General features: G+C 45.8%; 74 protein-coding genes, 1 tRNA gene and 4 pseudogenes. 39 read left to right on the top strand and 40 right to left on the bottom strand.

Annotated elements, in window-relative coordinates:
- Positions 1-87 precede the first annotated feature (87 nt).
- Both QUB20_RS28560 and QUB20_RS28555 read left to right on the top strand, forming a co-directional pair.
- Positions 88-213, top strand: a pseudogene (locus QUB20_RS28560) (DUF433 domain-containing protein); the annotation flags it as partial.
- Positions 214-216: 3 nt separating this feature from the next.
- Positions 217-384, top strand: a complete 168-nt coding sequence (locus tag QUB20_RS28555) for a hypothetical protein (RefSeq protein WP_445299358.1) — start codon at positions 217-219, stop codon at positions 382-384.
- Positions 385-779: 395 nt separating this feature from the next.
- On the opposite strand, the gene QUB20_RS01120 is transcribed toward QUB20_RS28555, so the two are convergent.
- The 6 genes from QUB20_RS01120 to QUB20_RS01095 all read right to left on the bottom strand — a co-directional run bounded on the left by QUB20_RS01120 (position 780) and on the right by QUB20_RS01095 (position 8116).
- A complete protein-coding gene (locus tag QUB20_RS01120; protein WP_333242411.1) occupies positions 780-3143 on the bottom strand; it encodes a DUF3488 and DUF4129 domain-containing transglutaminase family protein in 2364 nt (787 codons plus the stop codon).
- Positions 3144-3575: 432 nt separating this feature from the next.
- Positions 3576-4646 (bottom strand): hypothetical protein, encoded by a 1071-nt coding sequence (locus QUB20_RS01115; protein ID WP_333236276.1) that lies wholly within the window; start codon positions 4644-4646, stop codon positions 3576-3578.
- Complete coding sequence (gene hetZ / locus QUB20_RS01110; protein ID WP_333236274.1) at positions 4639-5820, bottom strand: heterocyst differentiation protein HetZ; 1182 nt, start codon at positions 5818-5820, stop codon at positions 4639-4641. Before hetZ ends, QUB20_RS01115 begins: the two co-directional genes overlap by 8 nt.
- A gap of 67 nt (positions 5821-5887) precedes the next feature.
- Positions 5888-7069 (bottom strand): RNA-guided endonuclease TnpB family protein, encoded by a 1182-nt coding sequence (locus QUB20_RS01105; RefSeq protein ID WP_333242406.1) that lies wholly within the window; start codon positions 7067-7069, stop codon positions 5888-5890.
- Between the two features lie 342 nt (positions 7070-7411).
- Positions 7412-7708: a hypothetical protein gene (locus QUB20_RS01100; protein ID WP_333053251.1), complete on the bottom strand. Its 297-nt coding sequence runs from the start codon at positions 7706-7708 to the stop codon at positions 7412-7414.
- A gap of 165 nt (positions 7709-7873) precedes the next feature.
- Positions 7874-8116, bottom strand: a complete 243-nt coding sequence (locus QUB20_RS01095) for a hypothetical protein (protein ID WP_333053252.1) — start codon at positions 8114-8116, stop codon at positions 7874-7876.
- Between QUB20_RS01095 and QUB20_RS01090 the strand changes: the two genes are divergently transcribed.
- Entirely contained in the window at positions 8116-8655 is a 540-nt protein-coding gene (locus tag QUB20_RS01090; protein WP_333053253.1) for a Dps family protein, read from the top strand. The two genes, QUB20_RS01095 and QUB20_RS01090, sit on opposite strands and share 1 nt — an antisense overlap.
- Positions 8656-8828: 173 nt before the next feature.
- On the opposite strand, the gene QUB20_RS01085 is transcribed toward QUB20_RS01090, so the two are convergent.
- Together QUB20_RS01085 and QUB20_RS01080 are read right to left on the bottom strand one after the other, a co-directional pair.
- Entirely contained in the window at positions 8829-9197 is a 369-nt protein-coding gene (locus QUB20_RS01085) for a hypothetical protein (RefSeq protein WP_333291092.1), read from the bottom strand.
- A gap of 21 nt (positions 9198-9218) precedes the next feature.
- Positions 9219-9341, bottom strand: coding sequence for a hypothetical protein (locus QUB20_RS01080; RefSeq protein ID WP_333053255.1), 123 nt, complete (start codon positions 9339-9341; stop codon positions 9219-9221).
- A 798-nt stretch (positions 9342-10139) separates the two neighbouring features.
- On the opposite strand from QUB20_RS01080, the gene QUB20_RS01075 reads away from it, so the two are divergent.
- The 5 genes from QUB20_RS01075 to QUB20_RS01055 all read left to right on the top strand — a co-directional run bounded on the left by QUB20_RS01075 (position 10140) and on the right by QUB20_RS01055 (position 15047).
- Entirely contained in the window at positions 10140-11171 is a 1032-nt protein-coding gene (locus QUB20_RS01075) for a glycosyltransferase family 2 protein (RefSeq protein ID WP_333053256.1), read from the top strand.
- Between the two features lie 127 nt (positions 11172-11298).
- Positions 11299-12750: an NAD(P)/FAD-dependent oxidoreductase gene (locus tag QUB20_RS01070; RefSeq protein WP_333236268.1), complete on the top strand. Its 1452-nt coding sequence runs from the start codon at positions 11299-11301 to the stop codon at positions 12748-12750.
- 21 nt (positions 12751-12771) lie between these two features.
- Positions 12772-13443 (top strand): nicotinamide riboside transporter PnuC, encoded by a 672-nt coding sequence (gene pnuC, locus QUB20_RS01065; RefSeq protein WP_333242403.1) that lies wholly within the window; start codon positions 12772-12774, stop codon positions 13441-13443.
- Positions 13440-14429 (top strand): AAA family ATPase, encoded by a 990-nt coding sequence (locus QUB20_RS01060; RefSeq protein ID WP_333242401.1) that lies wholly within the window; start codon positions 13440-13442, stop codon positions 14427-14429. The genes pnuC and QUB20_RS01060 overlap by 4 nt, the downstream gene beginning before the upstream one ends.
- 129 nt (positions 14430-14558) lie before the next feature.
- Positions 14559-15047, top strand: coding sequence for a hypothetical protein (locus QUB20_RS01055; RefSeq protein WP_333242398.1), 489 nt, complete (start codon positions 14559-14561; stop codon positions 15045-15047).
- 80 nt (positions 15048-15127) lie between these two features.
- Here QUB20_RS01055 and QUB20_RS01050 read toward each other — a convergent pair whose 3' ends face one another.
- On the bottom strand, positions 15128-15493 hold the full coding sequence (locus QUB20_RS01050; RefSeq protein ID WP_333242395.1) for a nucleotidyltransferase family protein: 366 nt from the start codon (positions 15491-15493) through the stop codon (positions 15128-15130).
- A gap of 198 nt (positions 15494-15691) precedes the next feature.
- On the opposite strand from QUB20_RS01050, the gene QUB20_RS01045 reads away from it, so the two are divergent.
- From QUB20_RS01045 to QUB20_RS01025, 5 genes and pseudogenes are all read left to right on the top strand, one after another.
- Positions 15692-15946, top strand: a complete 255-nt coding sequence (locus tag QUB20_RS01045) for a hypothetical protein (RefSeq protein WP_333242392.1) — start codon at positions 15692-15694, stop codon at positions 15944-15946.
- Entirely contained in the window at positions 15939-16295 is a 357-nt protein-coding gene (locus QUB20_RS01040; protein ID WP_333242389.1) for a type II toxin-antitoxin system RelE/ParE family toxin, read from the top strand. Before QUB20_RS01045 ends, QUB20_RS01040 begins: the two co-directional genes overlap by 8 nt.
- 190 nt (positions 16296-16485) lie before the next feature.
- Positions 16486-17847, top strand: a complete 1362-nt coding sequence (locus tag QUB20_RS01035; protein ID WP_333236260.1) for a branched-chain amino acid ABC transporter substrate-binding protein — start codon at positions 16486-16488, stop codon at positions 17845-17847.
- Between the two features lie 210 nt (positions 17848-18057).
- Complete coding sequence (locus QUB20_RS01030; protein WP_333242377.1) at positions 18058-19134, top strand: branched-chain amino acid ABC transporter permease; 1077 nt, start codon at positions 18058-18060, stop codon at positions 19132-19134.
- Positions 19135-19246: 112 nt separating this feature from the next.
- Positions 19247-19466, top strand: a pseudogene (locus QUB20_RS01025) (IS701 family transposase); the annotation flags it as partial.
- A gap of 466 nt (positions 19467-19932) precedes the next feature.
- Here the strand turns inward: QUB20_RS01025 and QUB20_RS01020 are convergent.
- A complete protein-coding gene (locus tag QUB20_RS01020) occupies positions 19933-21555 on the bottom strand; it encodes a glycosyltransferase family 39 protein (protein WP_333242376.1) in 1623 nt (540 codons plus the stop codon).
- A gap of 282 nt (positions 21556-21837) precedes the next feature.
- The gene (locus QUB20_RS01015) at positions 21838-22410 is read right to left on the bottom strand and encodes a Uma2 family endonuclease (RefSeq protein WP_333242426.1); all 573 of its coding nucleotides are present in this window, start codon (positions 22408-22410) and stop codon (positions 21838-21840) included.
- A gap of 222 nt (positions 22411-22632) precedes the next feature.
- Between QUB20_RS01015 and QUB20_RS01010 the strand changes: the two genes are divergently transcribed.
- From QUB20_RS01010 to QUB20_RS01000, 3 genes are all read left to right on the top strand, one after another.
- Positions 22633-24252 carry an ABC transporter permease subunit gene (locus tag QUB20_RS01010; protein ID WP_333242375.1) on the top strand — a complete coding sequence of 540 codons (1620 nt, stop codon included), beginning with the start codon at positions 22633-22635 and terminating at the stop codon, positions 24250-24252.
- Between the two features lie 273 nt (positions 24253-24525).
- On the top strand, positions 24526-25341 hold the full coding sequence (locus QUB20_RS01005) for an SAM-dependent methyltransferase (protein ID WP_333242374.1): 816 nt from the start codon (positions 24526-24528) through the stop codon (positions 25339-25341).
- An 89-nt stretch (positions 25342-25430) separates the two neighbouring features.
- Positions 25431-26210 (top strand): ABC transporter ATP-binding protein, encoded by a 780-nt coding sequence (locus QUB20_RS01000; protein WP_333242373.1) that lies wholly within the window; start codon positions 25431-25433, stop codon positions 26208-26210.
- Positions 26211-26299: 89 nt separating this feature from the next.
- Here the strand turns inward: QUB20_RS01000 and QUB20_RS00995 are convergent, their stop codons facing one another.
- Positions 26300-27160 carry a PEP-CTERM sorting domain-containing protein gene (locus tag QUB20_RS00995; protein ID WP_333242371.1) on the bottom strand — a complete coding sequence of 287 codons (861 nt, stop codon included), beginning with the start codon at positions 27158-27160 and terminating at the stop codon, positions 26300-26302.
- 317 nt (positions 27161-27477) lie between these two features.
- Between QUB20_RS00995 and QUB20_RS00990 the strand changes: the two genes are divergently transcribed.
- Positions 27478-28185, top strand: coding sequence for an ABC transporter ATP-binding protein (locus QUB20_RS00990; RefSeq protein ID WP_333242369.1), 708 nt, complete (start codon positions 27478-27480; stop codon positions 28183-28185).
- Positions 28186-28249: 64 nt separating this feature from the next.
- Here QUB20_RS00990 and QUB20_RS00985 read toward each other — a convergent pair whose 3' ends face one another.
- Positions 28250-33739 (bottom strand): response regulator, encoded by a 5490-nt coding sequence (locus QUB20_RS00985; RefSeq protein ID WP_333242368.1) that lies wholly within the window; start codon positions 33737-33739, stop codon positions 28250-28252.
- A gap of 548 nt (positions 33740-34287) precedes the next feature.
- On the bottom strand, positions 34288-35730 hold the full coding sequence (locus QUB20_RS00980) for a hypothetical protein (RefSeq protein WP_333242367.1): 1443 nt from the start codon (positions 35728-35730) through the stop codon (positions 34288-34290).
- Between the two features lie 737 nt (positions 35731-36467).
- Between QUB20_RS00980 and QUB20_RS00975 the strand changes: the two genes are divergently transcribed.
- On the top strand, positions 36468-36917 hold the full coding sequence (locus QUB20_RS00975) for a pyridoxamine 5'-phosphate oxidase family protein (RefSeq protein ID WP_333291090.1): 450 nt from the start codon (positions 36468-36470) through the stop codon (positions 36915-36917).
- Positions 36918-37070: 153 nt separating this feature from the next.
- On the opposite strand, the pseudogene QUB20_RS00970 reads toward QUB20_RS00975, so the two are convergent.
- A pseudogene (locus QUB20_RS00970) lies at positions 37071-38069 on the bottom strand (alpha/beta fold hydrolase).
- 388 nt (positions 38070-38457) lie between these two features.
- Here QUB20_RS00970 and QUB20_RS00965 point away from each other — a divergent pair.
- Positions 38458-38952, top strand: coding sequence for a GAF domain-containing protein (locus tag QUB20_RS00965; protein ID WP_333242357.1), 495 nt, complete (start codon positions 38458-38460; stop codon positions 38950-38952).
- Positions 38953-39141: 189 nt separating this feature from the next.
- Here QUB20_RS00965 and QUB20_RS00960 read toward each other — a convergent pair whose 3' ends face one another.
- The 11 genes from QUB20_RS00960 to QUB20_RS00910 form a co-directional block, all read right to left on the bottom strand.
- On the bottom strand, positions 39142-39462 hold the full coding sequence (locus tag QUB20_RS00960; RefSeq protein WP_333242353.1) for a XisI protein: 321 nt from the start codon (positions 39460-39462) through the stop codon (positions 39142-39144).
- Positions 39450-39866 carry a XisH family protein gene (locus tag QUB20_RS00955; RefSeq protein ID WP_333242348.1) on the bottom strand — a complete coding sequence of 139 codons (417 nt, stop codon included), beginning with the start codon at positions 39864-39866 and terminating at the stop codon, positions 39450-39452. The genes QUB20_RS00960 and QUB20_RS00955 overlap by 13 nt, the downstream gene beginning before the upstream one ends.
- A 43-nt stretch (positions 39867-39909) precedes the next feature.
- Positions 39910-41100, bottom strand: a complete 1191-nt coding sequence (locus QUB20_RS00950; RefSeq protein WP_333242347.1) for a GIY-YIG nuclease family protein — start codon at positions 41098-41100, stop codon at positions 39910-39912.
- Positions 41093-43078 (bottom strand): DEAD/DEAH box helicase, encoded by a 1986-nt coding sequence (locus tag QUB20_RS00945; protein ID WP_333242423.1) that lies wholly within the window; start codon positions 43076-43078, stop codon positions 41093-41095. Before QUB20_RS00945 ends, QUB20_RS00950 begins: the two co-directional genes overlap by 8 nt.
- A 160-nt stretch (positions 43079-43238) precedes the next feature.
- Positions 43239-44900 carry an AIPR family protein gene (locus QUB20_RS00940; protein WP_333107679.1) on the bottom strand — a complete coding sequence of 554 codons (1662 nt, stop codon included), beginning with the start codon at positions 44898-44900 and terminating at the stop codon, positions 43239-43241.
- Positions 44901-45105: 205 nt separating this feature from the next.
- Positions 45106-45336, bottom strand: a complete 231-nt coding sequence (locus QUB20_RS00935; protein WP_333053276.1) for an addiction module protein — start codon at positions 45334-45336, stop codon at positions 45106-45108.
- A 107-nt stretch (positions 45337-45443) separates the two neighbouring features.
- Positions 45444-48245, bottom strand: a complete 2802-nt coding sequence (locus QUB20_RS00930) for a DNA methyltransferase (RefSeq protein WP_333242345.1) — start codon at positions 48243-48245, stop codon at positions 45444-45446.
- A 196-nt stretch (positions 48246-48441) separates the two neighbouring features.
- Complete coding sequence (gene uvrA / locus QUB20_RS00925; protein ID WP_333242343.1) at positions 48442-51402, bottom strand: excinuclease ABC subunit UvrA; 2961 nt, start codon at positions 51400-51402, stop codon at positions 48442-48444.
- 73 nt (positions 51403-51475) lie between these two features.
- A complete protein-coding gene (locus QUB20_RS00920) occupies positions 51476-51919 on the bottom strand; it encodes a retroviral-like aspartic protease family protein (protein WP_333178579.1) in 444 nt (147 codons plus the stop codon).
- A gap of 122 nt (positions 51920-52041) precedes the next feature.
- Complete coding sequence (locus tag QUB20_RS00915) at positions 52042-52668, bottom strand: 7-carboxy-7-deazaguanine synthase QueE (protein ID WP_333242341.1); 627 nt, start codon at positions 52666-52668, stop codon at positions 52042-52044.
- 222 nt (positions 52669-52890) lie between these two features.
- Positions 52891-53589 (bottom strand): class I SAM-dependent methyltransferase, encoded by a 699-nt coding sequence (locus QUB20_RS00910; RefSeq protein ID WP_333242338.1) that lies wholly within the window; start codon positions 53587-53589, stop codon positions 52891-52893.
- Positions 53590-55006: 1417 nt separating this feature from the next.
- Here QUB20_RS00910 and QUB20_RS00905 point away from each other — a divergent pair.
- Positions 55007-55777, top strand: a complete 771-nt coding sequence (locus QUB20_RS00905; protein WP_333242335.1) for a hypothetical protein — start codon at positions 55007-55009, stop codon at positions 55775-55777.
- Positions 55778-56102: 325 nt separating this feature from the next.
- Positions 56103-56549 carry a hypothetical protein gene (locus QUB20_RS00900; protein ID WP_333242332.1) on the top strand — a complete coding sequence of 149 codons (447 nt, stop codon included), beginning with the start codon at positions 56103-56105 and terminating at the stop codon, positions 56547-56549.
- 125 nt (positions 56550-56674) lie between these two features.
- Here QUB20_RS00900 and QUB20_RS00895 read toward each other — a convergent pair whose 3' ends face one another.
- The 3 genes from QUB20_RS00895 to QUB20_RS00885 form a co-directional block, all read right to left on the bottom strand.
- Positions 56675-56797: a hypothetical protein gene (locus tag QUB20_RS00895; protein ID WP_333291088.1), complete on the bottom strand. Its 123-nt coding sequence runs from the start codon at positions 56795-56797 to the stop codon at positions 56675-56677.
- A gap of 109 nt (positions 56798-56906) precedes the next feature.
- Positions 56907-57461: a cyclic nucleotide-binding domain-containing protein gene (locus QUB20_RS00890; RefSeq protein WP_333053285.1), complete on the bottom strand. Its 555-nt coding sequence runs from the start codon at positions 57459-57461 to the stop codon at positions 56907-56909.
- A 329-nt stretch (positions 57462-57790) separates the two neighbouring features.
- On the bottom strand, positions 57791-58774 hold the full coding sequence (locus tag QUB20_RS00885) for a DUF1517 domain-containing protein (protein ID WP_333242329.1): 984 nt from the start codon (positions 58772-58774) through the stop codon (positions 57791-57793).
- A 300-nt stretch (positions 58775-59074) separates the two neighbouring features.
- Between QUB20_RS00885 and hemB the strand changes: the two genes are divergently transcribed.
- Together hemB and QUB20_RS00875 are read left to right on the top strand one after the other, a co-directional pair.
- Positions 59075-60058 (top strand): porphobilinogen synthase, encoded by a 984-nt coding sequence (gene hemB / locus QUB20_RS00880; RefSeq protein ID WP_333053287.1) that lies wholly within the window; start codon positions 59075-59077, stop codon positions 60056-60058.
- A 634-nt stretch (positions 60059-60692) separates the two neighbouring features.
- Positions 60693-61181, top strand: a complete 489-nt coding sequence (locus QUB20_RS00875) for a GNAT family N-acetyltransferase (RefSeq protein ID WP_333053288.1) — start codon at positions 60693-60695, stop codon at positions 61179-61181.
- 451 nt (positions 61182-61632) lie between these two features.
- Here the strand turns inward: QUB20_RS00875 and QUB20_RS00870 are convergent, their stop codons facing one another.
- The gene (locus QUB20_RS00870) at positions 61633-62568 is read right to left on the bottom strand and encodes a HAMP domain-containing sensor histidine kinase (RefSeq protein WP_333242326.1); all 936 of its coding nucleotides are present in this window, start codon (positions 62566-62568) and stop codon (positions 61633-61635) included.
- A gap of 25 nt (positions 62569-62593) precedes the next feature.
- A complete protein-coding gene (locus QUB20_RS00865; protein WP_333242324.1) occupies positions 62594-63187 on the bottom strand; it encodes an L-threonylcarbamoyladenylate synthase in 594 nt (197 codons plus the stop codon).
- A 558-nt stretch (positions 63188-63745) separates the two neighbouring features.
- On the opposite strand from QUB20_RS00865, the gene QUB20_RS00860 reads away from it, so the two are divergent.
- Both QUB20_RS00860 and QUB20_RS00855 read left to right on the top strand, forming a co-directional pair.
- Complete coding sequence (locus QUB20_RS00860) at positions 63746-64117, top strand: hypothetical protein (protein WP_333242321.1); 372 nt, start codon at positions 63746-63748, stop codon at positions 64115-64117.
- A gap of 29 nt (positions 64118-64146) precedes the next feature.
- A complete protein-coding gene (locus tag QUB20_RS00855) occupies positions 64147-67806 on the top strand; it encodes a WD40 repeat domain-containing protein (protein ID WP_333242318.1) in 3660 nt (1219 codons plus the stop codon).
- A 108-nt stretch (positions 67807-67914) separates the two neighbouring features.
- Here the strand turns inward: QUB20_RS00855 and QUB20_RS00850 are convergent, their stop codons facing one another.
- The 4 genes from QUB20_RS00850 to QUB20_RS00835 form a co-directional block, all read right to left on the bottom strand.
- Positions 67915-68895: a HemK/PrmC family methyltransferase gene (locus QUB20_RS00850; protein ID WP_333242315.1), complete on the bottom strand. Its 981-nt coding sequence runs from the start codon at positions 68893-68895 to the stop codon at positions 67915-67917.
- A 262-nt stretch (positions 68896-69157) separates the two neighbouring features.
- Entirely contained in the window at positions 69158-69964 is an 807-nt protein-coding gene (locus QUB20_RS00845) for a Tic22 family protein (RefSeq protein ID WP_333242312.1), read from the bottom strand.
- A 152-nt stretch (positions 69965-70116) separates the two neighbouring features.
- Positions 70117-70190 (bottom strand) — tRNA-Pro (locus QUB20_RS00840).
- 326 nt (positions 70191-70516) lie between these two features.
- Entirely contained in the window at positions 70517-71068 is a 552-nt protein-coding gene (locus tag QUB20_RS00835; protein ID WP_242725747.1) for a GNAT family N-acetyltransferase, read from the bottom strand.
- A gap of 649 nt (positions 71069-71717) precedes the next feature.
- Between QUB20_RS00835 and QUB20_RS00830 the strand changes: the two genes are divergently transcribed.
- The 8 genes from QUB20_RS00830 to lptC all read left to right on the top strand — a co-directional run bounded on the left by QUB20_RS00830 (position 71718) and on the right by lptC (position 80015).
- A complete protein-coding gene (locus QUB20_RS00830; protein WP_006631881.1) occupies positions 71718-72443 on the top strand; it encodes a hypothetical protein in 726 nt (241 codons plus the stop codon).
- A 682-nt stretch (positions 72444-73125) separates the two neighbouring features.
- Positions 73126-73341, top strand: coding sequence for a hypothetical protein (locus QUB20_RS00825; RefSeq protein ID WP_333053293.1), 216 nt, complete (start codon positions 73126-73128; stop codon positions 73339-73341).
- Between the two features lie 102 nt (positions 73342-73443).
- On the top strand, positions 73444-74313 hold the full coding sequence (locus QUB20_RS00820) for an alpha/beta hydrolase (protein WP_333242309.1): 870 nt from the start codon (positions 73444-73446) through the stop codon (positions 74311-74313).
- A gap of 219 nt (positions 74314-74532) precedes the next feature.
- Positions 74533-75675 (top strand): heat-inducible transcriptional repressor HrcA, encoded by a 1143-nt coding sequence (gene hrcA, locus QUB20_RS00815; protein ID WP_445299362.1) that lies wholly within the window; start codon positions 74533-74535, stop codon positions 75673-75675.
- Positions 75676-75850: 175 nt separating this feature from the next.
- Positions 75851-76027 (top strand): hypothetical protein, encoded by a 177-nt coding sequence (locus tag QUB20_RS00810; protein ID WP_333242306.1) that lies wholly within the window; start codon positions 75851-75853, stop codon positions 76025-76027.
- 291 nt (positions 76028-76318) lie between these two features.
- Positions 76319-77911 (top strand): methionine--tRNA ligase, encoded by a 1593-nt coding sequence (gene metG / locus QUB20_RS00805; RefSeq protein ID WP_333242303.1) that lies wholly within the window; start codon positions 76319-76321, stop codon positions 77909-77911.
- A gap of 105 nt (positions 77912-78016) precedes the next feature.
- Entirely contained in the window at positions 78017-78622 is a 606-nt protein-coding gene (locus QUB20_RS00800; protein ID WP_006631885.1) for a LabA-like NYN domain-containing protein, read from the top strand.
- Between the two features lie 196 nt (positions 78623-78818).
- Positions 78819-80015 carry an LPS export ABC transporter periplasmic protein LptC gene (lptC, locus tag QUB20_RS00795; protein ID WP_333242300.1) on the top strand — a complete coding sequence of 399 codons (1197 nt, stop codon included), beginning with the start codon at positions 78819-78821 and terminating at the stop codon, positions 80013-80015.
- 58 nt (positions 80016-80073) lie between these two features.
- Here lptC and QUB20_RS00790 read toward each other — a convergent pair.
- Together QUB20_RS00790 and ffh are read right to left on the bottom strand one after the other, a co-directional pair.
- Positions 80074-80702: pseudogene (locus tag QUB20_RS00790) on the bottom strand (Uma2 family endonuclease).
- 398 nt (positions 80703-81100) lie between these two features.
- Entirely contained in the window at positions 81101-82552 is a 1452-nt protein-coding gene (gene ffh / locus QUB20_RS00785) for a signal recognition particle protein (RefSeq protein ID WP_333053300.1), read from the bottom strand.
- Between the two features lie 297 nt (positions 82553-82849).
- Between ffh and QUB20_RS28550 the strand changes: the two genes are divergently transcribed.
- Complete coding sequence (locus tag QUB20_RS28550) at positions 82850-83020, top strand: hypothetical protein (RefSeq protein WP_445299357.1); 171 nt, start codon at positions 82850-82852, stop codon at positions 83018-83020.
- Positions 83021-83081: 61 nt separating this feature from the next.
- Entirely contained in the window at positions 83082-83309 is a 228-nt protein-coding gene (locus tag QUB20_RS00770) for a type II toxin-antitoxin system HicB family antitoxin (protein WP_190739090.1), read from the top strand.
- A 93-nt stretch (positions 83310-83402) separates the two neighbouring features.
- Here the strand turns inward: QUB20_RS00770 and QUB20_RS00765 are convergent, their stop codons facing one another.
- Entirely contained in the window at positions 83403-84803 is a 1401-nt protein-coding gene (locus QUB20_RS00765) for an NB-ARC domain-containing protein (RefSeq protein ID WP_333242297.1), read from the bottom strand.
- Positions 84804-85018: 215 nt separating this feature from the next.
- On the opposite strand from QUB20_RS00765, the gene QUB20_RS00760 reads away from it, so the two are divergent.
- The 4 genes from QUB20_RS00760 to QUB20_RS00745 all read left to right on the top strand — a co-directional run bounded on the left by QUB20_RS00760 (position 85019) and on the right by QUB20_RS00745 (position 89309).
- On the top strand, positions 85019-86218 hold the full coding sequence (locus QUB20_RS00760) for a hypothetical protein (RefSeq protein WP_333242294.1): 1200 nt from the start codon (positions 85019-85021) through the stop codon (positions 86216-86218).
- Between the two features lie 26 nt (positions 86219-86244).
- Positions 86245-87207 carry a hypothetical protein gene (locus QUB20_RS00755; RefSeq protein WP_333242291.1) on the top strand — a complete coding sequence of 321 codons (963 nt, stop codon included), beginning with the start codon at positions 86245-86247 and terminating at the stop codon, positions 87205-87207.
- Between the two features lie 11 nt (positions 87208-87218).
- The gene (locus QUB20_RS00750) at positions 87219-87605 is read left to right on the top strand and encodes a hypothetical protein (protein WP_333242288.1); all 387 of its coding nucleotides are present in this window, start codon (positions 87219-87221) and stop codon (positions 87603-87605) included.
- A 69-nt stretch (positions 87606-87674) separates the two neighbouring features.
- Entirely contained in the window at positions 87675-89309 is a 1635-nt protein-coding gene (locus QUB20_RS00745) for a hypothetical protein (protein ID WP_333242285.1), read from the top strand.
- A gap of 146 nt (positions 89310-89455) precedes the next feature.
- Here the strand turns inward: QUB20_RS00745 and QUB20_RS00740 are convergent, their stop codons facing one another.
- Both QUB20_RS00740 and QUB20_RS00735 read right to left on the bottom strand, forming a co-directional pair.
- Positions 89456-90061, bottom strand: coding sequence for a Uma2 family endonuclease (locus QUB20_RS00740; RefSeq protein ID WP_333242282.1), 606 nt, complete (start codon positions 90059-90061; stop codon positions 89456-89458).
- A gap of 145 nt (positions 90062-90206) precedes the next feature.
- A complete protein-coding gene (locus QUB20_RS00735; protein WP_333242281.1) occupies positions 90207-90989 on the bottom strand; it encodes a calcium-binding protein in 783 nt (260 codons plus the stop codon).
- Positions 90990-91329: the final 340 nt, after the last annotated feature.

Here is a 91329-nt window from a genome sequence, read left to right as displayed (position 1 = left end):
AATTGCTGAAATCAGCATTTTATAGGATTCGTATGTCTATTTTCAGAATCCTATCAATAAGCGTTCAACACTTCTGCACCGGATGATATTCGTATTAAAGGACATCGCATCGGGATTGAGACGGTACTGTATGAGTATATTTATCGGGAACGCACCCCAGAAGAAATTCAGCAACTCTATCCCTCTCTCAGTTTAGCCGAAGTTTATACGACTATTTTGTATTATTTACAAAATCAAGAATCAGTAAGTAGATATTTGCAAGATTGGTTGGAGTGGTCGCATCAGCAGCGAAAAATGCAAGCAGCAAATCCCCATCCAGCAGCAGAAAGATTGCGAAAATTGAAAGCTGAACGGGAAAGGCAAACCGCGATCCAGGGTGCTTGAGGAATGGCACTTAAATATTTGATGGATGAGAATGTTACGCCCATTTATGCTACACAGCTTCGCCGGAAACGCAACTAATACCAAGACCGAATCATTCATCTCCCCTTAACATAAATCCACACTCGGATCGGGATCTAGAGAATGCTTGGCGTTATTACGATCGCCATCACCAAGAAATCGATCGCCTCATTGTTGCTCATCAAACCAATGATTGAAAGCGTGAGACTGTATTAAGAGTGAAAATTTTGCGATCGCAATCAGATGATGCGCGGGTGGCCAGAAACCTGGTTTTTGCCCAGAAGACGCCATGCAGCCGTAGAAACCGGAAAAACCCGGTTTCTTGGGTTTTTCTCCGTAACTCCTATTTGTGTAGAAGCAATTTCCATCGCCGATTTTTATCTTAACTTTTTGAGTTTCTTTAAGTGCGATCGCCTCAAATTTTCCACCAACTGCCGCAACTGGTTCAAATTACCCGATTCCCCGCCATACTTCCAGCGCACGTAAGCTTGCGAAACTTCATCAATCACCTCAGCTTCATCAGTTGCATGATTCCCGCGCATTGCCTCAGCATACTCCAAAGGCGTTTGAGCTTTCTGCTTGGCAAAACCCCTACTCGCCAAATCCTTCAGCATTTCCTGATAAACCCCCTCCACCGGCGGCAACTTCGCCAGCCAGCGGCGGTGGCGCCACTTGCGCCACAGTTGCCAAATTAACCAGCCAATAAAGCCAAAGGCGATCGCAGCAATCAAACCAGTAAATAACCCCACCCAACCCCTAGCAAACTGTCCCAGAAACCAGCCTACAATCAAAGTTATCCAGCCAATTAGAAAACCTATAACTGAATCCAGCCCGCTTCTGAGAGGAGTCGGTAGCCAACCCGCGATCCACTTCCAAAACGATTCGATCGCACTAAAAGTCTGGTTGTCTTCCACCGAAGCCGGAATCAGCGGATAACCGGGAATCGGATTAAAACCAAACCAGCCGTGATTGGGAAAATATACCTCCGTCATCAAAAAAGCGTCGGTATTTTTCACAACATAGTAACCAGTAAACGGGTTGAATTCCCCCGTATCGAAACCGCCAGCCATTCGGGCCGGAATCCCGATCGATCTGAGCATAATTGTCAGTACCGTCGAAAAGTGGTCTGGATATCCCCCTGTAACTTTTTTGCCGTCCTGGGTGTTTTTGTAGCCAAACAGAAAACCCTCGACTAAATCTTCACCTTCTTCTAAGTAAGGCAAAGCTTTTTCTATTTTGTAATTCGGATTTTGCTTTAAATATTGAGCCAAATACAAAGCTTTTTCGTAAGGAGAATCTATCGGTCTTTCCGACTGAGATACTCTAGTTCTTGCCGCCAAGATTTCTTCAGTTTTTTCTCGCACCTTTTGGGCAATTTCCGGGGGCACATCCAAATAAAACTTGCGAATATTTTTCGGGTAATCAGTACCAGTTTTCCCCAACAAAGAGCGATCGCGAAAAGGCACATTAGAAATCACCGTATAAGTCACACCCTCTCCCAATGCTGCAGGCGCTCGCAAACCCCCCTCCGCATCAATCGCCACCTCTGGACTCGGAAAATAAAGCTCCTTCGGCTTGTTTAAAGCTGGAATCAAATTCGGCAACTGAGCGACAATAGTATAACTTTGAATCACCTCTTGAGTCCGAGGCGCATTGGGAAAAGGATTCAGATAAAATTGATAAGACCACCTAGGCCGAGTAAGCTTTTGAGCTTGTTCGTTGCGAGAAATTTCCCAACCCTGACCGGTGTATTTGTCAAAGCCTAATACTCGCCAAAAACCCGCAGCCTGCGATCGCACCCGCATCACCACTTCTGGTTTCATTTCCCCCCGCAAATTTTGATTAATACGCTGGTTGAAACCGTAATAAAAAGTAGAGTCTACCTCTCCTGGCCCAGAGTCTGGGTTTCTCCCCGTTCCTCCGCCAGTTCCTTTTTCATTTCCCCCTCTAACATACCCTGGATTCAGAATGCTGCGCTCGTCAAACTCCCCCTGATATTCAATAGGAGCACTCACCGGAAAAGTCCGCAACTGATAGCCAGGGAGGCGTGGCAAAAACGCAAAAATAGTCAGCCCCAATCCGACAGTTATCAGCAGCAGCCAAGCAAAATACTTTGGGGATAAAGTAGCCGCAAATAGCGACAGGCTATCATTTTTCCCTTTACCTTGTGCTTTTTCGCCAATGGCTTCTGGCTTCAAAAATCCCAAGCGCGATCGATAATCCAAAACCAAAGTTGGAAGCGCTAAAGCCAAAAACACCAACAATAGCGGCGCAAAAGTCAAGGTTTGGCTGAGAGTCGCTGCTACCCCTAACAAAATTAGCCCGATTACCATCGAATACCCTAAATCCTTGCGGCGGGGCAAATCGAAACTGTGCAGCACTTGAAGTTGGATTAACAGTTGCGCCAAAACTAACCGCGTATCATTCAATTCTCCCACCAAGCGGCTAAAAAAAGCGAACAGCGCCACCAGCATTCCAATAGCTATGCAGAACTTAGCAGCTACATTGCGATCGCGGCGGCGGTACCAACTCCAAGTTGCTCCCACAATACTAACAGGCACAGCCCACAGGTTCAGGGCTTCTTCAGCAGCAACGTCAGTAGCTACAATTCCCACAATCACCAACAACTGAACTAGGATTCGCAGCAGTAAAGAATCCTCAATCACCGGCGGAGGCATGGCCTCAATCTGCTCCCACAGCTTACCCAACACAGGTATATTTCGCAGGTTATCAGTTGTCATGTGCACCCATCCAACTATTTTAGATTTTAGATTTTAGATTTTAGATTGAATCCACAGATTAATCTGGATTTTACCTAATATCTAAATCTTATTTCCCTGTCAAACGATTTTAGATTTTAGATTTTAGATTTTAGATTGAACCCACAGATTAATCTGGGTTTTAACTAATATCTAAATCTTATTTCTCGGTCAAACCATTTTAGATTTTGGATTTTAGATTGAATCCACAGATTAATCTGGGTTTTAACTAATCTCCAAATCTTATTCCTCTGTCATTAGATTTTAGATTTACTCCACAGATGAATCTGAGGGCTTGAACTAATATCTAATTTTTTTTTGCTTTCCACGACCGAAGTCGAGGGATTGCATCTGTTTTGTGTGAGGTCAAACCACAGAGTAAAAAGCTAAATTCTTTACTCTAATTATACCTTTCTAGTTGCTATCTTGTCCTGTCCAAATTGGACGAATAGCAAACATCAAAGGTCTGGTATCGAAGTTTTGGAATCGAACTTCTAGAGCATAAGTCTTGTTAGGTTGCGGGTCAAACAACTCCACACTTAAATGCCCGGAATTCGGACGATGTGCAGTTGCTTCGGCATCTCCTCCCTTGAGTTCCAAACTTCCTGCCCCCGGAAATTGGCACTCAACTCTTAAACACGGCATTGGCTGTTCTCTGTTGCGGTTCGACAGATATTGAGCCTCCAGAGTCAGCGCACCCAAACCAGTCAGCCACTCCCGCGAAACCGGTGGCTGATTTACAGGACAATCGAGAGTTAGAGACTCAATGATTTCCTTGGCTGCCAACAGCGACAGCACCATTTGTTGATCGGTACTCGCTGCTTCGTAATTCGGGAAATCTTCTAAATCTAGAAGTCCCCGCAAAGAACCTCGGAGCACTAAACCAGCTAACTCGTTGAGTTCCTGAGACTGGCCCGGAAATAAGCCATCTACAGCGCGAACTAACTTCGAGCCTTGCCGCAGCGACGACATTACCAATTCCTGACAAGGTTCTAGCAGTTGAGCAAAAACCCCTTGGGCGATCGGAATTGGCAGGCGGCCCCACCTGATATTTTGTAGTTGGGGAGTCCAGAGGTGTAGGGGGGGAACCCATTGCGGGGCTACATCGTCTGGGTAATCGTGGTCGTAGCTTTTGAATTCTGTTTCCCAGGGGAACAGCGGCGGGTTAGATTCAATTTCGGCTCTAAGCCTTTCTTTTAACAAGGTCTGAAAACGGTCTTGCACGGTCGGTATTTCTCCAATTGTCAGCGGTTGTGCGGGTGCATTGTTGTGCGCCCCCACTTGATAGTCCAGCGGGTCTGGTTCGTCCCATTCCCAGTATTCCACCCCGGAATTGTCTTCTGTGTCGCCCCACTCTTGTGAGCGAGGGGATGGATTGAGGTTTTCCTCATCTTCGCTAGAGGCATTCGCGATCGGCGCCTGCAATATCCAGTCTAAAAAATGGCGATCGAAAGCCTCTGCATCCCTGTTCGTTTCGTTATTCATCACTAGATGCCCCTTCTCCGGAATCTGAACGATTTCGCAATTCCCACGCAAGTTCCAGCAATTTAAACCACCGCTTCTGTACCTGGGCTACCGTGCTGCCCAGGGTTTGGGCGATCGCTGACTCTGACAGACCCTGTTGTTTCAACTTTAGCAAACGCTGTCCCTCTGGGCCAATTTGCTCGCCAAACGCCTGCCACTGAGAAGGCAGCAAACCCAAATTGCGATCTAAGTCTGCTTCCAGCCACTGGTGAACGAGTTCCCAGCGGTGCGACATGGCGAACCTGAGCAAATGGTACTTGAAGCGCTGCTGCAAATAGTCTCTTTGGCGGGGAGTTATGCCCAGAAGCGACTCTATTTCATTAGTCGGCAAGTCTTGCAAGCGCAGCACGAAGTAATCGGCGCAGTCTTGTTGATTGCGATCTTTCAAGTAAGCGACTAATTCGTCAATCACGTTTTGCCGCAGAGATTCTGACTCGTCGCCTTGGGGGCGAATTGCAGCGGAACCCTGTCCGGCCATCGCTTCCCGCACGGAGTGCACCGAGGTATCGTTCCAAGTTTGGTCGGAATCAGAAGCCCCTCCGTCGGCGGCTTGTTCCATATCTACGGAGGTTTCTTTGGGCTGCTGCTGGGAAAAGGTTTGGGCCCGTAAAATAATGAGTTGCTGGCTGCGGTTCCGAGGTAAAGGAATGCGCCGCTTGCCGAAGCGCTCTACAAAGGCCATGTACTCTGCTAGTTCTAAGCGAGTGCGGGGACTGTAGGTAGGTGGTAGTTGGGTTTCGCGCCGGAATGCCTTTAAAGCTTCCAGATAAAATCCTTGCAAAAAATCTTTGATCAGTTCTACTCGCGCCTGATAGCTAGACTGCACCTGCGGAGGGGTGATGTAGCGATAGACGATCGCGCTGAGGGTACTGTGCAATTCTACTCGACCGGGCCCGGAGCCTAAATTGTAATAGTGGAGGCATTGTTGCAAGCGGTGCTGAGCGAGGGTCTGGGCTGAACCTTCTATATCTCCAGAGGCTTGAATCCGCTGGCTTTCTGTGCATATCCTGTTGACTTCTGCTGCGAGTCGCCCTGCTACATCTTGGCAGTTCTGCTCAGACGCGCGAGTGGACTTTTTGAGTTCGTCTAACAGCCGTTCAAATATGGTTTCCACGCTCTGGCAGATTTCCCGCATGATGGTTTACAGCTAACATTGACATCCACCCCGGCGTAAACGCACGGGGATTCCTAAGACTCACGACTTAGGTTTCTGCTTCCGTCCCTGACGGGGATTTCGCACCAGCCTTAACAGATTTACTCTGTTCTGGTCTTACGGTCGCTCCACAGACTGACACGGCAAGCCCTGCCGCCAAAATATTTTTTGCCGCATTAATATCTCGGTCATGGTGAGTGTCGCAATTAGGACAATCCCATTCCCGGATATTTAACGGCATCTTGTCAACGATGTGTCCGCAATTGCCACACCGTTTAGAACTCGGAAACCAGCGATCGATCTTAATTAAAGTACGGCTGTACCACTTACACTTGTATTCAAGTTGTCCGACTAATTCCCCCCAACTTGCATCACTTATAGCTAGGGCCAGTTTGGGATTTTTAACCATATTCTTCACAGCTAAGTCTTCTACGGCGATGGTTTGGTTTTCACACACCAACCGCGTTGTTAACTTGTGAAGACTATCTTTCCTTGCATCAGTGATTTCTTGATGCACTTTCGCTACTTTAAGCCGTGCTTTGTGACGGTTGTTTGACCCTTTTTGCTTGCGACTTAAAGATTTTTGCGCTTTTCTAAGTTTGCGATATTTTGCCTTGAATCCTTTGGGATTGGCAATCTTTTCGCCAGTGCTTAGAGTGAGCAAGCTTGTAACTCCCAGGTCGATACCAACTTGACTGCCTGACTGAGGTAATGCTTCAATTTCAACATTCACCAACAGAGAAACTGACCACCTACCTGATGGTGCAAGCTTCACGCTTAAGGTTGATGGTGTTGCACCATCAGGTAGTGTCCGGCTCCAGCGAATTGGTAACGCTTGTGTGCTTTTTGCTAGGTAGACTTGTCCATCTCTGAACTTAAATGCTGACTTGGTAAATTCTGCACTACCACCATTGCGTTTCTTTTTGAAGTTAGGATATTTGGCCCGCCCATCAAAAAAGTTGGTATAAGCCGTTTGTAAATGTCTCAAACATTGCTGCAATGGCACACAGCTAACTTCATTGAGAAAATTCAACTCTTCTGTTTTCTTCCATTCGGTTAACATTGAAGAAGTCTCAGCATAGCCTACCCGTTTCTGTTCTTCGTACCAAGCTTCAGTTCTTGTGGCTAAAGCACGGTTGTAGACCAAACGAACACAACCCAAAGTACGTCGCAACAAACTTTCTTGTTCCGGCGTTGGGTAGAATCGATAGCTGAAGGCTTTTAGTGTCATACTTATTTTAAGTACACCATTTCACATACTAGCACGTCTTGGGTGAAATGGTAGGTATTAACAAAAATTCATGTAAAGCCGTCCTAGAAGGACGGGGTTTCAAACCCAAATTTCTGATGAAAGTAGCACAGTTAGTAAAAGTATGGATCAATCTTTCCTACGGCTACTTTAGCCCGTATTCCCCACATAGGAAAAACTGTAATGCCCTCGATCTCCTCCTCGCTGCAAACGCTGAGGACTGCTTTTTTTTAATCTGTCCTGACACGCCATCCGCCAAAAACCAGGTTTCAACAATTGTCACTGCAACGATGGTTCATCAGAGGGTCTGGTTTGACAAAGCCTTCATGCACCTGCGGGCCCAAAACGCGGCACTGCGGTTGATACCTTCGGCTTAGTGGTGTGGTGGTCACAGCAGCAAGTGTTCCTGAAGGTGAAGCTAGCACACAACTTCTCCCGGCGTCTACTAGATGGGACAAAGGGTTTCACGGCTGTATTTGATCTGGGTCTTCCGCCACTTTTGCCATAAAGTTTCGACGGCGATCGCCCGTCTGTTTCTTGGCAGCATCCTTGAACGTGGATTGAAGGGTTTGAGTCAATATCATTTGTAGCATCCCAATCACACAGATCAGAACCGCTCATGTCCGAAAATCTGTTTCCTAGCCTTCTAGGATATAATGGGGTGATATTTAATTGCAAGTCCGTTATGCCGTCATTTAAACCCGCCCGCACAATTAAGTGTGTGTGATGTTCGTTACCTTCGGCATAAATTCCTTAATTTTTATTAACAATCAGAGTGCAGCCTTTTTATATAGCGGGATTGAGCGGGGACTCACCTGCCGCCCAATCGGTGTGATCGCCAAACAAAGGCGCTTCGGAACAATAAGTTTGAGTGCATCTATCTAAAGGTATCAATATTGCAATTACTTTAACCTGAAAAGCAGATATTTTACTAAAGTGCGATCGTCTTCGATCGTCCTCTGGGTTGATGTAAGTGACGGGCGAAATTTGTTCTAATAGTAAAGTTAGATTTGAAGGAACAATTTTCAATGCGTAAGTTAAACATAGGTCTATCTGACGAGCAACGTGCAGGCGTTATCGAACTATTGAATCACGACTTGGCAGATGCTTATCTGCTGTTAATCAAAACCAAAAAGTATCACTGGGATGTAGTGGGCCCGCAGTTTCGATCGCTCCACCAGTTGTGGGAAGAACACTATCAGGCGTTAACACTAAATATCGATGCTATGGCTGAACGGGTGAGAACTTTAGGTGGCTATCCAATTGGTACTGCTGAGGGTTTTCTGAAGTATGGCTCGATTAAAGAACATATCGGCGATTTGCCTTTGGCTACGGAAATGGTAGCGCGTTTAGTTGATGACCACGAACTGATTATTCGCAATCTCCGCAAACACGTAGAACAGTGCGGTGAAGAGTTTAAGGATGACGGAACCGCAGACTTTTTGACGGGTTTGATGGAACAGCACGAGCAAATGGCTTGGATGTTGCGCTCGTTTATTGAAGGGGAATCCCTTGCGCCAGATGGTAAGCAGCCGCAAGCTCAAACTGCTACAGCTTCTCACGCTTAGAGAGATTAAGTAGAAGGAAGAAGGAAGAAGTAAGAAGGAAGAATGGAAAATTTAGATTTTTTTATTTAACCCTCTTTCCTCATTCTTGATCGACCAACCAGGCAGAATTAAACGCCCTCTAGCTTCCTCAAAAACCCGGTTTCTTCAAAAAACCGGGTTTTTCAATTTTGGGTTTATGTAGATTTTCGATTTCCTAAACTATTGAATCGCATTCTTTCGTATACCTGCGATGGCAACATTCTGTGAGCTTTCGTTCGCGCCTCAATCCTAGCAACTGTCCTCCCTTCACTCGATTCTGATGCTTTTTTTAACTCTAACCCAGCTTCAGTTGGCGCTGTAACTATTATTGTTAATATACTTTCTATTGACAGCAGATACAAATTATGGCGCAAAAGTGCCATTGATAAATCTTCTTTGAACGCTCGATACAGCCAAGATAATGTACTCCGGTGATTGCCACTGCGGTTGCTTTTGACAGCTAAGGAATGAGAATTAAATAACTTCCACTCTTGAAAGTGGGACGGGCGGGACGCCCATCCCACAATAATAATTAAAATTGTAAGTTATTTAATTCGCGATCCTAAGTAAATGTAAAAGTTGCTGCTATAGCAGCGATAAATGCTGCTGGGAATTTCGGGATGTTGCTGCCGGATATCTGCCATAATTAAAGAGTGAGATTTTGCCATTGCTGCATAGGATCGCGAATTAAATAATTTACACAATGAAAGTGGGTTGGGCGTCCCGCCCCCCTTTCTGGACGGGCGGGACGCCCATCCCACAAGAACCATCACGCATTCTAAGTTATTTAATTCTCATTCCTAAGCTGGTATGATGACTGAAACTAAGGGCTGATTTAAAGTGTTTTGGAAGGTTTTCATGTAATATAAAAACTTGTTTATGTAAAAGTTTTGGTTCAAAGGGAACTAGCTAAGAGTATATTAGCAAATTACCAAAGCTCGATCGTACAGTGTCGGAAATTTTAAGACGTATATTTAAATTATATTGCCAAAAGTCATAAAGTGTGCATTGAGTCCGCAGTCGCGATCGAGACTTGGGGCAGCAGTCACTCGCGGATGAGGTCTGTAAAAGAAATTGTACCGCGCAAGTCCTGACAGTTCGTGGGTATCCGTATAAACGATGTTGGATTTTATACGGTGTGCCTACTTATAAAATCAAAGTCTTGTGTATGGCAACACAGCCACACCAAAATGCTGCAGGGGCTTTTTCCGAAGTTTACACAAACAATGATATATTTAAAGATTTTGTAAAGGTGTTGTCTACATCAGGTCACTCTCAGCAAGAGATGGCGTAAAATAGAAGTAAGAATGGGGAAAATTAAATCGAGAATACCAGCAAAAAATATAGTTGAAGATCAACAAAAATCGAGTTATAAATAAAAAAGTAGAGCTGATTTTACCCTTTGTAAAGTAGCACCCATAAAATTCCAGCAAATTTTAGCCCCTGCAATTTAAACAATTTAGGTAATGATTTCTACCGCCGACCCCACTGTATCCGTTATTATCCCAGTCCACAACGGGGGCTCTTACTTCCGCACCTGTTTGTCAAAACTGGCTCAAACTGTGCCCAGGCCGATCGAGATTATTGTAGTAGCAGATGGTGAAAGCGACGGTTCTTGGCGTCTAGCCCAGGAATTCGGCGCCAAAGTGATCAGGATTCCCGAATGCGGAGGGCCAGCGCGCGCCAGAAATTTGGGTGCCCAGGCTGCAAAGGGAGATATTCTGTTTTTTGTGGATGCTGATGTCGCTGTTTGTCCAGAAGCTGTGGGCTATGCGATATCGGTGTTCAAAAATAATCCCTACTTAGCTGCTTTCATCGGCTCTTACGACGATGCTCCCGGAGATCCTGATTTTCTATCGCAGTACAGGAACTTGCTGCACCACTACGTGCACCAAACAGGTAACGAAGAAGCTTCGACTTTTTGGGGCGCTTGCGGAGTGATTCGTCGGGAAATTTTTTTGCAGATGGGCGGCTTTAATGAGAGTTACCGCCAAGCTTCGATCGAAGATATTGAGTTCGGCTACCGTTTGAAACAAGCAGGTTATAACATTCGGCTGTGCAAAACATTGCAGGTGAAGCATTTAAAGCGGTGGAAGCCTATGGGTATGGTGAAAGCTGACTTTTTCTACCGAGCGCTGCCTTGGACAGAACTGATTTGGCGCGATCGCAAATTGAATAACGACCTCAACTTGCAAGTTTCAAACCGCATCAGCGTGATTTTAACTTATGCAGTCCTGCTGGCAACTTTGGGAACCTGCTGGTCGGTGAGCTTTCTGCTACTGGCTGGTTTGCTGGCAATACCGCTGGTAGCAATTAATGCACCGCTTTACCGATTTTTTCACCGTAAACACGGTATCCTATTTGCCCTGAAAACTATTCCGTGGCACTGGCTTTTCTACTTTTACAGCGGACTGGCATTCGCGATCGGCACGGGTCGCTACTTATACCAAAAAAAGCCTGTGACTGGCAAAGTTAGCTTGCCAGTATCCGCTCAATAAATCAAGGCAAATTGTCCTTCAAAATCAGGTAGCTCAATAGGTTCTCAGGGTATTCACGGGTGCATCTGTAACTTGGACAAGTTATAAATAATTGTATGGTTCGATAAAAAAGCTGGAGGTAGGCTGAGTGAAACATTATCCGGTTGCGATCGTCGGTGCAGGCCCTGCGGGCTTGACTGCTGCCTACGAGCTAGTCAAGGAAGGCATCATCCCTGTTGTACTAGAAAAAGGTGATAAAGTTGGGGGAATAGCTCGCACAGAAACCTACAAAGGCTATCGTTTCGACATTGGCGGCCACCGCTTTTATACTAAAGTTGAAGCCGTGCAGCAGTTGTGGCAAGAGGTACTGGGAAATGAGTTTATTAAAGTGCCACGATTGTCGCGAATTTTTTATCGAGGTAAATTTTTCAACTATCCGATTAGTGCCTTCAATACTCTCTTTAATTTGGGCATAATTGAGAGTACGCTGATTATTTTGAGTTATCTGAAAGTGAGAATTTGGCCACTTACGGAAGAAAAAACTTTTGAACAATGGGTTATCAATCGTTTTGGCGAACGCTTGTATAAAACATTTTTTAAGACTTACACTGAAAAAGTTTGGGGCATTCCTTGTTCGGAAATTCAAGCAGATTGGGCGGCGCAGCGGATTAAAGGATTGTCGCTGACGACAGCAATTATTAATGCTTTGTTTGGCAGCAACGACACTAAAACATTAATCAAAGAGTTTGATTATCCGGCTTTGGGGCCGGGGATGATGTGGGAAAAGTTCGCGGAAGCTGTGGAGAATAAAGACGGCAAAGTTTATCTCGATACTAAAGTGATTAGCTTTGAGCGTGAAGGTAATAAGATTAAAAGTATTACTGCGGAGCAAAACGGAGAATTAGTTCAATATTCGGCGGATAATTTCATTACGAGTATGCCGATATCGGCGCTGGTAGCAAGAATGAAACCGCAGCCCCCCGAAGAGGTGTTGCACGCCGCGCGATCGCTCAAATATCGAGATTTTTTGATTGTAGCGCTGATTGTCGATCGCAAGGATTTGTTTCCTGACAACTGGATTTACATTCACTCCCCCGAAGCCAAAGTTGGACGAATTCAAAACTTTAAAAATTGGAGCGCCGCTTTAGTTCCCGATGCCAGCAAAAGTTGTTTAGGAATGGAATATTTCTGTAGCGTAGGCGACGAGATTTGGGAAATGTCGGACGCGGAACTTATCGAATTAGCAACTCGCGAGTTGGTGGGTTTGGGGTTAGCAACAACTGCTGAGGTGGAAGATGGAGTTGTCATACGGCAACTTAAAGCTTATCCAGTTTATGATGGGGAATATCGAGGACACTTGCAGGTACTTGAAGGTTTTTTGAAGGGATTTGAGAATTTGCAGACGATCGGGCGAAACGGTATGCACCGATACAACAACCAAGACCATTCCATGCTGACGGGGATGCTGGCTGTGAGAAATATTCTCGGCGAAAAGCACGATTTGTGGGATGTGAATACTGAGCGATCGTACTATGAAGATTTTAGTGTCGATCGCTCAAAGGACAAAAAGGATTCGGATTTGATTTCGCAGTCAACATAGCCAGCCGAAATAGGGATTGCCATGAAAAAAGCGAACCTGCCAAACTTAATCGGCTTCGCAGCAAGCATCTTCGTGCTCCTGCTTTCAGTGCAGTGGTTTGTCCCTATCCAACTCGACTTAATCGAAGCGATCGCGGCGATCGCTTCTGCTTGGAGCGTTTGGCTGCTTGCTAAAAACAATCCCCTAGGCTGGTGGATCGGCTTAATCGGAGTTATCGCCTACGCTGCGGTGTTTTATCAAGTTAAACTTTACGGCGAAGTTGCGATTCAATTCTTCTATTTAATCACCAGCTTGCAAGCAATTTATATTTGGCTGCGGGGTGGCGAAAACAGCACAGAAAAACCTGTATCTCGCATGGACCAACGCTGGCTCATCCTCACCGCAGTCTTCGTTACAGTTGGTGTATTTGGCTTGCGAACAGTATTAGTATATTTGGGCGGTGCGGCACCATTTTGGGACGCCCTGACCACCATCTTAAGCGCGATCGCCCAGTTGTACCTGATGGAACGCTATCTCGAAAGCTGGTATTTGTGGATTGTTGCAGACACGATTTACGTTCCCTTGTATGCCTCGCGCGGGCTATATCTGACGAGTATTTTGTACGCGATATTTTGCTTAATGGCAATTTTCGGACTGCAAAATTTTCAGCGGATTTACTCGGAACAAAAGTTAAAACAGCAGCAATCTTTATGATACTCGGTGTTACTGTAGGCAAATTTTACCCCTTCCACAAAGGACACGACTACTTAATTCGAGAAGCTAAAAAAAAGGTTGACCGTTTAATCGTTCTCGCCTGTTACAAGACAAATCAAGCAGTTGCAGGAAGCGTTAGAGCCGACTGGATTCGGTTTTTGCATCCCGACGCAGAAGTTATCGAAGTGCTCGACGATTTGCCGGAAGCCCCCGAACCTTGGGCTCAGAGGACTCTTGAGGTGCTTTCCGGGCGAAAACCCGATATCGGTTTTACTTCAGAAGATTACGGGGAACCTTGGGCAAAACTGATGGGAGCTCAACACTGTGCAGTCGATCGCGAACGGCTCAAATTCCCGATTTCTGGAACGCAATTGCGATCGCACTTAGCCGAACACTGGCAAATGCTGACTCCCCCAGCCAAAGCCTACTTTGCCAAACGAGTCTGCGTGCTGGGTGTAGAATCGAGCGGCACGACTACCCTGGCACGATCGCTCGCACAGCACTACCAAACTGCTTGGGTTCCCGAATACGGCAGGTGTTACTGGGAAGGCAGGCAATATTCGCCCGAACCTGAAATTTGGGACAGCTATGAATTTGTAGAAATTGCCAAGAAACAAGCTGCTATAGAAGACGATATTGCTACTCGCGCTAACAAAGTCATTATCTGCGATACAGATTCTTTAGCTACTTGTATTTGGCACAAACGTTACGTTGGTTCCGAACACCCGATGGTCGAGCAAATTGCAGACAGCCGCCGCTGCGATTTGTATATTTTGACTCAGCCGGATTTCGGCTTTGTTCAGGATGGAACGCGAGAAAGCGAACATTTACGAATGACTATGCACCAGCAGTTTGTTGAGGTTCTTCAGAAGAAAGGAAAGCGGTATATTACTGTGGGAGGAACGCACGAGTTGCGAATGTCGGAGGCAATTGGGGCGATCGATTCAGTGTTGGTGTTTGAACCGTTAAAGGAGCTAGAGAATTAGGAATAAGTGGAGTGCGATCGCCCAGGTTTTATTTGCGGGCGATCGCTCTTTTGAAATATCTCTTGCTTCTATAGATATCTATTAGAATAGTCGAACTAGGTGGTTAAAAGGATTGCAGGGAAACGATTCATGAAACTCACGGATTTGCCCCAAGATGTTCTCGATGATTTATGTCAGGATCAACAGTGGCGATTAGATATCGATCCAGGATTTGATAGCAAACACGAATTTTGGATGGCGTGGCACCATTTTCTCAAGTTACCGGAGCAATCCTACTTTGAGAGATCCGAAGATAGTCTGGCAGATTTTCTCACAGTTGAAGAGTATAACCTGCTGCTGCCAGTGCCGCGATCGCACCATGCCAGCATCCATCCCATTCGATTGATTCCGAGTGCTGACCAACAGACACTCACCCTGTTTCTTCAGGATTCTTACCATCGCGATTGGTTCGCAGAGCCCAGCGATGCCCGTTATGGATTTCTGGCGATCTGCGATCGCTATCAGAAGTTTGGTTGCGATTTCTATCTTGCCAGCTATTATCATTTCGCTTACCTCCTCGGAAAGGATTACGAAGTGGCTGAAGGGATTCTTACTCAAAAATTAGGTCAGCTACCGTAGTTGATGTCCGATTGAATGATATCGATTAAGATGAGTTTGTAGTGAGAACTTTAGTCCTTCGATCCTGCCGACTAAAGTCCTCACTCCAAACCGGATCGATCGCCCTCAAGCGCTAAGCGGAGGAATTTGACCGGGCATGATATCCCGCTGGCATAAATCACTCGATAGGTTTTCCAAATGTTCGATCGCCGGTAGGGATTTTTTAACAGCTTTTTTTCCACCAAATCTACAGGACGATGAAATAAATTCTCTATCTCTTCCTGCATACCCAATAAATGAGACAGCGTGAGGCGGTGGGATGGCTCGTAAGTAACTAATACATCTACATCGCTATCGGGGCGAAAATCATCCCGCAGCACCGAGCCAAACAGGGCAAACTCGACTATGTTCCAGCGCTGGCAAAATTGCGCGATCGCATCTAAAGAGACTTTTAATCGATCGCTCACTACATATTATAAATCCGCTTGTAACTCAATCATGGGCGAGTCAACCTCAGACTACAAAATTCAGAGAATCCAAGCATTGCTATAGCAGCCGCTAATTTACCACACTTGAGCATCCCAGACACATTTAAGTTTTCGATGCAAACAAAATTTACTAGACTTACTGATAAGATGAGAGGAGCTAGATTGAGAGGTCATCTTATGTCGCCGATAAAACAACGCCTTCTAGAAGCGATCGAACGGACTCCTGAATCGCTTTTAGAGCAAACCCTGACATTCCTGGAATTTTTGACCAGTCGGACACAGACCGCGATCGCCCCAGACTTCGACTCGGATTTTGACTCAGACACCGACTCCAACGACAAAATCCTCGCTGACCTGAAAGCCTCCCTCCACCAAGCCAAAGCGGGACAAACCTTCCCCATCGAGGAGCTCTGGGACGGCATCAATGTCTGAGATGCCAGTCCAACTCAAATTCACGGCACTTTTCAAACGTCGCCTCAAAGGACTCGCTAAAAAGTATCGCCAAATTCAAACCGATGTTCAGCCCGTCCTCGATGAGATTATCCAAGGAAACTTCATCGGAAACCAGATTACAGGCACCCCATACACCGTTTACAAAGTCCGGGCTAAAAACAGTGATGCCCAAGTTGGTAAGAGCGGTGGTTATCGTTTGATTTATCAAGTCGAATCACCGACTCAGGTTGTTTTACACCTGATTTACTCGAAATCAGAACAAGCAAACGTCTCGGCCGAGGAAATCCAAACTGCGATCGCACAATACCACGCAGAACCAGGCGAATAAGACATTTTTCAAGTCTAAACTTTAGATATCGCCGACATTGATATCATATATGGCCCAAGTCCCGACCTTCTGGCGGCAGCAGTGTATCTTTGAGAGTTGACACAAATTTTTTAAACTTGTGCTAACTCTTGACTACATACTGACTAGAGTGAAAAATATGCAAAAACGCCAGCAACAAACAAACCAACCTATGAACTTTTCCAAGAAGTCAGGGGGCAAAAGTGCCACATCCCCAACAATCAACTCAACACACAATCTCGGCGTCGGAGGATTGCGGAAATTACTTTTTGCCGCCGGCATAGCCTCTCTGTGCGCTAGCTGTCAAAATCCTGAAGCACCCACCGCCACAACTCCCGGAGGCAGCCCCGGAACCAGTCCCGCAGCCACTCCCGTCGCAGTCAGCAGCCCCGGAGACCCAAATACTGTCAAAATTGTCTCCATGCTGCCCATGACAGGCAGCGCCTTGGGTCAAGCTCAAACAATGGTCAACGGCATCCAACAAGCCCTCGCCGAAACCAACTCCAAAGCTTGCGACGGCAAAATCCAAATCCAATACGAAGTTTTCGATGACGCCACCGCCGCCGCCGGCAAATGGGACCCGGCCCAAGTAACCTCAAATTCCAACAAAGCCGTCGCTGACGCTTCGGTAGTTGCCGTCATCGGTCACTATAACTCCGGTGCCGCCAAACTTTCCATTCCCGTGCTCAACCAAGCTAACATCGTCATGATCAGTCCGGCCAACACTTATCCGGGACTGACTAAACCAGGAAAAGGTGAAGCCAAAGAACCTAACGTTTATTATCCCACAGGCACTCGTAATTTCACCCGCGTTGTCCCCGCTGACGACCTTCAAGGGGCTGTAGCTGGCAACTGGGCGAAATCTTTGGGCGTACAAAAAGTCTACATTCTCGACGACCAAGAACTCTACGGCAAAGGCATCGCTGATGTTTTTGAAGCAACTGCTAAAAAGTTGGGAATTCAAGTCCTCGGAAGAGAGGGAATTGATATTAAAGCTAGCGACTACAAGGCGTTAATGAATAAGATCAAAGCTTTAAATCCCGACCTGATTTACTTCGGTGGCACTACTCAAAGCAATGCCGGACAAATAATTAAAGACATGAGAAATGTCGGAATGACGCCTGATGCAGTTAAGTTCATGGGGCCCGACGGCATTAAAGAGCAAGCTTTAATTGACGCGGCGGGCAAAGATGCCGAAGGAATTTACGCTACTTTTGGCGGCTTGCCTCCTCAAGAATTGACTGGTGCGGGCGCGAAGTGGTACGAAAGTTACAAGGCAAAATATAATGCTGAACCGGAAGCTTATGCAGCTTACGCCTATGAAGCTGCTAAAGTTGCGATCGGCGCAATTAATAAAGTTTGCAAAAATGACCGTGCTGCTATCCGCGAAGCTGTCTTGGCAACTAAAGATTTTAACGGGGTACTAGGCACTTGGAGTTTTGACACCAACGGCGACACGAGCTTGACTACAATGTCAGGAAATGTTGTTAAAGGTGGCAAGTGGGAGTTCGTGAATGCGCTCAAGACCGAATAATTAATTAGAGGGCAGAGGGAAGTTAGGCAACGGATTTTATAACGGCTGTAACGGATATCGGAAAGAAGGAAGAAGGAAGAAGGGATAATAAAAAATTATGCCTTTTTCCTTCTCCCTCCAATGTCCCATGCCCGATTCTCGATTCCCAATTCCCAATTCCCAATTCCCAATTCCCAATTCCCAATTCCCAATTCCCAATTACTCAAAAACATGAAGAACTGGAAAAGTATTCTCTTATATCTAGGTGTAGTTTATATAGTTTTGCTATTAGGCCCGATCGCAGGATTTGATTTGCCAAAAATCCTTGGAGAAATAGTCAGCAATCCTGAAGTTTTGATTCAACAATTATTAGTTGGTCTTGTCAACGGCGCGCTGATTGCAATTATTGCTTTGGGTTACACTATGGTTTATGGCATTATTGAGTTAATCAATTTTGCTCATGGCGATTTGTATATGTTGGGTGCTTTTGCTTCCCTAACCGTGTTCGGGGCTTTTGGGATTCAAGATGGCGCACCTTTAGGTATTGCTATACCGGTGATGTTAGTTGCTTTAATTGTATGTTCGGTTTTTTGTGCTGGACTCAATATTGTTGTGGAAAAGTACGCTTATCGGCCTTTGCGAAATGCTCCCCGTTTGGCTCCTTTAATTTCGGCTATCGGAGTTTCTTTTATTTTCCAAAATATGGGGTTATTTTGGGGAGGATTAAAAGCTTTTATTCCGGTGATGGGTTCTAATTCGGCTGCGCCGAAAAGCTTTCCCGATTTGTTGCCGCGAGTTGATATTTTTAAAGCTTTGGGAATTCAAACGAGTATTGTATTTACTACCAAGGATTTAATTGTGTTGGTAGTGGCGGTGGTATTGATGGTTTTGCTTCATGTGTTTGTGCAATACACTCGTCTGGGAAAGGCGATGCGGGCAACTGCTCAAAGTCGCGATGCTGCTAAAATTATGGGGATTAATGTCGATCAGATTATTGCTCTGACTTTTTTGATTGGGGGAGCTTTGGCGGGTTCTGCGGGTATTTTGGTGGGTTTGTACAACAATACTATTGTTTTTACGATGGGGTTTACGGCTGGTTTGAGGGCTTTTACGGCGGCGGTTTTGGGGGGGATTGGCAATATTGTCGGGGCGATGTTAGGAGGCGTTTTGATTGGGTTGCTTTCGTCTTTGAGCGATCAGTATTTGTCGAGCCGCTGGACTAATGCTTGGGTGTTTGGGGTTTTGGTGGTGATTTTGGCTTTTCGGCCAGGCGGTTTGTTGGGAGAGAATGTTCAGGAAAAGGTTTGAAGGTGCTGGTTGAAAAAATGGCAAGAGATACTTATCGGGACTTCAACAAAAAATACGAGCTAAATGAGTTCTAATGCTTGAAGAGCAAGCATATAACGTTAAAGAATGAGCAATGAAAGAGACGACCCCCGCCGCGATGCCCCCCTGCTTGGATAAATGGTGTCAAAGATTTGACGATATCTTTGGTCATCAAGCCCAAAAACGGGAGTTTAGGAACTATTTAGGCGGATTATTATTGGGCTATCGGGAGCGAAAAAACCTCTCGCAGATGGCGACAAACGCCTTGGCGAGTAATTTACCACAAATTACACCATTTTTTAACTGCTGCGCCCTGACGGGGTTGTTAACCCGTCAGCAATTTGATATTATTGATAGCCATTGCTTAAAGTTGTGCTGTGATTCAAGGTCAAAAAATCAAGACAATGGGAATTCAAAAATAGGTGGGTAGGTTAACTGAATACGGGCGCTCGATACGTGGCCATAGTAGTTTTTAGATTTGATTATACGGTCAATGTTGGGCCGAGCGTTGCGGAGGGAGTTGGCATGGAATGCAAGTCAAGACATTATTACGCTCATTAATCGGAATTAGGCGCACTAAACTACGATTTTTTTAGAGGGGTATGAGGGCTATGTCCTTGATTATATCAATGTTTTGACTCTTGTTGTCACCCCCTCATGGGTAATGCTTGTATCACAGTTTAAATGCACAACAGCTTATATGGATTGTCCAGTGACCCGCTCACTCATGCTATCTCAACAATCTACTGCCGACAAAGAAGACCCCAAAGTCTCATGGTTCTAGCGCTGGGTTGTTTTAAGTTTGGGAGGAATTCGATAAATAACCCAGTTGGGTGTTTCTTGATAGAGTTCCAATGTTTTTTGAATGTACGCAACCAATTTAGGGTTATCTTTTGCTATTTGATTATTGTCATATTTAACAATTCCCATCCAATCTGCTCCCTGGATAATCAGGTCTTTCAAGAGTACAATTAAAGTATCATCTTTTATTTTATCTTCCCAACCCACCCTATTTTTTCCAATGCTGCCTTGATACCTCTGAGGAGGAAAAACCCAGCCACGTCGTTGACTATAATAGATAGCGACGGGATCGCCACCTCCACGATTAGCTATGGTAACAACAAGGTCACTTGGTTGAGTTATTTGCTGCAAAGCTATCCCTAGTTCGTAGCCATCTTTTGCCCAAGGATAATAGCACGATTTATTTAACTGTTTATAACCAATTCCAGAAATGATTAGTAGTATTGCCGTTATGAGGGCTAATGTGGAAGATGAACCTCCGACTCGCTTGGCGAAGGAAGCCAGTGCCATCAAACCATTTCCTGCTAGAGCGGCGGCGGCTGGGTTGATAATATTTAAGTTAGAGGGATTTGCGACGAGCTGTTGAGCGCCAATGAAGTAATAAATTGCAAAAGCAAGTATCCACCAATGAAACATCCCTGGTACTGGTACAGCTACATTACTTGACTGCTCCTCAGATTCCGGGGTAGGAAGTTTATAATGAGGAGGAAGGAACAAACCAATAGCAACAAGGATCATGATGGGATATGTCCAAAGCCAGTTATAAATATGATTATATAGTTTAGGAAAGAAATATTTTTGTTGCCACCATTCACGTAACTGACTATCCCAAAGCCAGTTCCCGCTGCCAGCAAAGTGGTAAGGTGGATAGGTGAGAGAAAGATGTCTCGCCCACAAATAATAGGCAATTACTGGCAGGAGGATGGAAATAGCAGCTACTCCAATTACTATCAGCTTTTTCGGGCGCAGTAATCCTCGATGACCCAGGACAACCAATATTGTATAGAGCATCGGAATGCCAATGATTAAACCTGGTAGTTTGGTTAAAAAGCCCCAAATTGCAAAGAGGGTGGCAAGTAATAAATAGTACCAGCGGTCAGTTTGTAGGTAAGCAATCAGCATCCAGAAACTTGTGACAACTAATGCAACCATTGCCGGGTCGGGAAGGAAAGACCGATCCAGATATATATTTCCTGGAAAAATGGCGAGAATTGCGGCACTCATAAGAGCGCGATCCCGATCCCAAATACGCGAAACTAACTGATAGAAGGCAAATATTCCCCACAAGCTAAACAGGACAACGACGCTGCGTCCCACCCAATCATGCTGTCCCAATAAAGTATAGAGAAGGGCTGTAATATAAGTAACTGTTTGAAATTCCCGTCCATTATAGCTAGGCCCAGGCCCATCCCAGCTAACTTCAGGGTAGAAGATATTCCAATTTCTGCGATAGAAATTTTCTGCCATCATGGCTGTGCTTGACTGCCGCCAACTAAAGCTATCAATAAATGGCTGATTGATATTAATCAATCGCAAAATAGCTGCCACTACAAGAATTGATATCAGGAGATAAGTGGTGTTCCTATAAATTGGAATTTTCATTTGATATCTGATGATATAAAAAAATATCTGACCTGTAAAGCTACGCAGTAAGCTAGTGGAACCTAGACAAGGGCAGCGCTAGCTAGCTAAGTTTACACATTGGAAGATATATTGGTCAAGCAGCAAAAGCTTAAACTATATGTTAAGGATGAAAAATAGTCAGCGTTCGCTGTCATCTTCCTACTACTGAAAAAATACTTAATGGGGCGATCGGCAACATTAAATTTTTATTTCCAAATCTAAGAGAGCGCTTCTCAATTGAGTGGAATACTGTACGCCCAATTAAATATTCCCTGGTTTGAGCCAGCCAAAAACTTCGCCTAAAGTCAACTGCATTTCCGGCATAAATTTGGGCGTCGGGAGTATATCTGTTGGTTCTTGCAATGCAATCGGTTGCTGCCCTGCAGGATAGGCTAAAATGTTTTTTTCATCGGGATCGAGCAACCAACCCATCTGACAACCGGCATTCAAACAGTGCAAAATATTGTTTGTGACTTTGGTTTGGCTTAGGGCTGGGGACAAAATTTCTATTGTCCAGTCTGGGTGAGCATTAAATGTATTGGCAATTTCGCCGTCAGCGTCTAGGGGAATGCGATTCCAAACAAAAATCGCGACATCGGGCACAATAGAACGTCCACCAAACGTGCAGCGAAGTTCTGGTAGGGCTAGGGCAATTTGCGGTTTCTCTGCGATGTCGTTGGTGACTGTTACGAGTCTTCCTTGTAGTTTGCTGTGTTTTCCTTGCGGCATAGGTTTTTGGACGATCGCACCTTTGATGTATTCGCTAGCGGGTTTGGTTTCTGCGAGTTGCAAAAACTCGTCGAGGGTGATAGTTTTTTGAGGTGCTTGTACCATATAGCGATCGCCCGTTTGAAGTGTGTTGCGGTAACAGTTCCAGTATATTTGAAGTTTCCTCACTTTTGGTGCAATAATCGAACTCAAAAGACTCTAAACTGTAGCTAGCCCGATCGCCAGTTCCCAAAACCAGCAATCGATGGAAAACGATCTAATTTTTTTCTTACCTCTTCCTCACATCCGTTACATCCGTTACAGAATCCGTTACCGAACTTCTTCCTTATGTCAAATAAAATAATCAAAGCAATTAAATCGATCGGTATTCTAGCGATCGCCTATTTTACCGTCCGCCTAAAAGCAATTAAATCGAGCGGTATTCTAGGAGTGATCGCCTCTTTTACCGTCCTCCTATTCGGGGGTTGGAGCGGCAGTGTCATCGGCTGGCTGATGGGTACGGCGGCTGGCTTCATCGCTTGTCAAAAACAGAAGGTTTACAACCCGAAAATGGGTGCGTATATCGGCAATTTGGCGGGTTGGGGTTTGGGCTTTTGGCTGTTAGTTGCGAGTGTGGTAGAAGGGGTTTTGATTAGACCTTTGTCTGGTCAATCTGCTGTGGCTTTGCCGACGACGCTGCGGTACGGGATTTGGAGTTGGGCTATCGCAATTTTGACAGCTACGTTAATGGGTGCTTTGCAGGGTTTGCAGGGAGAACGCCAGCGGCTGGCCACTCTGGTGACATTAGCTTTTATTCTAATTCTGTTTCCGTTTATCGACATTCAGGCTCAGACTGGCTGGATTGCTACTGTAGTACAGATTCAAATCTTTATTATGTTGGCGCTGGGTTTGAATATTACTGTGGGTTTTGCGGGATTGTTGGATTTGGGATATGCGGCGTTTTTTGCGATCGGCGCTTACACGACAGCTTTGCTATCTTCTGGACAGTTAAATATTACTTGGAACTTTTGGGTGGTACTGCCGATCGCGGCCGGTGTAGCTGCGATCGCGGGTGTAATCCTGGGTATTCCCACACTGCGGCTCAAGGGCGATTATTTGGCGATCGTTACCCTCGGTTTTGGCGAAATTATCCCGGTTGTCTTTAGGAATTTAACGGCGATTCGGATTGATGAACCAGTCTCGAAGATTGTTGCTTCCCTGTTGGGTAAACCTGAGTTGGTGCTGTGTCTGGTTGGGTGCGATCGACCTTTTAACCTCACCGGCGGCGAAGCGGGCATAAACCCGATCGGGCGTCCATCTCTCCCCATCGTCGGCACTTTCAGCACCGGCAACTACTTTCCCTGGTACTACCTAATTTTGCTGCTAGTTGTCTTCGCTTACTTCATGATTTCGCGGTTGCGAGATTCCCGCTTGGGCAGGGCATGGAATGCCATGCGCGAAGATGAATTAGCGGCTAGTGCGATGGGGATTAACCTGGTCAAAACCAAACTTTCGGCTTTTGCGATGGGAGCGACGTTTTCGGGCTTTGCAGGCGCGTTTTACGCCGCCTATATCAGCGCGATTTTTCCCAGCGTTTTCGATTTTTCGGTGTCGGTAATCATCCTGTGTATGGTGATTTTAGGCGGTTTGGGCAATATGACCGGGGTGATTTTGGGCGCTATCATTATCATGTCTGCCGATCGGCTTTATCTGCCACAATTAGCGCAAGTCCTCAAGGGTTTTCTGAATACTTTTGTACTCCCCAGGATTGCAATTCCCCAGTTGCGAGACTTTCTGGCCACCAGTTTAGACCCGATTCAAATGCGCTTATTTCTATTCGGCCTAACTCTTGTTGTCATGATGCTCGTGCGGCCGGAGGGGCTGATTCCTGATAAGATCCACCAAGCTGAACTGCATTCTGATGGTGAAGCGAGCAATGAGTCTTTAGCAGATGCGAGAAGTCAATAAGTAGGTAAGGACAAAAAACATAGTATTTTGTAGGTGGTTTAGCTAAGAATCTAGGATGCAACTCACATTTTGCACCATTCTCAAGAACAGGCTTTCCGGCCTGTTCCACAATAAAATTCACTCTTTGTGGAACAGGCCGGAAAGCCTGTTCATAAAAACCTTATTTAGAATGGTGCAACATCTCAGATACAAGGGAGTTTAGGGGTGTAAAAACCCCGTCCCCATCTAATGTTTATTTGTAACCAACTACTTAGTAAGGGTGAAAGATTAGCCATGAACAATGTAACTGGTACGGCTTTTATCGTTGCGGAGTTTAGAGCAGAAGAGAATGAAGAGGAAATTCCTCTCTATACTGATCATGTAGTAAAAATCTGGCTGAATGAGGAAACAAAAAAAATAGCTCACCAAATAGCTCACAACTCTCCCGCAGCTAAAGAAATGGTTAAGTTGCGGACTAAATATTTTGATGATGTTTTGTCAAACCAAATTTTAGGAGGTTGCAAGCAAGTAGTTATTTTAGGTTCGGGCTTGGATACTCGCGCTGCTAGAATTAATGGAGAAGGAGTGATTTATTTTGAAATAGACGATCGTGCGACTCTTCAATTAAAAGAAGAAACTCTCAAAGCTAACAAAGTTACTGCCCATGTTCGCTACATCCCCGGCGATTACGTAAAAGACGGTTTAATCTCCTTGCTGAAACCGAGTGAATTTGATTTCGCTCGACCGACATATTTTTTGTGGGAAGGCAACACTACTTTGGTTGACAAAAAAGATGTAATATTTGTATTAGAACAAATTCGCGACAATGTTGATAATTTTCGATTGTCCTTTGATTATATGTCGGAAAAGGTAATTTTGAGAACCACGGGCTACCAAGATATCAATGATTACATAGATAAATACGAAAGTATGTATGCACCCTGGATTACTGGGTTTGAAAAGATTGCAACTTTGGCTGACAAACTCAATCTCAAAGTTATTGAAAACTTTTCGACTGCCGATTTACACGCACAATATCGCCCTGGCTGTTCGATCGAATCTAATCTTTTTAAGTTCTATTTTGTCTGTACGTTAGAGAATATGCCCTAAAATCTCCCAATCCCGAATTGATTCGTGTGCGTGAAAGCTTGTGACGAGGACGATCGCACTACTATAAAATCTTAGAAAACAGAACCAAAATGTCATTATTAGAAGCACAGCAACTTACAATGCGATTCGGTGGTTTGACTGCCGTCAACCAGGTTAGTTTAACCTTGGAAAAAGGCTCGATCGCCAGTTTGATCGGCCCCAACGGTGCGGGCAAAACTACTTTTTTTAATATGCTTACGGGTATTTACAAACCGAGTGGCGGTCAGTTGCTTTTGGAACAGAAAAATATCACGGGTTTGCCTCCCGATCGCCTGACAACTTTCGGCATTGCTAGAACTTTTCAAAATATCCGCTTGTTTAACAACATGACTGTCCTGGATAATGTTTTAGTAGGTAGACACTGCCGATTGAAAACAGGTTTGTTGGGTGCAATCCTCCGCCCTCCCGCTGCGAATTTGGAGGAGCGGGAAGCTAAAATAAAAGCGCTCACTATGCTTGATTTTGTCGGTTTAGGTGCTGCTAAAGCCCCGGAGTTGGCAAAAAACCTTTCCTACGGAGACCAGCGCAGATTGGAAATTGCCAGGGCTTTGGCTTCCGATCCGAAAGTGCTGCTTTTGGACGAACCTACGGCGGGGATGAATCCGAACGAAACGGCTGATTTAACTCGCTTTATTTACCGAATTCGCGATGAGTTGAATTTGAGTATTTTGCTGATTGAACATGATATGAAAGTGGTGATGGGAATTAGCGATCGCGTGAGTGTTATGGAGTACGGTACTAAAATTGCTGAGGGAACTCCGGCCGAAGTTCGCGCAGATCCTCGCGTGATTGAGGCCTATTTGGGAAAAGAAGAAGATGGACATGGATAATACAGAATAACTAGATAGGCGACTTCTTTAATAAGAAGTCGCCTATCTAACAGCGATAGTTGACGATCCTTAGATGTTTTGCATCATTCCTAAACTTTTGATTTAACTTCAGAGAATTGATTCTTAAATTTTCTCCCCTTCGCCAGGAAACAGAAAAATAGGGCAGTGCCTAATATAGTAGTAGGTTCTGGAACTGGTTCGGCTTCGGAAAGTGGTTGCGATTGTGCCACTGCCATATTGTTCTTAACTTCTACTAATCTTAAATTAGTGGTGCTGTCAAAAGTCCGCGAATACACTCCCGAAGTATACAAGCTCAGGCTTTTTGTATTACCTTCAGCCAAAAAAGCAAAATTAATTTGTGTTGGATTAAAGTTTCCAGCGAGGTTGTATGACACACTCAATTCCGGGGCTTTAAAAGAGTGCAAACCGATCCCAAGTTCAAAGGATTCTAAAAGAATGTTAGAAACAGTATCAATTAATGAAAAAGATATACTGCCTAGGGCGCTAGCCCGTTCTGATTGGGGATTACTAACAGATGTAAAAAGATGTAAAATAGTCTGAACCGTGAAGGAAAAAGTTTCTCTCGCATTAATAGAGAAGTCGCCGATCACTGCTGCTTGACTTTGGGCTACACCGAAATAGTTAGTCCCGCTGCCTATGACTTCACTTTGCGAGAGATTTGTTGCCAGCAATTCGTGACAGTTAGATATAAAAAATGCCTCAGCTTTTGCTTGGCTAATGGCTGCACCGCTGTTAGCTATTGTCTGAGTTTTAGTGTTAGTAGATGTACCTGTATCAGTCGGGGTGTGACTGAAGTTATCAATCGTTACTGCTGCTGCAGAACCGGCTAGTGTGGCAGCACGGCTGGGCGCTATACCTACACTCAAGCTGGTTACTAAAGGAGTTGCTAATAAAAATGCGATCGTTCCGCTACAGTGATGGAATTTCATGGTAAATCTCCTTAAATTTGAAACATTTTAAGTGCTGTTATTAGTAAGTTGTAGCGGTTGGTTTCGCTTACGTATCAATACTACCTATTTACTTAAAGATTTTTGTAAAGCTACTGTCAAGAAATCGTATTTTTAAGTAAAAATTATGTAAAGTCGATCGCCACAGCTACTAAAAATAGATTCTATGGGAGCTAGGGCGGGTCTTGATCTAAGTAAAATTACTGTTTACTCTAAAAAAGCTTGATTTTAAATAAATGCAATAAAATTTTATAATTAGTCGGGATAATATAATAAAGCACTAAGCAGAAAGAGTAATCATGTTGGAAATTAAAGACATACACACCTACTACGGAAATATCCACGCTCTCAAAGGGGTATCGCTAACAGTCTCGCAGGGAGAAGTTGTGACATTAATCGGCAGCAACGGGGCGGGGAAAACGACCACTCTCCGCACGATTCAAGGACTGCTGCGCCCGCGAATCGGCACTGTATTATTTGAGGGAAAGCCTTTGGAATCGCTGTCTACAGAGGCGATCGTCCGTTTGGGGATTTCTCAAAGTCCCGAAGGGCGGTTGATTTTTCCACGCATGACGGTGCAAGAAAACCTGGAAATGGGTGCTTATCTCCGCAACGATACTCTAGGTATCAAGTCCGATATGGAAAAAGCATTAAATTTATTTCCCCGTTTGCGAGAAAGAATTAGTCAAAAAGGGGGAACTCTCAGCGGCGGGGAACAGCAAATGTTGGCGATCGCCCGGGCTTTGATGTCGCGCCCCCGCTTGTTATTATTGGACGAGCCGAGTATGGGATTGGCACCGATGTTAGTCAGTCAAATTTTTGCGATCGTCCGCGATATTAATGCTGAAGGAACAACTATTTTGCTGGTGGAACAAAACGCCCGTATGGCTTTAAGTGTGGCCCACCGCGGCTATGTCATCCAAACTGGTGAGGTTGTAGTCGCCGGTACTGCTAGCGATTTGCAGTCAAATGAAACTGTTCGCAAAGCATATTTAGGTGAAAATTAAATAACTATTCTGGTAATCGGTAATGGGTAATCGGTAACAGCAATTACCAATTACCAATTAGCAATTACCCTATTTGCGATCGCAACTTCCCCGTTTCCAATTCCGTCTCAAAAGCCGCCCGCACCTTTTCCCACTCCGCTTGGGCTTCCAACAGGCGATCGCGCGCCGTACTCACATCAAAAACCTGTTCCCCTCCCGACTCAACCGCCAAGCGACCCATATATTCCAACTCCTTGCAAACAGCAGAAAAAGACACCGCTCCTAAATTGGCGCTGCTCGACTTCAGCGTGTGAGAAGCCAGCTTCAAACTATCAGCATCGCCGAGAAAAATAGCCTCCTTAATAGTTTCTAAATGTTGCGGTGCGTCTACCAAATATATCTTGATCAGCTCCCCCAAAAAATCCGGATCTTCATCATCGTCTAGCTCGCGGAGATTTTGCAAAATATGAAAATCAATCGGCGAATCGGCTCCCGGTTGAACGCTCGAAGATGCCGCAGCATCACTGTCAATGTCATCAGAAATATCTTGATTGTTTTCCTCTGTTACCGCATCCAATTCATCCCGAATCAGAGGTGAGCACTTGCTCAAGGCGATCGCCAACTCTTCCCGGCGTACCGGCTTAGTAATATAATCGTCCATACCTGCTTCCAGACACTTTTCGCGATCGCCCTGCATCGCATTAGCAGTCATCGCAATAATTCTCGGCTTCTTGTTAGCAGGCCATTCCTGACAAATGCGGCGCGTCGCTTCCAACCCATCCATATTCGGCATCTGCACATCCATCAGCACAACATCGTAAGATTGCCGCTTCAGCGCCTCCAAAACCTCCAACCCATTAGCCGCAATATCAGCCCGATATCCTATCCTGTCGAGTAAATGCGTAGCCACTTTTTGATTCACCACATTGTCCTCCGCCAGCAAGATCCGAATCTGACTAGAATTAGCTCCATCCTGTCCGGCAGAATTCGTCGCAACCTGCCTCAAAACAGCAGGCGTCCGCTGCGCGCGGTGTTGTTCTTGAGAATTTTCAAAATACTTCAATCCCGAAGTCAAAGTCACCACATTTGAAACTTCTCCCCTGCCGCTTCTGCCAGTAACATATCCAAAAACTTGCAGCAACACATTATAAAACTGGGACTGTTTTAAAGGCTTAGTTAAAAAAGCCGAAAAATGTACTTCTGTAGTTTCAAGTTTTTTCCAAACTTCCGCCTTACTTAAATAAGTAAACAGTACCAAAGGTAGTGCTATTTTGCGAGGGTTTTTAACGATGACATTCGGATTTAAGCCGTCGTCGCCAGACAAATTGCTCAGCTCAAATTTCCGAATCTCCACAGCCAACGCCACACCGTCCATATCTGGTAGATTCATCGCCAAAATAGCTAAATCGAGCGGCGAGTTTCCTTTGATGATTTCCAAAGCCTCAGCACCCGAAGTTACAGCCACGGGTATCATTCCCCAAGACTCTGCCTGCCGGATCAAAACTTGCCGGTTAATGGCATGATGCTCAACAATTAACAAGCGCTTACCAGCGGCAAATTCCGGTCTTTTTTCCTCAGCCCGGATGTCATTCGCTTCAGCAGTCACCGTGAAATAAAAAATCGAACCCGAACCCGATATCAAGGGCGGAGTAAATTCTTCTGGCGACCTTCCAGCGATACTTTGTCCGGCAGAAACTCCCGGTTGAGACTTAGAACTTCGGGGATCAACCTGGCTGACAACCCACATTGTACCGCCCATCATATCGCTCAAACGCTGGCTGATAGCCAGTCCCAAACCCGTCCCGCCGTAATGTCGTGTTGTCGAAGCATCCACCTGCGAAAAAGCTTTAAACAGGCGATCCATCCGGTCTGGCGGAATACCAATTCCCGTATCTTGGACAGCAAATTGAATCTCGTATTGTTTGCTACGTGCCAACTCTCCCTGGTTAATTGCTAGCGGTTGTGGCTCTAGAATATTAATTTTTTCCGGCGAACTCTTAGCAGCTACCGGTTCAATTTGCCTAGCCGTACAGCACACCACAATTTCTCCAGATTCTGTAAACTTAACTGCATTGCCCAGCAAATTTACCAAAATTTGGCGCAGTCTCGTGACATCTCCTAAAATGTTTTTTGGCACAGAATCATCAATAAAATAAGCCAACTCTAAACCTTTTTCTGAGGCTCTAGGAGCCAGTAATTCTAGAGATTCTTCTATACAGTTTTGCAGCTCGAAGGGGCTGCGTTCCAAATCCAATTTTCCAGATTCAATCTTGGAAAAGTCGAGAATATCGTTAATAATAGTCAGCAAAGCATCGCCGCTGGTACGAATTGTCTCCACAAAATCCCGCTGTTCAGGAGTTAGTTCCATATCCAGCAGCAAGCCCGTCATCCCGATGACCGCATTCATCGGAGTGCGGATTTCGTGACTCATAGTCGCTAAAAATTCGCTCTTAGCTCTATTAGCAACTTCCGCCGCTTGTCGTGCTTGATCCAAAGCTTCATTTTGCTCTGCTAACTGTCGCTGTCGCTGAACTTCGGTTTCTAAAAGTTGTGCTTGAGCTAAGGTAATGCCAACTTGAGCAGCAACATCTTCTAACAGTTCAATTTCGTCGGGATTCCACTGGCGAGTTGCATCGCACTGGTGCAAAGTAATAATTCCATTCGGTTCTCCTTGATAGGAAGTGCGAACAGCCAACATAGATTTTAATCCGATGCGGCGGCACATCGGCCCCGAAGATTCCAGCAAAGGATCGGCAAACACATCGGGAGATGCCAGGGCTATATCTTCAGCGAGGAGTTTTTCTGTGTAGGGGTTATAAGTGACAGAAAGTTCTAAATCTAAAGCCGATTCGTGACCAGGTTCTAAGTATTCTGCGACGCAAGGAAGGTGGGGATAAGGTTCGGAAAGATAGGTGTGAATTGTACAGCGATTGACACCAAATACGCGGCCGATTTGGGTGGCGGTAGTTTGAAAAATTTCTTGAGTGTCTAAGGTCGATCGCACTTTTTGAGTAATTTGTTTGAGTAGTAAAACGCGCTGGTACTGACGTTGCAAAGTTCGCTCTCGCTCTTCGCGGGCAATTTCTGCGCCGATGTAATTGCCCATCAACTTTAAAATTTCAAAATTCAGCGGTTTAAAAGGAGATTTAGTGGTGCGAGAAGTAAAGCTCAAAGTGCCATAAATTCGCCCTTGCACTATTACCCTCGTCCCCACAAAAGCCTCCAACTTGCGGACGCTGTAAGCGGGGTGGTTGCGCCACTGAGTAGTGCCCGCTGATTCGACAGAAATAGGTTCGCTCGATCGCAAAACCTCTCGCTCAAAGGTTCTGCTCAAAGCAAAACCGTCTCCTTTAGCAAATCCAAAGGGAAAATCTTCCGGTACATAAGCCGAAATCACTTCGTAGCGATCGCCCAAAACCCTGCCCAACAGCCCGATATCCATCCCAAACTGACTACAGCCCATCGCCAGCAACCGGATCGTTCGATCGTCAAAAGAGCCTTCCGAGCTCACCATTACCTCGTAGAGCGATCGAATTGCCCGCTCGCTTTCCCGCAGTTCCTCAACTCCTTCGAGGCGGTTGCAGACATCGTGCAAAGTCCCGAAAATTCCCGCTATTTCGCCTTGCGAATTCCGGCGGACTTGGGCAAATAATTCTACGGAAACAAAGCCGGAATTACTGTGAATTCCCAAGGAGTTTTTCTCCGAAACCGACTTGGACTTAAATCGCAGTTCTCGCCGTTCAAATTCCGACTTCCCGGACAGCAAAGACTCCAATAAATTTGCACATTGCTCGCGCTCATCTGGATGCACCCACTCTAAAAAATTAGTTTGCAAACTTTCGGAAACCGCATAATTAGTAATTTCCGTCCAAGCGCGGTTGAGGAATTTCCAAACCCCCGCCGCATCTATGTGGAAAATTACTGTTGCTTTCAAAGAGTCAAATAGATGGAATTGTTCTCGATCGTGCTCGCGGTTTTTGACCTCAAACTGCTTGTTTAGAGTAATATCTGTATGAGTTCCTACTACCCGCAGCGGTTTGCCAGTAGCGCTGCGTAAAACTTGACCTCGGTTCAGCACCCAGACAGTGCTGCCGTCTTTACAGTACATCCGATATTCGGCTGCAAAATCCGGTGTCTTTTGGGCGAAGTGTTCTTCTAAAGCTGCCTTTACCGAGTCAATATCATCTCGGTGGATGCGACTCCACCATTCCGATCGGCGATTCGAGATTTCCCCTTCTTGGTAGCCCAGCATTTCTTGCCACCGCGCCGAATAAAAAAACTCATCTGTTTCGAGATTCCAGTCCCAAATCCCCTGATTGTTGACTGCAGGGGGGAGATTTTGCCGCTCTACGAAACTGTGGTGAGAAATTTCAGCCATCTCGTGGCTATTTGCTGCTGTCCGCTGTATTTCTGCTGAGAGTTTTTTGTATTGAGCGTTGCTAGATTCTAGCTGGCGCTGCAAAGCGATCAAGCCAGAATGCAGAGATTTGGAATCCAGCGCTTGTAAAAGGATAGTTTTAGGATTAATAATCCCGATCGGGTGATTTGTTTCGTTAATGACTAATAAAGGCAACTGGCAGTAGTGTTTTTGCAGCAGCGCGACGGCTGCTTCGAGGCTAGAGTGCGATCGCACCAGTGGCGGCGAACTGCTGCAAATTGCTCCCGCTTTAATTTTGTTAGAGTCTCTTCCCAGGGCCTGCAACTGCACGATATCCCGCGAACTTACCACCCCAACCAGTTTGTGAATGTTGGGATTTGTAAATTTGGAATTGTGAGCAGCACCAGTCGAGTGTTGATCGGGGGTTTCAGTGATTAATACATAACTAACATTGTGTCTAAACATCAGTTGCGCCAAATAGCGAACCGAAGAATTAGAAGGAGCGTGAATTATTCTTGAAGCTGCTATTTGAGGGATTTGATAAAGTTTAATTAAACTTGCGGGCAGCTCTACTTTCTGATGCAGAATTGGCAGCGGCGGAGGGAACGCGAAAGCCGCAGGTGGCGAAGCGCTGCTTATTGCTTTTGGTGTCGATTCCCCAATTCCCTGCAACATTTGCACCAAGCTTTGAGAGCTAATTAAACCGACAAGTTCTTCAGCCTCGCTGACGACGGGCAAATGGCTGATCTGATGTTTATCCAGCAGATTTGCTAAGGCAAAAAAGTCGGGAATTTCCGATTCTCGGGCTACAGTTACGGTTCTGATCATGATTTGCTCGATCGCAAATCCCCTCAAAGCAGCGCCGATCGAATTTAGCTGTACGATATCTCGCGCTGTAAAAATCCCCAGCACTGTCTGGCTGCTAGGATAGGGAGCTTTTGAGCCGTTGAGAGGCCGCCCGTTGCCTCCTGCGTGTAGCGCACGCGGTACACCGTTGTAGAAACCCGACTGTTCCCGCGATTGTGGGGAAGTCCCGTTCGTGGGATTTCCGAGTTGATAATTCCCGCGCGGTTCTACCACGAGGACGTAACTGGCTCCTGTGCTACTCATCAGCTCGATCGCCTTTTCTACGGGCGTCTCAGGGGTGACGGTGAGGGGATTGCGGTTGATGACCTGACTGAGGGAGGGAATAAACATCAGGGGGCATAAAAGTGATATTTGTTGGAAAAAGCCGATCGCGAGCAGCAGGTTGATTGAGAGGCTTTACCCGCGAGATTTCCAAGCGCGCTCAAAGTTTCTGTACGATTCAACTCACCCATACTTCCAGCATCTTGGCATTTAAAATTAATTCCGTGCCATATCCTGATAATTGACGGCTTCTGACTTCCAGAACCAATGCTATCTGCCAGAGGGCGGACATGAAGGCGGGCGGGTAATTCCTCGCCTAGCCTAACTGCTGCGGGTTTACGAGCAAGAATTTCTGCGATTGTCTAGACTGCACCCTACTTTCTGCCCCTCAACGGAACTCTCGCTCACATTCTGTTTGAGGCCAGATACCTGCACCCTACCAATTTACCAGCGACAGGAGGGGAATCACAACATGACATTTAGGTATTGCAACTGTGCAATTGGGGGTTCGAGGGTTCGAGGGTTCCAGGGTTCCAAGGCCAAGCAGGCAGAAAATAAATAATTTTGAGCATAACTAATTCTATCTTATCCCAATTATGGCCCAGAGGATTTGAGCTTCAATTCTGGCGATCGAACTTGATGAGAATAGCGCTGTTCCCCGCCAGTGCAAAACTCGCATTGCCGCCCTTGAGCCTTAAGCTACCAACAACCTCATCCATTGTTTTAGAACTGAACTCCCGCACCGTGCCATTACCAGTTTTTATCAGCTCCGAAATATCAGCATTAACAGTGTAAGATGTTGCTCGGTCATTGACAACCAGCAAGTAAACATTCTTGCTAGAATCAAGAGTGGCAACTGCCCTTAAATCCGAACTGTTAGTGATAGGAAAAAAGGTAGCTTTCCCGCCCTGCAAAGCCCTAATTCCCATCCGTAAAGCATAGTAGCCCGCCCGCCGTTTTCCCCCGTCCCCTAGCAAACCTTCCGCCCCTGCGGGCTTCCCCCAGTCGTACAAACAAAATATGTGACTGCCGTCAATATAATTATCCCCCGGTTGAGAACCTCGAATCAAATTCTTAATCAAATTTAAAGCTAAAGATAAATCACCGTAGCTCATGTTGTAAGTTCCCCATTCTCCTACCCAAAGCTGCGAGTTAGCGCGGACAGTACCGTTCATCCAGCCGCGCACTTTGCGGGTGTAGTTAGAAATATCTGCATCGTAGTTGTGGACATTGACTGTATCGAAATAATTCGGTATTTCCTGCAAAGCACTAGCCGGCCAATTGCTGCCGCCTATGGTTTTCGGGCCATGGATGCGGTAAGTGCGCGAAGGCAAATAAGTTTTATAAACAAAGTCGATCGCATCTTTTGCCACCTTAACCAATTCAAAATAGTCAGCCCTAGTCCCGCCCCAACCCTGATCGCGATTGTCCGGTTCGTTGTGAATTTCCCAATCATCAACGCGGTAATCATTGCGAACATTCAGCCAATAAACCGTAGCAAAAACGTGTTCCCACCACTCGTTCCAATCTTCTCCTGTGCGCGGCGGATTCAGTTGCAGTGCCCAACTGGGATTCCAGTTATTATCAACATTCCGAATACTCACAACCGGGCGAATATTTGCTTGTTTGAGACTATTAAAAATAGTCCTGGCATTGCCTGGCCAAACCGTACCTGGTCGTCCCGACCACCAATAATCGCTACCCTGGGGCGGATTAGTCATCATCTGATCCCAATGCGCCCAATTAATTATATTGGGATTTGTCTTAATTTCGTCAATAGATGGCCAACCGTATTTACCGTCGTCGTCTTCGGGTTCCCACCGGGACATCCCGCCGTAAATGCGGTAGGTATTAATTCCCAAATCTTGCAAATCTTTGATGTCGAAATTGATATTGCCTTCGACTGCACCGATGTAGCGAGTGCTGACACCCGCAGCAGTGCCGGAAATTTTAATTGTTTCGATGTTTTGAGCAAAAGTTGTTATTCCGATGAACAACCCTAGGCTGATGGCAATTAAAACACCTAGAAAAAAAATCAGAATTCTAGTTTTTGATAACACGTGATTATTAACTACTAATTTAGGTTATTTTCTGTTCGAGGTAAATATACCCATCGCTAATCTAACTTAACGGGCGATCGAGTTTGTTAGCTATTGTAATAAAAAAGCATTAACTATACCAATTTCCCGAATTAACACATAAAGTAAAATAGCACAGGTAGCAGTCAAAAGTGAAGGTTCACCTCGAACAACCACAGTAAAATATTTGGGTATAACAATTAACCATATAAATTGCGTTAAATATCTGGCGGGGTGACAACGCCGCCGGAAACCCAGCCAGGCCTCATATTTGATCGACTTGTGTTAAAAAAGATAGGTCAGAGCATTCCAAGGGACGATCGCCTTTTGTTCGCGGGTAACAAGAAAACATGGACGCCCAAGCTGCAGATAAAGCGAGTTTGGGCTTGATCTGGGCTGAAAATTTGTTTAAGTCCCGTTAGGAAAAAACGCTTTTATTAATTAATTAGACGATCGCCATTTAATAAAAACATTAAACCCTCAGCAATTGCCGAGGGTTTATTTCCCAAATCCTACAATTTTCCCCACAAAAAATATATCGGTCTAAAGGTAGATGATATTGGTGACCAACCTAGGTTACGCTCGGAGAAATTCTATACTTGTTTATAGCCACAAAACAGGCGCATCAAAAATGCAATAATTAGACCCAAAGCCCCACTCGTGAAGCAACCTAAAACATCGATGGATTTCTCTAGAGTAAGTCTTAAAGGAGCATAAAAATGTTAGATATTGATGAAATGAGTTCAAAAGAAATACAAGAACTTTTGCAGCAAGTAGGACACGGACACCTCGGCTGTGTATTTGAAGGGCTTCCCTACGTTGTGCCAATGCACTATTATCTCCAAGATTCGGACATATACATTTTCACAACAGTCGGGATGAAAACGAAGTATATGGACGGCAATCCAGAAGTCTGCTTGCAAGTGGAAGAAGTCCGCGATATGGAACACTGGCGCAGCGTTGTCGTGAACGGGCGAGCAGAACGCCTTACGCAGCAGGAAGACATCGATCGCGCGATGGAATTGGTCAAAGAACACAACCCGAAACTTTCGCCCGCCATCAATCGCACCTGGATTGACTCGCTGGGGCGTGCGGAGACCATCGCAATCTACCGCATTCAGCCCTGGGAAATGAGCGGGCGCACGACGGAGGGAATCAGCAGTCGGTGAACGTCGAGACTCACTTGTTACCGGGTTTTTTACGAAAATACTTAATTAAGATTTTCAATCTCGGTAAAAAACCCGGTTTACGATCGTCAGGGCGCCTCCAAGACTAGAAATTACTAAAAAGTGCTGCCGGATAAAATAGTGCCAAATATCAGCTCAAACAGCTTTGCTTGCCAAAAAATCTCTCATGTACCGATTCACTAACTGCGGCTGTTCCTGCTGCACCCAGTGGCTGCAATTAGGAATGTAATGAATCTGAAAATCCCGCACATAATCTGCGGTTCCATAGGTTAACTCTTTGCCGAAGGCCGCATCTTTTTCTCCCCAAATCATCAGCGTCGGAACTTGCAGCACGCTCCAATTCTGGCGATCGAGAAATCCGCTAGCCAGATTGCGGTAATAATTGATAGTAGCAGTCAGAGCGCCCCGTTTGGCAGCCGCATCTTTGTAAGCTTCGATATCTGAGGGACTAAAGGTGCTTTTGTCCACTGCCATACCTTCCAAAGCAGCCGAAATGGCTTGATAGTCGTCCCACTGAATTAACAACTCCGGCAAAACTGGCAACTGAAATAAAAAGATGTACCAACTTTTCAACAATTGTTGGGGAGTGCGTAACCCTTCAGCAAACTTGGCAGGATGCGGTAGATTCATCACAATTAATTTATCCACCATTTGGGGATAAGCATAAGCAAAATTCCAGGCGATCGCGCCTCCCCAGTCGTGACCAACTAAGGATCGCGAATTAAATAACTTACAATTTTAATTGTTATTGTGGGATGGGCGTCTCGCCCGTCCAAAAAGGACGGGCGGGACGCCCATCCCACAATCTTGTGGAAGTTATTTAATTCTCATTCCTAAGACGCAACTTTCGTATCCCAAACCCTGAATAATGCCCTTGACATCTTGCACAAACTCTGCCATCACGTAAGCAGATTGATCGTGAGGTTTGTCGCTGTCGTTGTAACCCCTGAGATCGACAGCGACAACTTTATAATCTGATGCAAATTCCGGGATTTGATGCCGCCAAGAATACCAAAATTCAGGAAATCCGTGCAGCATCAGCATCAGCGGCCCAGAACCTTGAGTGACATAGTGCAGTTTGATGCCGTTCGTAGCGATAAATTCGTGTTTCCAAGCAGCTTCTAGCACAGACATATTTGATGCTTCCTCTAGCTATCGAGATATCCTAGCAGTTCCTCTCTTTAAGAGAAACCAACTTTAGGCATATCTAGCAATTCTCCGAGCACTTGTAAACTCTTTTTTTTCTCTTCATTTGTGGAACAGGCGTCCCACCGGTGCTTCATTCGCGCAAAAAAAGCCGTAGCTTGCGGGGCCCGACGCCATTGCCCGTTTCCCGAAAATATTGCTATCTCTGTCAAAATAATAGTATAATGTTGCTCGCATCCCGACAACTGTTAAGCCAAAAATTACTCATTTTAGAGCGCGCGAAAATCTCGAAGCGCAAGAAATTGAGTTTTGTTGATAGCGCCAGTTCAATAATTAAGATCGGGCGAGTGTACTAGGAACTAAAGGAGTTAATACTATGTCGGGCGATCGCCTGCAAAACATTGTTAACCGCTTGACAGATCGTCTAAAGCGCGATGTATTAGTTGAAAAATCCCTCTACGACATTCGAGAAGTTTTGCAGAGCGATCGCGCGGTGCTTTATCATTTTTACAAACAGTGGCAAGGTCGAGTGACTTACGAGATGTTAAGTGCGATCGAACTCTCAATCTTGGGTTCAACGGGGCCAGATGATTGTTTTAACCACGAATACGCTGCTTTGTACGAAGCGGGCAGAGTTAGAGCAATTGCAGATATTGAAGTAGAACCAATTAACCCATGTCACCGAGATTTTCTGCTTAGCCTGAAAGTTCGCGCCAATTTAGTCGTGCCAATTTTAACAAACAAAGGACTGTGGGGGCTGTTAATTGCTCATCAGTGCAGCGGGCCCCGCACTTGGTTGCGATCGGACATTGAATTCATGCAGCAACAAGCACAAAATATGGCAATGTCTCCCACAATTCAAGATAGTTAATATTTAATCCCAGATTCTGCTTGGTGACAGTTGGGGTATCGAGCATAAAATATATATGCGAAAACCGAGACAGAAATATTTACACATATATAATGTTGCAAAGCTTAGGGGAAGAGAATTTCAGATTCTATTTTGTGTAATTAATTCTGTCTAACTACTTATCCATCTAACTGTTCCAAACCTTGGTCTCTAGGAATAGTTGGTGGCAAGGAGTTTTCGGATGCTGGGGGAGCGAAACCCAAGAATGATATCTTGAGGAGACACCCCACGTTGAATCAGTTCTCGATCGATATAGATTTCGGTACTGTTGTGTTGAATCCAGATTTGATTTTCGATGATATCGAGCTGCATGGCACAGCCATAGATGCGATATTCGTCGCGCCATTCGTTGTGCATAACGAGGTATCGATCGCGGGCAAAATCGAATATTAGCTGAGCATTTGCGTCATTTGTAGAAAAGTCTTCGAGAAAGTCACAAACAATTTTGCGGTATTCGTTTAGTCTATCCATTGGTCGATCGCCTCACGAGTTGGATTGTAAATAATTAGTCGAATTTCATAACGTTCGATGACAGTTTTTGCGGGTTCAAACCTGAGAAACATTTGGTAGGTATCGGTGGGCACTGCCAGATAGAGTATACGTTCTGGTTCGCTAGAGACTTCGATGGCAATGCGATAGTTGAGGAATTGACCGAGGGCGGTGTGGAATTCAGAAATCGTGGAGCCACCTGCGAAACTTTTGACTTCTACAGCTATTTTACGTCCTTCTTTTTCAGCGGCGATCGCCTCTTCGGCTGTAAGATCGATGTAGATATCAGCAACACCATAGCGTAACTGGTAGGGATCGTGGGTAATCTTCCAGCCATCTTTTTGTAGGGCGATTTTCACCGTGTTGTGGAAGAGATCCTTTGCCATTTTCAGTTTGGGTTCTAATTGGACGTATTCCCCTTAGATAGCATTACGATCGCGTGAGATTTGCTGTCTTCGGATCATATCGAAATTGATCGATGGTTCCTTCTTTGATTTTTTCAATCGCCTCTTCAATCGCCTCTAGCGGAACAAGGAACCACTCCCTCGGTTTCACGGGTATGCCAAAGCGATCCGGCAATTCCAACTCCAATCGAACACTGCTGAAAACCTTTTGAAGTAGTGTCTCAAGTCTCTTGGGGTTGATTTTTGACAGTTTGAATGTTACGACGATTTCCACTTCTGCGAACAAATAAGTCGAGTCTTTCTTAGCGGTGGCAATTCGGCTTTTTACATCACCTCTGGTAACACCAATCTTGTGAATGACAGACCGATGCTCAGCAATGAAGGGATGATCGGATTGGCTTCTCAGCACGTAAATGTACCCAGTTGTTAAGTCGTCTTTTGCTTCAATGCCAGAAAACAGGGGACCGAAATCGGGGTCGGTGATGCGGCGGCTGGCCTTGTCTTTATTTAAAGCACGCTGGAGCGATCGCAACAGCAAATCGCTCTCGGTGGCATTGTCATAAACCACCCTCAGCCGGCAGTCCGATCGCCCATAGTCGCTGACAAATGGCTCACCCATATCGACCACCATCACCTTCTGCCCATCAAGGATGAACAAATCCCCTTCCTTTACGGCCGCATAGTCCTGGTATTTGATGGTTTGCCGTTCCCCCGACTGCAATTGCCGTTGCACTTTGTCAAAGATGGGTTTGAATTCATCAAAGTCCTGGCAGGGAGTCCGTTGGGCGATTTCCTCGGCTGCTTTGATTTCGCTGCGCGATCGCACATGAGTAAGCTGGATTACGTCGTTCTCTGAGGCTGCATCGACTCCCAGGGAGGCCAGCAGTGCTTCATCTGTCAGATTGCTTTCTGTGATCAGGCTGGCATCAGTCTCAGCATCTAACAGTCTGCGTGAGTCTAGCGGTTCCAAGACGGCGCGACATTCCTCCGATTCTCGCAGGCGATCGAGCCGTACCGCATAAAGCCGCTCGAAGATATCGCGATCTTCCCCATGCTGGGGCAGTCTGCCATATTCTTCCACAAACCGCTCGATCTCCTCAAAGCCTGCGATGATCCGCTCTTCTCTGGCAGAACGCTGGCCGGAGGGTTCGGGGGTCATGTCCATGCCCAATTCACCCAGCAATTCCAAATCATCATCGGTGGTGTACTTAGGCATTAGTTTCCTCCTTTACTTTGCGTTGCAGGAAGGCAACTCCTTCTGCCATCCGTTTTTCCCAGGGATCGACTGCTGTGAGAGAGGGCAACCTGCCTTTTTCTTGCTTGAACCGCAGCGCCCGTTTGGCTAATTCCCGCGCTTCTTCCACGCTAAGGGTTACTCGCTTAGCCGCAATGACTTCCGCCACCTGCTTCAGCCGTTCTTCGCTCATGGACTTAGCCAGAATGGCATAGGCTTCGCCAAAGGGATTGATGCGATCGATCAGATCCATATCGAGGTCTGTTACCGATAGGGCGAACTTCCTCACCCCATCGAGGAGTGAGGTGTTTTTCGCTGCTTCCCCACCACCAGGATTTGTGGCGTACTGCCCACCACTTTCGTTCATGGTTTTTTTAGCTTGTTGGACGAGGGTTAGGGCGGCGATCGCGTGTTGGCGGACGGCTTCTCGATCTTCCGCTTCTAGATTTGGGAACTTCTCTTTGACGATTTTGCCCATGCGAACTTGGGTGAGTTCTTCCGGCACCAGTTCTTCATCAAACAGGCCGCGCTCGATCGTTGGCTTATCTTGGACAAAAGCCGTCACCAGTTCGGTCAAGTCTTCGCGGCAGATGCGTTCGGCTTCCGGGCTCTTGGGTTCGGCTAATCCCTTAATTTCCATTTGAATCAGGCCTCTCTCTGGATTGATGCCCACGTTGCACTTGCCAGGATTGTACCCATCTTCCCCGTAGTCGAAACCGGGTGTTGGTTGATTGTCGGGGCGCTTGGGTTTGAACTCGAAGCGCGGCGCGAGCACTTGCTCCATCAGTAGGCTGGCTGCAATGGCTTTGAGCGTGTCGTTCACCGCCTCGGTGACGGCAGATTCGGCGGCATCGGGCTCGGCAATCAGGTTGGTGAACCGAGCGCGGGTTTTCCCTGGTGCATCGCGGGTGGCACGACCGATAATCTGAATAATCTCTGTCAAACTGGAGCGGTAGCCGATCGTCAGGGCGTGCTCGCACCAGATCCAATCAAAACCCTCTTTCGCCATACCGAGGGCGATGATGATGTCCACACGATCGCGATTGTTCTTCTGGGTGGGGTCTTTTAGGGCGGTGGCGACTTTATCCCGTTTGGTGGGGTCGTCGTCTACGAGATCGGCAATCTTGAGGATTGTGCCGTCGGCGGTTTTGACGAGTTGAAATCCCGTCTTGGGATCGGTGCCTTGCCATTCGCCCAGTTCCTCGATGATGTGATCCACCTCGCGGATCTTGTCCTTGGTGCTTTCGCGGGAGTTGACGTTGGGAATGTGCAGGATGGTTTTCTCTTTGGGGTTTAGCACCTGCACGATCTCGTCGGTGTAGCTACCCGCGTAGAAGTAGTAGCCGATGTCGAGTTGCTTGAGGTATTGGTAGCCGTTGAGCTGTTCGTAGTAGGTGTAGGTGACGGTATCGAATCGGGATTCGTCTTCGGGGTGCAACACAGCTTCGGCATCGCCGCGAAAGTAGGAGCCGGTCATGGCTATGATGTGAGTTTTGTCGCGGGCCATGAGTTGGCGGACACGATCGCCCAGCTTGTTGTCTGGGTTGGACGAAACATGGTGAAATTCGTCTATGGCGATGAGGCGATCGTCTAAGACTTCGATACCGAATTTGTCCACGGCAAAGCGGAATGTGGCGTGAGTGCAGACCAGAATCTTGGCATTGCTGGCTAGAAACTTCTGTACCGCGCCCACTTTGCCGCCGTCGTTTCCCGGTGCGTCGCAGAGATTCCACTTCGGTTCAACTTGCCAATCGGCCCAAAAGCCAAACTGGCTGAGCGGCTCATCGTGGAAGCTGGAGCCGATCGCCTTTTCTGGCACGACGATGATAGCTTGTTTGAGGTTCTGGTTCTCTAGTTTGTCCAGGGCGATGAACATCAATGCCCGACTTTTGCCGGAGGCGGGAGGCGATTTGATCAGGAGGTATTGTTCGCCGCGCTTTTGGTAGGCGCGTTCTTGCATGGGGCGCATACCGAGGGCGTTGGGGCGGGTGGAGGTGCCATCCTGGGCGTAGGTGACGGAAACTGAGGGAATCGCGATCGGTTTGCTCATGGGTGGTAAACTTTGGTTTTGCGATTGACAGGCTGTTCGGTAGCACTTATCGGACATTCATTTTGGTAAGTCAAAGTCTACTGATTAAATCGCCACGCCGAAAGGTTGCAGATAGCTGCTGTAAGGAAATCTCTTGTTCGCCATAAAGATCTTGCAGCGCACGTTGAATATCCTGTACTGAGGCATCGAAATAGGCTTCGCTATTTTGTTCAATCAGATGCTGTGCCGATTGAAAATTCTGATGGCTAATGTCTTTCATCTGAATATTCAAATCAGCAAGAAGCTTGCGTCCCATCTGCATGGCAATAAAGCATGAAGCATAGCGAACAACATCTGGATCGGCAGGATTTGGTCTTTTGCGACGATTTTCTGCAATTCTGTAAAGCTGAACGGCAATTACAACTTGCGATCCGCTCAATTGGTCGGTGAAGATTGCGTCATAAAGTTTTCCGAAATGCTCGCGCGAGAAGAATTTTGCTTGATGAGGCTTTTCTCGCCAAACAGATAGTATGGCTTCAGCAGCTACTCCTGAAGTAATATCTATCGGACGGGTACTAGAATCAGAACGCTTCCGGCGGTAATTGAATCCTAATTGCTGAATATCTATTTCCAGTCTTTGCTGGAGTTCGTCATTAGCGCGTAAATCTTTAAGATCTACTGGATTTTGACTATTAGTAGCATAAGTGATTCTTTGAACTAAACTTTCGTTTTCATGAGGTAATTGATAAAGTCGAAGCAGAACATAAGCTTGGGCATTTTCATGAAGCAAATTGTTGTCACGCAAAGTTTTGAATATGGTCAGACAGGTTTGGCCTCCATTGATAATTTGTAAATTTTCGACACGCACCTGATAATTACCATCTTGCAAAGCGTTGTACGAAAAGTTTTCACAAGTTAGGGTTATCCCATTATTGTAAAAGTAGAAATTGTTCTTCTCATCGCTGGTTAAAGTGTTTCTAATAGCCTCATTGACGCGATTACCTTGCAAGCCTAAGTAACGACGAATATTCCGCTCTAATAATCGTTCACCATGTCGTTCAATTAGTGCTGCGATTTCGGTGACGGAAATTCTGCCAACTAATACTCGGCTAAATTCCATATCTTCAACGATCGCCTTGCCACTTAGTTGCAAAGAATCTTTTACGGGTTTGGAAGCTTGCAGAATTTTGACCAAGCGTTCGTGATTAATATGCTCCCACGTAACTTGACTGCCGAAGCCAGTGCGTTCAATAGCTTCCTGTGCAGACGCATTCCAATTTAGGCCATTGTTACAGGCTAATGCCCGAACCTGTGGGATGTAACCATCCCGAATCAAACTACGAGCTTCTTCGACTTTTGCGAGCAGTCGTTGATTAATATGTTCTAGTCTAGCTGCTGGATTAAATAAGTATTGAATTGCGTTGATTAAACTTTCAATGCCTTCTTGGGGAAAGTTAGAATCTCCTGCTAGCTTGTTTTTGTATTTTGCTTGAAACAAGCTAACTGTAAATTCACCATCATACTCTTCGGAAATGTGCATGGCATCTACGCCAAAGTCACCAGATCCTTCGGTCAGGCACTCGAAAGCGTCGTCATCTTCTAAATCCAAGATGGTTCTAACACATAGGTATACAAATGCGAGGGACTTGATTTTACCTTCATCTTGGATGTGCAATTCTTCGGCGGACTTTTGACGAATATCGTTAACGACTGATGCTAATCGTTGGTCAATGATAGATGCATTAATGTCCATGTACTTATTTACTTAGTATGTTCTCAAGAATTCGCTTCATTCAGTCTAGGCGGGAATATGGTCGGCTTGATTATGAGATAGTTGAGAATTTTTAATTCTTTTGCTGAAGCCAGTTAGTTAAATCGACGATATTCGTAAAACCCTTCAAGTCTAGATTGCACAGCCTCTGCATATTCTTGCAGGGCTACTGGGTGAAATTCATATTTCATTGCTGTGCAAGTTGCCGTATTTGGGCTAAGGCAATATCTCCGGGAATGGTTTGAACTGCGCCGCTATCAATTTCGGCAATGCGTTCTTGAGCTTTCTGCACGCCTTCTAATAAAATATCTCGATCGATTTGTCTTTCCATACTCTCCACAATTTTGTCAATGAGGATAGCTTTGGCTGCATCTGGTAATGCAGTGGCTTCTGAAATTAGTTGGTCTAGGGTTAGCATTGGCTCGTTTGGCTATAAGGGGCTAGTCTGATTTTAACATTCTGTATTTAACGGGTCATTTTGGTAGCTCGTAGGCGCAAGCCGGGGCGCAGCCATCGCACTTCTCCTCATTTACCTCCTTTAGGTTTGGCGGACATTTTTGGCAGTGCTGGCTGACTGGTCATTTTTGTGTACAATTCAAACAGTTTTTCGAGGCGTTCGGTGTCGTTTTTGAAGCGGCGACCGATGTAGATTCGTTCCAGGATTTCGTCATTACGATCGTGCGCTTCCCTAACCAGAGGAAATTCGGTATCCATACGATCGCGATCGTACATATCGGCGATCGTGGCGGGGAAATAGTGCTCTCGCGCTAGCAGGATGTCTTCGGCGCAGCGGGTGAGGTCGGCTTTGTTTTGATCGGTGAGGGTGGGGACGGGGAAGGTGTTCCAGCCGAGGGTGTTGGTATAAGAGAAGTCTGTCCGCATTGTGGTGCAAACAGTCTTAATCCACACCCAATGCAATCTTGAAACTATGATGGAGATATAGAAAATTTCAGCATCATATAATGCAAAATTTTGACTTGTAATAACTGATGGCGCTTTAAGTAAGCCTATTGGAAGATAATCTCTGTTTTCAGAAGTTATTCTTGGAAGAACAATGGTGTATTGCTTTGATTCATTCATCTCTCGCATTTGGTGAGAACGCTTGGCCATGTCATTGGCACTTTTATCGCGACTTGATAGCCGCATTTGACGAACTCCCTCAATGCGTTTCCGTATTAATTCTATGGACATTGCCTCTTCTAAGTGCTGGTCTTCAATCCACAAACAGTAGCGTTGCAGACCTTTTATAAATTCAGCGGAACCGTATATAGTTCGGATAAATTTTCCGTTTTGATTTTTGGACAAGCCCAGTTCTTCCAAATCAGCCGACGAAAGTAGCAAGTTTCCTCCATCGTAAGGCATATTGCCGCGAATCATTTGAGGTAAGCCACAATCAGACTTCGATGCTTTTTCAACAATAATGTTTGTGCTTGCAATTAAATAAGCATTTATGTTGTCTGTCTTCTTCTCGATAGTCTTACTATTTTCACCAATTGAAAAGAGTCGTTTTGGGCTTCCCGCGTGATTTGAGATGCCGACAATCACAACAGTTACGCCAGCATTGTGACTGGCAAGATTCGCCCATTTAAATGATGTATGGGCAAAGACGATCTCGTGCCCTGTTTCAAAAATCAGCGACCAGAGAATCGGCACCTGCTGCCCCTGGCAAATAGAATTGGTAGACACAAAAGCGGCAGCAGAATTGGTCTGTATTCCGTAATCTGCTGCCTTCATAAACCAACCCGCCACATAATCGAGGGATTTCCAACTCTTAGTGCGGTCACCAAAAATGTCTCCTAGTTCGGCTTTCTGCTCATCGGTTTGCCACTTAGACCCAAGATATGGCGGATTCCCACAGATATAGGTTTCCCCTCCCTCATTCTCAAAATCAATCTCCGCCACTTCCCGCGTCTCGCCAAACAAATCCAAATCCTCCCGCTGCACCTTCACCCCCGTCCCCGTCGGCGGACAAAGACTCAACCAATCCAACCGCAACGCATTCCCACAGGTAATCCAGTTATCATCCTTCAGCGGCAAAAACTCCGCCAGTGCCAGCTTCGGCCCTCGATACAACACATCACATTGATACTCCGCAATAATCAACGCCAACCGCGCAATCTCACAGGAAAAGTGACGCAATTCAATTCCCCGAAAATTCGTCAGCGGAATCTCAGACTTGCGATCGGGCTCACCCCGAAGACGATTAATCTCCCACTCAATCTCGCGCATTTTCTTATACGCAATCACCAGAAAATTCCCCGATCCACAAGCCGGATCGAAAACCCGAATTCGCGCCATCCGTTGCCGCAAATTCAGCAACTTACGGGCGTTATCCCCCGCTGCCTCCAATTGCTCCCGCAAATCATCCAAAAACAGCGGATTCAACACCTTGAGGATATTCGGCACACTCGTATAGTGCATCCCCAACGCACCCCGCTCCTCATCATCCGCCACCGCCTGAATCATCGACCCGAAAATATCGGGATTAATCTTTGTCCAGTCCAGATTGCCAACATGAAGCAGGTACGATCGGGCAATCTTGCTAAAACGCGGCACCGCCACCCCACCCGAAAACAGCCCTCCATTCACATAGGGGAATCTATCTGCCCAATTCCGAATCTTCGCCGCCTCCCGATCCTTAAGCGGCGTACACATCGCCCGAAACATCTCCGACAGCACCTCGTGCGTATTCGACGAATCACTCGCACTCATTTGTTCGATGGTGGCAGTGAAGAGGGCATTGCTGTGAAAGATATTCGTATCCTCCGCAAAAAAACAGAAGATTAGTCGCGCCATGAAGTGATTTAACGCTTCCCGGCGATCGGCCTTGTCCCACTCCGGGTTCTCCTTCAGCAGCTCGACATACAGGCGGTTGAGGCGCCCCGTAGCCTTGATATCAAAGGCATTCTCCCGGATCTGCTTGACTGTCGTAATGCCCGCCAATGGCAGGAAAAAACCAAAATGGTTGTGAAAATCGGGGTAGTCGCAGGCGACTATCTCCCCATCAACGAGGTTTTCCGCCTCAAAACTTTTGCCATCGGTGGCCAGGATAAACTTAACCTTATACCGAGCCGTCGCCGCACTATCCCGCAACGCCGTGAGGGTGTTTGTCACCTCGCCTTCCGGGCAAACCTTCACATGAATATTGTTACGCTGGAGTACGCCACCGAGATCCGATTGGTTGGAGCCACCGCTTTTGCTTTTGAGCCGCTTGAGAGTCGTCGGCTTGTTACCAAAGGCTTCGAGGAAGGCAAAGGGGAACTCTTCCGAGTCAAAGGGCGCTTCAGCGAGCCTGGAAACTGCTTCTTCGATTTCGACTGCATTCATACTTCGACCATAGGTAGCTCAGGGGCGGTAGCTCAGAGGTTCCATTATCGCCTCTTAACGCAATTTTGGATTTTACCTTGATTTTCGATTATGGGGGTTGCGATCGCAGCGTTTTGGGGTGGAGGGCGATCGCCTACATCTTTCTTACTCCCCATCAGCATTTCCCTTCATCGAAGGTTAGGTGCTTTAGTGAGAATTAACTAACGGCTACAGCCTCCCCCAAAGGATGCTGCTGCAAAACCGCTTGCAAATACTTCCCAGTATAAGAACGAGGATTTGCCGCCACCTCCTCCGGCGTCCCCGCCACAATAATTTCGCCGCCCTTATCTCCCCCTTCGGGCCCCAAATCGATCGCCCAATCGCAGCACCGAATCACATCCAAATTATGTTCGATTACCAAAATTGAATTACCCTTATCCACCAATCTTTGCAGCACATTTAACAAATGGTGAACATCATAAAACGACAAACCAGTCGTCGGTTCATCGATTAAATAAAGCGTCTTCCCAGTAGCGCGGCGCGACAGTTCCGTTGCCAATTTTACCCGCTGCGCTTCGCCCCCAGAAAGCGTCGGCGCCGGCTGTCCCAACTGAATGTAACCCAAACCCACATCAACCAAAGTTTGCAGTCTGACGCCAGCCCTGGGAATATTTTTAAACATCTCCAAAGCTTCCTCCACGGTCATGTTCAAAACATCAGAAATCGACTTGCCTTTGTACTTAACTTGCAGCGTTTCTCGGTTGTACCGTGCACCCTTGCAAACCTCACACTGCACGTAAACATCCGGCAGAAAATTCATCGAAATCACGTTCACCCCTTGGCCGCCGCAAGCTTCGCACCTTCCCCCTTTCACGTTAAAAGAAAACTGCCCCGCTTTGTAACCTCTTGTCTTCGCTTCAATGCTTTCGGCAAACAAATCCCGAATCACATCAAAGACTCCCGTGTAAGTAGCGGGATTAGAACGCGGAGTACGACCGATGGGAGATTGGTCAATTACAATTACCTTATCCACCACATCCTCTAGAGAGCGTTCCCCTTTAGTTTTGAGGGCGTCCATATCGGGTGGTAAAGGCACTTTTTTTGTGATATAATGTTGCAGCGACGGGTACAGCAATTCATTGATTAAAGTTGATTTTCCAGAACCGGAAACCCCCGTCACGCAGACGAGTTTTCCGAGGGGAATTTCGACATCGATATTTTTTAAATTGTTGCGCGTCGCATTTATGATTGAGAGAGCTTTGCCGTTGCCTTTTCTTCTTTCATTAGGGGTTTCAATTACTCGCTTTCCCGACAAATAAGCCCCGGTCAAAGATTCTTCTGCCGCCAGCAAATTTTCTAAACTTCCTTGCGAGATAATTTTGCCGCCGTGCACGCCAGCGCCGGGCCCGATATCGACAATGTGGTCGGCCGCTCGCATGGTTTCTTCATCGTGTTCTACGACAATCAAAGTATTGCCTAAATCACGCAATTTTGTTAAGGTTTGCAGCAGGCGAAAATTGTCTCTTTGGTGCAGTCCGATGCTGGGTTCGTCCAAAACGTAGAGCACTCCCGTCAAACCAGAACCGATTTGAGTCGCCAGCCGAATTCGCTGGGCTTCTCCGCCAGAAAGCGTCATTGCGGCGCGATCTAAAGTCAGGTAATCTAACCCGACATCGAGCAAAAATTGCAGCCTTGCTTTGATTTCTCTCAGGGCTAAATCGGATATTTGGAATTGCCGATCGCTCAATCCCAAATTATTTACTCGTTCGCGACATTCGCGAATCGAAATACTGGTTAAATCTACAATTCCGTACTGTCCCAACCGCACCGAAAGCGCCTCGGGTTTCAAGCGTTTGCCGTGACAAACCTCGCAAGAGCGATCGACCCGATACTGTTCCAATTTCTGCTTAATCAAATCAGAACCAGTATCGTCGTACTGGCGCTGCAACATGGAAATTACGCCATTAAAATCTCTCCTAAAATCAGTGCTGCCCTCGCGCTTTTTACCTTCTCCGCTGCGCTTGGACTCATTGCCGTACAAAATTACCCGCTGGTGTTCGGGCTTTAATCGATACCAAGGAGTGTCGATATCAAACCCGCAAGTATCAGCAATACTGCAAAGCAAAGAGAGATAATAGGAATTGTCTTTGTCTGACCAAGGCGCGATCGCACAATAAAGAGGCGCTTTCTCGTCGGGAACTACCAACTCCGGCGCAAAAGTCCGCAAACTCCCCAAACCGTGGCAGTTTTGGCACGCGCCGTAGGGCGAATTAAACGAAAATAACCGGGGGGAAAGTTCCTCCATTACTGCGCCGTGTTCGGGACAAGCAAAGTTTTCGGAAAATACGATCGGCCCCTGTGGTTCGGAATTTTCATCACTTGGTAACTCTTCAATTATCGCAATCCCCTCAGAATGGCGCAAACAAGTTGCCAGAGAATCAACTAAACGTTCTTCTAAACCGGGTTTTTTAATTAACCGATCGACAACTATCTCGATATTGTGCGTATGATTTTTATCTAATTCGATATTTTCCGAAAGTTCTAAAATTTCTCCGTTAACTTTGACGCGGATAAATCCTTCCGCAGCTAAACTCGACAATAATTTGCGGTGAGTGCCTTTTTTTCCGCGCACAACTGGTGCCAGAAGGTGAAAGCGAGTGCCGTCGGGAAGTGCCATGACTCGATCGCACATTTCATCAATTGTCTGCGGCGCAATGCAGCGATCGCAAATCGGACAGTGTGGTTCGCCAGCTCTGCCGTAGAGTAATCTGAGATAATCATAAATTTCTGTAACAGTGCCAACAGTCGATCGCGGGTTATGAGAAGTTGACTTTTGGTCGATCGAAATAGCCGGACTCAACCCCTCGATCGCGTCCACATCCGGTTTGTCCAACTGTCCCAAAAACTGGCGCGCGTAGGCGCTGAGAGACTCGACGTAGCGGCGCTGTCCCTCGGCAAAAATTGTATCGAAAGCCAGGGAAGACTTACCAGAACCCGAAACGCCAGTAAAAACGATCAGGCGATCGCGCGGCAGTTCCAGATCGATATTTTTCAGGTTGTGCTGTCTCGCACCGCGAACCCGAATCGTATTTTGGTTGTGAGAGTGAGCATTCGTCACATTATGCCCGTTGCGGGATGCACTTGGCTGGCTGTTTGAGGTTTCGGCGCGTTGGGACATGAGAGTAGTGCAAAACAGTGCTTAACCATCTTAGCGCTGCCGATCGAATAGCTGGCATCCAAACTCAAGAATATCAAAGAATTGTCAAATAAGTTTCCGTCGGCCCGTCGGGCAAAACCTTCAATCTTTGATTTTTCAAATCCACTTCAATTCCCAGCGCTTCCATCGGAATCACCCCTAAAAGTGGAGTTTTCCCCTCTGGCAATTCCAAACACTCAAAAGTCCCTTCGCGGCCGCACAGAGAAATCTTGGCATCTTGAAAAATCCTCGCCTCACTAATACCCGTGGCTGTTTCCACAACCACTTGCTTGAGGATTTTCAAACCCAATCTGGCGATGACATCTTTAGGCAAACACAAAGTTGTCGCGCCCGTATCCACCAAAACATTTTCTAGAGTAACAGACCTCACTTGCTCGATGGGAATCAGATTATCTTCTGCTTTCCCTTCATCCAGCCGATTCGTAATTACTAGGGTTGTGATAACTTTTCCCATTAGGGTTTCCGTAGTTGTTTCCATTACGTTCAAATTATCATAAATTGCTGCTTTAATTATAGCGCACATATTTCCACAGATTGTAAGGCGATGCACTCCCCATTCTGCACCGCCCACTGACGAATAGATCGGGCTAAGTCATCAATTTATTGCACACCAATAAATTTGTGAGTTTGCAAAGATAGCCTGTAACTAGGATTTTGTTTCAGCAATTCCAAGATAATTGGAATCGATAAATTTTTGGAGTTCCATTCTGGTTGCAAGAAAATCGGAATATTCACATTACTTGCCAAATGCTTGTGATAAAACTCAACTTCTTCGCCCGTGCTAATCACTAACTTAATTTCATTTGCTCTAGTCCAGAAAAGCTCTTGCACCGGATATTGAGGATTGACGTGTTCTTTAGGAGAAAGAGTAATCCAAGCCTGCGGGGAAACATCCTGCCAGTAAGCACCCGAAGTTTCAATACTCACCTGCTTGTCAGCTTCTAACAAAGCTTCAACTAACTCAGGCAAATCCCGGTGTATAAAAGGTTCGCCACCAGTAATGACTACCCTCGGAGACTGCAATTGAGCGAGCAATTGTGCGATCGACTGCGGCACAGACGGCAAACCTTTGCCCCCATTTTCGTACCCTGTGTCACACCAAGGACACCGCACAGGGCAACCGGCCAATCTGATAAAATCAACTAAAGTCCCCGTCCAGTAACCTTCGCCTTGAACAGTACACTGAAAAGTTTCGTGAATTGGTAATTTTAGTTGTAAATTAGACACCCGAAGTTACGCCTCAAATCAATTAATTACGTTGTTTAGATATAATATTCTTAAATTGTTATTTCTTCGCGGTTTGCAGCAAATAAAAACAGTTCTGAACGCATAAACGGGGTTTATGAAAAAAAATATCCGTTTTATCTCAGAAGCTTCACTCAGAAATCGGGTTTCTTCATAGCTTTTGTATAAATCCTTAGAAATCCACCACAAACCGCAAATAACTCTTTAATTATGCTGTTCAGGTTCCATCAGAGTAGCCCAGCGACGTTTCAGGGCCAAAGTCAGCCCGTCAGCAATGGGGACAACACTGAGAGTAACTCTGGGATCGTTACGCAATTTGTCGTTGAAACTACGAATGGCGAGGGTGCTTTCGTCTTGTACTTGAGGATCGGCAACTCGTCCAGACCACAGAACATTGTCAATTACAATTAAACCGCCATTTCGTACAAGTTGCAGCGATCGCTCAAAATAAGCCTCATAATTTTCTTTATCGGCGTCGATGAAGGCAAAATCAAAGGTTCCAGCTTGTCCCTCGGCTATTAGTTTGTCGAGAGTATTTATTGCTGGGCCCAACTGCAAAGAAATCTTATTAGCCACGCCCGCAGCTTCCCAATAGCGTCGTGCGATCGCAGTATATTCCTCGCTGACATCGCAGGCAATAATTTGACCGTTAGGAGGCAGTGCTAAAGCTACGCACAGCGCACTATAACCAGTAAAAACGCCAATTTCTAAGGTTTTGGTCGCTCCCATAAGCTGCACCATGAGCTCCATAAACTGACCTTGTTCGGGAGCAATCTGCATCATCCCCATAGGATGTTTAGCCGTTTCTTCCCGTAGTGAAGCGAGAATATCTGGCTCCCGCAGAGAAATAGATAACAGATAATCGTAAAGTTGATGTTCTAGGCCAAGAGTTGAGTTCGCCATTGGTTTGTCCTTGCTGCTCACTTTTGATTTTAGATTGTAGACGCGCTGTTAATGGAAATCGGAGAATGTAGAGTTAATTTAGGCATCTATTTTGCTGTGGCTGAGGGCAGGTTGCAGTATCAGTGTCTCGGTTACACAGAGGCAACTTGCAAAACGCGCGCTCTACTTCCAAATCAGTTTATCAGGAAATTGGGTTTAAAACCCCGTCACTTCGGCTACGCTCAGTACATCGCCTTCTAGGGCGGCTTTAATTTCTTAAATCCATTCCTAAAAATCAGGAATTGCTGGTATTGGTAGTATACTAAAATCGTCAAGGTTAAACTCCTTTACCATCGTGAAACAGTTAAGACACACTTTTAGGTATAAACCGGGGGACGCAGAGCGGCGAAAACTCTTAAAACAGCTAAAGGATCAACGCATCCTTAAACCAGTAACAACAAACAATTTCTTGATTTGTTAAGTAGGGTAGGGCATACCCAAACTCGCTTGCTTGTATCCTAGTACGCTTTTGGAGATAGACCCTCTGGGGTAACAGTGAATTAGACTCGTCAATTTGTACTATTGTACGGTTGAAAGGTTTAAGGACTGCCGCAAGGACATGGTGCTTAAAGGTCAGTCGATGAATTAAGAATCCCCACGCCTTTAGGCTGGGGAGTGTCAACTCAGCCACAGGTGATTTAGCAGATCTGAAAAATAAAAGTTGAGAGAGGGGATGGTTTCCAGATTGCTGCGTTCCTCCCCATGCGTAACGCCGTGAGTGATACCACTTCTCAAAAAAATGCCACTGTAGACAAGCTGCACACCCAAACATAATCAGTTATTCCTAATCTCAAATCTTAAATAGAAATCCTAAATCAATTGCAAACACATTGGGCTTCCCCAATTCTGATGAAGTTGGTATTAATTAAGATAAATTTTTGTGACTCATTTAGAATTGCTAAATTTCAACTTTCTAATGGTATGAGTTGGGGAGACGGTGACTTCATCCCGCTCACTAATCGCCAATGATTCATTATTTAGAACTTATGCACTCCTCACAAACCAACCGTTTCATTTAACTATTATTGATGGGTTAAAGCCCGTGTATTTTTCTTAAAAAAACCCGGCGTTTGGAAACCCTTGTGTCTCAGAGTATTACTAATCACTAATAAACTGGGTTCAATAGGACGATTTCTTAACTGTCACAGCTTATTCCTCCACACCTAAACAACATACCCACAATCAAAACAACATTCCACGATTGAGGTAGAGCAAGCCTTTGTGGGAAAAAACAGGTTTATCGCAACCCTTGGTCTGCACTTTTACTCATAACTAATGAACCGGGATTAATAGGACGCTCACTTAACTGTCACAGTTTATTACTCCAGACCTAAAGCAGCTACCCACAATCAAAACAACATTCCACCAAGGCATCGCTATGTATTACACTTTCGCAGGTTTTGGTGCCGCCACAGGCATATTTTTGCTGCTAGTTTTTGCCATTCTGCAATGGCTGCACGTGTCCGCCGGCAGTTTTATTGATTGGGTAATTGCCATTGCTATTTTTGAATGGCTGTTGCTGATAGTTACAGTTCCCTGGAATATCCATTTTGAAGCTAAAGAAGTTTTAGCGCAAGCCGCAGAATCGACTAAAAAAAACATTGCTGTCGATCGGGAACAAGTCAAATACGTTACTGTATTAGTTAGCCGATCGCTCTTGGCGGCGATCGCACTTCACCTGTTTAGCGCGATCGCACTTTACGGCCTAGCCGCCGCCGGAATTAGTGCTATTGGCTATCTCAGTTCCGCTGCAGCACTGCTGTTAACTGTACTGCGTCCAGCTATCCGAGGTTATCAGTATTTAGCCCAGCGGCTGACAAGTATCCGCCGCGAATTTTTGCACCCCCGTGAAGATATTGTCGAACTCCGCAGCCGCTTTGCAAAGTTAGAATCGACAGTTAAAGATTTGAGCAATCAATTAAGTTCAGACAATCCGAATTCGTGGGTGGCTGTCCAAAATCGGGAACGGGAAGCTATCCGAAGAGAATTAACTACTGTATCCGCATCTCTACAATCTTTGCAAGCGACAAATCAGGCAGAACACACTCACCTGAGAAGAGATGCAGAAAGTGCGATCGCCCAACTCACCGATGACGGACAATTTCTCAACCACGTCCGCGAAATCATCCGCTTCTTTAAAGAATCGTAAAGTCTGTTGATAGTTGATAGTTGACAGTTGACAGTTGTCTGTTGACTGTTGTCTGTTGACTGTTGTCATTAGTTACCAATGCCCGATGCCCGATGCCCAATTCCCAATTTACTATCTTTAGATAGATGCCCAATAGCCGCAAATAGTGAAACTTTTAAGAAAAACAGAATTTTATCAGTCTTCAGGAAGACGCAATAAAGGTATTTTCCCTAACAGCAATTTTTCGCAAACTATAACCAAAGATAGTTTGTGAATGAGCTAGCTTTGGATTAATATTTAAACATAAGCCAAAGACCTTTTTGAAAAGATAACTCAGGAATAAATCATGACTAATCGCCAACCAATACCCCCCAAAAAAGAAGTTAGCAAATCAACACCGGCCGACGAACAAATCGAAGCCAATATGGAAGCCCCCCACTACGACAGGGGCATTACTCCTGCGGAGACAGCAGCGCGGCAAGAACGCGAAGGCGCTAACTTCATGCACCATACCACCGAAGGGAAGCAGAAAAGTGCAAAAACTGATGACCAAACCGATGACGAAAGCATTCACACTACAGATGGTTATACAGTAGACCAAGAAGGTCTAGTTAACAATTACGCGATCGAACCGGAAATGTACATCAACGAACCGGGCGATTTGAGAGCAAAAGAAGAAGCCGAAGCCGCAGAACGCGCTCGAATTCTCGCAGAAATCAAAGATAAAAAAGGCGAAGAAGGAAAACTGACAATGGATGCAGACACCCGCGGCAAAGGGCCGGGCATTATCTAGATTGTGTGGTTGGTAGTTGCGTTTCAGCGCGCGAGGTTGCAACTACTGCAAAGCACAGGGGCGGGTTTTTATAGTTCCGGCAATTATCGATTGATATTTCCGGTAAAACCTGCCCCTATTTTGTTTTACACATCTGTTTTTTGAGTTGAGAGTTTACATCGTACATCTTGCACCAATATCAATAATCCTTTTTTGGGCGGGCAGGACGCCCACCCCACAAGAAAACTCATTTTTTGTGGAACAGGCATCTTGCCTGTTCTTGAGAATGGTGCAAGATGCGAGTTACATCGTACACCTCTCAATTACCGTATCAATCGGTCAGTTTTCACACCCAGCTCAAAAACGCCTTAAAATTCCTCAAGCTTTAACATTTTCCCTCAGCCAATTAAACTTAGCCTCAGCTAGCGCCAAATTTTCCAGGACGTTAGGATTGATATCCTCTCGTTCAAATTCTGGTTGATCTAATTCAATATTGCGACCGTATTCTATATGTCTGATCGTACCGCGCATCCTATCTGCCAGACACAGTGAAATTCCATAATAAAAGCGGGAAGCAAAGCCCATATCGTTTTGAAGTTTGATTACTAACTGCCGCCTAGGAATTGCCAGCAAGTGAGTTTCTTCGATCGCCTTTACCGTTGCTAAAGGAGGGCGAGCGTCAATGAAAGAGACTTCTCCCACCAGTTCTCCGCTGGCTATTTTAGCGAGTTCTCTAGTCCGCTCAGCCTCGATTAAAACGCTCAAACTCCCCTTCAAAACAATGTAGAGCGCATCTATCTGTCTCCCTTCATGGATCAAAATCCCCCCCGGATCTAGAACTTCCTTTTTGCCTTTTTGGACGATCCAGTTGATATCGTCATTATTTAACTGGCTCAAAATAAAAAGTGCTTTTTTTCTGCTGCTGTCGGCCATAAGTTTTAGCTCTCGATCGCTTCTTCTTTATATAAAATTTAGATGGGCGCGATCGCAACTTCTTCCGAAGCAGTCCTCGCTCAATAAAGTTTTTTTTATCCTGCCTAACTTCTTCGCAAAACCCATATCGGGCAGGCTTTGCCAATAGCAGATGAATCATGCTTCAGCATGATCTCTCAATACTAGCATTTGTTAAACAATCTTTTTTAACTCGATCGACCTCCCCAACATCCGGCGAAATTCCCGTCTCAAAAGGAAGTGGGTTCACCCGCCCAGCTTTGGTGCGGGATGGGGCGCGGCAAACAATGCTCCGCGCCCAGTCTTGCTCACTAAATCGATCGCAAATCAGGATAGCCGGCCAACATATCGTCAGCAGTCAGAGTGTCCCCGTTGGCTTGAGGAGTCCACAGCACCTCAACCGCCAGCAACTGCTCGCTCGATACTCCCCCAATCTGACGCAAAGCTTGGCGCAAATCTTCAGAGTTTTTCACTGCTGGCAATTGCAATTTGCCTTGAGTACCGACAATCACCGTCACCACAATAAATTCCCCAGGATCTGAATTCAAATCAGAAGCAACCAGCGCCCCATTTTCCTGCAAACCTGGCAGGATATTGCTGCTCCCTGCTTGCCGGAGCTGATTGTTATAATTCGAGAGCGTTTCTTCAGTAAATTTACTGCGTTCTGCCAAAGAAAGTTGATTAAACTTAGCTTCGGCTGCTTCCAAGCGAGTTTGCACAGATTCAGCGCCCGCGTAAACCCAGTATTCAGGATGCCGCAGCAGCGCCAGAGTAGATTCTTGCAGCACTTGAGCGCGACCGGCTGCTGTATCGGTATCCGCTTTTTGCGCTAGGGCGTCGAGTTCGGCTTGCAAACCGCGGGCCTCTGCTAGCAAACCAACTTGCAAGCGGGCGACAGATACGGTGGTAGTGGGGGCGCTGTTGCCCAGTTCGTCAGTTCCGCCCCCGGCGCGGCGGAAGCTTTGGACGAGGAAATTAGCGATCGAAATAAAAATCAAAATCGAGAACAGGCCGCCAAACCCACCCCCAAAGCCAAAAAACGGCAGCAAGAACGGGAAACCAAAGCCGCCTCCAAAGCCGCCACCTGGGTAGTAGCCCCCTCCCGACGGTGCGTAAGTGCGACTAGGAGACGAGTAACTGCGCGCCGGAGCTCTAAAAGATCCGCCCCCGATGCGTCCTCCGCTGCGGGCCGCCAGAGCTCCATCAGCGTTACCGAGGGCTAGCGTCAGTACCAGACCGATCGCAAATAGTGATTTCAAAAGGGGTTTCATCTTTGAAATTAGTTGCTTGTACATAAGACCGTTACTATTCGATACATTTATAATTTACAGTCTATCCTCGCGAATGGGCAGCCTGGTTATAGGTGTGAAGCCAGCGAGATATCCGTACCAACCCATCCAACCACAGTTAGGCCTGAGTCTGCCAACGAGAAAACCTAGAAAGGACTGGCATTCCTGACCACGAACAATGGACATCGCGGGTTTTACAGAAGTTTACTTATGTAAAGGGCGATCGGCCAACAATAAGCTCTAGACTTTTAAAGAAGCGCCACGAGTCCTAGAAAACAGGGCTTTATCTACCGTAAAAAAAACATTATGTTTCCAACTCACCGCCCCCGCCGCCTCCGCAACCATCCCCAACTCCGCCGGATGGTGCGCGAAAATATCTTGACAACCAGCGATTTAATTTACCCCCTATTTGCCGTACCGGGGGAAGCTTTTGCTAAAGAAGTCACATCGATGCCCGGAGTTTTCCAGCTATCGGTAGACAAAATAGTAGAAGAAGCAAAAGAAGTCTACGACCTCGGCATTCCGGCTATTATTTTATTCGGCATTCCCGCAGACAAAGATACCGACGCGACAGGTGCTTGGCACGACTGCGGCATCGTCCAAAAAGCGACGGAAGCAGTTAAAAAAGCCGTACCAGATTTAATCGTCATGGTCGATACTTGTCTGTGCGAATATACCACTCACGGTCACTGTGGCTATTTGGAAGTCGGAGATTTAAGCGGCCGCGTATTGAACGATCCCACACTAGAATTGCTGAAGAAAACCGCTGTTGCTCAAGCTAAAGCCGGTGCAGATATTATCGCCCCTTCGGGAATGATGGACGGTTTTGTCGGAGCAATTCGCGAAGGATTGGACTCCGCTGGATTTGAAGATATTCCCATCATGTCTTACGCGGCAAAATACGCCTCAGCTTATTATGGCCCATTCCGAGATGCAGCAGAGTCTGCCCCGCAATTTGGCGATCGACGCACCTATCAAATGGACCCCGGAAACGGCCGCGAAGCTCTGAAAGAAATTGCTCTCGACATTGCCGAAGGCGCAGATATGCTCATGGTTAAACCCGCTTTAGCTTATATGGACATCATCTGGCGCGTGAAGGAAGCAACTAACCTGCCAGTTGCTGCTTACAACGTTTCTGGGGAATATGCGATGGTGAAAGCCGCCGCCCTCAACGGTTGGATAGATGAAGAAAGAGTAGTGATGGAAACTTTGACAGGATTCAAGCGTGCTGGTTGTGATTTGATTTTGACTTATCACGCCAAAGACGCCGCCCGCTGGCTGCAAAACTGATTCATTTGATTTGAGATTAGAGATTAAAGAATTGACTCCACAGCACAATCTTCGGGTGTTCTTGTGGAGTCAACACCTCTCTCGATAGATGATTTTTGAGCAATTAGGCAAGACACAAGCTATCGCTTACCTATAAACGACGCCTCGAAACCGGGTTTTTACCGTTTCAGTGGGCTGTAACTGAGATATTGCACCATTCTCAAGAACAGGCAAGATGCCTGTTCCACAAAGAGTGAATTTTCTTGTGGAACAGGCATCTTGCCTGTTCATAAAAAGCTTATTGACAATGGTACAACATTTCTGTTGTAACGAAGTATTGCTATGAAAAAACCAGGTTTCTCTGTAGACAAACTCCCAACCCCTAAAAAATCAGTCATTCCCATCTAAAATCTCTAATCTCAAATATCAAATGGTATAAGTTCTAAGTTGGGAATTTTGAGTCAAAGACTTTTTTTCAAAATTTACCCCAAAAAGTATTAATGATCACCGAAATTAGTTAGAAAATATGTATGAATAAAAATAGTTTTGTAAATGGGGAATTCAACCATTGATCGTTCCCAAGCAAAATTAACTTTCACTCGTGTAAAACAGTAAAAGTAACACAGTTGAGATACAACTTCAAGGCAGATTGAGCATGACATCAACGACTAGGGATTCCAGTCACATTCAATTTTGTATAGGTCGCGATCGCGCCGACATCGTACAGATCCAAGAACTATTTAAAGCCGCCGCCTTTTGGGCGAGGGAACGCAAGATAGAAGATTGGGAAATTGCGATCGCCAACAGCGAACCAGTTGTTACAGTGTGGGACGGCTCACGGGCGATCGGCTTTGCCAGAGCCACCTCAGATGGCATCTATCGAGCTACCATCTGGGATGTCGCCATTCACCCGGATTACCAAGGTGCAGGACTCGGCCGCAAATTAGTGCAAACCGTCTTGAGTCACCCTCGGATGTGCCGCGTAGAGCGAGTTTACCTGATGACAACTTACAAGCAAAGCTTCTACGAGCGCATCGGTTTTCAGCAAAACGCTAGCACCACCATGGTACTAGAAAATCAGCTTCTAGAAGAGAATCTCGAATTAGAAATTAGCAACGGCGAATTGCTAACTGCTAATTGTTAAATAATCACCCGATTGGCATCAAAATCTATAATATGTAGGGTGCTCTTCGGCGCACCTTACTCCCTATAAATAATTTCCTTGTTTCATATTCCCTCTTCCCTCTTCCCCACCTCGGTTAAATCTGTTAAATCCTTTGCCCTCTTCCCCACCTCCGTTACATTTCATATGTTGCACCATTCTCAATTAGCCTTTTAGGCACAGGCTGGACGGCCTGTTCCACAATAAAATTCATCTCTTGTGGAACAGGCCGTCCAGCCTGTTACTTACAATGGTGCCTGTTCCACAATAAAATTCATCTCTTGTGGAACAGGCCGTCCAGCCTGTTGCTTACAATGGTGCCTGTTCCACAATAAAATTCATCTCTGGTGGAACAGGCCGTCCAGCCTGTTGCTTACAATGGTGCAATATCTCCGTTACATCCCGTACATTGCTCGCGATCGAACTTCCTTCATCAGAAAGTTGCCAAAGGAATAGAACACTGAGTCCGGTTAAAATTGCACTCTTCGGACTCAGAAGGCACAGCCAGAACCTCCAACTTTCCGCTCATCAAACTTAAAAGAGTCTGATTCATCAATAACCTCATTCCAGAAGACACCTGAGAATTATCGCTGCTCTTGGTAATATCACACTCCAAATTGTGCTTCAGCAAATCCCAAGACTCGCTCCAAGCACTCACTGAACGCTGATCGTCCACCCAAATGTGAACGCATCCAGATTCCGGCGAAGCATGGGCAGAAACAGAAATACTCCCCTCCTCCATCTGAGCAACAGCAGTATCTACCAAATTGACTAAAACTTGCCTAAACCTCGGCAAATCTGCCAATACATAAATCCCCGGATCTGGCGGCAATATCTCCAAACGAATGCCGCGATTAGCAGCTTGCAAGTAAGTTAAATCATCAACCTCGTCAAAAACCTTAGCTAACTGAATCGGCTCAATATCCATCCTTTCAGTGCCGTGTTCAGTTTTAGCAACAGAGATAATTTCATCTATTAATTTCACCAGCTTGAGTGCCGCGGCGTGAGCTTGCTCGACAAACTCTCGTTCCTCAGCAGGATCGTCGCACAAATCTGAGAGAATTAATTGCAGCGTACCAATCATAGTGCTCAGGGGCGATCGCAACTCGTGAGAAGTCCGAGCCAAAAAACCCGCCTTAAATTGGCTCATCTCCGATGCCATCTGATAAGCCAATTGAGTTTGCTTAAGTTGCTCGGAAAGGGCATCAAACTTCTCTAAGTGAATTTCTTGAGGAGGTGGGGCCACTTTGGGCGCCGGTTCGGGCTGTTGCGAGCTTTTTTGCCGCAGGCGCCAAATCAAACTGCTTCCCAAACCCAGCCCCAGTCCCATACCTAAATATATAAAGTTGCTCCAGCCGATCGGCGCCATATTGCTTTGCCTTGGAGTTTAGCTTTTAGCATTCTAACTCGATCGCGCCTTGTCGCAATATTTCCCACTCGCTGCCCGTCCATTTAGCCACAGTCGAAGGCAAACTCGAAGCTGTTGTCGCTGTTGCTAATTCAGAAGGAACTAATGTCAAGACTTCGGGAAACTGAGCCTCAATTTCTGCCACCGACTCCAGAGGCGGCTGGCCGGATAAATTAGCACTGGTAGTAGCCAAAGGGCCTGTCTGCTCTAGAATCTTTAGGGCAAGGGGAAGGTTAGGCACTCGTATTCCGATTGTAGTCGGGTCGATGGGATTCATCGCCGCCGGGACTTTTGGCGAAGCCGGCAGTACCAAAGTTAACGCCCCCGGCCAATAGGATTCGGCCACTTGCTGCCACAATTTTAACTCTGCTGGACTTCCCTGCACGTAGGGCCACAAAGCCCTCGCCGATGCTGCCATCAAAATTAGCGGTTTGTCTTGACTGCGGCGTTTAGCTGCAAAAATCAACTCCGAGCGATCGGGACGCGCAGCCAAAGCGGGTACAGTATCTGTAGGAAAACTGACGATATGATTACCAGAAATTGCCCCTTGAACTAGGGAGTCGATCGAAACTTGAGTCATTCGATTGTAGATTTTAGATTTTAGATTGAGGAATTGCGTCGGCGTTTTATTTAAATAATTCTAGCTGCTTTTCCCGATATTGTTGTGCAGCAATTTTTTGAAATTTGACAATTGCTCTGCACCGCTGAATGCACGCTTGGGTATAATAAAATTATAGTCTGAGACAGGATACAGAGACGGCATCGGGTAAATTACTAATAAATTTCTGGCTTCAATAAAAAATTTAAAAGATTCCCATTTAAAAGTCCCTCTCCTTAGATGTAAAGTTTTATGACAACTTATAACACTTCTGACAATAGTCCGGACAGTTTTTATATGGCCCAATGGCTTATACTCTAAGACTTTGAGCCACTGTGGATAATTAAATCAATGTCAGCTCCACCCCTGACTTACATTTAATTCGACTTTTTTATAATCCTTGCCCTGTAAAGCTTGTAGTAGCGTTCCAAAAACTGTCCGGAGTATTGTTCTGAGAAACTGTACATTATAATAAGCATAAAAAAGTTATCCTTGGTAAAAAATTAGCTCTATCATAAAATTAACGGAAAGAGAGAAAATATGGACCCAATTACTACAGCATTTGTGACGGCTCTGGCTATTCCTATGGCTAAAGATGTGATCAAAGATGGTTACGAAGCTCTCAAAAAGGCATTAAAAAACAAATTTGGTGATGAAAGTGATGTAGTAAATGCAGTTGAGCAATTAGAGAAAAAACCCGACTCCGAAGGCCGTAAAGCTATTCTACAAGAAGAAATTGAAAATGCCAAGATTTACAACGATCCTCAGATGGTTAAATTAGCTGAAGAATTATTGAAACAGATAGAACCTGAAGAGTCCGCAGCAGCAAGTAAGTTTAAAACAGAGTTTCAGGGTGAGGTCAAGGGTGCTCAGATCGGTGACGGGAACACACAAGCAAATACATTTAGCTAAAATAGAATTAACAGCCACTAGAGGGTTTAATGGAGCCGGACACACCTAAATACAATCCCACGTTTGCAGAGGAAGTAAAAGGTCTTGTAGTTGGTGAAAAAAATACTATCTACAACTACTTTTACTACAGTCAAGAGGCGAAAATTACACCTCCTGATTCGGCTAAGGATTCTGATGAAAATCTCCCCTGTCCCTATCGCGGCTTATTTCACTTTGGTCCCGATGATGCCGAGTTTTTCTTTGGTCGTGAAGTCTTTGTAACAGAACTCCTTCAGGCAACTCAAAACCGTAACTTTATTCCCGTTTTAGGTGCATCGGGAAGTGGTAAATCTTCTGTAGTTTTGGCAGGACTTGTACCCCAGCTACAACAAAAAGGTCATTGGAAATTTACTCATTTTCGTCCGGGAAATGACCCTTTTCATGCTTTAGCTTTAGCGCTGGTTCCCCTTTATACACAAGAACTTGATGCCACAGATCGCATTGCCCAAGCTCGCAAGTTAGCTGATTACTTTCGAGGTGGTACACTTCCTCTGGCTGATGTTTTTGCCCAGATTCAACAAAATCATCCTAATGATCGCGTTTTACTAATTGCGGATCAATTTGAGGAGCTATACACTCTCTGTAGTGATGATACAGTTCGCCGCAGTTTCCTCGATATTTTATTAGCTAGTTTTCCTGCTACTAATTCCCAGTTATCTAGTGCGGTATTGGTGGCAACAATGCGGGCGGATTTTTTGGGAAATGCTCTTTCCTATCGTCCTTTTGCCGATTTATTGCAAAATGCGGATATTAAACTAGGAGCAATGAACCGTGAGGAACTTTCACAGGTGATTGAAAAACCTGCTGATAAATTAGAGGTAAAATTTGCCGATGGATTAGTGAAACGCATTCTTGATAGTGTCGAAAATGAACCGGGAAATTTACCATTATTAGAGTTTGCTTTAACGGAGTTGTGGAAGCGGCGTAAGGGAAAAGAGTTAAGTCATACTGCTTATGAGGAAATTGGCGAGGTGCAAGGTGCTTTAACGACTTATGCTAATACTCAATATCAACTATTGAATCCCTCTGAGCAAAAACAGGTACAACGGATTTTTGTGCAATTAGTGCGTCCTGGTGAGGGTGTCGAGGATACGCGGCGAATGGCATTGAAAGCAGAATTGGGCGAGCAAAGTTGGTTATTAGTCAAACAACTTGCTGATGCTCGGTTAGTGGTAACGAGTCAGAATTCTGCAAGTATTGAGACAGTCGAGGTTGTCCATGAAGCACTGATTAAAAATTGGAGTACACTGCGACAATGGATGTCAGCAGACCGCGATTTTCGCTCTTGGCAAGAGCGTTTACGGGCGGCTATTCAACAATGGCAAGAGGCGCAACAAGATGAGGGGGCGTCGTTACGGGGTGTGCCACTGGTAGTAGCGGAAAGTTGGTTACAAAAGCGCTCAGAGGAACTGAGTTCAGGGGAGCGAGAGTTTATTCAGAAGAGTGTAATACTGCGCGATCGCGAAAAACAAGAACAAGAACGCCAGAAACAAGAACAAGAACGCCTCAGACAGCGGATCATTTTAGGGTTAAGTGCTGGCTTAATCGGTGCTTTAAGTCTAGCAGGGTTCGCCGGCTGGCAATGGCGACAAGCAGAAATCACGAAGAGCGATGTCATGGCTCGTTCTGCGGATATACTTTTGAGCCAAGGGAAAGAGTTGGATGCGTTGATAGAAAGTTTACGGGCAAGAGTATTAGTCCAACGTCTCAAAGCTGAACCCTCAATAGAGTTGGTAGGTGCTTTGCAAAAAGCAGTTTCAGGGTTAAGAGAACGTAACCGCTTGGAAAAGCATAGCAATCGGGTTGTGAGTGTCAGTTTTAGTCGCGATGGCAAAACCTTGGCTTCTGGGAGTGCTGACAATACCATCAAACTCTGGGATGTCACCACTGGCAAGGAAATCCGCACTCTCCAGGGTCATAGCAATTCGGTTGTGAGTAACAGTTTCAGCCCCGATAGCAAAATTTTGGCTTCTGGCAGTGATGACAACACCATTAAACTCTGGGATGTCACCACTGGCAAGGAAATCCGCACCCTCAAGGGGCATAGCAAAGGGGTTTTGAGTGTCAGTTTCAGCCCTGATGGCAAAACCTTAGCTTCTGGCAGTGGGGACAAAACCATCAAACTCTGGGATGTCACCACTGGTAAGGAAATTCGCACTCTCAAGGGGCATAGTGATACGGTTGTAAGTGTCAGTTTTAGTCGCGATGGCAAAACCTTGGCTTCTGGCAGTTGGGACAAAACTCTCAAACTTTGGAATGTCACCACTGGCAAGGAAATCCGCACTCTCCAGGGGCATAGCAGTTCGGTTAGGAGTGTCAGTTTCAGCCCCGATGGCAAAACATTGGCTTCTGGCAGTGAGGACAACATCATCAAACTCTGGGATGTTACTACCGGCAAAGAAATTCACACCCTCAAAGGGCATAGCAATCGGGTGGTGAGTGTCAGTTTCAGCCCCGATAGCAAAACCTTGGCTTCTGGCAGTGGTGACAACACCATCAAACTCTGGGATGTCACCACTGGTAAGGAAATCCGCACTCTCAAGGCGCATAGTGTTCAGGTTCGGAGTATCAGTTTCAGCCCTGATGGCAAAACCTTGGCTTCTGGCAGTTATGACAACACCATCAAACTCTGGGATGTTACTATCGGCAGGGAAAGCCGCACCCTCAAGGGGCATAGTAATGAGATCAGGAGTGTCAGTTTCAGCCCCGATGGTAAAACATTAGCTTCTGGCAGTGGTGACAACCCCATCAAACTCTGGGATGTCACCACCGACAAGGAAATCCACACTCTCAAGGGGCATAGCAAAGGGGTTTTGAGTGTCAGTTTCAGTCGCGATGGCAAAACATTGGCTTCTGGCAGTGGTGACAACACCATCAAACTCTGGGATGTCACCACTGGTAAGGAAATCCGCACCCTCAAGGGGCATAGTGTTCAGGTTCGGAGTATCAGTTTCAGCCCTGATGGCACAACCTTGGCTTCTGGCAGTTGGGACAAAACTCTCAAACTCTGGGATGTCACCACTGGTAAGGAAATCCGCACCCTCAAGGGGCATAGCAAAGGGGTTTCGAGTGTCAGTTTCAGCCCCGATGGCAAAACATTGGCTTCTGGCAGTGAGGACAACATCATCAAACTCTGGGATGTTACCACCGGCCAAGAAATTCACACCTTCAAAGGGCATAGCAATTGGGTGGTGAGTGTCAGTTTCAGCCCCGATGGCAAAACATTGGCTTCTGGCAGTGGTGACAACACCATCAAACTCTGGGATGTCACCACCGGCAAGGAAATCCACACTCTCAAGGGGCATAGCAATGCGGTTTGGAGTGTCAGTTTCATCCGTGATGGCAAAACCTTGGCTTCTGGCAGTGATGATAAGACCATCAAACTCTGGGATGTTACCACCGCCAAGGAAATCCGCACCCTCAAGGGGCATAGCAATACGGTTTGGAGTGTCAGTTTCGGCCCCGATGGTAAAACCTTGGCTTCTGGCAGTGATGACAAGACAGTGATTTTGTGGGATGTTAATTTTGACGATTTACTGGTGCGCGGTTGCGATAAGGTGCGGGTTTATTTGCAGAACCCCAGCGCAAATATCAGCGAAAGTGACAGACATCTATGTGATGGTATTGGTACTGGGAAAAGTCAGAAATGATGCTTCCATTTATTAGGACAATACCTTCTTACTTCTTTCCCAACTATATCTCGGAAAATCAAGCAACAATGCACATTCGATAAATTATATCTTTTTTTGCCTTGATCCCTAACGTCGATAGGCTAAAGCAAACCGATCGATCCCTGCTAAATCAGAAAATATCTGAACATTGCCATAACTCCCGTGACTTTGCAGCAGATCAGCTACCGCCGTTTCTTGTCCCGCCATCATCTCAACCAACCAAACACCCCCAGATTCTAAATAATCGGGAGCCGTTTCTACCAAATGCCGGATGCACTCTAACCCGTCAAAACCGCCGTCTAAAGCCAGATGAGGTTCGTGCTTCAAAACTTCCGGTTCCAGAGTCAGCACCGTGCTGCTGGGAATGTAAGGGGGGTTAGACACCATGCCGCTAACGCGACCTTTGAGAAATTCTAGCGGTTCCCACCACGAACCTTGATAAAAATTAATTCGCGATGCAAAACCCAAATTCTCAGCATTCAGTCGAGCCACTGCCAAAGCTTCCGAACTGCAATCTACCGCATAAACCCTAGCATTTGTCAACGCAGAAGCTAAGCCGATCGCGATCGCCCCGCTGCCTGTCCCCAAATCCACCCAATGCGATTGGGCAAATTCTCCCCCCCGAAGCTGGGAGAAGTTTAAATCTTCTCCCCCCCTTAGTAAGGGGGGGTTGGGGGGGGTAGATTTTTGATTGATATTTTCTGCTTCTAAACGGCTTTTAACAGCTTCTACAGCCAAATCGATCAGCAATTCCGTTTCAGGACGCGGAATTAGCACCGCCGGCGTTACTTTGAGCGAAAAATGCCGCCAATGTGCAACTCCCGTTAAATACTGCACCGGCACCCGTTCCTGCAAGCGTCGCTGCCACAATTGAACAAGTTCAGATAAAGACAACTTTAATTCTATTTTTGGCAAATCTTTAAACGACTCCAAACGCAGAGCCAACCTATCCAAACCTGCCAGCTCTTGCAGCAGCCAGTCGATTTCTGCTAGGGGAATGTCATGGGCGATCGCCTCTGTTTTAGCTTGATTCACCCACTGCCAAAGCTCTAAACCAGAAACTAACATAATACTTTTTGGGAATTGGGCATCGGGCCTAAAAGCATCGGGAATTGGTAACTAATGACAACAGTCAATCGATTTTCGATTTTAGATTTTAGAGGCGACCCCACGGATAAATGCTCTTTCTTGAGGATTTTCGATTTGAGATTGGGGATTGATTCCACGGATAAATCACGTGGCGGGTACCACCTTTGAAATTCGTGGTCAACTGTCAACAGTCAACTGTCAACTGTCAACAGTCAACAGTCAACAGTCAACTGACTAAATATTAGCGAGCCGGCCGAGCTGGAGCCGGAGCAACCTGTGGATTTTGGCCCGCACCGGCAGGTTGGAGCGAGCGCACAAATTCCAGCGACTCCCGCGACGGAACCAAAATCATTTGGGTCAAAAACGGGTCGTTCTCAGTACGCAAAGCTTCCAAAACGCTCTCCAAGTTCACCACCTCAATCTTAATTGTGGCTGTCACGTTGGGCTGCTGCTGCTTAAAACGATCGACCATACCCTGTAAATCCTCCTTGTTAAAAAACAAGGGAATCACCTCTTGCTGACCCCGCTGAATCGTCAAATAACCATTTTCTGCGCCGCCTCTTGCCAAAAACAGAGGTACACCGTTGAACTCATTAACTTGTTGACCAGTCTGCTGAAGTACAGTTTTAGCCGACTGCACCTGCTGTGGAGCCGGAACGAAAGCAAATTGCACTTCCTCCGGCTTACCTTTATTTGCTTGAGTGAGCTGATAAATTTCGCCCAGGGATACTGGCATCACGCGCACCGTGGCCGCCAACTGAGGATTTCTGGTTTTCAGTTGATCGACAAAAGCTTGAGCATCTTTCTGGCTGATGAAAATTCCCGCCACGGAAGCATTACCAGTTTGACCCTCACCCTGCTTAGGAACAGAAGCGATCAAGGGCGCACCCTGAGCGTCTGTAATTGTAAATACTGGCACCGAGCGCAATTTTTCCAAAATTTGCGGCTCCGGCAGTGCCAGTGCAGACATCTGGCCAATTGGGGAGGGGCCCAGCAGAGTGCTGCCGACAATTCCCAATATTGCGCCCAAACGAACTAATGATTTCATGTTTTTTCCATCAGGAGCGATCCTGAAACACATTAACGCAAAGACTCGCGCTTTCACACGATCGGCAAAAACTGCCTCAATTTGTTTTCATTTTGACGAAATGTAAACATCAGAGACAGTTCTGCTTCAATCTATTATTTAACATTGTGCGATCGGGATGACAGGATTTGAACCTGCGACATCCTGCTCCCAAAGCAGGCGCGCTACCAAGCTGCGCTACATCCCGGTGTTATAGTTAGCTAACCTCTAACCATTAACACACAAAACCGCTTGCTTGTCAAGCTTTATTAAATATTTAGCTCTCGATGGAGCTAAGGCGAAGTTTTTTTCAGGTTGTGCGGTTTGACGCCACCCAAAAACCGATACCACCCCCTGACTCCTATCGCGATCTGCTCAAATCGACTGACAATACTTGCACAGCTTTATAACTGCCCTGATGCCGGGATACATCCAAGCGTAACTGAGGGCAGCGCACAGGTGCAGTCGGTGTTGGCAGCGTCAATATTGTATTGTAGATCCTCAACAAATCAACGCCGACCTGCACCTCGCTCGCTAATCAGGATACCAAAACATACCTTTAATCCCCTCTGGATCGGACATAAAGCCCAAATTGCGGTAAAAATCCACCACTTGAGGGTCAGCAAATAAGGTAATGTTGCTGATATCTTCACTGCGGAGTTTTTTAATGATGTATTTCATCAGCGCCTTGCCCATGCCTTTGCCCTGGTAGTCGGGATGAACTACCACATCCCAAAGCGTGGCATTAAAAGCATGGTCTGAAGTCGCTCTGGCGAAACCCACCAGCCGTCGCTGGCTGCCCCGCATCTCCCACATAGAGACGACTAGGAAGCTGTGCACAATAGCTTTTTTGACTTTACGCAGGGGACGGCGGGACCAACCCACTGCATTACAAAGTTCTTCGAGTTCGTAGAGGTCAATGTCCCGATCGCAACTGAAAAAGATGCGAGCGTTTCCGCTGGCGGGCTTGCGAAACGTTGGGGAAAGCGGATCGCCTAACCCAACAGCCACATCTTCCTCAAAATCCGCTGTTTGGGGTACAGAGGCAGACTCAGAACTACTAAATAAGTTTTTCCAAAAACCCATGCAGGCGCGGTTAAGGTAGTAGAAGTTGGACGACGAGAAAGAGAACCAGACATATAAACCCACTCCGATCGGCGTAGGATCAATTGCCGGTAGCCTCTTGAGGAACAGTTTACGGTACACTCATCTTACGCCGAAAACAGGGATTTGTCGTCCAACATTGAGTCTGCGCTTTTTTTATTCTGTCAAGTCTGGTAGAACTGTTCTGCTAGCCAGTGCCCAGACAACCCGCTTTTAAGGTAAAATTTGTTGCCGAACCAGGACAGAGGCATTTTGGGAAATGCTTCTTTTGAGTGCCGCCGATCGCGCCGGAACTTATACCCTTGGTGGAAAATACCACTGGAATGGCGCAACGGTGACATTCTCGTGATAAGTTCTCTGACCACGAATTTCTTGATGGTACAAGCCCCCGGATTTATCCGTGGAATCAATCCAAAATCGAAAATCGAAAATCAGAAGAGCCCCCGCATTTATCCGTGGGGTCGCCTCTAAAATCTAAAATCTAAAATCTAAAATCGATTGACAGATTTGACTTTTGCTTTTAGTGAGGAGACGGGCACAATTTAAGTCGAATCGTCGAATCGAAAATCCCATTGCCATAAGGCATGGAAGAGTCAATACCTAGTATATCTCCCGCACCTTCTCCTCAATTATGGCTTCGGGTTTAAAACCATCTACACTAGAACTTCTCAAGCGCTTTAACCGAGCGTTTCCGCAGTTTTATGAGCAATTTGTCAGCAGCGAAATCCAGTTGCAAAACCTCAAATTAGCTTACCAGCTTTACAAAACTCGGCAAGCAGTCATCGAAATCCGAGCCGAAGGTAACAAAAGTGCCCTGCATTTTGCTTACCGGAACCAGTCTTTTCTATTGAGCGATATTTTTGGAGTGCTCGCGGCCTACGGGCTGACAATTCACAGTCTGAGTCTGTACGGTCAAATTTACCCGCCCATGCTGGTATTTATCAAATTGGTCGTATCTCGCGGTGGCAAGGTACTGGCAGATAAAACAGCAGAAAACGTCTGTAGGGCGGTTCGAGAGGCATTGGCGGGGCATTTTGAGGTTGAAGAGATGTTGGCGGTGGAATTTAATTTAGACGCGGGTTTAGAAGATGTGGCAACTGAATTCTACGTCGATCCGGTTTTCCACTTGCCAGCTTTGCTGATTGAAGCCGATAATCAACCTGGACTTTTTTACAAAGTTATGTATGCCATCTGGCAAGAGGATTTGTTGGTCGTAAATGCTAATTTGCTAGTTTGGCGGGGGCGAACTCGCCTAATTCTCTATTTGTTGGGGCCCAATGAAAGTTTAATTCCCGAATATCTGGGGCAGAAAATCGCTGAGGGGGTGCGACAAAGATTGCTAGGCGAGCGATTTTAGGGCAAGCTGCCGATGATCCCTAAATAACTCGATTTCTATAAGTATAGCAATCCTCGCATCATTTGTAAAAATATGTAGGGGTAGTGCTACCCCTCCTCCCCGTGCCTACCCCAGCCTGCATCGGGGCAACCGGGCGTGGGGAGAGCCCCTACAAGAATTACACGAATCATTTAGGATTGCTATAGACATTAGTTTGCAGAAGTTTTCCAGTGAGATAGGATAAAAAGCTCGGCAACATTTTTCGTACAAACGAGTGTAGATAGCGGTTCTCATAAACATGGGACACGCCGAAACGATGTTGTCAATCTTTTTAAGTTTTACAGCGCCTATTTACTTAAATAAGATCGCGGGACTACAGGCAAAAGTCGCAAATATCCGCAAAAATGCGCTCCATAAAATTATGTATCACCTCGCCCAAAACTAGCGATAGGTAACGCTAGCTAGAGAATTAAGAGATTAAATAAATTGTTGTATGCTAAAAATTTAGTTGGTTGAATAGTTGAAGGTAGGAAGTACGAATTTATTTTGTAAGTAACCTACAAAAAAAATATAATTTGACACTGGAACACCGAGAGTTAACAACTTTCAAATCGACCAATTTTGGAAAAATTATTGCCACAAAATACCCTTAAAAAATCGCGTTGATTTATGTCGCAATTGCGCTCATACAGCAGAGAGAAATTTGAATACTGCAAAAAACATAGAACGCTGGTTTGAAGGAATATTTATTCTCGGCCGATCGCATAAAAGGGCAAGCTATGCCAAGATTGCCCGTGCAGTGGACAAAAGTAGCGTCAGCGACCGCGCGTTGCACCAGGAAGTAAGCGGTAAATCGATAAAGTTGAGTATTTTTGACTTAACTTATAGCGCTTGTTGGGTAGATGAGGTAAACAATTGAACTGAAAAAGCTTGAGAACACAGGATTTCGGCGTACTCTCTCTTTCTGAGAAAGGCTATACATAGGTTTACATCGGTCTTATGGAGCGGGTAGGATAAAAGTATGGCAACAATCGACATCCTAGGGGTTCGGCACGCTTACGATTTGACGGCTCCGACTTCAACTTCCCCGGTTCTGGTATTTGTCCACGGCTGGCTGTTAAGCCGCCACTACTGGCAACCTTTGACCGATCGCTTGGCATCAAACTATCAGTGCCTTACCTACGATTTGCGGGGGTTTGGCGATTCTCAATCCGACGGTGGCCTTCATCATGGGCATTCCGAACCGCTAAATTCCTGCTACACTCCGGCAGCTTACGCTCGCGATTTGGAAATTTTACTCGAAAAACTCGATATATCTTCTGCTTGGCTGGTGGGACACTCTCTGGGCGGTACGATCGCCCTTTGGGGAGCCAGCAAATTCTCCGATCGCGTTAAAGGCGTGGTCTGCATCAATGCAGGGGGCGGCATCTATCTTAAGGAAGAATTCGAGCGGTTTCGAGCGGTAGGCAAGCAGCTAGTGACAATGCGTCCCGGCTGGCTGCCTCGGTTGCCGTTAGCAGATTACGTGTTTGCCCGCGATTCTGTAGCCCGCTCGATCGGCAGATCCTGGGGACGGCAGCGCTTAATAGATTTCGTGGGAGCTCATCCAGAGGCAGCTTTGGGGGCTTTGTTGGACTCCACCACAGAAGCCCAGATTCACCTCTTGCCACAAATTGTGTCCCAACTCAAGCAGCCTGTTTATTTTATTGCTGGCACTAAAGACAAAATTATGGAACCAAAATACGTGCTGCATTTGGCTAGCTTTCACTGGATGTTCCAAGGTTGTGGCGAGAATGTCCTTCAGCTTCCCGATTGTGGCCATTTGGCAATGGTGGAACAGCCGGATGCAGTGGCTAGTTACCTGCAAAATATTCTGAAAGAACATGATTAGATGGCATGGGGCATGGGGCATGGGGCATGGGGCATGGGGCGTTAGAACTTACAAATAACCAATAACCAATAACCAATAACCAATAACCAATAACAACTGACTTCTTCCTTAACCTAAAATCTGTTATGTTTAAAGAGGTAAGTCTGCCCGATCGCCCTTTTGGTACAGACGTTTCGATTAATATAGCGACTTTCAACTCTAAATTCTAATTCTGCTTAAATATCTGTGCGCGTTAACCTCACCGATCGGCAACAACACATCCTTTGGGCAACGGTTCGCCACTACATAGCAACAGCGGAACCCGTTGGCTCAAAAGCTTTGGCTGACGAATTCAACCTCAGCGTCAGCCCAGCTACAATTCGCAATGCGATGGGGACTCTTGAAAAAGCTGGACTGCTTTATCAGCCCCACACTTCGGCAGGACGAGTCCCCTCTGACTCCGGCTACCGAATTTATGTAGACCAGTTGATTCAGCCGTCTGATACGCTGGCCCGCAAGGTGGAACAGGTACTAGACCAACTCAATTGGTCGGATGGTCGCATGGACGCGGCACTCCGCGGCGCTGCTCAAATCCTGGCAACTATCAGCGGTTACATAGCCATGATCACCATACCGCAAACCAATATGGCTTGCTTGCGCCACTTGCAACTGGTGCAGCTAGAGCCGGGAAAGGTGATGCTGATAGTGGTGACGGATGCCTACGAAACTCAGTCGGTTTTGGTGCAGTTGCCGAGGGATGCAGAAGGTAACACGCCTGATGCCGAAATCGTCGATCGCCAGTTGCAGATTTTGTCGAATTTTTTGAACAGCAAGTTGCGGGGACGATCGCTCTCGGAACTCTCGGCTGTAGACTGGAGCGAGTTAGACCGCGACTTTGAGCTGTACGCTGAGTGGATGGGAACTATGCTGACTGCTTTGAGCAGCCGCCAAAGCAATCCAACCTACACGCGGATTCTGATCGGCGGTTTAGCAGAAGCGCTGCGCTTGCCAGAGTTTTCGCAGTTGCAGCAAGTTCAAACCCTGGTGCAATTGCTCGAACAAGAGCAGGAACTGCTTTGGCCTTTGATTTTTGAATCGCCGGAGTTAGACACCCCCGGCAAGCGGGTAACGGTGCGTATTGGTTCGGAAAATTCTTTAGAACCGATTCGTGGCTGTACTCTGATTTCTTCGACTTACCGCCGGGGATCGGTGCCGGTGGGTAGTGTTGGGGTTTTGGGGCCGACGCGGATGGTTTACGAAAATGCGATCGCGGTTGTGGAAGCTGCGGCGGATTATTTGTCAGAAGCTATTGGCGGAAATCGAGTTGGTTTTCCTGATGGGGATCGAGGGCGATCGGATAATCCTTTGTTAGATGCACCCTAATTTGATAGCCCCAAGCTTAATTGGCTTGGGGTTTTATTGTCTGTGGATGTACTCACAACCTTTAAAAACCGGGTTTTGTGACAAAAAAACTAGGCTTTTATACTCTTTTTGGGGCAAGAAACTAAAGCTTGGCAGTTGACAAGAGAGTTTTGTAAACAACCCGGTTTCTGTGTCCATGAGTGGCTCGGAAAGTGGCAGGAGTTGCGGGCGATCGACTTTCCAGCGATCGCGAGAAAGAGATGGCGATGGTGAGCGATCGGGCATTCACAGAAAGTGGCTGCGGATCGTTAGTCGAACGGCGGGTTTAGCAGCCCAACTGACGAGTTTTGTTGCCAACCGGGTGGGCTGCTAAAACCGCTCTAGGGATAGCGGCTATGACCAATGAATAGATGAGCCGCGTACCCCAGGAGCGTCGATTCCCAAGGCAGCAGAATGTCAAAATATTAAGACATTTTAGAGAGTTCGTCAAAAACAACTAAAAAAGATTAGTGTGGATAGGAAAGCAATATTTCTTTTGGGAATAGCCCGGGTTAGACAATTGCAAATAACTTGCAGTGAATTTGGCTTGATTGCCACTCCATAAAAAATTTAACCGCTGAGTTAAGATCGAAACGAAATTTAGGGAATTTTCTTTTAGCATTCAATGAAATCGACTGATAAAACTAAGAATACCTTTGCGATAACAACGCCTCTGTATTATGTAAACGATTTACCTCACGTTGGCAGCGCTTATACGACTATGGCTGCGGATGCCCTAGCGCGATTTGAGCGGCTGCGGGGAAAATCTGTTTTGCTGGTTACGGGGACGGATGAACACGGGCAGAAAATTCAGCGGACAGCCGAGAGTTTGGGACGATCGCCCCAAGCTCACTGCGATTCAGTGGTTCCGGCGTTTGAGACGCTGTGGGAGCAACTCGATATCCAGTACGATCGGTTCATTCGCACAACTTCGCGGCGTCACGAGTACATTGTCAAAGAATTTTTCCAGCGCGTCTGGAACTCCGGCGACATCTACTTGAACCAGCAACAAGGCTGGTACTGCGTCTCCTGTGAAGAATTTAAGGATGAACGGGAATTGTTGCCGGGAAATCGGTGCTCTGTCCACACCAGCAAGGAAGTTGAGTGGCGCGACGAGGAAAATTACTTTTTCCGTCTGTCACGGTATCAAGACCAACTGCTGGCATTGTACGCAGAACGTCCCGACTTCATCGCGCCGGAAAGCCGACGCAACGAAGTGCTCAGTTTCGTCAACTCTGGACTGCAAGACTTTTCCATTTCTAGAGTGAATCTCGCATGGGGTCTGCCAATGCCAGTTGACCCCAGTCACAGCATCTACGTGTGGTTTGACGCTTTGCTGGGATACGTCACCGCCTTGCTAGATCCTGACAGCGACCCGATTTTGGAGAATGCTTTATCTAAATGGTGGCCGGTTGACTTGCACTTGATCGGCAAAGATATTCTTCGCTTCCACGCAGTTTACTGGCCGGCAATGCTGATGTCAGCGAATCTACTGGTGCCGGGTCGCGTTTTCGCACACGGGTTTTTGACCAAAGACGGCAAAAAAATGGGGAAAACGGAGGGTAATACTTTAAACCCTGTCGAATTGGTCAACAAATACGGCGCTGACGCAGTACGTTACTATTTCCTTAAAGAAATTGAGTTCGGAGAGGACGGCGATTTTAACGAAACTCGGTTTATCAATATATTGAATGCTGAGCTAGCAAATGATTTGGGGAATTTGCTTAATCGTACCCTAAACATGGCTCGCAAATATTGCGGTGCCTGCGTACCAAATGTGTTGGGAGAAAACATTGAGGGCGATAACCTTCTCAAGGCTATGAGCCTGGATTTGGGCGATCGAGTAGCGGGTTTTTACGAAGAGTTGGCTTTTAGCAAGGCTTGCGAAGCCGTGCTTGCATTAGTGCGAGCCGGGAACAAGTTTATTGACGTGCAAGCACCTTGGAGTTTGTACAAGCAGGGACAGATCGAAAGTGTTGAACAAGTGCTATATTCTGTTCTGGAATCTGTTAGACTAGCATCTTACCTTTTATCGCCCATTATTCCCAATATCAGCAACGCTATCTATCAACAGCTAGGTTTTTCAATTGACTTTAACGATCGGGTTACAGTTAACAGTTTAGCGAATTTTGCAGCTCATGCTGCCTGGGGCGCTTTGCCGGCAAACCAAACTCTGGGGGAACCCCAACCTGTTTTTAAGCGGCTCGAACTGCTGTAAACAGTACCTTCATAGTTGGCAGCCAGCGCTCTGGGTGTGATGACAGACTACGAATTAGCAGTTATTTCCTTACCAATCTTTCATAAAAATCGAGGCATAACAATCATGTTGAATAGAATAGAAAGCAACGACCTTTTTACGCCGGAACAGGTACTAGAAAATCGTGGTAGAGTGGCAATTTTTATTGACGGTTCTAACCTTTTTTACGCGGCTTTGCAGTTAGGAATTGAGATTGATTACACTAAGCTGCTGTGCCGTTTAACTGCGGGATCGCGGCTGCTGCGCTCTTTCTTCTACACGGGTGTCGATCGCACTAACGAGAAACAGCAGGGGTTTTTGCTGTGGATGCGCCGCAACGGCTACCGGGTGATTTCTAAGGATTTGGTACAGTTGCCAGATGGTTCTAAGAAGGCGAATTTGGATGTAGAAATCGCTGTGGATATGATGGCTTTAGTCGGGTCTTACGACACGGCGGTTTTGGTGAGCGGTGACGGCGATTTGGCTTATGCTGTAGACGCTGTGAGCTATCGCGGTGTGCGGGTAGAGGTGGTGAGTTTGCGATCGATGACGAGCGACAGTTTGATTAATGTAGCCGATCGCTATATCGATTTGGAAATGATTAAGGACGACATCCAAAAAACATCGCGCCCTAATTATGCTTACCGCCCTTTGTCTGGTTTGAGCTTGATGGAGGAACACGACGACAGATAGGGATTTGGTAATGGGTAATTGGTAAGGGTTAATAGGTGATGATTAATGGGTTGAATCATTGAGAATTAGAAGTTAAAAATTTAGACAAAGCATGACACATTTTTAATTTTTGATTAAGTGTTTTTCACGACCCAATTATCAATTACCAATTCCCCATTCCCATTCCCAATTACCTATTATCAATTCCCTATTCCCAATGATTCATCTCCCATCCCAAATTCCCAATCTCAACTCCCCAAAATTGAGGCTGCTATTTTTAGCAGCACTGATTTTGGGGATTGGTGCTTGTGCAGTTCCGCAAGAGACTCAAAAGAACAAATTAGCTGAGGATCTCCAAACTGCTCAACAGTCAAACAGCACTTTAACTTTAAACAAAGTAACTCTAGAACAAGCAAACGAAAAGGGCGAGACGTTCTGGAAAGTCAACTCACAAAATGCCGTTTACAGCAAAGACAAAAAAATAGTTAACGTTCAGAAACCTGTAGGCAAATTGTTTCAAGATGGCAAAGAAATTTACGATATTCAGGGAGAAACTGGCCAGGTATTTCAGGAAGGAAATCAAGTTTTTCTCAAAGGTAACATAGTCGCTACTGACCTGAAAAATGGAGTGGTCTTGCGGGGAAATGAGTTGGAGTGGCGGCCAAAGGAGGATGTTTTAGTTGTCCGCAACAATTTGACGGGAGAGAACAAACAGGTGACGGCTTCAGCGAAGGAAGCGCGGGTTTTCACTAGGGCTAAGAGGATGGAGTTATTCGGCTCTGTGGTGGCGAATGTTAAAGATCCGGTTTTGCAATTGCGAACCGAGCACTTAGTGTGGTTTATGGATCAACAAAAGGTAAACAGCACCAAACCTACTCAAATTGACAGATACAAAGATAAAATAGTAACAGACAGCGGTTTTGCCGACCAAGTAGATGTAGACTTAAAAACCAAGATTGCGACGCTGACAAAAAACGCTCAGTTGATGCCTTCTGATCCGCCGCTGCAAATAGAAAGCAGTTTGATGAGTTGGAATTTTCCGGCGCAATCTGTGGTGTCGCCTGGGCCTGTGAAGGTTTTTCACCGCGTGGAAAAGGTGACGATGACTGGGGATACGGGGCGGGGAGATTTAGAGAAAAAAGTTTTTTATTTGACGGGAAATGTGGTAGGAATTGGGGAAAAACGTCAATCTCAATTAAATACCGATCGCGTAACGTGGTATTTAACTAATCAGACTTTTGATGCAGAAGGAAATGTGGTTTATCGGCAGCTAAATCCGGTGTTTAATTTGACTGGGCCGAGGGCGGCGGGAGAGTTGAAAAATCAAACTGTGATTGTTAAAGGCGACGGTGGTGGCGGCCAAGTGGTTACGGAATTTGTACCGGATGAGTATCAGGGAACTTTGGGAGAGTAGATGGGATTGCAACCGCAGATGTTGGCAGAGGGACGCATGAACGCTGTATGAATGCTGTTTATCGCCACACTCGCCTCAAATTCAATACAAATCCCGGCAATACATCTTCGCCAGACAACTCGGCTGGATCGATATTTCTACTTCTGCCTGCTGTCGGTAAATCTCTACCCGCCGATTTTGCGGGTCAATCAACCAGCCCAATCTCGCCCCGTTGTCGATATATTCCCGCATTTTAGTTTGCAGGGTGGAGAGACTGTCGGAGGCCGATTCCCTACGGGATAGCTTCGCTTCACGCAATTCTACTAAAAAGTCTGGACACAGCGGAACAAAGCCTTTTCTTTCTTTTGCAGTTAATGCTTCCCAGCGAGCTCGACTCACCCAGGAAGCGTCGGGAGAAAGGCGAGCACCGTTAGGGAGGATGAATCCAGTAGAAGAGTCAAAACCTTCTCCTAAATCGTCCTTTGCGTCACACCAGTTGCCGAGTTGTGCGCTGATGCTGAGGTTGCTGCTGCCTGATTCTCCACCGGTGGGTGGATTCACTATTAATTCTCCTTCTGCGGTTCTTTCTAATCTCAAGTCGGGATTTGCCAATGCTAGGATATCGAATTGTTCGCCTGTGACAAAAAGGGCGATCGCATTTGGCAATTCTATAGATATAGTTTCTGGTTGAGTAATTGTTTGTACCATATTCAATTGTTCGCTTTTTTAGGTAGAAATAGGTCACAAAAAACCTAAAACTAATAGACATAAATTCTGTAGGGGCGGGTTCACCAACCATGTCTGACAAACATCAATCAATATAATAAACCCGCCCCAACCCAACCAAAAATACCAAGGTACCGCCCACCCAAATTACAAATGTACCGTGAATTTGTTGGCTAAAATATGGATGTAAATTCTGGCGGGGGAGGGCGGGTTTATCAGATTGTTTGATTTGTTTCAAAGATGGTTGGTGAACCCGCCCCTACAGGTTTTTGACATCGTGCGGGGGAGGGCGGGTTTATCAGATTGTTTGATTTGTTTCAAAGATGGTTGGTGAACCCGCCCCTACATTGTTGACAATTTTGCAATATATCAGATGCTTTTTACAACTGTCCGAAACCTTTTTTAGGCTTATCTTTTTTCTTTTTCTTCTTCTGCTGGGCACCCATATAGCCACGGGAACCGGGCTGCATTCCTCCGGGGCCGCCCATTCCAGGCATTCCCGGCATTCCCGGCAATCCTCCCATTCCTGTAAAGTTGCCTTGACTCATTTGCTGCATCATGGTACGCATTTTCTGGAAGTCGCTGACGAGCTTTGTTACGTCGTTTTCAGCGTAGCCGGCGCCTTTGCCGATGCGGCGGCGGCGGGATGGAGAACTTGCTAAAAGTTCGGGATTGCGGCGTTCTTCAACTGTCATCGAATTAATCATGGCTTCGGTGCGTTTTAGCTGCACTTCTCCCTGCCGCATTTGTTCGTCTGAAAGTTTGTTCATCCCCGGAATCATTTTCATGATGCCGCCGAGGGAACCCATATTTTTTAACAGTCTGGTTTGTTTGAGAAAGTCGGTAAAGTCAAACTTTGCCGTGAGCATTTTCTCTTGCATTTTTTCGGCATCGGCGATGTCGAATTCTTCTTGCGCCCTTTCTACTAGCGTCAAGACATCGCCCATGCCTAGTATTCTCGATGCCATGCGATCGGGATAAAATGGTTGCAAGGCTTCCACTTTTTCGCCGACGCCGACAAATTTAATCGGCGCGCCGGATATTTGCCGCACGGATAAGGCTGCACCGCCGCGGCTGTCGCCGTCTAATTTGGTTAAGATTGCGCCGGTAATGCCGATTTGTTCGTGAAAGGTGCGGGTTAAATTTGCTGCTTCTTGGCCGGTCATGGCATCAACAACTAACAGCGTTTCGTGGGGTTGTACTGTTTGTTTGATGCGGCCCAATTCTGCCATCATGTCTTGGTCGATTTGCAGGCGGCCTGCTGTATCGACGATGATGGTATCAATGCCAATTTGTTTACCGTGTTCGATGCCTTGGCGGGCAATTTCTACGGGGTCAATGTCTTTGCCTAATTCAAATACTGGTACGTCTATTTGTTTGCCAAGGGTCAGCAATTGGTCGATCGCGGCTGGTCGATAAATGTCGGTTGCGACTAGCAGTGCGGTACGATTTTGCTTGCGGAGGTGGAGTGCTAGTTTGGCGGTAGCTGTGGTTTTCCCGGTTCCTTGCAAACCAGCCATCAGGATAACTGTGGGCCCGGAGTCGGCGGTGGCTAGGGGTACGTTGGTTTCCCCCATGACGCGCACGAGTTCGTCGTGGACGATTTTGATGAATTGTTGGTCGGGACGGACGCCTGAAACGACTTCTGCGCCTTGTGCTTTTGCCGCTACCTCTGAGATGAAGTTTTTGACGACTTGGAGGTTGACATCGGCTTCCAGGAGGGCGCGGCGGACTTCTTTGAGCGCGTCTTGGATGTTGGACTCGGAGATTTTATTTTGTCCGCGCAGTTTTTTCCAGGTGGATTCGAGTCGATCGGCAAGGGCTTCAAACATAGGGCATTGTTGGCTAGTCAGTCTTTTTAATTTTAAGGCTAAATGGGGCTGTTTGGATTAATGTTTTGCTAATTTTTCAATAATCCTTTCAGGGCGGGCTAGAAGCCCAACCCACAAGCAAATTATTCATGTGTTGTGGAACAGGCATCTTGCCTGTTCCTAAAACTGCTATAAGATGTGAGTTTTTACGCGGATTGATGCTGAAACTAATTCAAATTAATGTAGTAGGGTACGTTTTGACAAACCCTACTTTCTGGAATAGGATTAAAGTATTTCCGTCACCTTGCCACAATTTTAATGTCTGCTTATGCCCAAAAAGATTCGAGAGCTCAAAAGCCTGCTGCTAAAAGCTGGGTTTACTTATCGTTCGGCAAAAGGCAGCCATACAAGATGGGTTCATCCTTTACTACTATCATGAACCAATTACCCTTGCTGGAAATGATGGGGATGATGCGAAACTGTATTTAGAGAGAGAAGTTAATCGAAAAATTGGAATATTGAAAGCAATTGAAGAAGAGGAACCTGAATCATGAAATTACCTTATATAATTGTTATTCAATGGTCGGATGAAGATAACTGCTACCTAGTTCACTTACCTGATTTTCCATCTCAGCAGTTCCACACTCATGGAGATACCTACGAAGAAGCTTTGCAGAATGCAGTAGAGGTATTAGAGCTTTTAGTTGAAGAATATCAGGTAGATGGTAAATCTCTCCCAGAACCTAAAACTCTAGTAGAAAACTTGCTGTTTGCTTGATTATTGATTTGAAGCGATCGCCCTTCCCAAAAAAACAGGCGATCGCTCTTTTATGTAGAAGGGCGATTGTTTTTATATTTGGATGTTTTGAAGTTATTTGATGTTGGTTTTTATGTATTCTGCGATCGCTGGTTGGAGTTGGAAGAGGGTGCGATCGCCCTTTTGGACTTTTTCGATTAATAACCTCCGTCTCAAGGATTCGACGGCTTTGAGGAATTCTGAAGGGGACAATTCCAGAAGGGCTGGTTTTTTGGAAATTTCAACTGCTTTGTTTTGATTTGCCAACCAGGACATTACTTGTTTTTCGCTGTCTGACCAACGCTGAAAATGTTGGTGAAATAAATATTCTAAGTCTCCTAAAACTAGGCTATCATAGGATAAAAATTCAGAAATATTGCCGTTAAATAAGTCTTGAATTGCAGCGGCTGCTGTATTCAACCACAATGGATTTCCGTTGTAAAGTTCAATCAATTCTGACCATTTTTCTGATTCAAGTAAACCTTTTTCTATAAATATTTCTCGCGCTGGTTCGCCTAAACCATTGAGTTGCAATGTTTGACAATTTTTTGGGTTGCTTTCTAAGGCAGCAATTTCTCTGGGTTTTTCCCAACTAATCAAAATTAGGCAACTGTTGTGGCATGATTCTGCTATTTGTTTGAAGAATGCGCCGTAGTTTTCATAGCCAGGTTGGTAGTTTCCTGCTAGTTGTTGGCTGCTGAAGATTGTTTGCACGTCATCGAGAATGATGAGACAGCGGTGCGATCGCAAATATTGTAGGGGCAATCCCCCCGTGGTTGCCCTTTCTTCGGGGGCGGGCACGGGGGCACCGCCCCTACAGAATTGAATTAAGTCGGTTTCGAGTGTTTGGAGGGGTGGCGCGTTGCGGAGGCTTCGCCAGATGATGCAGTCGAATTCGTGTTGAATTTGCGGGATTAGTTGGAGGGTAAGGGCGGTTTTGCCAATACCGGATAAGCCGAGGATGGTGATGAGGCGGGTGCGGCTTAAAATCCAGTTTTCTAGGGTGGAAAGTTCGGATGTGCGATCGAAAAATGTCGAGATTTCGGGTGCGTCGGATAAGTCTAATTGCTGTATAGGTTCGGAATTGCTTATTTTTTCGTTAAATTTATCCTGGTCTTGCGGTTCAGATTGTGAGGCTTCTGGGGAGTGCAAACTTTCAGCAGAGATGTTGCCAATATGGATGCAGCCATTCCCGACAAGTGAGACAATATTAGAAGCTTGTAAATTTTCCAATTTAGCTCTAAAGTTTGCTTTACATACTTGTTCCTCACCTAATGCAACTGACATAAGCTTCCACAATTTAAAGCCAACTTCTTTAACATATTTCTCTGAACGGTTGTGATGCTGTGCAATTTCTTTATATTTCTGATTGTCCCAAGCGCCGCGCAGTATAGCTTTTTGCAGACTATCTAAGTGTTTTCCTGTAGTAGTTAAAGCTAGATGGTCTGTAAATTTTAAGGCTTCTTCAACGTCCATCGGTCACGTATATGCAAGGGGTTGACCAGATTATAACCCAACTAAATATGACTTTTTTAGTAGCAACCAACTAAATATGACTTTTTATGACCTCCTTGGGATGGAAAAAACTACTAAATATGACTTTATATGGCTTGAAAATTTTGGGCAATTAGGAAATAATTTATACTTAAAGCAGAAAATGTTAGGCTCAGCGCTAGTTGTATCTACCTGTTATGACACAACCGAATATTTTGGAACTCGCGAAACAGGGAGATGCAAAGGCGATCGCGCTTCTGCTGAACCGCCAGCTACAAGCCAAGGGCATCACCGCCGCAGCTTCCCTTAAGGATGGTTGTTTACAGGTGATGCTGGAATCGGCTGAAGCGCCTAGTCAGCAAGTCTTGGCCGTGTGGGTGAGTAAGTCGATCGCTGGTTTGGGGGCTGCATCGATTGAGAAAGTCAAGGTTTACGGGCGACAGACAGGTGCGAAGGTGCCGGCGTGGAGTCAAGAGTTTGAAGTGGCGGGGCAAAAGTTGCCTGTTACGGATGTTACAGAGGGGCGGGCAATTTCTAGTGAAAATACGGAGTCAAATCAGCTTAGTTTGAAGGAACGGGCTAAGCTTGGGGATGTGGAGGCGATCGCATCTCTGTTAAATTTTCCGTTACAGAATAAGGGGATTAGTGCGACTGCGAGTTTGCAAGATGGTTGTTTGCAGGTGATGCTGGAGGGCGATCGGGTTCCTGATGAGGAGGCTTCTATCAGGATTGTCCGCAGGGAGTTGATGAATTTGAAGGCGGGGGCGATCGCTTCTGTGAAGGTTTACGGGCAGCAGGCGGGTGAGGATTTTCCGGCTTGGAATCGAGAGTTTGAGCTAAAGGCAGAGGTTAGTTCAGATTCAAAAAAATTATCAACAGATAAATTTGCAAATTTGACTGATCTATTGACTCCGATTATTGATCTGCTTAGAGAACGAAAATTTAAAGAATTGTTAGACATCGGTCAAAATTATATTAATGAAAATCCAGATCGTCAAAAACGTTTGATTGTAGTAGGAGTTATTGTCTTAGCAACTCTAACCTTTAAAGGAATACCTTTTTTAGGCTTCAATCACAATATTCAAGGCTCACTAACACTCAAGGATGACTTCTTCGGTGGAGTGGGTCAGTTTTGTAATGGAAAAGGAGGTTACGGGGATATTAAAAGTGGTAGGCAGGTGCTAGTAAAAGATCATAAAGGAGAAACTATTGCGACTGGAGAGTTAGGCATAGGTAAAATAATATCTGATAACCACTGCCAATTTTCTATCGAAGTGAATGGTATAAGAAAAGCAGAGTTTTACACAATTCAGATCGGTAGGCGAGGCGATTTGACATATTCATATCAAGAGATGAAGGATAAAAACTGGGAGCTGAATGTGTCTTTGGGTGATTGATTTACTGGGAATAAAAGGAGTGGTTTATGATTTTTGTAATTCCGTTTATTATGGGCGCTTTAGCTGCGGCTGGGGCGGCGTATGGATCGGTTAAAGGCTCTGAAGGCATGGGCAAAATGAATGAAGGCAAGGAAATAGGAGAACGAGCCCAACATCGACATGAGAAAGCAGTCAGCGATCTAAAAGTAGACTGGGAAGCAGCCAACAGATTAGCAGAAGTTTACGGTCAACTGCAAATTCGTGTAAGGCATCGTACTATTGGGCGGTTTGTGGCTTTCATCGAACGCATTGGCCAGAAAGCTTCCCAAAGTGATATGAAATTTTTAGCTGGACTAGAAGGCATATCAATTCAGCAGCTAAAAGAATACAAAACTGTCGCGCTGGAAGGTCAGGAAGTATTCCAAGGTGTGACTTCATCTGCAGGGGCAGGCGCGGCTGCTGGTGCTACAGCAGTAGGCGTGGCGCAAACTTTTGGGACAGTTGCAGTTCCTCAATTTTTTGGTTTGTTCAGTACCAATGTAGCTGTTTCTCAACTCGGTATGTCTGGTGTGGCGGCGTGGTTAGGCGGTGGCAGCATGGCACTAGGTGGCGCTGTACTCGGAGGTATTGCACTTGGCCCTGCTTTAGCTGTTGGCGGTTTCCAAATTGCAGGTAAAGGTGAGGAAGCTTTAACGAAAGCACGTGAATACGAAGCTCAGGTTAACGTTGAAGTTGCCAAAATTGAAGAGGCTAGAGATTTCATCCGACAAGTCGAACGGCGAGTCAAAGAATTAGGTACATTAGTGTCTGAGTTAGATAGCCGCGTTGCTCTACTTCTCAACGAACTTGAATCACAACCCTTTGATCGAGTTCAAGATGCTGCTAAGTTTCAACAGGTAGCCCTACTGGTGAAAAGCCTTGTAGAAATTATGAAAACCCCTGTGTTAGATAGCCAAGGAAATCTGAATTCGGCCGTGGCGAATATTCAAGCAAAATACCGGAATCTGTGAGGAAATTAACAATGAGCAAAATGGCAGCGTTTGTTAGCGGTGCTGATGCCTTGCAGCAACTTATTGCACATTACTTTGAATACAAGCAAATCGCTGAACAAGAGCGAACAAAGCGCCGTGAAATCAAAGCTTGGGAAAACGAAAGCCTCGCCAAGATTAAAGCTCAACGTGACTTGTTAATGGAGTACCTCGATCGCTCTTTTGATGAACGATCGCAAAATTTTAATCAACTTTTCGATGTGGTCGATCGAGCAATAGCATCTGGTAATAATGAGCAACTGGGATTAGCATTAGATTCGATTACAGAGCTTGCTAAGTCTAGCCCGTTTAAAGAACTGGCTAATTTATCTTCTGTGCAGGCTGCTCTCGCCGATCCACACCACGAGTGGAAGTTTTAATTAGCTAGCTGTTAAACCATTAGTGATAAACTAGAGTGGGGATTCCCCCACTCTAAAGGAGAGTAAATCATGGCTGACCTTGAAAACCTTCTAAACCAACTGCCAGAAATTGCCGAGGCAATGAAACTTACTATTGGCAATCCTAGCGAAATCAGACGTGAAATTGGGAAGATAGATAATCTTATAAAGCGACTAAATACTATTGGCAAGGAACTTGAAGAAGTATTAAATAATGAGAGATTCAATAAAGGATTTTTGGGAGCGATACCTTTGTTAGGGGCAGTTGCCGGCTTGTTCCTACCTGGTGGATTTTTAGTAGATGCACTTGTATCGGCAGGGAGTGGCTTACTTTTTGAAAAACTGGGCGATCCAGATAAGGAAACGTCTCTTGCTGACTTAATAGAAAATGTTGAAAACTTAATTGAGTGGGGCGATGGTTTAAAGAATATAGCAGAAAATATTTTAACTGATTCACAATTATTGATCAAGCTAGAATGGGAAAGGAAATCTCTAAGTATCCCAGAAGAAGTAAGGCAAATTGATGAAAACTTAAGAATTCACATAGACTTTGATGAAGAGCAAACTTTAAGGGAACAAGTTCAGCAAATAAAGGTAGCTCAAGAAAAGCTAAAACAGGTGCAGCCAAAACTGGATACTATCGTACAAAATCTTGAACGTAATGTCGAGCCAATTGAGCGCATAAAAGCTTTTATATCTTACTTTGGGGAATCAGTGTTTGCGATAGAATGGTTTGATGAAGAGCATGGGCTTATTATATCTTATGAGGATCAAACTACAACATTAGGAATTATCTTGAATGAATGTGCATCTTTAAAAGAAAAAGCTAATGCTTTAATTGACCGGGCTAATAGGTTAAGAGGACAGGCTGAACAATCTCTTAAACACCTAGAAAAAGAACGCCGTCGCAAGGAACAAAAAAAACCTAGTCGTAAGCAAAGTGAAAGAGCCACACAGACAGGAGAATCTCTAAATACTATTGACAGTACCATGTTTTCAGAGCAAAGACGCGGGGGTAGAAGTGGCTGGATACTGATACTATCCACACTGACTCTAGGAGTTGTGGGTTTTATCGGCTGGAAAACTACCTTTCAAATTTCACCGAGTCAGCAGACAATACCAAATTCGGAAATTCCTCTAAATGTTGGGGAGCAAAAACCAAATTCTGAACCTTCACCCACCTTAACACCGGCTCCTCAGCCAGACCCAACAGCAACAAATTTAGCAGCCGCTCAAAAACTAGCAATGGAAGCTGCCGTTATGACTCAAAATCCACCTCATCCACTAGAAAATTGGCAGCAAGTACAAGGGAAGTGGCAGGAATCAATCAAATTGTTAGAGGCAATTCCCGACAATTCGCCTGTTGCAACTCAAGCTCAAGAAAAGCTAAGTGTTTATCGAACTAACTATCAGGCGATTACTAATAGAATTGTTACTGAACAGAAAGCAGCCACTAATTTAGAATCCGCCCAAAAACTAGCATGGGAAGCTGCCGTCATGGTTAATAATCCACCTCATCCTAAAGAAGTCTGGCAGAATGCTCAATCAAAATTGCAGCAGGCGATCAACTTGTTAAGTTCTATTCCTCAAGGTACATTTGTCGAAGCTAAAGCTAAAGAAAAGCTGGCTGCTTATCAGAATAACTACACGCTAATAAGCAACAGAATCAAAACTGAAACTCCTTGATTTTATCCATATTACCAATTAAGTTTTAAATTACCAGAGATTAAGCCCAAACCCTAGCTGCTGATATCCTAGTTACTACAAAAGTGCGATCGCCCTTACACCCCAATTTGTCAAAAAGCGCGATCGCCCCTCTACTTCCCAAATAATTAGCAGCCTCGCACTGCGTCCCGAAACACTTTCAAAGCTTCTTTTTCTTCCGACATTTGCAGGCATCTCCCCAGCAATTCTAGATCCAAATCCGGCAACAGCATACTCCGAGAAACTAGCTCATAACCCTCTGAGTTCAGTTGGTAAATTGAAAACACTCCGTCTTCCAAAAACCAAACTTCCGCTACGTTAAATCTGCGGTAGTATTCCAGCTTGTTGATAGTTCCGCTAGTAAAAACAACTTCGATCGCCAAATCGGGTGTTTCTCGCTGCCGCCTGTCTTCGCCAAAATAGTAAGATAAATCTGGTTCCTTGCTGCTGCCTTTTGCTTCTCCTTGGAGTGTAGCGCTGCCCGTCGGTCTAAAACTAATATCTTTTTCTAAAAAAAACTGACCTAGCAGCAATGCCAGCAGGCATTTAATGGTTTCATGTTCCGGCGAAAGTGTCATAATTTCCACATATCCGTCGAGGTAAGACAAGCGAACACTGCGAGTGTACTCTAGCAATGAATCCAGAGCTTTGAACTGTTCCCAAGTCATTGATAGCGGCAAAATCAACCGCTGTTCCGGGAGTGCAGTTAATTTGGGGTGAGTGGTAATGGTCATATATACTTTCCTCGAGTTTGAATTTCTACTTTTAGATTAACCGAAAAATATATAAAGGGAGAAATTGGGGACTTCGAGCGCTCTTGTTCCCCCCTTGTTAAGGGGGGTTAGGGGGGATCTTGCCCGTCTAATTTCCTACAAATAACTAAGCCAAAAACTGGAATTGAGAACCGTTAACTGCCAAAGCAAACGGACTTGCCTGTTCAAATGCACCGATAAGTTCAAAGTTGTCCGTGTTTAAAACTATCCCCACAATCTGTCCGGTAAATATGTTTTCAATCACCATGTCGTTGATGATTCCGTCGTTATCGTAAGCAATCAAATTGTCGTTTTCAAAGAAAAGGTCTAGTTCTGTTAAACCGTCCGTCAAACCGATGCGATCGCCCTCGTCGAAGTTAAAATCGGTAATGACATCTGCTCCATCTATACCAAATGCTTCATCGTTGCTTCTGAGGACGAATATGTCACCACCGAGGCCTCCCGTGAGCACGTCAACTCCCCGATCGCCTGCTAAGAAATCGTCGCCCTCATTGCCCTCTAAATCGTCGTCTCCTTGCCCTCCCCGCAGGATATCGTTTCCGAACCCTCCGAAGATCAGGTCATTTCCGGCGTCGCCCCTAACTAGGTCGTTGCCATCATTTCCATCCAGGCGATCGTCCTCTTTCCCGCCGTAAATTATGTCATTTCCGCCACCACCACCGATAATATCATTGCCGTTATTTCCTAACAGCCGTTCGTTAGAATCCGACGAACCTCCTATAGTATCGTTGCCATCGAGTCCCCAAACTCCCCAGGGAAAAGACGCCAAATTTCCATTCCCTACGTTAATCTCATCGGGTGTAGCGAATGCCAAAAGACGTGGCCCGCCCCCAGCAAATACAGGAAATCCCGTCACATCGCCAATAAGATTGTTAACCGTTAAAGCCATAACTATGTCCTTTCAAAAATCCTCTTAGCTGTATTATACATTTTAATTATTCTATTGCCAAATAGCAAGAATTTGGATTTGGGCTGCAATTTTTATTTTCTCAATTAATGACAAGCAACCTGTTGAGCTATAGTCAATTACAATTATCAATACTTCGGTTACGCGATCGTATCAGTTACCAATTCCCAATTCCCAATTACCAGGGCTGTGCTTCATTCAACCCAAACCTGCTATATATCTCGCCTTTTAGTCAAATAGCATTAGTTGCTGACCACGAATTTCAAAGGTGGTACCCGCCACGTGATTTATCGGTGGAATCAATTCTTTAATCGAAAATCGA

It is taken from the genome of Microcoleus sp. B4-C2 (genome assembly GCF_036705265.1).
Taxonomy (GTDB): domain Bacteria; phylum Cyanobacteriota; class Cyanobacteriia; order Cyanobacteriales; family Microcoleaceae; genus Microcoleus.
Note: the sequence above shows the minus strand (reverse complement) of the source record. Positions and strands in the feature narration are given on the sequence as shown.

What these genes read in the sequence shown, in the direction of transcription:
- QUB20_RS01120 (WP_333242411.1), bottom strand. Translation starts at nt 3,143, where the DNA reads ATGACAACTGATAACCTGCGAAATATACCTGTGTTGGGTAAGCTGTGG.
- QUB20_RS01115 (WP_333236276.1), bottom strand. Translation starts at nt 4,646, where the DNA reads ATGAATAACGAAACGAACAGGGATGCAGAGGCTTTCGATCGCCATTTT.
- hetZ (WP_333236274.1), bottom strand. Translation starts at nt 5,820, where the DNA reads ATGCGGGAAATCTGCCAGAGCGTGGAAACCATATTTGAACGGCTGTTA.
- QUB20_RS01105 (WP_333242406.1), bottom strand. Translation starts at nt 7,069, where the DNA reads ATGACACTAAAAGCCTTCAGCTATCGATTCTACCCAACGCCGGAACAA.
- QUB20_RS01100 (WP_333053251.1), bottom strand. Translation starts at nt 7,708, where the DNA reads ATGAGCGGTTCTGATCTGTGTGATTGGGATGCTACAAATGATATTGAC.
- QUB20_RS01090 (WP_333053253.1), top strand. Translation starts at nt 8,116, where the DNA reads ATGCGTAAGTTAAACATAGGTCTATCTGACGAGCAACGTGCAGGCGTT.
- QUB20_RS01080 (WP_333053255.1), bottom strand. Translation starts at nt 9,341, where the DNA reads ATGGCAAAATCTCACTCTTTAATTATGGCAGATATCCGGCAGCAACAT.
- QUB20_RS01075 (WP_333053256.1), top strand. Translation starts at nt 10,140, where the DNA reads ATGATTTCTACCGCCGACCCCACTGTATCCGTTATTATCCCAGTCCAC.
- pnuC (WP_333242403.1), top strand. Translation starts at nt 12,772, where the DNA reads ATGAAAAAAGCGAACCTGCCAAACTTAATCGGCTTCGCAGCAAGCATC.
- QUB20_RS01060 (WP_333242401.1), top strand. Translation starts at nt 13,440, where the DNA reads ATGATACTCGGTGTTACTGTAGGCAAATTTTACCCCTTCCACAAAGGA.
- QUB20_RS01055 (WP_333242398.1), top strand. Translation starts at nt 14,559, where the DNA reads ATGAAACTCACGGATTTGCCCCAAGATGTTCTCGATGATTTATGTCAG.
- QUB20_RS01045 (WP_333242392.1), top strand. Translation starts at nt 15,692, where the DNA reads ATGTCGCCGATAAAACAACGCCTTCTAGAAGCGATCGAACGGACTCCT.
- QUB20_RS01040 (WP_333242389.1), top strand. Translation starts at nt 15,939, where the DNA reads ATGTCTGAGATGCCAGTCCAACTCAAATTCACGGCACTTTTCAAACGT.
- QUB20_RS01035 (WP_333236260.1), top strand. Translation starts at nt 16,486, where the DNA reads ATGAACTTTTCCAAGAAGTCAGGGGGCAAAAGTGCCACATCCCCAACA.
- QUB20_RS01030 (WP_333242377.1), top strand. Translation starts at nt 18,058, where the DNA reads ATGAAGAACTGGAAAAGTATTCTCTTATATCTAGGTGTAGTTTATATA.
- QUB20_RS01020 (WP_333242376.1), bottom strand. Translation starts at nt 21,555, where the DNA reads ATGAAAATTCCAATTTATAGGAACACCACTTATCTCCTGATATCAATT.
- QUB20_RS01015 (WP_333242426.1), bottom strand. Translation starts at nt 22,410, where the DNA reads ATGGTACAAGCACCTCAAAAAACTATCACCCTCGACGAGTTTTTGCAA.
- QUB20_RS01010 (WP_333242375.1), top strand. Translation starts at nt 22,633, where the DNA reads ATGTCAAATAAAATAATCAAAGCAATTAAATCGATCGGTATTCTAGCG.
- QUB20_RS01005 (WP_333242374.1), top strand. Translation starts at nt 24,526, where the DNA reads ATGAACAATGTAACTGGTACGGCTTTTATCGTTGCGGAGTTTAGAGCA.
- QUB20_RS01000 (WP_333242373.1), top strand. Translation starts at nt 25,431, where the DNA reads ATGTCATTATTAGAAGCACAGCAACTTACAATGCGATTCGGTGGTTTG.
- QUB20_RS00995 (WP_333242371.1), bottom strand. Translation starts at nt 27,160, where the DNA reads ATGAAATTCCATCACTGTAGCGGAACGATCGCATTTTTATTAGCAACT.
- QUB20_RS00990 (WP_333242369.1), top strand. Translation starts at nt 27,478, where the DNA reads ATGTTGGAAATTAAAGACATACACACCTACTACGGAAATATCCACGCT.
- QUB20_RS00985 (WP_333242368.1), bottom strand. Translation starts at nt 33,739, where the DNA reads ATGTTTATTCCCTCCCTCAGTCAGGTCATCAACCGCAATCCCCTCACC.
- QUB20_RS00975 (WP_333291090.1), top strand. Translation starts at nt 36,468, where the DNA reads ATGTTAGATATTGATGAAATGAGTTCAAAAGAAATACAAGAACTTTTG.
- QUB20_RS00965 (WP_333242357.1), top strand. Translation starts at nt 38,458, where the DNA reads ATGTCGGGCGATCGCCTGCAAAACATTGTTAACCGCTTGACAGATCGT.
- QUB20_RS00960 (WP_333242353.1), bottom strand. Translation starts at nt 39,462, where the DNA reads ATGGATAGACTAAACGAATACCGCAAAATTGTTTGTGACTTTCTCGAA.
- QUB20_RS00955 (WP_333242348.1), bottom strand. Translation starts at nt 39,866, where the DNA reads ATGGCAAAGGATCTCTTCCACAACACGGTGAAAATCGCCCTACAAAAA.
- QUB20_RS00950 (WP_333242347.1), bottom strand. Translation starts at nt 41,100, where the DNA reads ATGCCTAAGTACACCACCGATGATGATTTGGAATTGCTGGGTGAATTG.
- QUB20_RS00945 (WP_333242423.1), bottom strand. Translation starts at nt 43,078, where the DNA reads ATGCAAGAACGCGCCTACCAAAAGCGCGGCGAACAATACCTCCTGATC.
- QUB20_RS00940 (WP_333107679.1), bottom strand. Translation starts at nt 44,900, where the DNA reads ATGGACATTAATGCATCTATCATTGACCAACGATTAGCATCAGTCGTT.
- QUB20_RS00935 (WP_333053276.1), bottom strand. Translation starts at nt 45,336, where the DNA reads ATGCTAACCCTAGACCAACTAATTTCAGAAGCCACTGCATTACCAGAT.
- QUB20_RS00930 (WP_333242345.1), bottom strand. Translation starts at nt 48,245, where the DNA reads ATGAATGCAGTCGAAATCGAAGAAGCAGTTTCCAGGCTCGCTGAAGCG.
- uvrA (WP_333242343.1), bottom strand. Translation starts at nt 51,402, where the DNA reads ATGTCCCAACGCGCCGAAACCTCAAACAGCCAGCCAAGTGCATCCCGC.
- QUB20_RS00920 (WP_333178579.1), bottom strand. Translation starts at nt 51,919, where the DNA reads ATGGAAACAACTACGGAAACCCTAATGGGAAAAGTTATCACAACCCTA.
- QUB20_RS00910 (WP_333242338.1), bottom strand. Translation starts at nt 53,589, where the DNA reads ATGGCGAACTCAACTCTTGGCCTAGAACATCAACTTTACGATTATCTG.
- QUB20_RS00905 (WP_333242335.1), top strand. Translation starts at nt 55,007, where the DNA reads ATGTATTACACTTTCGCAGGTTTTGGTGCCGCCACAGGCATATTTTTG.
- QUB20_RS00900 (WP_333242332.1), top strand. Translation starts at nt 56,103, where the DNA reads ATGACTAATCGCCAACCAATACCCCCCAAAAAAGAAGTTAGCAAATCA.
- QUB20_RS00895 (WP_333291088.1), bottom strand. Translation starts at nt 56,797, where the DNA reads ATGCCTGTTCCACAAAAAATGAGTTTTCTTGTGGGGTGGGCGTCCTGC.
- QUB20_RS00890 (WP_333053285.1), bottom strand. Translation starts at nt 57,461, where the DNA reads ATGGCCGACAGCAGCAGAAAAAAAGCACTTTTTATTTTGAGCCAGTTA.
- QUB20_RS00885 (WP_333242329.1), bottom strand. Translation starts at nt 58,774, where the DNA reads ATGTACAAGCAACTAATTTCAAAGATGAAACCCCTTTTGAAATCACTA.
- hemB (WP_333053287.1), top strand. Translation starts at nt 59,075, where the DNA reads ATGTTTCCAACTCACCGCCCCCGCCGCCTCCGCAACCATCCCCAACTC.
- QUB20_RS00875 (WP_333053288.1), top strand. Translation starts at nt 60,693, where the DNA reads ATGACATCAACGACTAGGGATTCCAGTCACATTCAATTTTGTATAGGT.
- QUB20_RS00870 (WP_333242326.1), bottom strand. Translation starts at nt 62,568, where the DNA reads ATGGCGCCGATCGGCTGGAGCAACTTTATATATTTAGGTATGGGACTG.
- QUB20_RS00865 (WP_333242324.1), bottom strand. Translation starts at nt 63,187, where the DNA reads ATGACTCAAGTTTCGATCGACTCCCTAGTTCAAGGGGCAATTTCTGGT.
- QUB20_RS00860 (WP_333242321.1), top strand. Translation starts at nt 63,746, where the DNA reads ATGGACCCAATTACTACAGCATTTGTGACGGCTCTGGCTATTCCTATG.
- QUB20_RS00855 (WP_333242318.1), top strand. Translation starts at nt 64,147, where the DNA reads ATGGAGCCGGACACACCTAAATACAATCCCACGTTTGCAGAGGAAGTA.
- QUB20_RS00850 (WP_333242315.1), bottom strand. Translation starts at nt 68,895, where the DNA reads ATGTTAGTTTCTGGTTTAGAGCTTTGGCAGTGGGTGAATCAAGCTAAA.
- QUB20_RS00845 (WP_333242312.1), bottom strand. Translation starts at nt 69,964, where the DNA reads ATGAAATCATTAGTTCGTTTGGGCGCAATATTGGGAATTGTCGGCAGC.
- QUB20_RS00835 (WP_242725747.1), bottom strand. Translation starts at nt 71,068, where the DNA reads ATGGGTTTTTGGAAAAACTTATTTAGTAGTTCTGAGTCTGCCTCTGTA.
- QUB20_RS00830 (WP_006631881.1), top strand. Translation starts at nt 71,718, where the DNA reads ATGGCTTCGGGTTTAAAACCATCTACACTAGAACTTCTCAAGCGCTTT.
- QUB20_RS00820 (WP_333242309.1), top strand. Translation starts at nt 73,444, where the DNA reads ATGGCAACAATCGACATCCTAGGGGTTCGGCACGCTTACGATTTGACG.
- QUB20_RS00810 (WP_333242306.1), top strand. Translation starts at nt 75,851, where the DNA reads ATGAGTGGCTCGGAAAGTGGCAGGAGTTGCGGGCGATCGACTTTCCAG.
- metG (WP_333242303.1), top strand. Translation starts at nt 76,319, where the DNA reads ATGAAATCGACTGATAAAACTAAGAATACCTTTGCGATAACAACGCCT.
- QUB20_RS00800 (WP_006631885.1), top strand. Translation starts at nt 78,017, where the DNA reads ATGTTGAATAGAATAGAAAGCAACGACCTTTTTACGCCGGAACAGGTA.
- lptC (WP_333242300.1), top strand. Translation starts at nt 78,819, where the DNA reads ATGATTCATCTCCCATCCCAAATTCCCAATCTCAACTCCCCAAAATTG.
- ffh (WP_333053300.1), bottom strand. Translation starts at nt 82,552, where the DNA reads ATGTTTGAAGCCCTTGCCGATCGACTCGAATCCACCTGGAAAAAACTG.
- QUB20_RS28550 (WP_445299357.1), top strand. Translation starts at nt 82,850, where the DNA reads ATGTCTGCTTATGCCCAAAAAGATTCGAGAGCTCAAAAGCCTGCTGCT.
- QUB20_RS00770 (WP_190739090.1), top strand. Translation starts at nt 83,082, where the DNA reads ATGAAATTACCTTATATAATTGTTATTCAATGGTCGGATGAAGATAAC.
- QUB20_RS00765 (WP_333242297.1), bottom strand. Translation starts at nt 84,803, where the DNA reads ATGGACGTTGAAGAAGCCTTAAAATTTACAGACCATCTAGCTTTAACT.
- QUB20_RS00760 (WP_333242294.1), top strand. Translation starts at nt 85,019, where the DNA reads ATGACACAACCGAATATTTTGGAACTCGCGAAACAGGGAGATGCAAAG.
- QUB20_RS00755 (WP_333242291.1), top strand. Translation starts at nt 86,245, where the DNA reads ATGATTTTTGTAATTCCGTTTATTATGGGCGCTTTAGCTGCGGCTGGG.
- QUB20_RS00750 (WP_333242288.1), top strand. Translation starts at nt 87,219, where the DNA reads ATGAGCAAAATGGCAGCGTTTGTTAGCGGTGCTGATGCCTTGCAGCAA.
- QUB20_RS00745 (WP_333242285.1), top strand. Translation starts at nt 87,675, where the DNA reads ATGGCTGACCTTGAAAACCTTCTAAACCAACTGCCAGAAATTGCCGAG.
- QUB20_RS00740 (WP_333242282.1), bottom strand. Translation starts at nt 90,061, where the DNA reads ATGACCATTACCACTCACCCCAAATTAACTGCACTCCCGGAACAGCGG.
- QUB20_RS00735 (WP_333242281.1), bottom strand. Translation starts at nt 90,989, where the DNA reads ATGGCTTTAACGGTTAACAATCTTATTGGCGATGTGACGGGATTTCCT.